Annotated in this window: 93 protein-coding genes, 1 tRNA gene and 2 pseudogenes; 45 read left to right on the top strand and 51 right to left on the bottom strand. The window is 63.0% G+C overall.

What is annotated here, in order from left to right:
- Positions 1–114 precede the first annotated feature (114 nt).
- Positions 115–588: a VOC family protein gene (locus tag NKG95_RS24820; protein WP_352591632.1), complete on the bottom strand. Its 474-nt coding sequence runs from the start codon at positions 586–588 to the stop codon at positions 115–117.
- A 282-nt stretch (positions 589–870) separates the two neighbouring features.
- Here NKG95_RS24820 and ilvD point away from each other — a divergent pair, with 282 nt between their 5' ends.
- The 3 genes from ilvD to NKG95_RS24805 all read left to right on the top strand — a co-directional run bounded on the left by ilvD (position 871) and on the right by NKG95_RS24805 (position 5,053).
- A complete protein-coding gene (ilvD, locus tag NKG95_RS24815) occupies positions 871–2,715 on the top strand; it encodes a dihydroxy-acid dehydratase (protein ID WP_353042805.1) in 1,845 nt (614 codons plus the stop codon).
- A gap of 28 nt (positions 2,716–2,743) precedes the next feature.
- Entirely contained in the window at positions 2,744–4,018 is a 1,275-nt protein-coding gene (locus NKG95_RS24810) for an amidohydrolase family protein (protein ID WP_353042804.1), read from the top strand.
- Between the two features lie 114 nt (positions 4,019–4,132).
- On the top strand, positions 4,133–5,053 hold the full coding sequence (locus tag NKG95_RS24805) for a DMT family transporter (protein WP_353042803.1): 921 nt from the start codon (positions 4,133–4,135) through the stop codon (positions 5,051–5,053).
- On the opposite strand, the gene NKG95_RS24800 is transcribed toward NKG95_RS24805, so the two are convergent.
- Complete coding sequence (locus NKG95_RS24800) at positions 5,050–5,952, bottom strand: phosphotransferase (RefSeq protein WP_353042802.1); 903 nt, start codon at positions 5,950–5,952, stop codon at positions 5,050–5,052. The two genes, NKG95_RS24805 and NKG95_RS24800, sit on opposite strands and share 4 nt — an antisense overlap.
- A 104-nt stretch (positions 5,953–6,056) precedes the next feature.
- Here NKG95_RS24800 and NKG95_RS24795 point away from each other — a divergent pair, with 104 nt between their 5' ends.
- Positions 6,057–6,689 carry a class I SAM-dependent DNA methyltransferase gene (locus NKG95_RS24795; protein WP_353042801.1) on the top strand — a complete coding sequence of 211 codons (633 nt, stop codon included), beginning with the start codon at positions 6,057–6,059 and terminating at the stop codon, positions 6,687–6,689.
- An 18-nt stretch (positions 6,690–6,707) separates the two neighbouring features.
- Here NKG95_RS24795 and NKG95_RS24790 read toward each other — a convergent pair whose 3' ends face one another.
- Positions 6,708–9,161, bottom strand: coding sequence for a GcvT family protein (locus tag NKG95_RS24790; RefSeq protein ID WP_353042800.1), 2,454 nt, complete (start codon positions 9,159–9,161; stop codon positions 6,708–6,710).
- The gene (locus NKG95_RS24785) at positions 9,158–10,042 is read right to left on the bottom strand and encodes a phosphotransferase family protein (RefSeq protein WP_023717944.1); all 885 of its coding nucleotides are present in this window, start codon (positions 10,040–10,042) and stop codon (positions 9,158–9,160) included. Before NKG95_RS24785 ends, NKG95_RS24790 begins: the two co-directional genes overlap by 4 nt.
- A 435-nt stretch (positions 10,043–10,477) precedes the next feature.
- Here NKG95_RS24785 and NKG95_RS24780 point away from each other — a divergent pair, with 435 nt between their 5' ends.
- The 7 genes from NKG95_RS24780 to NKG95_RS24750 all read left to right on the top strand — a co-directional run bounded on the left by NKG95_RS24780 (position 10,478) and on the right by NKG95_RS24750 (position 18,005).
- Positions 10,478–11,254, top strand: coding sequence for a DeoR/GlpR family DNA-binding transcription regulator (locus tag NKG95_RS24780; RefSeq protein ID WP_352548939.1), 777 nt, complete (start codon positions 10,478–10,480; stop codon positions 11,252–11,254).
- Between the two features lie 66 nt (positions 11,255–11,320).
- Positions 11,321–12,247 (top strand): LysR family transcriptional regulator, encoded by a 927-nt coding sequence (locus NKG95_RS24775; protein ID WP_023717947.1) that lies wholly within the window; start codon positions 11,321–11,323, stop codon positions 12,245–12,247.
- Positions 12,248–12,445: 198 nt separating this feature from the next.
- On the top strand, positions 12,446–13,600 hold the full coding sequence (locus NKG95_RS24770; RefSeq protein ID WP_023717948.1) for an ABC transporter substrate-binding protein: 1,155 nt from the start codon (positions 12,446–12,448) through the stop codon (positions 13,598–13,600).
- Positions 13,601–13,783: 183 nt separating this feature from the next.
- On the top strand, positions 13,784–14,782 hold the full coding sequence (locus NKG95_RS24765) for an ABC transporter ATP-binding protein (RefSeq protein ID WP_352495758.1): 999 nt from the start codon (positions 13,784–13,786) through the stop codon (positions 14,780–14,782).
- A 14-nt stretch (positions 14,783–14,796) separates the two neighbouring features.
- Positions 14,797–15,747 carry an ABC transporter permease gene (locus NKG95_RS24760; protein WP_023717950.1) on the top strand — a complete coding sequence of 317 codons (951 nt, stop codon included), beginning with the start codon at positions 14,797–14,799 and terminating at the stop codon, positions 15,745–15,747.
- Positions 15,737–16,552: an ABC transporter permease gene (locus NKG95_RS24755; RefSeq protein WP_023717951.1), complete on the top strand. Its 816-nt coding sequence runs from the start codon at positions 15,737–15,739 to the stop codon at positions 16,550–16,552. The genes NKG95_RS24760 and NKG95_RS24755 overlap by 11 nt, the downstream gene beginning before the upstream one ends.
- A gap of 25 nt (positions 16,553–16,577) precedes the next feature.
- Positions 16,578–18,005, top strand: coding sequence for a gamma-aminobutyraldehyde dehydrogenase (locus tag NKG95_RS24750; protein ID WP_353042799.1), 1,428 nt, complete (start codon positions 16,578–16,580; stop codon positions 18,003–18,005).
- A 19-nt stretch (positions 18,006–18,024) separates the two neighbouring features.
- Here the strand turns inward: NKG95_RS24750 and nhaA are convergent, their stop codons facing one another.
- The 5 genes from nhaA to NKG95_RS24725 all read right to left on the bottom strand — a co-directional run bounded on the left by nhaA (position 18,025) and on the right by NKG95_RS24725 (position 24,903).
- Complete coding sequence (gene nhaA, locus NKG95_RS24745) at positions 18,025–19,218, bottom strand: Na+/H+ antiporter NhaA (RefSeq protein ID WP_353042798.1); 1,194 nt, start codon at positions 19,216–19,218, stop codon at positions 18,025–18,027.
- Between the two features lie 91 nt (positions 19,219–19,309).
- Positions 19,310–19,873, bottom strand: coding sequence for an ActR/PrrA/RegA family redox response regulator transcription factor (locus NKG95_RS24740; RefSeq protein WP_023676342.1), 564 nt, complete (start codon positions 19,871–19,873; stop codon positions 19,310–19,312).
- 63 nt (positions 19,874–19,936) lie between these two features.
- On the bottom strand, positions 19,937–21,262 hold the full coding sequence (locus NKG95_RS24735; protein ID WP_353026319.1) for an ActS/PrrB/RegB family redox-sensitive histidine kinase: 1,326 nt from the start codon (positions 21,260–21,262) through the stop codon (positions 19,937–19,939).
- A gap of 91 nt (positions 21,263–21,353) precedes the next feature.
- Positions 21,354–23,936, bottom strand: coding sequence for an ATP-dependent helicase HrpB (hrpB, locus tag NKG95_RS24730; protein WP_353026321.1), 2,583 nt, complete (start codon positions 23,934–23,936; stop codon positions 21,354–21,356).
- A 76-nt stretch (positions 23,937–24,012) separates the two neighbouring features.
- Positions 24,013–24,903 carry a DMT family transporter gene (locus NKG95_RS24725; protein WP_352640679.1) on the bottom strand — a complete coding sequence of 297 codons (891 nt, stop codon included), beginning with the start codon at positions 24,901–24,903 and terminating at the stop codon, positions 24,013–24,015.
- 27 nt (positions 24,904–24,930) lie between these two features.
- Here NKG95_RS24725 and NKG95_RS24720 point away from each other — a divergent pair, with 27 nt between their 5' ends.
- The 14 genes from NKG95_RS24720 to dhaK all read left to right on the top strand — a co-directional run bounded on the left by NKG95_RS24720 (position 24,931) and on the right by dhaK (position 37,635).
- On the top strand, positions 24,931–25,620 hold the full coding sequence (locus NKG95_RS24720) for a PIG-L deacetylase family protein (protein WP_353042797.1): 690 nt from the start codon (positions 24,931–24,933) through the stop codon (positions 25,618–25,620).
- Between the two features lie 211 nt (positions 25,621–25,831).
- The gene (locus NKG95_RS24715; protein WP_353042796.1) at positions 25,832–27,163 is read left to right on the top strand and encodes an ABC transporter substrate-binding protein; all 1,332 of its coding nucleotides are present in this window, start codon (positions 25,832–25,834) and stop codon (positions 27,161–27,163) included.
- 122 nt (positions 27,164–27,285) lie between these two features.
- A complete protein-coding gene (locus tag NKG95_RS24710; protein WP_031211681.1) occupies positions 27,286–28,233 on the top strand; it encodes a carbohydrate ABC transporter permease in 948 nt (315 codons plus the stop codon).
- Positions 28,230–29,180, top strand: a complete 951-nt coding sequence (locus NKG95_RS24705) for a carbohydrate ABC transporter permease (protein ID WP_023717959.1) — start codon at positions 28,230–28,232, stop codon at positions 29,178–29,180. The genes NKG95_RS24710 and NKG95_RS24705 overlap by 4 nt, the downstream gene beginning before the upstream one ends.
- Positions 29,177–29,377 carry a hypothetical protein gene (locus NKG95_RS24700; protein WP_023717960.1) on the top strand — a complete coding sequence of 67 codons (201 nt, stop codon included), beginning with the start codon at positions 29,177–29,179 and terminating at the stop codon, positions 29,375–29,377. The genes NKG95_RS24705 and NKG95_RS24700 overlap by 4 nt, the downstream gene beginning before the upstream one ends.
- 3 nt (positions 29,378–29,380) lie before the next feature.
- Positions 29,381–30,493, top strand: coding sequence for an ABC transporter ATP-binding protein (locus NKG95_RS24695; RefSeq protein ID WP_023717961.1), 1,113 nt, complete (start codon positions 29,381–29,383; stop codon positions 30,491–30,493).
- Positions 30,486–31,499: an ABC transporter ATP-binding protein gene (locus NKG95_RS24690; protein ID WP_023717962.1), complete on the top strand. Its 1,014-nt coding sequence runs from the start codon at positions 30,486–30,488 to the stop codon at positions 31,497–31,499. Before NKG95_RS24695 ends, NKG95_RS24690 begins: the two co-directional genes overlap by 8 nt.
- A gap of 67 nt (positions 31,500–31,566) precedes the next feature.
- Complete coding sequence (locus tag NKG95_RS24685) at positions 31,567–33,210, top strand: dihydroxyacetone kinase subunit DhaK (protein ID WP_353042795.1); 1,644 nt, start codon at positions 31,567–31,569, stop codon at positions 33,208–33,210.
- An 81-nt stretch (positions 33,211–33,291) separates the two neighbouring features.
- Positions 33,292–33,894: a dihydroxyacetone kinase subunit DhaL gene (gene dhaL, locus NKG95_RS24680; RefSeq protein ID WP_353042794.1), complete on the top strand. Its 603-nt coding sequence runs from the start codon at positions 33,292–33,294 to the stop codon at positions 33,892–33,894.
- The gene (dhaM, locus tag NKG95_RS24675; RefSeq protein ID WP_353042793.1) at positions 33,891–34,280 is read left to right on the top strand and encodes a dihydroxyacetone kinase phosphoryl donor subunit DhaM; all 390 of its coding nucleotides are present in this window, start codon (positions 33,891–33,893) and stop codon (positions 34,278–34,280) included. Before dhaL ends, dhaM begins: the two co-directional genes overlap by 4 nt.
- A 22-nt stretch (positions 34,281–34,302) precedes the next feature.
- Positions 34,303–34,605 (top strand): HPr family phosphocarrier protein, encoded by a 303-nt coding sequence (locus tag NKG95_RS24670; RefSeq protein WP_352640693.1) that lies wholly within the window; start codon positions 34,303–34,305, stop codon positions 34,603–34,605.
- Complete coding sequence (gene ptsP / locus NKG95_RS24665; RefSeq protein ID WP_353042792.1) at positions 34,589–36,190, top strand: phosphoenolpyruvate--protein phosphotransferase; 1,602 nt, start codon at positions 34,589–34,591, stop codon at positions 36,188–36,190. The genes NKG95_RS24670 and ptsP overlap by 17 nt, the downstream gene beginning before the upstream one ends.
- Before the next feature lie 9 nt (positions 36,191–36,199).
- Complete coding sequence (locus tag NKG95_RS24660; RefSeq protein ID WP_292659375.1) at positions 36,200–36,622, top strand: hypothetical protein; 423 nt, start codon at positions 36,200–36,202, stop codon at positions 36,620–36,622.
- 26 nt (positions 36,623–36,648) lie between these two features.
- Positions 36,649–37,635 carry a dihydroxyacetone kinase subunit DhaK gene (dhaK, locus tag NKG95_RS24655; protein ID WP_353042791.1) on the top strand — a complete coding sequence of 329 codons (987 nt, stop codon included), beginning with the start codon at positions 36,649–36,651 and terminating at the stop codon, positions 37,633–37,635.
- Positions 37,636–37,919: 284 nt separating this feature from the next.
- On the opposite strand, the gene NKG95_RS24650 is transcribed toward dhaK, so the two are convergent.
- Positions 37,920–38,717, bottom strand: coding sequence for a DUF2259 domain-containing protein (locus NKG95_RS24650; protein WP_352522584.1), 798 nt, complete (start codon positions 38,715–38,717; stop codon positions 37,920–37,922).
- Between the two features lie 172 nt (positions 38,718–38,889).
- On the opposite strand from NKG95_RS24650, the gene NKG95_RS24645 reads away from it, so the two are divergent.
- Both NKG95_RS24645 and NKG95_RS24640 read left to right on the top strand, forming a co-directional pair.
- Entirely contained in the window at positions 38,890–40,797 is a 1,908-nt protein-coding gene (locus NKG95_RS24645) for a propionyl-CoA synthetase (RefSeq protein ID WP_353042790.1), read from the top strand.
- A 181-nt stretch (positions 40,798–40,978) separates the two neighbouring features.
- Positions 40,979–41,743: a metallophosphoesterase family protein gene (locus NKG95_RS24640; RefSeq protein WP_353042789.1), complete on the top strand. Its 765-nt coding sequence runs from the start codon at positions 40,979–40,981 to the stop codon at positions 41,741–41,743.
- Between the two features lie 103 nt (positions 41,744–41,846).
- Here the strand turns inward: NKG95_RS24640 and NKG95_RS24635 are convergent, their stop codons facing one another.
- Complete coding sequence (locus NKG95_RS24635) at positions 41,847–42,014, bottom strand: Thivi_2564 family membrane protein (RefSeq protein ID WP_023717974.1); 168 nt, start codon at positions 42,012–42,014, stop codon at positions 41,847–41,849.
- 357 nt (positions 42,015–42,371) lie between these two features.
- Here NKG95_RS24635 and NKG95_RS24630 point away from each other — a divergent pair, with 357 nt between their 5' ends.
- A complete protein-coding gene (locus NKG95_RS24630) occupies positions 42,372–42,677 on the top strand; it encodes a BA14K family protein (RefSeq protein ID WP_502913983.1) in 306 nt (101 codons plus the stop codon).
- Between the two features lie 110 nt (positions 42,678–42,787).
- On the opposite strand, the gene NKG95_RS24625 is transcribed toward NKG95_RS24630, so the two are convergent.
- The gene (locus tag NKG95_RS24625; protein ID WP_353042788.1) at positions 42,788–42,976 is read right to left on the bottom strand and encodes a hypothetical protein; all 189 of its coding nucleotides are present in this window, start codon (positions 42,974–42,976) and stop codon (positions 42,788–42,790) included.
- A 162-nt stretch (positions 42,977–43,138) separates the two neighbouring features.
- Positions 43,139–44,209, bottom strand: coding sequence for a sensor histidine kinase (locus NKG95_RS24620; RefSeq protein ID WP_352640702.1), 1,071 nt, complete (start codon positions 44,207–44,209; stop codon positions 43,139–43,141).
- Positions 44,210–44,375: 166 nt separating this feature from the next.
- On the opposite strand from NKG95_RS24620, the gene NKG95_RS24615 reads away from it, so the two are divergent.
- A complete protein-coding gene (locus NKG95_RS24615; RefSeq protein ID WP_352860126.1) occupies positions 44,376–45,656 on the top strand; it encodes a glucoamylase family protein in 1,281 nt (426 codons plus the stop codon).
- 65 nt (positions 45,657–45,721) lie between these two features.
- Here NKG95_RS24615 and NKG95_RS24610 read toward each other — a convergent pair whose 3' ends face one another.
- From NKG95_RS24610 to NKG95_RS24585, 6 genes are all read right to left on the bottom strand, one after another.
- Positions 45,722–48,142 carry a polysaccharide biosynthesis tyrosine autokinase gene (locus NKG95_RS24610; protein WP_353042787.1) on the bottom strand — a complete coding sequence of 807 codons (2,421 nt, stop codon included), beginning with the start codon at positions 48,140–48,142 and terminating at the stop codon, positions 45,722–45,724.
- 149 nt (positions 48,143–48,291) lie between these two features.
- The gene (gene galU, locus NKG95_RS24605) at positions 48,292–49,188 is read right to left on the bottom strand and encodes a UTP--glucose-1-phosphate uridylyltransferase GalU (RefSeq protein WP_352483974.1); all 897 of its coding nucleotides are present in this window, start codon (positions 49,186–49,188) and stop codon (positions 48,292–48,294) included.
- A gap of 76 nt (positions 49,189–49,264) precedes the next feature.
- A complete protein-coding gene (locus tag NKG95_RS24600; protein ID WP_352790637.1) occupies positions 49,265–50,215 on the bottom strand; it encodes a glycosyltransferase family 2 protein in 951 nt (316 codons plus the stop codon).
- Positions 50,205–51,155 carry a glycosyltransferase family 2 protein gene (locus tag NKG95_RS24595; protein WP_353042786.1) on the bottom strand — a complete coding sequence of 317 codons (951 nt, stop codon included), beginning with the start codon at positions 51,153–51,155 and terminating at the stop codon, positions 50,205–50,207. Before NKG95_RS24595 ends, NKG95_RS24600 begins: the two co-directional genes overlap by 11 nt.
- A complete protein-coding gene (locus NKG95_RS24590; protein WP_353042785.1) occupies positions 51,155–52,150 on the bottom strand; it encodes a glycosyltransferase family 2 protein in 996 nt (331 codons plus the stop codon). Before NKG95_RS24590 ends, NKG95_RS24595 begins: the two co-directional genes overlap by 1 nt.
- 11 nt (positions 52,151–52,161) lie before the next feature.
- On the bottom strand, positions 52,162–53,334 hold the full coding sequence (locus NKG95_RS24585) for a glycosyltransferase family protein (RefSeq protein WP_023717982.1): 1,173 nt from the start codon (positions 53,332–53,334) through the stop codon (positions 52,162–52,164).
- Positions 53,335–53,626: 292 nt separating this feature from the next.
- Between NKG95_RS24585 and NKG95_RS24580 the strand changes: the two are divergent.
- A pseudogene (locus NKG95_RS24580) lies at positions 53,627–54,679 on the top strand (polysaccharide pyruvyl transferase family protein); the annotation flags it as partial.
- Between the two features lie 222 nt (positions 54,680–54,901).
- Here the strand turns inward: NKG95_RS24580 and NKG95_RS24575 are convergent.
- From NKG95_RS24575 to NKG95_RS24540, 8 genes are all read right to left on the bottom strand, one after another.
- Entirely contained in the window at positions 54,902–56,365 is a 1,464-nt protein-coding gene (locus NKG95_RS24575; RefSeq protein ID WP_353042784.1) for a lipopolysaccharide biosynthesis protein, read from the bottom strand.
- Positions 56,362–57,648 (bottom strand): glycosyltransferase, encoded by a 1,287-nt coding sequence (locus NKG95_RS24570; RefSeq protein ID WP_353042783.1) that lies wholly within the window; start codon positions 57,646–57,648, stop codon positions 56,362–56,364. The genes NKG95_RS24575 and NKG95_RS24570 overlap by 4 nt, the downstream gene beginning before the upstream one ends.
- Before the next feature lie 70 nt (positions 57,649–57,718).
- Positions 57,719–58,798 carry a glycosyltransferase gene (locus NKG95_RS24565; protein WP_353042782.1) on the bottom strand — a complete coding sequence of 360 codons (1,080 nt, stop codon included), beginning with the start codon at positions 58,796–58,798 and terminating at the stop codon, positions 57,719–57,721.
- Positions 58,799–58,829: 31 nt separating this feature from the next.
- Entirely contained in the window at positions 58,830–60,161 is a 1,332-nt protein-coding gene (locus NKG95_RS24560) for a UDP-glucose dehydrogenase family protein (RefSeq protein WP_352917968.1), read from the bottom strand.
- Positions 60,162–60,246: 85 nt separating this feature from the next.
- Positions 60,247–61,113, bottom strand: coding sequence for an endo-1,3-1,4-beta-glycanase ExoK (exoK, locus tag NKG95_RS24555; RefSeq protein WP_352483971.1), 867 nt, complete (start codon positions 61,111–61,113; stop codon positions 60,247–60,249).
- A 136-nt stretch (positions 61,114–61,249) separates the two neighbouring features.
- Complete coding sequence (locus NKG95_RS24550) at positions 61,250–61,651, bottom strand: hypothetical protein (RefSeq protein ID WP_023717989.1); 402 nt, start codon at positions 61,649–61,651, stop codon at positions 61,250–61,252.
- Positions 61,652–61,907: 256 nt separating this feature from the next.
- Positions 61,908–62,930, bottom strand: a complete 1,023-nt coding sequence (locus NKG95_RS24545) for a glycosyltransferase family 2 protein (RefSeq protein ID WP_353042781.1) — start codon at positions 62,928–62,930, stop codon at positions 61,908–61,910.
- Between the two features lie 398 nt (positions 62,931–63,328).
- Positions 63,329–63,658: an exopolysaccharide production repressor protein gene (locus NKG95_RS24540; RefSeq protein WP_352895156.1), complete on the bottom strand. Its 330-nt coding sequence runs from the start codon at positions 63,656–63,658 to the stop codon at positions 63,329–63,331.
- A gap of 548 nt (positions 63,659–64,206) precedes the next feature.
- On the opposite strand from NKG95_RS24540, the gene NKG95_RS24535 reads away from it, so the two are divergent.
- Both NKG95_RS24535 and NKG95_RS24530 read left to right on the top strand, forming a co-directional pair.
- Positions 64,207–64,884, top strand: a complete 678-nt coding sequence (locus tag NKG95_RS24535) for a sugar transferase (RefSeq protein ID WP_023717993.1) — start codon at positions 64,207–64,209, stop codon at positions 64,882–64,884.
- A 178-nt stretch (positions 64,885–65,062) separates the two neighbouring features.
- Complete coding sequence (locus tag NKG95_RS24530; protein ID WP_353042780.1) at positions 65,063–66,286, top strand: polysaccharide biosynthesis/export family protein; 1,224 nt, start codon at positions 65,063–65,065, stop codon at positions 66,284–66,286.
- 124 nt (positions 66,287–66,410) lie between these two features.
- Here the strand turns inward: NKG95_RS24530 and NKG95_RS24525 are convergent, their stop codons facing one another.
- Complete coding sequence (locus NKG95_RS24525; protein WP_352847830.1) at positions 66,411–67,682, bottom strand: O-antigen ligase family protein; 1,272 nt, start codon at positions 67,680–67,682, stop codon at positions 66,411–66,413.
- A 330-nt stretch (positions 67,683–68,012) separates the two neighbouring features.
- On the opposite strand from NKG95_RS24525, the gene NKG95_RS24520 reads away from it, so the two are divergent.
- Positions 68,013–68,765 carry an SDR family NAD(P)-dependent oxidoreductase gene (locus NKG95_RS24520; protein WP_352847828.1) on the top strand — a complete coding sequence of 251 codons (753 nt, stop codon included), beginning with the start codon at positions 68,013–68,015 and terminating at the stop codon, positions 68,763–68,765.
- 40 nt (positions 68,766–68,805) lie between these two features.
- Here NKG95_RS24520 and NKG95_RS24515 read toward each other — a convergent pair whose 3' ends face one another.
- Both NKG95_RS24515 and NKG95_RS24510 read right to left on the bottom strand, forming a co-directional pair.
- Positions 68,806–69,387 carry a DUF1349 domain-containing protein gene (locus tag NKG95_RS24515; RefSeq protein WP_353042779.1) on the bottom strand — a complete coding sequence of 194 codons (582 nt, stop codon included), beginning with the start codon at positions 69,385–69,387 and terminating at the stop codon, positions 68,806–68,808.
- 46 nt (positions 69,388–69,433) lie between these two features.
- Positions 69,434–70,870 (bottom strand): aldehyde dehydrogenase family protein, encoded by a 1,437-nt coding sequence (locus tag NKG95_RS24510; RefSeq protein WP_353042808.1) that lies wholly within the window; start codon positions 70,868–70,870, stop codon positions 69,434–69,436.
- Positions 70,871–71,047: 177 nt separating this feature from the next.
- Here NKG95_RS24510 and NKG95_RS24505 point away from each other — a divergent pair, with 177 nt between their 5' ends.
- Positions 71,048–72,079 carry a hydroxyacid dehydrogenase gene (locus NKG95_RS24505; RefSeq protein WP_353042778.1) on the top strand — a complete coding sequence of 344 codons (1,032 nt, stop codon included), beginning with the start codon at positions 71,048–71,050 and terminating at the stop codon, positions 72,077–72,079.
- Between the two features lie 27 nt (positions 72,080–72,106).
- On the opposite strand, the gene NKG95_RS24500 is transcribed toward NKG95_RS24505, so the two are convergent.
- The 5 genes from NKG95_RS24500 to NKG95_RS24480 all read right to left on the bottom strand — a co-directional run bounded on the left by NKG95_RS24500 (position 72,107) and on the right by NKG95_RS24480 (position 79,699).
- Complete coding sequence (locus tag NKG95_RS24500) at positions 72,107–72,592, bottom strand: hypothetical protein (RefSeq protein ID WP_023717999.1); 486 nt, start codon at positions 72,590–72,592, stop codon at positions 72,107–72,109.
- A gap of 104 nt (positions 72,593–72,696) precedes the next feature.
- The gene (locus tag NKG95_RS24495) at positions 72,697–75,528 is read right to left on the bottom strand and encodes a nitrate reductase (protein ID WP_353042777.1); all 2,832 of its coding nucleotides are present in this window, start codon (positions 75,526–75,528) and stop codon (positions 72,697–72,699) included.
- A 3-nt stretch (positions 75,529–75,531) separates the two neighbouring features.
- Positions 75,532–75,861: a nitrite reductase small subunit NirD gene (nirD, locus tag NKG95_RS24490; protein WP_353042776.1), complete on the bottom strand. Its 330-nt coding sequence runs from the start codon at positions 75,859–75,861 to the stop codon at positions 75,532–75,534.
- A gap of 66 nt (positions 75,862–75,927) precedes the next feature.
- A complete protein-coding gene (nirB, locus tag NKG95_RS24485) occupies positions 75,928–78,378 on the bottom strand; it encodes a nitrite reductase large subunit NirB (protein WP_353042775.1) in 2,451 nt (816 codons plus the stop codon).
- Positions 78,379–78,397: 19 nt separating this feature from the next.
- Positions 78,398–79,699 carry an MFS transporter gene (locus NKG95_RS24480; RefSeq protein ID WP_352483961.1) on the bottom strand — a complete coding sequence of 434 codons (1,302 nt, stop codon included), beginning with the start codon at positions 79,697–79,699 and terminating at the stop codon, positions 78,398–78,400.
- Between the two features lie 21 nt (positions 79,700–79,720).
- Between NKG95_RS24480 and NKG95_RS24475 the strand changes: the two genes are divergently transcribed.
- Positions 79,721–80,095, top strand: coding sequence for a hypothetical protein (locus NKG95_RS24475; protein WP_353042774.1), 375 nt, complete (start codon positions 79,721–79,723; stop codon positions 80,093–80,095).
- A gap of 152 nt (positions 80,096–80,247) precedes the next feature.
- On the opposite strand, the gene NKG95_RS24470 is transcribed toward NKG95_RS24475, so the two are convergent.
- The 5 genes from NKG95_RS24470 to NKG95_RS24450 all read right to left on the bottom strand — a co-directional run bounded on the left by NKG95_RS24470 (position 80,248) and on the right by NKG95_RS24450 (position 85,542).
- Positions 80,248–81,045, bottom strand: coding sequence for an ABC transporter ATP-binding protein (locus tag NKG95_RS24470; RefSeq protein ID WP_023718003.1), 798 nt, complete (start codon positions 81,043–81,045; stop codon positions 80,248–80,250).
- Positions 81,046–81,056: 11 nt separating this feature from the next.
- Positions 81,057–81,953 (bottom strand): nitrate ABC transporter permease, encoded by an 897-nt coding sequence (ntrB, locus tag NKG95_RS24465; protein WP_352483959.1) that lies wholly within the window; start codon positions 81,951–81,953, stop codon positions 81,057–81,059.
- Positions 81,954–82,027: 74 nt separating this feature from the next.
- Positions 82,028–83,344: a CmpA/NrtA family ABC transporter substrate-binding protein gene (locus tag NKG95_RS24460; protein ID WP_352717849.1), complete on the bottom strand. Its 1,317-nt coding sequence runs from the start codon at positions 83,342–83,344 to the stop codon at positions 82,028–82,030.
- A 357-nt stretch (positions 83,345–83,701) separates the two neighbouring features.
- Complete coding sequence (locus NKG95_RS24455; protein WP_352483957.1) at positions 83,702–84,940, bottom strand: CmpA/NrtA family ABC transporter substrate-binding protein; 1,239 nt, start codon at positions 84,938–84,940, stop codon at positions 83,702–83,704.
- Between the two features lie 2 nt (positions 84,941–84,942).
- Positions 84,943–85,542: an ANTAR domain-containing response regulator gene (locus NKG95_RS24450; protein WP_352548924.1), complete on the bottom strand. Its 600-nt coding sequence runs from the start codon at positions 85,540–85,542 to the stop codon at positions 84,943–84,945.
- A 459-nt stretch (positions 85,543–86,001) separates the two neighbouring features.
- Here NKG95_RS24450 and NKG95_RS24445 point away from each other — a divergent pair, with 459 nt between their 5' ends.
- Positions 86,002–86,841 carry a hypothetical protein gene (locus tag NKG95_RS24445; RefSeq protein ID WP_353042773.1) on the top strand — a complete coding sequence of 280 codons (840 nt, stop codon included), beginning with the start codon at positions 86,002–86,004 and terminating at the stop codon, positions 86,839–86,841.
- Positions 86,842–87,129: 288 nt separating this feature from the next.
- Here the strand turns inward: NKG95_RS24445 and NKG95_RS24440 are convergent.
- The 6 genes and pseudogenes from NKG95_RS24440 to NKG95_RS24415 form a co-directional block, all read right to left on the bottom strand.
- Positions 87,130–87,606: pseudogene (locus tag NKG95_RS24440) on the bottom strand (ATP-binding protein); the annotation flags it as partial.
- Between the two features lie 269 nt (positions 87,607–87,875).
- Positions 87,876–89,006 carry a D-alanyl-D-alanine-carboxypeptidase/endopeptidase AmpH gene (gene ampH, locus NKG95_RS24435; protein ID WP_352847805.1) on the bottom strand — a complete coding sequence of 377 codons (1,131 nt, stop codon included), beginning with the start codon at positions 89,004–89,006 and terminating at the stop codon, positions 87,876–87,878.
- Between the two features lie 379 nt (positions 89,007–89,385).
- Entirely contained in the window at positions 89,386–90,885 is a 1,500-nt protein-coding gene (locus tag NKG95_RS24430) for a helicase HerA domain-containing protein (protein ID WP_352495732.1), read from the bottom strand.
- A gap of 203 nt (positions 90,886–91,088) precedes the next feature.
- On the bottom strand, positions 91,089–91,976 hold the full coding sequence (locus NKG95_RS24425; protein WP_352640724.1) for an alpha/beta fold hydrolase: 888 nt from the start codon (positions 91,974–91,976) through the stop codon (positions 91,089–91,091).
- A 78-nt stretch (positions 91,977–92,054) separates the two neighbouring features.
- Positions 92,055–94,094: a PAS domain-containing hybrid sensor histidine kinase/response regulator gene (locus tag NKG95_RS24420; RefSeq protein WP_353042772.1), complete on the bottom strand. Its 2,040-nt coding sequence runs from the start codon at positions 94,092–94,094 to the stop codon at positions 92,055–92,057.
- A 52-nt stretch (positions 94,095–94,146) separates the two neighbouring features.
- Complete coding sequence (locus NKG95_RS24415) at positions 94,147–99,852, bottom strand: HAMP domain-containing protein (RefSeq protein ID WP_353042807.1); 5,706 nt, start codon at positions 99,850–99,852, stop codon at positions 94,147–94,149.
- 287 nt (positions 99,853–100,139) lie between these two features.
- Here NKG95_RS24415 and NKG95_RS24410 point away from each other — a divergent pair, with 287 nt between their 5' ends.
- Positions 100,140–100,445 carry a hypothetical protein gene (locus NKG95_RS24410; RefSeq protein WP_353042771.1) on the top strand — a complete coding sequence of 102 codons (306 nt, stop codon included), beginning with the start codon at positions 100,140–100,142 and terminating at the stop codon, positions 100,443–100,445.
- A gap of 230 nt (positions 100,446–100,675) precedes the next feature.
- Here the strand turns inward: NKG95_RS24410 and NKG95_RS24405 are convergent.
- Both NKG95_RS24405 and NKG95_RS24400 read right to left on the bottom strand, forming a co-directional pair.
- Positions 100,676–100,751 (bottom strand) — tRNA-Ala (locus NKG95_RS24405).
- Positions 100,752–100,914: 163 nt separating this feature from the next.
- Positions 100,915–101,304, bottom strand: a complete 390-nt coding sequence (locus NKG95_RS24400) for a TIGR02300 family protein (RefSeq protein ID WP_023676282.1) — start codon at positions 101,302–101,304, stop codon at positions 100,915–100,917.
- 194 nt (positions 101,305–101,498) lie between these two features.
- On the opposite strand from NKG95_RS24400, the gene aroA reads away from it, so the two are divergent.
- The 4 genes from aroA to rpsA all read left to right on the top strand — a co-directional run bounded on the left by aroA (position 101,499) and on the right by rpsA (position 105,715).
- The gene (aroA, locus tag NKG95_RS24395; protein WP_353042770.1) at positions 101,499–102,857 is read left to right on the top strand and encodes a 3-phosphoshikimate 1-carboxyvinyltransferase; all 1,359 of its coding nucleotides are present in this window, start codon (positions 101,499–101,501) and stop codon (positions 102,855–102,857) included.
- On the top strand, positions 102,854–103,051 hold the full coding sequence (locus tag NKG95_RS24390; RefSeq protein ID WP_352495730.1) for a DUF6881 domain-containing protein: 198 nt from the start codon (positions 102,854–102,856) through the stop codon (positions 103,049–103,051). The genes aroA and NKG95_RS24390 overlap by 4 nt, the downstream gene beginning before the upstream one ends.
- 111 nt (positions 103,052–103,162) lie before the next feature.
- Positions 103,163–103,813 carry a (d)CMP kinase gene (gene cmk, locus NKG95_RS24385; protein ID WP_353042769.1) on the top strand — a complete coding sequence of 217 codons (651 nt, stop codon included), beginning with the start codon at positions 103,163–103,165 and terminating at the stop codon, positions 103,811–103,813.
- A 204-nt stretch (positions 103,814–104,017) separates the two neighbouring features.
- On the top strand, positions 104,018–105,715 hold the full coding sequence (gene rpsA, locus NKG95_RS24380; RefSeq protein ID WP_023676278.1) for a 30S ribosomal protein S1: 1,698 nt from the start codon (positions 104,018–104,020) through the stop codon (positions 105,713–105,715).
- A 90-nt stretch (positions 105,716–105,805) separates the two neighbouring features.
- Here rpsA and NKG95_RS24375 read toward each other — a convergent pair whose 3' ends face one another.
- Genes NKG95_RS24375 through NKG95_RS24365 form a run of 3 tightly spaced genes read right to left on the bottom strand, consistent with a single transcriptional unit; the run spans position 105,806 to position 108,996 of the window.
- On the bottom strand, positions 105,806–106,513 hold the full coding sequence (locus NKG95_RS24375; RefSeq protein ID WP_023718023.1) for an SDR family NAD(P)-dependent oxidoreductase: 708 nt from the start codon (positions 106,511–106,513) through the stop codon (positions 105,806–105,808).
- A gap of 57 nt (positions 106,514–106,570) precedes the next feature.
- Positions 106,571–108,151: a 5-guanidino-2-oxopentanoate decarboxylase gene (locus tag NKG95_RS24370; protein ID WP_353042768.1), complete on the bottom strand. Its 1,581-nt coding sequence runs from the start codon at positions 108,149–108,151 to the stop codon at positions 106,571–106,573.
- Positions 108,148–108,996 (bottom strand): dimethylarginine dimethylaminohydrolase family protein, encoded by an 849-nt coding sequence (locus NKG95_RS24365; protein ID WP_353042806.1) that lies wholly within the window; start codon positions 108,994–108,996, stop codon positions 108,148–108,150. Before NKG95_RS24365 ends, NKG95_RS24370 begins: the two co-directional genes overlap by 4 nt.
- Positions 108,997–109,214: 218 nt before the next feature.
- On the opposite strand from NKG95_RS24365, the gene NKG95_RS24360 reads away from it, so the two are divergent.
- The 4 genes from NKG95_RS24360 to NKG95_RS24345 form a co-directional block, all read left to right on the top strand.
- Entirely contained in the window at positions 109,215–110,024 is an 810-nt protein-coding gene (locus tag NKG95_RS24360; protein WP_353042767.1) for an ABC transporter ATP-binding protein, read from the top strand.
- 54 nt (positions 110,025–110,078) lie between these two features.
- Complete coding sequence (locus NKG95_RS24355; protein WP_352483947.1) at positions 110,079–110,873, top strand: transporter substrate-binding domain-containing protein; 795 nt, start codon at positions 110,079–110,081, stop codon at positions 110,871–110,873.
- 126 nt (positions 110,874–110,999) lie between these two features.
- Positions 111,000–111,731, top strand: a complete 732-nt coding sequence (locus tag NKG95_RS24350; protein ID WP_036244431.1) for an ABC transporter permease — start codon at positions 111,000–111,002, stop codon at positions 111,729–111,731.
- Positions 111,731–112,177 (top strand): ABC transporter permease subunit (locus NKG95_RS24345; RefSeq protein ID WP_352915788.1); only part of this gene is annotated, 447 nt, incomplete at its 3' end. The genes NKG95_RS24350 and NKG95_RS24345, both read left to right, overlap by 1 nt.

Raw genomic sequence — 112,177 nt, 5'->3', positions numbered from 1 at the left:
CAAGACGTCAAATCCCCGCAAACAAGCGAACAACCGCCGCAACCCCGCCGCCGCAAGCTTTTGCTCATGACTGCGCAACAGGTCCACAGGGGGAGAAGGGAAGATCGCGTTCGTTCACCCCTTGGCCGCCTCTTCGATCTTGGCGACGTCGATCTTGGTCATCTGCATCATCGCCTGCATCACGCGGCCGGCCTTTTCCCTGTCGGGGTCCAACAGCAGTTTGGGCAGCTGCTCGGGAACGACCTGCCAGGAGAGGCCGAATTTGTCCTTCAGCCAGCTGCACTGGCTGGGCTCGCCACCGCCCGCGATGAGCCTGTCCCAGAAATAGTCGACCTCTTCCTGCGTCTTGCAGTCGATGGAGAGCGAGACCGCCTCGGTGAACTTGAATTGCGGGCCGCCGTTGAGGGCCTGGAACGGAACGCCGTCGAGCTCGAATGAGACCATCAGCACCTTGCCCTCACGATCGCCGCTGCCCTTGGGCCAGCGCATCACGCTCAGCACCTTCGAATTCTTGAAGATGGAAACGTAGTGGTTCATGGCCTCCTCGGCCTGGTCGTCGAACCACAGGCAGGTGGTGATCTTTTGCATTCTCTTGCTCCTCGGGCTGGTTTGTTTGCTTTCGAAACGGCCGGCTGGTGATTGATGCCCCGCTCCTGCCGTCTGCCCAAGGACGCTCGAGCAAAACACGATCCGACAGCACCTCTGACTTTTTTGCGGTCTGGACCGGCTGCGTCTTTGGCTGGCCGTTCGTTCCGCTACCTGGCGCAGCGCAAAATTGTGGCCAGACCAGAGCGTGGCGTCTATAAGGCCTGCGGCTCAATTCCGGTTTTCCGCACCTTTGGGTGCGACGCAGACAGCAAGGACAGTTCAATGCCCGCCTACCGTTCCCGCACCACCACCCATGGCCGCAACATGGCCGGCGCCCGCGGCCTGTGGCGCGCCACCGGGATGAAGGATTCGGATTTCGGCAAGCCGATCATCGCCGTGGTCAATTCCTTCACCCAGTTCGTGCCGGGCCACGTCCATCTCAAGGACCTCGGCCAGCTGGTTGCCCGCGAGATCGAGAAGGCCGGCGGCGTCGCCAAAGAATTCAACACCATCGCCGTCGACGACGGCATCGCCATGGGCCATGACGGCATGCTGTATTCGCTGCCGTCGCGCGAATTGATCGCCGATTCCGTCGAATACATGGTCAACGCGCATTGCGCAGACGCCATGGTCTGCATCTCGAATTGCGACAAGATCACGCCGGGCATGCTGATGGCGTCGCTGCGCCTCAACATCCCGACTGTCTTCGTCTCCGGCGGACCGATGGAGGCCGGCAAGGTGGTGCTCGCCGGCAAGAGCCAGGCGCTCGACCTGGTCGACGCCATGGTCGCCGCCGCCGACGACAATATCTCCGACGAGGACGTCAAGATCATCGAGCGCTCGGCCTGCCCGACCTGCGGCTCGTGCTCGGGCATGTTCACCGCCAATTCGATGAACTGCCTGACCGAGGCGCTCGGCCTCTCGCTACCCGGCAACGGCTCGACGTTGGCGACGCACGCCGACCGCAAGCGCCTGTTCGTCGAGGCCGGCCATCTGATCGTGGATCTCGCCCAGCGCTATTACGAGCAGGACGACGACACCGCGCTGCCGCGCAGCATCGCCTCGAAGGGCGCCTTCGAGAACGCCATGACGCTCGACATCGCCATGGGCGGTTCGACCAACACCGTGCTGCACATCCTTGCCGCAGCACATGAGGGCGAGGTCGACTTCACCATGGAGGACATCGACCGGCTGTCGCGGCGGGTACCGGTGCTTTGCAAGGTGGCTCCGGCCAAGGCCGACGTCCACATGGAGGATGTCCACCGCGCCGGCGGCATCATGGCGATCCTCGGCCAGCTGGATAGCGCCGGGCTGATCAACCGCGACCTGCCGACGGTGCACACCGCGAGCCTCGGCGAAGCGCTCGACCACTGGGATATCTCGCGCACCACCAGCCAGAATGTCCGCGATTTCTTCCTGGCGGCACCCGGCGGCGTGCCGACGCAAGTCGCGTTCAGCCAGGACCGCCGCTGGGATGATCTCGATCTCGACCGCGAGAAAGGTGTCATCCGCTCGGCCGAACATCCTTTCTCAAGGGATGGCGGCCTCGCCGTGCTGAAAGGCAATCTCGCATTCGACGGCTGCATCGTGAAGACCGCCGGCGTCGATGAATCGATCCTGAAATTCACCGGTCCGGCAAGAGTGTTCGAAAGCCAGGACGCCAGCGTCAAGGCGATCCTGTCGAACGAGGTCAAGGCCGGCGATGTCGTCGTCATCCGCTATGAAGGGCCACGCGGCGGCCCCGGCATGCAGGAAATGCTCTATCCGACCAGCTATCTCAAATCGAAGGGTCTCGGCAAAGCCTGCGCACTGATCACCGACGGCCGGTTTTCCGGCGGCACCTCCGGCCTGTCGATCGGCCACGTCTCGCCGGAAGCGGCGGAAGGCGGGCTTATCGGGCTGGTCATGGAAGGCGACACGATCGAGATCGATATCCCCAACCGCACCATCCGGCTGGCCGTCGACGACGCGGAACTCATCGCCCGTCGCGCGGCGATGGAGGCCAAGGGAACGGCTGCCTGGAAGCCCGAGGAAAAGCGCAAGCGCAAGGTGACGACGGCCTTGCGCGCCTATGCGGCGATGGCGACAAGTGCTGCCAAGGGGGCGGTGCGGTACGTGCCGGAATAGGCATCATTCTTCAACGAGGTGGCGATAGATGGATTTCGACCTTGTGGTGCGCGGCGGGACGCTGCCCGACGGCAGGATTGCCGATATCGGCATCGTCGGCGAGACGATCGCGGCGATCGAGCCTGAGCTCAACGTCAGCGCCGGCACGGCAATCGATGCCCGTGGCAATCTGGTCTCCCCGCCTTTCGTCGATCCGCATTTCCATATGGACGCCACGCTTTCGCTCGGCATTCCCCGCATCAATGTCTCGGGCACGTTGCTCGAAGGCATTTCGCTGTGGGGCGAGCTGAAGCCGCTTCTGACCCACGAGGCGGTGCGCGACCGTGCGCTTGCCTATTGCGACTGGGCGGTGTCGATGGGCCTGCTCGCCATCCGCACCCATGTCGATGTCTGCGACGATCGCCTGCTGGCGGTGGAAGCGCTGCTCGACGTGAAGAAGACGGTTGCGCCGTATATCGACCTGCAATTGGTCGCCTTCCCGCAGGACGGGTTTTACCGCTCGCCGACGGCGCGCGACAACACCACCCGCGCGCTCGACATGGGCGTCGATGTCGTCGGCGGCATCCCGCATTTCGAGCGCACCATGGCCGACGGCAAACGCTCCGTCACCGAGCTCTGCGAGATCGCGGCCGAGCGCGGCCTGATGGTCGACCTGCATTGCGACGAGACCGACGATCCGCTGTCGCGCCACGTCGAGCAGCTTGCCTATGAGACGCAGCGGCTTGGATTGCAGGGCAGAGTGGCCGGCTCGCACCTCACCTCGATGCATTCGATGGATAATTACTACGTCTCGAAGCTGCTGCCGCTGATTGCCGAGGCCGGCGTTTCGGCGATCCCCAATCCGCTGATCAACATCATGCTGCAGGGCCGCCACGACACCTTTCCCAAGCGCCGCGGCCTGACGCGGGTCAAGGAAATGCTGGCGCACGGGATCCGCGTCGGCTGGGGCCAGGATTGCGTGCTCGACCCCTGGTATTCGCTGGGCACCGCAGACATGCTCGACGTCGCCTTCATGGGCCTGCATGTCGCGCAGATGTCGAGCCCAGCCGAGATGGCGCGCTGTTTCGACATGGTCACCAACGTCAATGCCGCCATCATGGGTCTCGACCACCTTGGCCTGGCCGTCGGCAAGCGCGCCAGCCTGGTCGTTCTCGATGCCGGCAACCCGCTCGAGGCGCTGCGCCTGCGCCCCGAGCGGCTCTGCGTCATTGCCAAAGGCAAGGTGGTGGCCGAGCGGAGCCGGCAGGACACGCGGCTTTCGATCGCCGGAAGGCCGGGCACCGTGAATCGGCGCCACGCTTAGACCAGCCGATTTCCGGCGCTGGTCTTACCGAATTCTCGATTTTCGCCTCGTCACGGCCGCAGCTAGCGACTACGACGCGGGTCACCGTAGCCACGGCGAGGAACCGGTAACGGAATGGCGCAGCCCGCAGCCCAGAACTCGACGATCAGGAACGTGCTGCTGGCCGGCATCCTGCTGATGCTCGCCGGCGATTTCCTGTTTGCCTTGAACGACGCGATGGGCAAGTGGCTGGTCGCCAGTTTTTCCGTCGGCCAGGTCGTGCTGATCCGCTCGATCGGCGCCTTTTTCATACTCGGGCCGATGATTGCACATCAGGGTGCGGCCAAGCTGTTTCGCATGGAGCGGCCGGAGCTGCAGCTGCTGCGCGTGGTGATGACGACGCTCGACACGGCGCTGTTCTACGCGGCGGTCGTCTATCTGCCGCTCGCCGACGTGATGAGCTTCTACATGGCCGGGCCGATCTATGTGGCGGCGCTGTCGCACTTCTTGCTTGGCGAAAGGGTCGGCTGGCGCCGCTGGGCGGCTATCCTGGTCGGTTTCTGCGGCGTGCTGATCATGCTGAAGCCGTCTTCGGCCGCGTTCTCGCTGTCGTCGATGTTCGCGCTCGCCGGCAGCATTTCCTTTGCCTTCGCCATCATCCTCAACCGGCGACTGCGCGGCACCAGCGACACCTCGCTGGTCACCTGGCAAACCATCGGCACGCTGCTGGTCGGCGCTGCGTTGACCATCGGCAGTTGGAAGACGCCGTCCTCGCTCGATTTCGGCGCCATGCTGCTTCTCGGCATTGTCTCCTGCGGCGCGCATCTGATGATCACCAGGGCATTGAAGCTTGCGCCTGCCTCGACCTTGGCGCCGCTGCATTACAGCCTGCTGTTGTGGGCAGTGGTCTTCGGCCTGGCCTTCTTCGGCGATGTGCCTGGGCCACGCATCCTGGTCGGCTCGGCCGTTGTCGTGCTGGCCGGCCTGTTCATCTTCCACCGCCAGAAGGTGGTCGACACGGTGCCGCCCGAAAACGTGCCGAAGGGTGTGAATTAACCCCGGCGCACCGCCGCGAGATGCCGGGAAAATTCCGGCGTCTCCATCAGTGCCTTGCAGCGCGCGAAGCGGCCGTCGGCGTAGGCGCGGAAATCGTCGACCGGATTGCCGTTGGCAAGCTGGATCAAGCCCCACAGCGTCCACAACAGGTCGCACATCGCCTTGTAGATGACGATGCGACCGCGCTCCGCCGGTGTCGGCTCACCGCCGAAATAGGCCAGCGTCATCTCCTCCTCCTGCGCGGCGTCGAATTGCCCTTCGACGCTGAGGTCGCCGAGGTCCCAGAGCGGATCGTTCATCCCGGAATATTCCCAATCGACGATCCACATCCTGTCGCCGGTATCGAGAAAGTTTTCGCATAGCGGGTCGCAGTGGCAGGCGACGATCGGCAGAGGATGAGCCGCAAGTGCCGAGCGCACGGTTTCCGCTTCGCGGACCACATCGTGGTAGCCGGCAGGCAGGGCGACGTCCTTGGTCGACAGCACTTTCAGATAATCGTCGATCATCGCAAACAGCTCGAAGCGGAAGGGGAACACCGCGCCGGATGTGTGCAGTTTGCGAAAGGCCTTGCCGGCGCGTGCCGGGCTGCCCGGTCGGGTCTTGAATTTTTCCGGCGACATCGTCTCGGCGCCGGCGATGAAGCGGGTCACCAGCACGCCGGTCTCGGCATCGACATGCAGCACTTCCGGGCTGACGCCGGCCTTCGCCGCTTCCCGCGCCGCCACTGCCTCGTTGGCGCGGTTGATGTATTCCTCGGTACCCTTGCCGGGGATACGCAGGCAGAAATCCTTACCCCTGAAGACGAGGTTGGTCAGGCCGCCGAGCCGTTCCAGCGGGCCGTCATAACCGGCCAGCATCGGAATGGCCGCAAGTGCCGCGCGTGCCTGGTCGTCCGCCATGGCTTTCGCTCCTTTTCCAGTCTTTATTGTCGCGACGACGGTTCCACAGTTTTCGCCGTTTGGCTATGATCGGGTCGCAGATCGATACCAGGCGACGGAAAGCGATGACGGACAGCAAACAGCAGAGCGCGCTCGCCGCAGCCTATGCGGCGAAGCGACCGGAAGACGTCGCGGCGCTCTACGACAGCTGGGCCGGCACCTATGACGCCGACATGTCGGCGGCCGGCTATCGCCATCCGACCATCTGCCTTGCCTTGCTGGCCCGCCATCTGCCGCGCGGCGCCGCTCCTCTCCTCGATGCTGGCGCAGGCACCGGGCTCATCGGCGAATGGCTTGCCATCACCGGTTATCCGCAGGTCGAGGCGCTCGACATTTCGGAAGGCATGCTGGCGCAAGCCGCGCGCAAAGGCGTCTATTCGGCCCTTCATTGCCTGGCGCTTGGCGCGCCGCTGCCTTTCGTGGACGATGCCTATGCCGGGATCATCTCAGCCGGCGTCTTCACGTCCGGCCATGTCGGGGCCGAGGGTCTGGACGAGCTGATCCGCATCTGCCGGCCGGGCGGGGTGATCGTGCTGACGGTGAAGAACACGCTGTGGGATGCGGGTTTTGCCGCGCGGATCGCCGAGCTCGAGGCGCAAAGCACCGTCACCCGCGCCGAGGAGACGCCGCCCTATGTCTCGATGCCGGGCGAGGCCGACACCGTGCCCAGCCGGGGGCTGGTGCTCATCGTGAACTGAGGCTGAAACCGGAAGGCTCTACGCCTTCACCTTTGCTCCCGCCGGATCGTAAAGCGGCTCGAGGTGGATCTTAGCCGGCGTCCGTTCCATCGCCACCACCAGCTCGTAATCGCCGGAGGTGAGGAAATCATCGCCGACGCCATCGGCATTGCGCACATAGCCGTAGCCGATGTTCTTGCCGACGGTGTAGCCATAGCCGCCGCTGGTGAGATAACCGACGGCCTCGCCATTGCGCAGGATGGTCTCACGCCCGAGCAGCACGATATCCGGATCATCGACTGTGAAGCCGGCAAAACGTTTCCTGAGCGCCGCGCCGTCGAGCTTTTCAAGCGCCCGCCGGCCGAGGAAATCGGTGTTCTTCCTGAGCTTCACCGCCCAGCCGAGGCCGGCCTCCTGCGGCGTGTCGTTGGGCGTGATATCGGCGCCCCAGGCGCGGTAACCTTTTTCCAGCCGCAGCGATTCCAGCGCCCGATAGCCGACCGGGCGAATGTCGTGGACAGCGCCCGCCGTCATCAGCGCGTCGAAAACCTCGCCCGTCGCCGCGATCGGCGCATGCAGCTCCCAGCCGAGCTCGCCGACATAGGTGACGCGCAGTGCCCGAATGACGTGGCCGGCAATGGCGATCTCGCGAACATGGCCGAACGGAAAGGCGGCGTTCGAGACGTCGGCATCGGTCACCGCTGACAGTACGTCGCGGGCGCGCGGCCCCATCAGCGACAATGTGCCGAACTCCTCGGTGACGTCGGTCAGCGTCACGTCGAACTCGCTGCCGATATGATCGGCAATCCAGGAGAAATCATGCGTGCGGAAACCGGTGCCGGTGACGATGTAGAATTTCTCCTCATCGAGCCTCGCCACGGTCAAATCGGCCTCGATGCCGCCGCGCGTGTTGAGGAGCTGCGTGTAGGTCAGCCGGCCGACCGGCTTGGCAACGTCGTTGGCGCAGATCCAGTCCAGCGCCTTCAGCGCGTCGGCGCCGGTCATTTCGTATTTGGCGAAAGACGACTGGTCGAAAATGCCGATCTTTTCGCGCACGTGGCGGTGCTCGTCGCCGACGGGTGAAAACCAGTTCTGCCGGCCCATCGAATAGACGTCCTTCGGCTCGATGCCTTCCGGCGCGAACCAGTTCGGCCGCTCCCAGCCGAGTTTCGAGCCGAACACGGCGCGATGTTTTTGCAGCCGCTCGTATAAAGGCGAGACGATGCACGGCCGGCCGCTGACATATTCCTCATGCGGGAAGCCGATCGTGTAGTGCTTGCCATAGGCTTCCAGCGTGCGGTCGCCGACCCATTGCCGGTCGCAGTGCAGGTCGGAGAAGCGGCGGATGTCGACCACCCACAGATCGAGCGGCGCCTCGCCATCGACGACCCATTGCGCCAGCACCCAGCCTGCGCCGCCGCCGGACGCGATGCCGAAGGCATTGAAGCCGGCGCCGACGAACATATTGGGGCATTCCGGCGCCACGCCGAGGATGAAATTGCCGTCCGGCGTAAAGCTCTCCGGACCGTTGATCATCTGCTTGACGCCGACATTGGCGAGCGCCGGGACACGCTCGATCGCTTGGCTCATATGCTGCTCGAAATGATCGTAATCATCGTCGAACAGCCGGAACTCCCAATCGTCCGGCACATCGCCGCCCGGCAGACCGGTCGTCCAGGCCTGCGGGTTCGGCTCGTAGCCGCCCATCACCAGCCCGCCGACCTCCTCCTTGAAATAGGTGCGGCGATCGGGGTCGCGAATCGTCGGCGCATCGGTCGCCAAGCCGTCGATCCTCTCGGTGATGATGTACTGGTGCTTCACCGGCTGCAGCGGCACGTTGATGCCGGCGAGCGCACCCACCTGCCGCGCCCATTGCCCGGCGCAGTTCACCACCTTGTCGCAGGCGATATCGCCCTTGCTGGTCTTTACCGCGGTGATGCGGCCGTCTCTCATTTCGAAGCCGGTGACCCGCACCTCCTCGAACAATTTTGCGCCGTGCATGCGCGCGCCCTTGGCCAGCGACTGGGTGATGTCGGAAGGGCTTGCCTGACCGTCGCTGGGCAGCCAAGAAGCGCCGACGAGGTCGCCGGTTTCCAGCAGCGGCCACATTTCCTTGACCTCGGTCGGCGACAGCAGATGCATGTCCATGCCGAAGCTCTTTGCCGTCGTTGCCAGCCGCTTATACTCGGTCCAGCGGTCGGCATTGGTGGCAAGCCGCAGGCAGCCGGTCATCTTCCAGCCGGTGGCAAGGCCGGCTTCGGCTTGCAGCCCTTTGTAGAGATCGACCGAATATTTGAGCACCCGCGTGATCGACGCCGACGAGCGCAGCTGGCCGACCAGCCCGGCAGCATGCCAGGTCGAGCCCGAGGTCAGCTTGCCCTGTTCGAGCAGCACGATTTCGGCCTTGTGGTCGCGCGCCAGATGATAGGCCGTCGAACAGCCGATGATGCCACCGCCGATGACGACGATGCCGGCGTGGGCGGGCAAGGTCATGGCCGCATCCCGTATTTTGTCCTGTAGTTTTCCAGGGCGGCTTCGAGCCGCGCCAGGTTTTCGTCGGCGTAGGCGGCGTAGTCGACGCCGGGCGCATCGAGGTAGAGCTCGGAAACCATGCCCCACATCGCCTCGCGCAGCAGCGACGCGCATTGCATGGCGGCGTGCGAGCGCCGTATCGCTTCGTCCGGCTCCTTCATGAAGTAGGCGGTCAGGAAGGCGAAGGATTCCTCGTCGCTCATGCCGGCATTGGAAGCCGCGCCGGCAAGGTCGAACATCGCGGTGTTGAAGCCGGCATATTCGAAATCGATGAGCCATAGCCTGTGACCGTCATCGATTATGTTAGCCGGCAGAAGATCGTTGTGGCCGAAGACGATCGGCAGCAGTTTTTGCGCGCGCTCGAGCTCGTCCGCCAGCGTCAGCAGGCGTGGCAATTCGCCCAGCTTGCGGCTGCCGCCTTCCTCCAGCGTGCGCGCATAGTCGCGAATGACGTGGAATACCCAGAACATGAAGCCGGCGCCGGAGACATGACCGGGCATCTCCCGGTGGAAACCGCGCAGCAACGCGGCGACGCGGCCGAGATCGGCGCGCACGTCTTGCGCGACATAGGCCTTGGCGCCGAGATACTCCGTCACCATGACGCCGGGTCCGGTGTAGCGGACGGCCGGAGCGAAGCCTGCCGCGTGTGCTGCCCGCGCGGTCATCATCTCGCGCTCGCGAAAGACATGGTGGAACGGATAGTCCTGCCCGATGCGCACGACGTGCCGCCCGGCCGCGTCCTTGACCAGGTAATTGGCATTGCTCAACCCGCCCGGCAGCGGCGCAATGTCGATGCTGCCGGTCCAGCAAGGCAGCGCGCGGATGCGGTCTTCGACAGTCACGATCTCGTCCAACATTGGGTCAATTTTCCACGCATGTCATGGCTGGCCAGCGATGACAATCGGACGGAGGAATGGAGGCAACGCGAAGATCTCGTCGGTGCAGATCTCGGGATCGGTATCCCGCACCGCACCGACGAGCCCCTTTGTGCCGGGTTCTTCGACGCCGGCATCCGCCCCCGCGGATCCTAATTTTCGGTTCCCTCGCACCCGAGGATTTCCCAGGCGTTCAGGCAAGCAATTTTTCGTGCGGCTCAGCCGTCGGCCTCCGTTCCGAGCCTGTCACAGCGATAATGTCGCGCCAGGCTGGAGACGTTGTCAACGCGAAATTGTGGTGTTTTCTGCTTTTTTGCCCGAATTTTGCGAAATATCTTGGAGTAAGTGGCATTTATGCCGTAGAAACGGTCAATGGTGCAACAATTCGACCGGTTGGAACCGATGGGCCACTCGAAGCGGCATGGCGAAATCCTGCGCCTCCTCAAGGAGGAAGGCACCGTCACCATTGCCAGCCTGGCTGACCGGCTGGGCGTCTCGCTGGAGACGGTACGCCGCGATGTCAAGCCACTGACCAGCGATGGTTCCATCCTCAAGATGCATGGCGCCGTCGGCCTGCCGTCGATTGCCGGCGAAGCGCCGTTCGAGCGGCGCATGCGTGAGAACGCCGATGCCAAGCGGGCAATTGCCCGCATGGTCGCTGCCACCATCCGCGACGGCGAGTCGATCATGCTCGACACCGGCACGACCACGAGCTTCCTGGCCCGCGAGCTGCTCGGCCACCGGCGGCTGACGGTCGTCACCAATTCCTCCGACATCGCCCGCACGCTGGCCACCGTCAACGGCAACAAGGTCTATATGGCCGGCGGCGAGCTGCGCAGCGATTCCGGTGCTGCTTTCGGCGTCTCAGCCATCGAATTCGTCAGCCGCTTCTCCGTCAGCCACGCGGTGATTTCGACCGGCGCGGTCGATGCCATCACGGGTGTCATGGACTATGACCTCGAAGAGGCTGAGTTCGCCCGCATGGTGCTGTCGCGCGGCCAGCGTTCGCTTGTCGTCACCGACCACAGCAAATTCGGCCGGCAGGGTCTGGTTCAGGTCTGCGGCTTCGACGGCTTTTCCGAACTCGCGACCGACCGTCCGCCGCCGCATGACATCGCCGCCGCCCTTGCCCAGGCCGGCGCGCGGCTCAGCATTGCGGATGGCGGAAGCGAGGACTGATCTCTATCGGGAGAACGGCACCAGCACCCACTTCCCAGCGCCGCCTCTGCCGTGTTTAGTCCGGCCATGGCTTTCACCATCCGCCAATTGCAGTTCTTCATCGCCGTCGCCGAGCAAGGCACGGTGTCGGGCGCCGCCCAGAATCTGTCGATCTCGCAATCCTCGGTCACCGAGGCGATCAAGGAGCTGGAGCACGATCTCGGCGTCGAGCTGTTCGAGCGCCACCCGCGCGGGCTGAACATCACCCACAAGGGCCACCAGTTCCTGCGCCATGCGAGGAAGATCCTTGCCGACGTTTCCGATGCGCGCCGCGCCTTCTTCGGCGAACAGATCGCGGCAAGCGGGCGGCTGCAACTTGGCGTCACCTCGCTGGTCGCCGGCTATGTGCTGTCCGATCTTCTTGCCCGCTACCGCCGCGCCTATCCGGGTGTCGAGGTCTCGGCGATCGAGGACAATGGCGACTATCTCGAGCACCTGTTGATCGGCGGCAAGCTCGACATTGCGGTCATGGTCACCTCGAACCTGCGCGACCGCACCGCGCTGCAGTCCGAAATCCTCGAAGTCTCGGCCTACCGGCTGTGGCTGCCGCTCGGCCATCCGTTGGCCGGTGCCGACATCATCGGCATCGGCGATATCGCCTCGGAACCGCTGATCATGCTGACCGTCGACGAGATCGAGGAGAATACCGGAAAGCTGCTGACGGCGATCGGCGCCAAACCGCACGTCGCATTCCGCACCCGCTCGGTCGAAGCGGTGCGCAGTCTCGTCGCCACCGGCGCCGGCGTGGCGCTGCTGCCGGACCTCGTCTACCGGCCATGGTCGCTGGAAGGCGACCGCATCGAATCGCGCGATATTTCGGGATCGTTGCCGGTCGTCCAGGTCGGCATGGTCTGGCGGCGCGGCTCCGGCCTGCCGCAGGCGGCGCGCGACTTCATCGGACTTGCCCAGTCGCAGCGCATGGTGCGCCAACGGCCCGAGAAGATCGGCCGGTGATGTATCGGAAAAACCGATATCGGCTTTCTGATAAATGAATTTGCGAAACCGGAAATTTCGCAGCACTTTTGAGCCAGGGAACAAAGCTGCCGCAGGAGCACGGCCCCTTAGAGCCGCGCATCCAACGTTTGAACGGGCGCATGACCTTTTCCGAAAACCGAAACCGGTTTCGAGGTCATGCAAAATGGGAGATCGACGATGAATTCATTGCTGAAATCATGCACTGCCTTGACGGTCGCGCTGACCTTCTCCGGCCAGGCCATCGCCCAGGTCAAGGAGCTGGGCAAGGGTGAAGGCGAGGTCAATATCGTCGCCTGGCCGGGCTATATCGAGCGCGGCGAAACCGACAAGGGCTATGATTGGGTCACCTCGTTCGAGAAGGAAACCGGCTGCAAGGTCAACGTCAAGACCGCCAACACCTCCGACGAGATGGTTTCGTTGATGAACGAAGGCGGTTTCGACCTTGTCACTGCCTCGGGCGACGCCTCGCTGCGCCTGGTTGCGGGCAAGCGCGTCCAGCCGATCAACACCGACCTCATCCCGAGCTGGAAGACGGTCGACGACCGGCTGAAGGATGCGCCCTGGTTCACCGTCGGCGGTGTCCATTACGGCGTGCCGTACCAATGGGGGCCGAATGTGCTGATGTACAACACCGAAGTGTTCAAGGAGGCGCCGAAGAGCTGGAACATCGTGTTCGAGGAAATGAAGCTACCCGACGGCAAGTCGAACAAGGGCCGCGTCCAGGCCTATGACGGGCCGATCCACATTGCTGATGCCGCCAACTACCTGATGGCCCACAAGCCGGAGCTCGGCATCAAGGATCCGTACGAACTGACTGAGGACCAGTACAAGGCTGCGCTCGACCTGCTGCGCGTCCAGCGTACGCTGGTCGGACGCTACTGGCATGACGCTGCCATCCAGGTCGACGATTTCCAGAACGAAGGCGTCGTCGCCTCCGGTTCATGGCCCTATCAGGTCAACACGCTGATCGCGGCCAAGAAGCCGGTCGCCTCGACCATTCCCGAGGAGGGCGTCACCGGCTGGGCCGACACCACCATGATGGAGGCCGATGCGGCCCACCCGAACTGCGCCTACATGTGGATTGAGCATTCGCTGTCGCCGAAAGTGCAGGGCGACGTCTCCGCCTGGTTCGGCTCGCTGCCGGTGGTGCCCGCCGCCTGCAAGGGCAACGAACTGCTCGGCGAAGAGGGCTGCAAGACCAACGGCTACGACAATTTCGACAAGATCAAGTTCTGGAAGACGCCGGTCTCGAAATGCGCCACCCAGAACGACCAGTGCGTGCCCTATTACCGCTGGGTGTCGGACTATATCGGCGTCATCGGCGGACGGTGAGTTCGTCTCACCTACGAAGCTCGGCGCTGCCCCTCACCCTTACCCTCTCCCCGTGAAGAACGGGGGGGTCGCCAGCGTTGGAGCGCCTCCCTTCTCCCCGTCCACTACGGGAGAAGGTGCCGGCAGGCGGATGAGGGGCAGCGCTACCCTGAATTTGATGAGCCTGACAGATCAGGACAACCCATGACTTCCGCCGTCTCTTTCCAAAAAGTCTCCCGCCATTTCGGCAGCGTGCGTGCCGTCGACGCGGTCGATCTCGACATCGTGCCGGGCGAGTTCTTCGCCATGCTCGGGCCTTCCGGCTCGGGCAAGACGACGTGCCTGCGCCTCATCGCCGGGTTCGAGCAGCCGACGGCGGGCTCGATCTCGATCTTCGGCGAACGCGCCGAGGGCGTGCCGCCCTATCGCCGCAACGTCAACACCGTGTTCCAGGATTATGCGCTGTTCCCGCATCTCAACGTGCTCGACAACGTCGCCTATGGGCTGATGGTCAAGGGCGTCGGCAGACCGGAGCGGCAAAAGGCGGCGGAAGAGGCGCTGGCGCTGGTGCGGCTTCCCGGCTACGGCGCGCGTCGCCCTGGCCAGCTTTCCGGCGGCCAGCGCCAGCGCGTCGCGCTCGCCCGTGCGCTGGTCAACCAGCCCAAGGTGCTGTTGCTCGACGAGCCGCTCGGCGCGCTCGACCTCAAGCTTCGCGAGAACATGCAGGAGGAGTTGAAATCGCTGCAGAAGGCGCTCGGCATCACCTTCGTGTTCGTCACCCATGACCAGGGCGAGGCGCTGTCGATGGCCGATCGCGTCGCCGTCTTCAACGACGGCAAGATCATGCAGATCGGCACGCCGGAAGACATCTACCAGCGCCCCAAGACCCGCTTCGTCGCCGATTTCGTCGGCTCGTCCAACGTACTGCCGCCGGATTTCGTCCAGCGCTATGCCGGCCAGCATCGCTGGGGCAGCCTGCGCCCTGAATCCATTCGCATCGGCCGGGCGGCCAAGGGCGACGGCGTTGCGGCTCGCCTGGTGTCGACCAACTATCTCGGCGCGACGATAAGACTGGCGCTCGATGCCGAAGGCTTGCGGCTGCATGCCATCGTGCCGGCGGGTGCTGCCTTGCCCCGGGAAGGCGAGGCGGTGGTGCTCACCTTCAACCGCGAGCATTTGCATCTGATGGACGAGCTGGGATGAGCCTGGACGCCGCCATGCCGCGGGCCACGACCCCCGCCATCCTGCCGGGAAGCGGCGGCCTGCGCGGCGCGCTCTCCGACCTCTTCTGGCGCCGGCCCCAACTCCTGCTTCTGCTCATGCTGCTGCCGCCGGTTCTTTGGCTCGGCATCGTCTATATCGGCTCGCTGTTCGCGCTGCTTTTGCAGAGCTTCTTCTCGATCGACGAGTTCTCCGGCCTCATCAACCGCGAGTTCACGCTGAAGACTTATGGCGACCTGCTGCAGGCCGCCAATCTCGACATCATCCTGCGCACGGTGACGATGGCGGCGCTGGTGACGTTTGCGTCGGCGGTCATTGCCTTTCCCATCGCCTATTACGCGGCGCGCTATGCGCGCGGCCGTTGGAAGGCGTTGTTTTATCTCGGCGTCATGCTGCCGCTGTGGTCGAGCTACCTGGTCAAGATCTATGCCTGGAAGCTGATCCTCGCCAAGGAAGGCATCCTGACGTGGCTGCTGGCCAAATTGCATCTTCTGTGGCTGCTTGATGCCTGGCTGTCGCTGCCGATCGTCGGCGGCAACTCGCTGTCGGTATCGTCCACCGGCACCTTCATCGTCTTTGTCTATGTCTGGCTGCCGTTCATGATCCTGCCGGTGCAGGCGGCCCTCGAGCGCGTGCCGGGCAATCTGGTCGAGGCTTCTTCCGATCTCGGCGCGTCACCCGGCCAGACCTTCCGCAACGTGCTGTTCCCGCTGGCATTGCCGGGTATCGTCGCCGGTTCGATCTTCACCTTCTCGCTGACGCTCGGCGACTACATCATTCCGCAGATCATCGGCACCTCGCGGCTGTTCATCGGCCAGGCCGTCTATTCGCAGCAGGGCACCGCCGGCAACATCCCGCTCGCCGCCGCCTTCACTGTGGTGCCGATCGTCATCATGGGCTTCTATCTCTGGGGCGCCAAGCGCATGGGGGCCTTCGATGCGCTCTGACCGCGGCCAATCCGCGCCGATCGGCCTGAAGCTCGCTGCCACCGGGGGCCTGCTTTTCCTGCATTTGCCGATTCTGCTGATCTTCGTCTATGCCTTCACCACCGAGGAGAAGAGCTTCGTCTGGCCGCCGCCGGGCCTGACCACGCAATGGTTCGCCATCACCTGGAACCGCCCCGACGTCTGGCAGGCGCTGTCGCTGTCTGTACGGGTCGCGGCGATCTCGACCGCCATCGCGCTGGTCCTCGGCACGCTGTGCGCCGCCGCCGTGTCCCGCACAAAATTCTTCGGCCGCGAAACCATCTCGCTGCTGGTGATCCTGCCGATCGCGCTGCCCGGCATCATCACCGGCATCGCGCTGCGCTCGGCGTTCGCGCTGGCCGAAATCCCGTTCTCGTTCTGGACGATCGTGCTCGGCCACGCCACCTTCTGCGTGGTCGTCGTCTACAACAATGCGGTCGCCCGTTTCCGCCGCACGTCCGGCTCGATGATCGAGGCGTCGATGGACCTCGGCGCCGACGGTTTCCAGACCTTTCGGCATGTCGTGCTGCCCAACATCGCAACCGCGCTGCTGGCCGGCGGCATGCTGGCCTTTGCGCTGTCCTTCGACGAGGTCATCGTCACCACCTTCACCGCCGGCCAGCAGCAAACGGTGCCGATCTGGATGCTCGAAGAGTTGATCCGTCCGCGCCAGCGTCCGGTCACCAATGTCGTGGCGATGGTCGTGGTGCTGGTGACGCTGCTTCCCATCCTCGCTGCCTATTACCTGACCCGCGACGGCGACCAGATCGCCGGTTCGGGCAAATGATCTCGTTCATAAGGGAGAGACTTCCATGGACACGCAGATGCTGATCGGCTCGAAATTCGAAAAAGGCACCGAGACCGAGGAACCGATCCTCAACCCGAAGACCGGGGCGACCATCGTCAACCTGCCCGAGGCCAGCCCGGCGCAGATCGAGGCAGCAGTGCTTGCCGCGGAAAAAGCGTTCGTCACCTGGTCCCGCACAACACCGGCGCAGCGCGCCGGCTATCTCCTGAAGATCGCCGATCGCATCGAGGCCGCGGCAAAGGATTTCGCGACGCTCGAGGCGCTGAACTGCGGCAAGCCGATCAATGCCGTGCTCAATGACGAGATCCCGGCGATCGTCGACTGCTACCGCTTCTTTGCCGGTGCGGTCCGCTCGATGCCCGGCCAGGTCGCCGGCGAATACATTCCCGGCCACACCTCGATGGTCCGCCGCGACGCCATCGGCGTTGTCGCGTCGATTGCGCCGTGGAACTATCCGCTGATGATGATGGCCTGGAAGCTGGCGCCGGCGATTGGCGGCGGCAACACCGTCGTCTTCAAGCCGTCGGAACAGACGCCGCTGACCGCGCTGAAGCTTGCGAAAATCCTTGCCGAGATCCTGCCGGAAGGCGTCGTCAACGTCGTGCTCGGCCGCGGCGACAGTGTCGGCAACACGCTGATCAACCACCCGAAGGTCAACATGATCTCGATCACCGGCGACGTCGCCACTGGCAAGAAGGTGCTGCAGGCCGCAGCCAAATCGGTCAAGCGCACACATCTCGAGCTCGGTGGCAAGGCGCCCGTCATCGTCTTCGACGACGCCGATCTCGGTGCGGTGGTCAACGGTCTGCGCGCCTTTGGCTATTACAATGCCGGCCAGGACTGCACCGCCGCCTGCCGCATCTATGCCGGCAGGAAGATCTACGACAAGCTCGTCGCCGACCTCTCCGCTGCGGTCTCGACCATCAAGTATGATCGCCCCGACGACACCGAGAACGAAATCGGCCCGCTGATCTCGCGCCGCCAGCGTGATCGCGTCTCGAGCTTCGTCGAGCGCGCCTCGGAGCTCAAGCACATCGAGATCACCACTGGCGGCAAGCCGGGCGAAGGCTCCGGCTTTTTCTATCAGCCGACCGTCGTCGCCGGCGCGCTGCAGGAGGACGAGATCGTGCGCCGCGAAGTGTTCGGCCCGGTGGTCTCGGTCACCCGCTTTTCCGAAGTCGACGAAGCGGTGAACTGGGCCAATGACTCTGACTACGGCCTGGCGTCGTCGGTGTGGACCAAGGACGTTTCGCGGGCCATGGCGACGGCGGCCCGGTTGCAATATGGCTGCACCTGGATCAACACCCATTTCATGCTGACCAACGAGATGCCGCATGGCGGACTGAAACAATCCGGCTACGGCAAGGACATGTCGCTCTATGCGCTGGAGGATTACACAGCCGTCCGCCACGTCATGATTGCGCACGGATAGCGCCCTCGGGGAGACGGGCCTATTCTTCCGCCTCGTCCGTCCCGTCCGCCGCCGGCGCCACCAGCAGCACGGTGGCGCCGAGGAGCGCGGCGATGAAGGAGCCGGCGAGGATGCCGACCTTGACCGCGTCCTGCAGAGCGACGTCGCTGGCGAAGGCGAGCAGGCCGATGAACAGGCTCATGGTGAAGCCGATGCCGCAGAGCAGCGAAATGCCGATCATGTGCAGCCAGCCGGCATTGACCGGCAGATCGGCGAAGCCGAGCCGGATGGCAAGCGCAGAAGACCCGAACACGCCGACCAGCTTGCCGGCGACGAGGCCGGCGGCGACGCCGAGCGTCAGCGGCTCGGCCAGGGCGGCAGCGCTGAGACCGCCGAGCGAGACGCCGGCGTTGGCAAAGCCGAAAATCGGGATGACGAAAAAGGCGACGACTTTGTGCAGGCCGTGTTCGAGCCGGTGCAGCGGCGAATGGTCGAGATCGTGGCCGCTGCCCGGCGATATCTTCAATGGAATGGTGAGGGCCAGCGCGACGCCGGCAAGCGTCGCATGGACGCCCGATTTGAGCACCAAAACCCACAGAACGATGCCGAGCAAGACGTACGGCAGCAGCGTCAGCACCCGTATGCGGTTGAGCACCACCAGCAGCGCGATGACCGCGAAGGCGGCGCCGAGATAGGCGAGCGACAGGCCGCTGGTATAGAACACCGCAATGATGAGCACGGCGCCGAGATCGTCGATGATGGCGAGCGCGGTGAGGAATATCTTCAGCGAGCCCGGCACGCGGCTGCCGAGCAGCGACAGCACGCCGAGCGCAAAGGCGATATCGGTGGCGGTCGGGATCGCCCAGCCGGACAGAGCGGCTTCATTGTTGCGGTTGATGGCGACGTAGACCAGTGCCGGCACCGCCATGCCGCCGGCGGCGGCGATGCCGGGCAGCACGCGGCGCGGCCAGGTCGAGAGCTGGCCGTCGAGCATCTCGCGCTTGATCTCGAGGCCGACCAGCAGGAAGAACACCGCCATCAGGCCGTCATTGATCCAGTGCGAGACGCTGAGCGGTCCGAGATAGGCGTGGAGGGCGGAGAAATAAGCCTCGCCCAGCGGCGAATTGGCGACGATCAGGGCCAGGGCCGCCGCAGCCATCAGGATGAGGCCGCCGGCCGCCTCGCTGTCGAGGAATTCGCGCAGCATGGAGACCAGCCGCTTTTCGTCCTGCATGTCGCCTCCGTCGTATCAGCGGCAAGGTCCGACACCGCCAAGCGATGATGCGCAAACAGCGCTGGCCGGGCAAGCCTGCAGTCAGAGCCTTTTAGCGCGGCGCGCGCTTGGCGAGGATACGCTGCAGCGTGCGGCGATGCATGTTCAGCCGGCGCGCGGTTTCCGAGACGTTGCGGTCGCACATTTCATAGACGCGCTGGATGTGCTCCCAGCGTACCCGGTCGGCCGACATCGGATTTTCGGGCGGTGCTGCGCGTTCGCCCGCCGTGCGGGTCAGGGCTGCAAAGATGTCGTCGGCGTCGGCCGGCTTCGACAGATAGTCGATAGCGCCGAGCTTCACCGCCGTCACCGCGGTGGCGATGTTGCCGTAGCCAGTGAGGATGATGGCGCGGGCATCGTCGCGCTTCTCGCGGATCGCGGCGACGACGTCGAGGCCGTTGCCGTCGGCCAGCCGCATGTCGACCACCGCATAGGCCGGCGGATTGGCGCGCGCCTTGGCAACCGCTTCCTCGACGCTCTCTGCCGTCTCGACGACAAAACCCCTGGTTTCCATGGCGCGGGCAAGCCGCGTCAGGAACGGCTTGTCGTCGTCGACGATCAGCAGCGAGGTGTCCTCGCCTTCGACCATTGCGCCAATCGTTTCGTCAGTACTCATCGTGCTGAAAATCCTGCTGCCTGATTTTTACGCAAATATAGTTTCGCAACGCTATTGTCCAATTTAGGCCGTGTCGAACATGGTGGCCGAAGCCTGCTCGGGATTGAGGAAGACGCTGCGCGGCCACGATATCTGCACGATAGCGCCCTCGCCGGGCTCGCTCGAATTGCGGAAATCGAGCGTCGCGCCGGAGCGTTCGAGCAAGGTCTTGGCGATGAATAGGCCGAGGCCGAGGCCGCCGCCGGCTTCGGTGCCTTGTCGCGTTGACATATAGGGTTCGCCGATGCGGTCGATGATCTCGGGCGGAAAGCCCGGCCCGTCGTCGATGATCGTGAAGCTGACAACGGCCTCGGTCCAGCTCCAGCGCACGGTGACATTCTTGCGGGCGAAGTCGACGGCGTTCTCGACCAGATTGCCGAGGCCGTAGATGACGCCGGGATTGCGCCGGCCCACCGGTTCCGGGCCGATGCGCTCGCCCGGCCGAAGCTTGATCGAAATGCCGAAATCGCGGTGCGGCGCCGTCACCTCTTCGACCAGCGAGGTCAGCGGCAGGCGCGAGAGGTGCACCTCGCTCTCGGAGGAAAGGCTGGTCAGGCGCTTCAGGATTTCGCGGCAGCGCTCGCTCTGCGAACGCAGCAGCTTCACGTCCTCGCCATATTTCGGATCTTGGCCAAGCGCCTTCTCCATCTCCTTGGCGACAAGCGCGATCGTGGCGAGCGGCGTGCCGAGCTCGTGCGCGGCGGCGGCGGCGAGGCCGTCGAGGGCCGAGAGATGCTGCTCTCGCTGCAGCACCAGTTCGGTGGCGGCAAGCGCGTTGGCAAGCAGCCGCGCCTCCTCGGCCACCCGGAAGGCATAGATCGCGGTAAAGGCGATGGAGCAGAACACCGCCATCCACATGCCGGCGACATAGATGAACGGCATCGCCAATGGCGCGCCCTCATGCCAGGGCAGCGGCAGGTGGTAAAAGACCAGCAGCGTCGCCGCCACGATCACCAGCGCGCCGAGCATGGCGGTCAGCCGCAGCGGCAGCGACGTCGCCGAGACGACGACGGGCACGGTCATCAGCAGCGAAAACGGATTGGTGAGACCGCCGGTCATGTAGAGCAGGCCGGCAAGCTGCAGGCTGTCGAAGGTCAGGATGGCAAAGGCCGAGAGCGGGGTAAGCCGATGCGCCGCCGGATAGCGGAAGGTCAGCAAAAGGTTCATCCAGGCCGAACAAGCGATCAGCGCAAAACACATGCTGACCGGCAGCGGAAATTTCAGCCCGTAAGCGACGACAAGCACGGTCAGGCTCTGGCCGACGATGGCAAGCCAGCGCAACCTGATCAGCGTGTTGAGGCGCAGCCGCTGGCTTTGCTGGAAGTCGGGTGCGTGCAGGATGTTTATCATGGCCAATGATTATAGAGGGGAAACAGCCGGAGGTCTTTTCCGAAAAAGCGCCGAAGCTGGCCTTCCGTTCGGGATAACAGTCCGGGAATCATTAGGTACCGCGCGGTTTGGCGCGGCTCGTGGCGGCGGCGAGAAGCGGGTTCTCCGGCCAGACATGCCTGGGATAGCGGCCGCGCATGTCTGTCCGCACATCGGCCCAGGAGCCGCGCCAGAACCCGGGCAGGTCGCGCGTCGTCTGGATCGGCCGGTGCGCCGGTGACAGCAATTCGAGCGTCAGCGGCACAGTGCCGTTGGCGATCGCGGGATGCCGGTCGAGGCCGAACAGCTCCTGCACGCGGATTGCCAGTACCGGCCATTCGCCTTCATAGCGGATCGGCAGCCGACTGCCCGACGGCGCGTCGAAATGGGTCGGCGCCAATGTGTCGATCTTGCGCTGCAATTCGTGCGGTACCAGCGTCATCAGGCCTTGCGAAAGCACGCTGGGATCGATCGCGGCAAAGGATGCGGCACCGGAAAGGAACGGCAGCAGCCAGTCGTCGAGGCGCTCGACGAGCGCCGCATCGGAGACATCGGGCCATGGCGCACCGAGGCCGCGATGCAGCCAGCCGAGCCGCTGCCGCAACGTCTCCGCTTCCCTGCTCCACGGCAGCAGCGACAGGCCGTGTTCGCGCAAGGCGTCGAGAATGGCGCTGTCTGCGTCGGCACCGGTCGGCGCCGGCAGCATGCGTTCGGACAACGTGATGGCGCCGAGCCGAACCGTTTCGCGCACCCGCACCGCGCGCCTATCGCGGTCGAAGCTCACCTCGCGGCGAGTCTCGATCTTTTCCGCCAGCGCGGTGCGGATGTCGGCCTCGTCGAGCGCCGCCGCCGCGGTGATGCGGGCGTTCTGCGCCTTACCCTGCAGATCGGCGACGACGAGCCAGGTCTCGCCGGCCAGCGGGTCGGAGGCGTCGAGCATGGCGCCGGAGCCGTTGGCAAGCACGAAGCGGCCACGCTCGCCGCGAGCTTTAGCGACCCGGTCCGGCCAGGCATGGATGAGGAGAGCGCCGGCGGTGCTGCCCTCTCCCTTGAGGGGAGGGTCGATCCGCGTAGCGGACCGGGGTGGGGTCGGTTCGGGCACGCCATCGGCGACCCCGCCGCGTCTCCCTCGTCTCGCTGCGCTCGGCTCGCTCGCCGACCCTCCCGTCGAGGGGGAGGGTGAAGCCTGCTTTGCCAACCTCTCGGCCAGCTGCCGGGCAGCGGTGGCACGCGGCGATCTTTCGGCATGAAAGCGCATCAGCCGCCGTTCGAGATCGGCACCATCGCCGCCAAGGCCGCGCTCGGTGAGCAGCATGGCCAGCATCGCCGCCTCGAGCGCCTGGCCGGTCCTTGCCGCCTCGGCGACCATGTGGGCGAGCCGGACCGGCAGAGCCAGCTTGCGCACCGCGGCACCGGCCTCCGTCAAGCGCCCTGCCGCATCGACGGCATCGAGCGCGCGCAGCAGCGCCCTTGCCTCGTTGAGCGCCGGAGCCGGCGGGGGGTCGAGGAAGGACAGGCTCGTCGGATCGGCAACGCCGAACGCCGCGCAATCGAGCAACAGGCCGGAGAGATCGGCTTCGAGGATTTCCGGCGGCGTGAAGGCCGGCAGTGCCGCGGTCTGCTCGGCCCGCCACAGCCGGATGGCGACGCCCGGCTGTGTGCGCCCGGCACGGCCGGCGCGCTGGTCGGCGGAAGCGCGGGAAGCACGCACCGTCTCCAGTCGCGTCAGGCCGCTGGCCGGCTCATAGCGCGGCAGCCGCGACAGGCCGGAATCGATGACGACGCGCACGCCGTCGATAGTGATCGAGGTTTCGGCGATCGACGTCGCCAGCACCACCTTGCGGCGGCCGGGCGGCGCCGGCTTGATCGCCGCGTCCTGCGCCTTGTTGTCGAGCATGCCATAGAGCGGCACGATGTCGGTGTCGGCGCCGACCTTGCCCGCCAGCCGCTCGGCGGTGCGCTCGATCTCGCGCTGGCCAGGCAGGAAGGCAAGCACGCTGCCCTCCTCCCCGGCAAGCGCCGAGCGGATCGCCCTTGCCATGGCATCCTCGATGGTGACGCCGGCCGGCCGCTCGTCATAGCGGATGTCGACCGGAAAGGCGCGGCCTGCGCTCTCGATCACCGGCGCGCCGGACAGCAATTTTGCGACACGCGCACCGTCGAGCGTCGCCGACATCACCAGCAATCTGAGGTCGGGCCTCAGCGCACTTTGCACGTCGAGCGCCAGCGCCAGCCCGAAATCGCCGTCGAGCGAGCGTTCGTGGAACTCGTCGAACAACACCGCCGCGACACCGGGCAGCTCGGGATCGTCGAGGATCATGCGGGACAGCACGCCTTCGGTGACGACGAGAATCCTGGTCTTTGCGGAAGTGCGGTTTTCCATGCGCATGGCATAGCCGACGGTTTCACCGGGCTCTTGGCCGAGCAATTCGGCCATGCGGCGGGCGGCAGCGCGGGCGGCGAGGCGGCGCGGCTCGAGCAGAATGATTTTTCCGGCGCCGAGCCATTCAGCGTCGAGCAGCGCCAGTGGAACCAGCGTCGTCTTGCCGGCACCGGGCGGCGCCACCAGCACGGCGCTATTGCCATGGCCGAGCGCTTCATTGAGCGCCGGCAAGGCAGCGGAGACCGGCAGGTCCGGCAAAGGTTTTGTGGTCATTGTCCCAAGGATGTGCAGCCAGTTGGCAGCGACCGCATATCAGCGGTGGCGGTCGCGGCGCAACCTCGGCGCCGACTCAAAGCCTGGTCCGCGAAAACGGGTTCCAGCGCACGGTGCCGAGCCGCACCTCCTCGCGCACCATCGTCAGCAGACCGGAACCGCCGACCACGGCCAAGCCGACCAGCGACAGAAAATCCGGATATTCCCTGAAGAACAGCGCACCTAGAACCACCGCCCAGACGATTTGCGAATAATGCGTTGGCGCGATGCGGTTGGCCGGCGCGTATTTGACCGCCAGCAGATGCAGCAACTGACCGCCGGCGGTAAAGGCGCCGGCCAGCACCAGCCACGCCCATTGCCTGCCATCCGGCAGCGAGAACGAGGTAGCCGCCGCACCGACGCCGTTGAAGAGCAGGCCGTAGCCGATCAGCACGCCGAGCATCGTCGTGCGCTTTTCCTGCGCGGCGAGCGAACGCATCAGGATGACATTGGTAGCGGCCAGGAAGGCGATGATGAACGCCGCCAGATGACCAAGATGCAACTCGCGAAATCCCGGCCTGACGACCAGCATGACCCCGGCAAAGCCCGCGACCACCGCCAGCCACCGCCACGGGCCGACCTTCTCCTTGAGGACCAGCGTGGCCAGGATGGTGACGAACAGCGGCGCCAGGAAGATCAGCGCATAAACTTCTGCCAGCGGTATGGTGGTGAAGGCGTAGACGCTGAGCACGCCGGAGGCGATGCCGGCCCAGGCGCGGGCCTGCACCGCCCAGGGCCGGGTCGTGCGCCAGAAATCGCGCCAGCGCTCGCCTGGCGGCCTGGCAAAGAGCAGAAAGCAGCCGGCAAACAATGTCGAGAAGAAGCCGATCTCGAAGACGTTGAACTGCCCGCCGAGGCTTTTGACAACCGCGTCGCTGCACGAATAGCTTGCATAGGCGATGAGAGCGAGCAGAATTCCGTTGGGCACGTTTTTCCAGTTCCGGGAGAGATGAGAGTGAAGATACTGGCGCTTGGCGCGCATCCGGACGACATCGAGATCTTCATGTTCGGTACGATGGCCGCCTATGCCGCGCAAGGCGCAGAACTCTTTTTTGCCATAGCCACGGATGGCGCCAGGGGCGGCTATGGCGATCCGGCCGCGCTTGGCCGCACGCGCCGCAAAGAGGCGACGGCGGCGGCCGGTCTGCTTGGCGTGATGCCGCGCTTCCTCGACTTTCCCGATGGCGCGCTGGTGGCGGACGCCGCCCTGATCGGGGCGCTGAAAGCACTGATCGGCGAGATTGGGCCGGATCTGGCGATTACCCATGCGCCGAACGACTATCATGGCGACCACCGCGCGCTGTCGGACGGCGTGCGCATCGCCGCGTCATTCTCGGTGCCGGTACTGCATGCCGACACGCTCGGCGGCACCGGGTTTTCGCCGACGCACTACGTCGATGCCTCCAGGCATTTCGATCTCAAGGCGGAGGCGATCCGGGCGCATCAGTCGCAGGATCCCGAGCGCTTCGTCGACGCGGCGCGCACGCAGAACGCCTTTCGCGCCGGCCAATGCAACGGCACAGCCGGAGCGTTCGCCGAGGCTTTTCGCTTCGAGCCGGTCTTCCCCTTTGCCGACATCCGCGCCCTGCTGCCGCCGCCCCCAGCGATCCGTCCGGTGACGATCAGCAACAAGACGGTGACATAGGCAGGCCGCCGCAACTCCCACATTGCTCCCCGATTCGACATGCTGCGGTGCAGCAACGAATTCGCTTGCCTTGTTTAGTAAAAATTGCATCACTAAACAAATTACTAAACATCCGACGCATTGCCGCGCCGTTGTGTTTAGGCCCCGGAGGAGGGGTTCAGCGGGCTCTTGAAACCGTCATCCGGACGCGTTTCGCAAATGGGAGGAAGGCATGAAATCGACCTTGAAACTGGCGTTGGGACTGGCATCGACACTCCTCGCGTCGACAGCCGTTTCGAACGTCGCGCAGGCAGAAGATCTGACGCTTTGCTGGGCAGCCTGGGACCCGGCCAACGCGCTTGTGGAATTGTCCAAGGACTTCACCAAGGAAACCGGCATCGGCATGAAATTCGAATTCGTGCCGTGGACCAATTATGCCGACCGCTTTCTCAACGAACTGAATTCGCACGGCAAGCTATGCGACCTGATCATCGGCGACAGCCAGTGGATCGGCGGTGCCGCCGAGAACGGCCACTACGTCAAGCTGAACGACTTCTTCGACAAGGAGAAGATCAGCATGGACGATTTTGTGCCGGCGACCGTCGTCGGCTACTCGGAATGGCCGAAGAACTCGCCGAATTACTGGGCGCTGCCGGCTATGGGCGACGTCGTCGGCTGGACTTACCGCAAGGACTGGTTCTCCAAGCCGGAGCTGCAGAAGGAATTCAAGGAAAAGTACGGCTGGGATCTTGGCCCGCCGACGACTTTCGACCAGCTGAAGCAGGTCGCCGAATTCTTCCAGAAGCGCGAGATCGACGGCAAGACCGTCTATGGCGCGTCGATCTACACCGAGCGCGGCTCGGAAGGCATCACCATGGGTGCCATGGACGTACTCTACAGCTTCGGCTTCCAGTACGAAAACCCGAAAAAGCCCTACGAAATGGAAGGCTTCGTCAACTCCGATAAATCGGTGAAGGGCTTGGAGTTCTACAAGGCGCTCTATGATTGCTGCACACCTCCCGGCGCCTCGAACAGCTACATGGGCGAAGGCGTCGACGCCTTCAAATCCGGCCAGGTGGCGATGCACATGAACTTCGCCTTCACCTGGCCAGGCCTGCAGAAGGACGAAAATGTCGGCGGCGACAAGATCGGCTATTTCGTCAATCCCAAAGGTCCCGACGGCGACCAGTTCGCCCAGCTCGGCGGCCAGGGCATCTCGGTGGTCTCTTATTCCGACAAGCAGGAAGCCGCACTCAAATACATCAAATGGTTCGCCAACAAGGACGTGCAGTCCAAATGGTGGTCGCTCGGCGGCTATTCCTGCCTCAACGCGGTCGTCAAGGACCCAGGGTTCCCGGCCAGCCAACCCTATGCGCAGACCTTCCTCGACTCGATGGCCATCGTGAAGGACTTCTGGGCCGAGCCGAGCTATGCACCGCTGCTGCAGGCATCGCAGAAGCGCTTCCACGACTATGTCGTTGCCGGGCAAGGCTCGGCCAAGGACGCGCTCGACGGCCTCGTCAAGGACTGGACCGAGGTCTTCCAGGACGATGGCAAGATGTAACCGGATGTAACCGGCTCCTCCCGAGCCCATGACCGAACTGTCCCGTGCCGCCCTTGGCACGGGACACAGTTCAGATAAATTCCACTGTCGAGACGATCCAAGTGACCGAAGCAGGACTGACCATGCTCAATCGGACGGCGGACAGCGTTGCCCGGGCTACGCCTGAGCCGTTGGCCCGCAAGGTCCGGGGCATCAGCGACAAGGGCCTCGCCTGGCTGTTCATCTCGCCGACGATCCTGTTGCTTCTCGCCATCAATATCTTCCCGCTGTTCTGGGCGATCTATCTGTCCTTCACCAACTTTCGCGCCAATCGCCCCAACGAGGTGGTGAAGAACCTTGGGCTGGCCAACTACAAGCGCATCCTCGCTGACCAGGACATCTGGATCGCCATGCAGACGACGGCGCATTTCGTGTTCTGGACCATCCTGCTGCAGACGCTGATCGGCTTTACGCTGGCCTGGCTGATCGACCGTAAGTTTCGTGGCCACGCCTTCTGGACGACCATCATCCTGGTGCCGATGATGCTGTCGCCGGCGGTGGTCGGTAATTTCTGGCGCTTCCTCTACGAGCCACAGATCGGGCTGTTCGCCTACGCCGTTTCGTTCGTCACCGGCATTCCGGCAACCGAAATCAGCATGCTGTCCAACGTCTCGCTGGCGCCATGGTCGATCATCATCGTCGATACCTGGATGTGGACTCCCTACGTGATGCTGATCTGCCTCGCCGGCCTGCGCTCGATCCCCGAATACATCTACGAAGCGGCCGAGGTCGACCGCGCCTCCAACTGGCGGCAGTTCTGGTCGATCACGCTGCCGATGGCGCTGCCCTTCATCATGCTGGCGGTGCTGTTTCGCGGAATCGAGAACTTCAAGATGTTCGACATGGTCAATTTGCTCACCGGCGGCGGGCCGGGATCGACCACCGAAGTGGCCTCGATCACGCTGAAGCGGCAGGCCTTCGAAAGCTGGCGGACAGGCTATTCCTCGGCCTTCGCCATCATCCTGTTCGTCGCGGTGTTCGGCCTGGCGAACATCTACGTCAAGGCGCTCAACAAGGTGAAGCAGAGATGAGCCTGACGTCAGCCCATTCGGTCGTCGCACCCTCGGCCACGTCGAAGCGCGTCGCCGGCACAATCATCGTCGCCTACGCGTTGATCTCGATCGTGCCGCTGCTGTGGATCTTCGCCACCAGCTTCAAGACGCCGCCGGATTCGATCGCCTATCCGCCGAAGATCCTGTTCCAGCCCAGCGTTGAGGGCTACTGCAACCTGTTCACGACGCGGACAAGGCAGACGCCGGAATACATCAACTCGCTGGGGCCGGCGACGGGCCTTTGCGACGAGACGGTGCGCAAGCGCAACATGGTGATCGCCGGCCCCTCGAACTTCATGCCGCGCTTCGTCAATTCGCTGATCATCGCCTTCGGCTCAACCTTTTGCGCAGTGTTCCTCGGCACGCTGTCGGCCTACGGTTTTTCGCGCTTCAAGGTGCCGCTCGCCGACGACCTTTTGTTCTTCATCCTGTCGACGCGGATGATGCCGCCGATCGCTGTCGCCATCCCAATCTACCTGATGTATCGCGAGCTTGGCCTGTCGGACACGGCTCTCGGCATGATCCTGCTCTATACGGCGGTTAACGTGTCGTTGGCAGTGTGGCTGCTGAAAGGCTTCATCGACGAGATCCCGCGCGAATATGAAGAAGCGGCGATGATCGACGGCTACACCAGGCTGCAGGCGTTCTGGCGCACGGTACTGCCGCAGGCGACCACCGGTATTGCCGCAACCGCCATTTTCTGTCTGATCTTTGCCTGGAACGAATATGCCTTCGCTGCGCTACTGACCTCGGGCACGGCGCAGACCGCGCCGCCCTTCATCCCGACCATCATCGGCGAAGGCGGCCAGGACTGGCCGGCGGTCGCGGCCGGCACAACGATCTTCCTGGTGCCGATCCTGGTCTTCACTATCCTGCTTCGCAAGCAATTGCTGCGCGGCATCACCTTTGGCGCGGTGCGCAAATGAACCTGACCGCAAAACGCAAATCGCGCTGGCCCGTTTGGGCCAGGCGCGGGCTGATGGAAAACGTCGCCACCGCGATCATCGCCATCGGCTTCCTGATGCTGTTCCAGCCCTTCGCACTGGCGCTCTACACCTATTCCTTCATCACCATGCTTGCCGGCACGGCGATGTTCATCATCGTCTCGAAATTTCCGGAGTAGACGATGGCCGAGATCAGGATCGAACATCTGAGGAAGGCTTTCGGCGATTTCGTCGCCGTGCAGGATTCCAACTTCGTCGTCGAGGACGGCGAGTTCTTCGTCATGCTGGGGCCGTCGGGCTGCGGCAAGACGACGACGCTTCGCATGATCGCCGGGCTCGAACTGCCGACCGGCGGCAAGATCCTGCTTGGCGGCGAGGACGTCACCATGCGGCGTGCCCGCGAGCGCGACATCGCCTTCGTCTTCCAGCTGTTCGCGCTCTATCCGCACATGAATGTGAGAAAGAACATCGGCTTTCCACTTCTGGCGCAAGGCATGCCAGGCGCTGAAATCCGGAGCCGAGTGGAAGAGACGGCGAAGCTCTTGCGGATCGACCATCTGCTCAACAAATCCGTCTCCGGGCTTGCCGGCGGCGACCGCCAGCGCGTGGCGCTCGGCCGCGCCATCGTGCGGCGGCCAAAGTGTTTCCTGATGGACGAGCCGCTCGGCACGCTCGACACCGAATTCCGCGACCTGATGGTCCATGAGCTGCGCGAATTGCACAACCGCATCCACGCCACCACCGTCTATGTCACGCACGACCAGATGGAAGCGATGTCGATGGCCGACAAGATCGCGGTGATGAACCATGGCGTCATCGAGCAGTTCGGCACGCCGCGTGAGATCTACGACCGGCCGGCGACGATGTTTGTCGCCGACTTCATCGGCTCGCCGCCGATGAATTTCCTCGGCTTCGGCGGCGGCCTTTCAAAGGGCGCCAGGGAAATTGTTGTGCAAGGCGCGAAGGTGGCCGTGCCGGAAGTGCGCGAGGATGTTGCACCGGCCGAGATGGCGCTTGGCATCCGACCGGAGCACATCCGCTTCGACGACGCCTCGAAGCTGCGCGGCGCCATTTACGGCACCGAGTATCTCGGTACCACGCAGATCGTGGCGGTGGAGACGGCAGACGGCATCATCAAGGCCAGGGTGCCGGCCGAAATCCGGCTCAATCCGGGCGATCATGTCGGCCTGGCGCTGAGCAGCGCGCGGCTGTCGCTGTTCGCAAAAGGATCCGGCCGTGCGGTGCGCACCGAAATCCATGAGTCGGCCTCCCAGGGGAGAGCGCATCATGGCTGACGTTCACATCAAAGGCGTGACCAAGGTTTTTGGCGAGCATGTCGCCGTCGACAATCTCGACCTGCATATCGCCGACGGGGAATTCGTCGTGCTGCTCGGGCCGACTGGCGCCGGCAAGACGACGACGCTCAGGCTGATCGCTGGGCTGGAGCGGCCCGAAGCGGGCTCGATCCATATTGCCGGCCACGACACGACGACGCTGTCGCCGGCCGAGCGCGACACCGCTTTCGTGTTCCAGCAATATTCGCTCTATCCGCATCTGTCGGTCTACGACAACCTCGCCTTTCCGCTACGCTCGCCGGCGCGCAAAATGCCGGAGGATCAGATCCGCCGCCGCGTCGAGGACGTGGCCAAGATGGTGCGCATCCACCACAAGCTGAATAATCGCTCGACCAAACTGTCGGGCGGCGAGATGCAGCGCGTCGCCATCGGCCGCGCTCTGGTGCGCAAACCGTCGATCTACCTGATGGACGAGCCGCTGTCGTCGCTCGACGCCAAGCTGCGCGCCGATCTCAGGCTCGAGCTGAAGCGCATCCAGGCCGAACTCGGCGCTACAATGCTCTACGTCACACACGACCAGATCGAAGCGATGACCATGGCCGACCGCATCGGCATCCTCGCCGACGGCGTGCTGGTGCAGATCGGTTCGCCGCGCACGATCTATTCTGAGCCGGCAAACCTTCACGTCGCGGCAAGGCTAGGCCAACCGGCCATCAATTTGTTGCCGGTCGGACTGCTGCCGGATGGCGGCGCGCCGGCGGGAACCAAGACGATCGGAGCGCGCACCGAACATCTTTCGATCGAGAAGGCGGCGAACGGCCATGCCGACGGCGTCGTCGATTGGGTCGAGCATCTCGGCGACCAGAACCATCTGCACGTGACGGTGGGGACCAAGAAGCTGGTGACGCTGACCGACCCCGACACCGACCTGGCGCAGGGCGACAAGATCATGATCCGCTATCGCTCGCCGCTGTATTTCGGCGCCGATGGGCGACGGCTGATGTGAGCGCTGCGCGAGTGTTTTCCTGGCACCTTTCAACCGGCAATTTCGGGCACCGGACTGGACCAATTCGATGAAGCATTTTTTCAATCGCAGGGATACGATCGTAACTGAGGCACTGGACGGCTTTCTCGGCACGACCGGCGCCGGCGATCTCGCTCGCCTCGACGGCTATCCCGAACTCAAGGTCGTCCTCCGTGCGGACTGGGATAAGAGCAAGGTCAGCATCATCTCCGGCGGCGGGGCCGGGCACGAACCCGCGCATGCCGGCTTCGTCGGCGTGGGCATGCTGACGGCGGCAGTATCAGGCGAGATCTTTGCTTCGCCGAGCGTGGAAGCAGTATTGGCCGCCATCCGCGCGGTAACCGGTCCCGCCGGGTGCCTGCTGATCGTCAAGAACTACACCGGTGATCGCCTCAACTTCGGCTTGGCAGCCGAGAAGGCGCGTGCCGAAGGCTTCCGCGTCGAGATGGTGATCGTCGCCGACGACATTGCCCTGCCGGATATTGCCCAGCCGCGTGGCGTTGCCGGCACCTTGTTCGTGCACAAGATCGCCGGCCACCTGTCGGAAGCCGGCAACGATCTGGCGACGGTTGCCGCTGCGGCGCGGGCCGCGGCGGTGGACATCGTTTCACTCGGCATATCGCTGTCGTCCTGCTCGATCCCCGGCCAGAGCCATGACGAAAGATTTGGCGCCGACGACGCCGAACTCGGCCTCGGCATCCATGGCGAACCGGGCGTTGAGCGGATTGCGGTGCAAAGTGCCGAAAGGCTGGTTGCGATCATGTCGGAGCGCCTTGCCGCGCGGCTCGATCCCGCCAGTGACTACGCCTTGCTGATCAACAATCTCGGTTCGGTGCCACCGCTGGAAATGTTGCTTGTCGCCAATGCGGTATTGGCATCACCGCTGGCACGAAAGGTGACGCTGACAATCGGGCCCGGGCAGCTTATGACGGCGCTCAACATGAACGGCTTTTCCCTGTCGCTGATCCGGCTCGATGCGCCGCGCGAAGCAGCGTTGCGGGCACCGGTAGGCCCTCACGCCTGGCTGCCGGCAAGAGCCGTTCGCCCGGTGAACGTCGTGCCGGTGGCCAAAACCGCCGGCCGGAGCAACGCGTCGAAAGCCAGCCAGGATGCACGCAGTGAACGGCTGGTGGTAGCCATCTGCGAACGGCTGATCTCGCTTGAAGACGCGTTGAACGGACTGGATGCCAAGGCGGGAGACGGCGACACCGGATCAACTGTGGCGGCCGGCGCGCGGAGCGTGCTTAGCCGCCTTGAGACACTGCCGCTCGCCGACCCTGCCGCAACGCTCGCCACCGTGGGCGACATCCTGAGCGCCAGCATGGGCGGCTCCAGTGGCGTACTGCTGTCGATCTTCTTTACAGCCGCCGCGCAGGCGTTGGCGTCTGGCGCAACTTTTCCCAAGGCACTTCTCGCCGGCCTCGATCGGATGTCCTTCTATGGCGGAGCGAGGGTCGGCGATCGCACGATGATCGATGCCCTGGAACCCGCCTTGAGGGCGCTGGATAGCGGCAGTCTGGAAGATGCGGCGGTCGCGGCGCAACGCGGCGCCGAGGCCACCGCTGCCATGCGCAGGGCCAAGGCTGGCCGGTCCGCCTATATTGGCAGCCAGCTCGACGGCGTGGTCGACCCCGGCGCCTTTGCCGTCGCCGAGGTCTTCAGTGCCCTCGCTGCGTTGCTCGAACCCGCTTGACTGGGGAAAAGAATGCTTCGATTGCCGGATATGCAATTTTCTCGTACTGCCGGCAGCGCAGGGGCCAGGAGCATGGGTGATATGGCGGCAGCGGATCTTTCCAGGCTGATCGAGGCGGCGGCAAACACCATCGCCGCCCATGCCGAAGAGCTGACCAGGCTCGACCAGGCGATCGGCGACGGCGACCATGGGCTCAACATGAAACGCGGCTTCGAGGCAGTGCGGGCCGAGGCCGGCGCGTTCGCGGCAAAGCCGTTGCCCGAGGCGCTGAAGGCGATCGGCACCAAACTGGTGATGACTGTCGGCGGAGCCTCCGGACCCCTGTTCGGCACGCTGTTCATGGCGCTCGGCAAGGAGATTTCCGCCGCGCCGGATCGCGCCAATCTGGCTGCGGCCTTCGGCAAGGCGATCGAAGCGGTAGCCGCCAGAGGTAAGTCGCAGGCCGGGCAAAAAACCATGCTCGATGTGCTGCAGCCGGTGCATGAGGCCCTGCTGCAGGGAAGGGCGGCAGCGGACATCGCCGAGGTCGCTGACAACGCAGCCGAGGCGACCGTGCCGATGAAGGCGTTGCGTGGGCGCGCCTCCTTCCTTGGCGACCGTTCGATCGGTCATATGGATGCCGGCGCACGCTCGACCGCGCTTCTGGTGCGGGCCGTAGCCGAGATAATCGAGAGGCGCGCATGAGCAATGTCGGCATCGTCATCGTATCGCATTCGCCGCTGGTCGCCGAAGGCACCGCCGATATGGTGCGGCAGATGGTCGGCGACGAAGTGCCGCTTGCATGGTGCGGCGGAAACGGCCATGGCGGGCTGGGAACCAATGTCGAGGCGATCATGGGCGCCATCGACAAGGCCTGGTCGGAGGCGGGTGTCGCCATCCTCGTCGATCTCGGTGGCGCCGAGACCAATAGCGAGATGGCGGTCGAGATGATCGGCGAACCACGCGCCCAGAAGATCATCGTCTGTAATGCGCCGATCGTCGAAGGTGCGGTGATGGCGGCGACCGAGGCTTCCGGCGGCGCCTCGCTCACGGAAGTGGTGGCGACGGCGCACGAATTGTCGCCGTCGTGAACGAACGGGAATTTTGACAAGCATGTCCGCAGCAGCCGAAGCCAGCGTCCTGATCACCCATGAGGTGGGACTGCATGCACGTCCTTCGGTGAAGTTCACCAAGCTTGCCAAGACGTTTTCGGCCGAGGTCGAAGTGGCGGTCGCCGCCAACGGGCCGTGGTACGACGCCAAGAGCATCGTCAAGGTGATGGCGGCGAAGGCGCCTAAAGGCACTGTGCTGCATATCCGAGCCAGAGGCGACGGCGCCGGCGAGGCGGTCGGCGCGCTGGTCGAGCTGGTGCGGCGCGATTTCGACGAAGGCAAGGACCATGCCCGAACCGCTTAGGCTGCAGGGCATTTCGGCATCGGCCGGCTATGCCGAGGGGCCGCTGTTCGACCTCGACCAGGCTGCTATGCGTTATGTCCGCAAGGCGAGTGCCGCGGACGAGAAGGCGGCGCTTGAGGCCGCCATCGGCATTGCCGCAGGCTGGCTCGCGACATTGATCGAAACCAGCGACAGCGAGGCGTCCGATATCCTCGAATTCCAGCTCGCCATGCTGGAGGACGATGCGCTGACCGCCCCGGCCTTTTCGCACATCGCCGAGGGCATGGCCGCTGATGTGGCTTGGCGGCAGGCACTCGACGCCGAAATCGCCGGCTACGAAACATCCGAGCAGGACTATTTCCGTGCCCGCGCCGCCGACATGCGCGATATACGCGACCAGGTGCTGCGCGCACTGACCGGGGGCGGCGACATTGCCGCGCCGGCGGGCGCGATCCTCTACGGCGAGGATATCGCACCGACGCGCTTCCTCGAAACCGACTGGAGTGCGGGCGGCGGCATTGCGCTGAAAGCCGGAAGTGCCGCAAGCCATGTCGCCATGCTGGCGCGCTCGCGCGGCGTGCCAATGATAGTAGCGCTGGGGCCGGCCGAACTCGGTGCTTCGCCGGCTCACCTTGCCGAAATCGCGCTGCTCGATGCCGAACATGGCGGCATCGTATTGGCACCTTCGAAAGCGGAGATCGCCATATTCCGGCGATCGTCGTTGTCTTTCGCGGCGCATCGCGGCAAAGCGGCAGCCTATCTGACAAGGCCTGCGGCAACGAAGACCGGCATAGCGGTCCGGGTGCAGGTGAATATCGCCGATCCGTCCGATGTCGACAGCATCGATGCTGCGACGTGCGACGGCGTCGGGCTGATGCGGACCGAATTCCTGGTCGGCAAGACGCTGCCGGACGAGGAGACGCAATATCGCGCCTACCGCAAAGTGCTGGAATGGGCAGGCGACAGGCCGGTGACGATCCGAACCGTCGATGCTGGCGGCGATAAGCCTGTGCCGGGCCTGACCGTCGAGGAATGTAATCCATTCCTTGGCCTGCGCGGGATCAGGCTGTCGCTGGCGCGTCCGGAGGTCTTTCGCATACAGATCCGCGCCTTGCTACGTGCCGCCATGCACGGCAATCTGAAGGTGATGTTCCCGATGATCGCCGTCCCGGAAGAATATGAACGCGCGACGGCGCTGTTCGCGGAAGAGCAGGCTGACCTTTTCGCGCGCGGCATCGCGCACAAAATGCCGCCGCTTGGCATCATGGTCGAGGTGCCGTCGGTGGCCATCGTACCGGAGGTATTCGCCGAGGCCGCTTTCTTCTCGATCGGTTCAAATGATTTGACCCAATATGTGATGGCCGCCGCTCGCGACAACATTTCTGTCGCACATCTGAATTCCGTCAGGCACCCGGCCGTGCTCCGGCTGATCGCCTCCGTTGCCGCCTTCGGCCGCGAGCATAATATCCCGGTCAGCCTGTGTGGCGATGCCGGCGGCGACCCCGCCTCGATCCCGGCGCTGCTCGAAACCGGCCTGCGTGACCTCTCCGTCGCTCCCGCCCAACTCGCGATGGCCAAGGCGGCCATCGCGGACGTTTCGATCTAGGGCCCCGGCATGGCAGACAAGGCGTCGCAATCCGGCCCCGAAGAGGCTATCCGCGCCTACAAGACGATCCTGTCGCAGGTGATCGACCAGCGCCCATCCGGCATGCGCCAGCGCCTCGCCGACGCGCTCGGCAAGCACCGCAGCTTCGTCACGCAGATTTCCAGCCCGGCCTATTCGACGCCGATACCATCGAAGCATTTGCCGGCTATCTTCTCCGTCTGCCATTTCAGCCCGGCCGAACGTGATCATTTCCTTGAAGCATATCATCGGGCGCATCCGGGAAAGATGTCGCTGGCCGCAGGCATGCGCAAGACACGCCATGTCTCGCTGATCGTTCCCGATTTCGGCGACGATAAGCAGAATGCGGCGCTCGACCGGGCGGTCAATGATTTCATCCAGAAGATCACCAGCATCGCCGGCAAGGGCAGCTGACGCTGGGCTATTTCGGGAGGACAGCCATGAAGAAATTTCTGAATTCGGTCGACACGGTGCTGACCGAGAGCCTCGACGGCTTCGTTGCCGCGCATGCCGACATTCTGGCGCTTGGCGAGGAACACAAATTTGTCCGCCGCAAGCTGCTCAAGTCGGGCAAGGTGGCGCTGATCTCCGGCGGCGGCTCGGGTCACGAGCCGCTGCATGGCGGGTTCGTCGGACATGGCATGCTGGATGCCGCCTGCCCCGGCCAGGTGTTCACCTCGCCGACGCCGGACCAGATGATGGCGGCGGCCGATGCCGTCGACACGGGCGCCGGCTGCCTGTTCATCGTCAAGAACTACGAGGGCGACGTGATGAATTTCGACATGGCCGCTGAAATGACGGAAGGCGTTATGCAAATCGTCACCAATGACGACGTTGCAGTCGAAAATTCGTCCTACACCACCGGCCGGCGCGGCGTCGCCGGCACGCTGGTGGTGGAAAAGATTGTCGGCGCCGCAGCCGAGCAAGGCATGGCACTGGAGCCGTTGAAGGCGCTCGGCGAGCGCGTCAACGGCGCGACGCGCTCGATGGGCGTGGCGCTGACCAGCTGCACCGTGCCGGCGGCGGGCAAGCCGACCTTCGACATCGGCGACGGCGAGATGGAGTTCGGCGTCGGCATCCATGGCGAACCGGGAAGGCGGCGCGACACGTTGAAGAGCGCTGACGCCATCGCCGAGGAGATCTGCACCGCGATCCTCGGCGATCTGGGCGACAGCGCCAGGGGTCAGGCACTGCTCTTCGTCAACGGCTTTGGCGGCACGCCGCTGATGGAGCTCTATCTGATGTACAACAGCGCCCGCAAAATCTTCGAGAAGCACGGCGTGACGGTGGCCCGTTCGCTGGTCGGCTCCTATGTCACTTCACTCGACATGGCCGGCTGTTCGATCACGCTGAGCATGCTCGACGATGAGGCCGCTGCATTGTGGGATGCACCAGTGCATACGGCCGCGCTGCGTTGGGGTATGTAGCGCCATGGCGGGGATATCTCAGAAATAGTCGGTGACAAGATCGACATCGGCAACGCCGCGCATCGTCAGACAGTTGCCCTCCTCACCCAAGGTAAGATAAGGAATCGGCGGGGTTTGGGGAGTTGCGCATGCGTTACAATTGGGATCGGGCGCCGACGGGGTTCGAGCGTCATGGGAAGATGTTTGCAGCCGCCTTGCTGATCGCCGGCGGTGTCGGACTTATGCTCGCTGCGCTGCCGCTTTAGGCGGGCAACTCGGGTACAGGACTGTTCAGTGCGCCGTTTTCAACGCGTCCGCCCGGTCACGGCGATGAAACGGCGGTCACGCCCTTCAAATCCCTGGCTGAAGCGCTGCACGAGCACGACAAGCACGCCTGGTTTGCCGTCAGGGGTGAAGGCGTAGGATTCCGACAGGCTGTAGGACGTCGGGCAATTCCTCGGACCGGGTACGGCCTTGTCCTCGTGCAGCACCTTGATCGGCTTACCGTCCTGATCCTGCAGCGTCAGGCGGAAACCGAGCGCCTTGCCGGTCGTCTCGCCTTGCTGCGCCCCGTCGAAACTCGCTGAACAATCCGCCGTGCTGTCGGCAAGGATCTGGTCGAGCTGGAAGGTCGAGATGCCAAGCTCGTCATGGGTCGGCGAAAGCCATTTCTGCGAGACCTGCTCGAGACGCGCAATGTCGTTGTAGTCGACCATGTCGTCTGGAAAGGTGAACTTGTCGAAGGCAGTCCGCTCGCCGCGCGGCGCTATGGCATATTTGGCCAGCAAGGGCGCCGCCTGCTCGGCGGCCTGTGCCCTCGCCTGCGCAAGCGTCAGCGTCGCATCCTCCATCTCGTCGACGATGAGGATCGGCTTGCCGCCGACGAACTCATCGGTGCGGGTGTCGATGATTTCGATCTCCGACCAGCCCGAATCCGAAGCACCGGCGTCGAGCGTGCCGTATTGCTCGAAGGCGAAATAGTTGCCGTCGGGCGAAAAGCCGATGATGCGCCGTGCCGCCGCATCGCCGGCCTGAGCAGCTGAAGCAATCATCAGGGCCAGCGTCGCAACGACAGCAAATCCAAGCTCGTATCGCAGTTTCATCGCGCCCTGCCCCCAATGTCGAAAATTCGGCCGATATCAGCCCGTAGACCACGAGGACCCCTGCACTTGCCGTCAAACTAGAACGACGGCAAACGAAAAGCACAAATACATGGTTACAGAAAGCAGCATACGCTATTTCAACGGCAGCAAACATTTCTGGGGAGGAAGCTGGATGGCGTCACGCTACCACGAGGTCTATGACGGCTGGAAACGCGACCCGGAAAAATTCTGGGCCGATGCAGCGAGCGCAATCGACTGGTTCTCGCCCTTTGAGACCGTTTTCGATGCCAATGCCGGCGTCTATGGCCGGTGGTTCAATGGTGCCTCATGCAACACCTGCTTCAATGCCGTCGACCGCCATGTGGCGGGCGGCCGTGCCGACCAGATCGCGTTGATACATGACAGCGCGATTTCCGGGACCATCAGGAAATTCACCTATGCCGAGTTGAAGCGCGAGGTGGTTGCGCTTACCTCGGTGCTCAAGAATCGCGGCATTCAAAAGGGCGATCGCGTCATCATCTACATGCCGATGGTGCCGGAAGCAGCCTTCGCGATGCTCGCCTGCGCTCGCATCGGCGCCGTGCATTCGGTGGTCTTCGGCGGCTTTGCGTCGCATGAGCTCGCCACCCGCATCGACGATGCCAAGCCGAAGCTGATCATCTCCGCGTCCTGCGGCCTGGAGCCAGGGCGCGTCGTTGCCTATAAGCCGCTGCTCGACAAGGCGATCGAGATGTCGCGGCACAAGCCCGAAACCTGCCTCATCCTGCAACGCGACCAGCTGCGCTGCGAGCTCAGGGAAAATCACGATATCGACTATGCCGACGCCGTGGCGCGCGAGCGGGCCGCCGGCGCCAATGTCGAGTGTGTTCCGGTGCTTGCCACCGATCCGCTTTACATCATCTACACGTCGGGCACGACCGGCCAGCCGAAGGGCATCGTGCGCGACAATGGCGGCCATATGGTCGCGCTGAAATGGTCGATGGAAAACGAGTTCGGCGTCAAGCCGGGCGAAGTGTTCTGGGCGGCTTCCGATGTCGGCTGGGTGGTCGGCCATTCCTACATCGTCTACGGCCCGCTGCTGCATGGCTGCACGACCATCCTGTTCGAGGGCAAGCCGGTCGGCACGCCCGATGCCGGCACCTATTGGCGGGTGATCGCCGAGCACGCTGTCGTAGCGCTGTTCACCGCGCCAACCGCCTTCCGCGCCATCAAGGGACAAGACCCAAAGGGCGAATTCGTCCCGAAATACGACCTGTCGAGGTTCCGCACTTTGTTCCTTGCCGGCGAGCGCGCCGATCCGGAAACCATCAAATGGGCGGAGCAGAAGCTGAACGTGCCGGTAGTCGATCATTGGTGGCAGACCGAGACCGGCTCGCCGATGACCATCAACCCCGCCGGACTGGGCCTGCTGCCGGTCAAATACGGCTCGCCCGGCGTGCCGATGCCCGGCTACGACATCCGCGTGCTCGACGATGAAGGCCATGAGGTGAAGCGGGGCGCGCTCGGCAATGTCGTGGTCAGATTGCCGTTGCCCCCCGGCTGCCTGCCGACGCTGTGGAACGCCGACGAGCGGTTTCGCCAAGCCTATCTCGAGGAATTCCCCGGCTTCTACAAGACCGCGGATGCCGGCATGATGGACGAGGACGGCTATCTCTATGTCATGGCTCGCACCGACGACATCATCAATGTCGCCGGCCACCGGCTATCGACCGGCGCCATGGAGGAGGTTCTGGCCGCGCATCCCGACGTCGCCGAATGCGCCGTCGTCGGCATTGCCGATGCTATGAAAGGCCAGGTTCCGCTCGGCTTCGTCGTGCTGAATGCCGGCGTCGACCGCGACGCCGGTATGATCGAAAACGAGGTGGTCGCCTTGGTGCGCGAACGGATCGGTCCGGTCGCCGCCTTCAAGACGGTGGTGACGATCAAGCGCCTGCCGAAGACACGCTCCGGCAAGATCCTGCGCGGCACCATGCAGAAGATCGCCGACAAGGAGGAATGGACCATGCCGGCAACGATCGACGATCCGGCCATCCTCGACGAGATCACCGCCGCACTGAAGGGCCGCGGTATCGGCCTGTAAGGACTCAAACCCGACGGCGCAAATCATCCGCGGCCGGACGTTTCCGGTCGCGTCGCGCTGCATCCCGTCGGCATCCGAAGCTCCGGTATGGAACGACCGGTGCCAGACGTGGTATCCACGCGCTGCGTCGCCATGTTGTTTCGAGATCGAGGCGCATTCATAGCCATACGAGACGCCATTCGTGACCCTGTTCCAGCCATCGAGAAAGCCCCGGACCGCGGCGCGCCAGCGGCTCGAGATCGATATCCAGGACACAGTCGTCTATGCGATCGGCGACGTGCATGGCTGCTATAAGGAGCTTCGCTCCCTGGAGCAGAAGATCCGGCTCGATTCTGCGTCTTTCGAAGGGCGCAAGCTGATCATCATGCTCGGCGACTACGTCGATCGTGGGCCTCAGTCGGCGCGTGTGCTCGATCATCTGCTGGCGCCGCCACTCCAAGGCTTCCAGCGCATCTGCCTTGCCGGTAACCACGAAGTCGTGATGCTGAACTACCTCGACGGGATCCTTTCGAGAGAGTCGTGGCTGGCGATAGGCGGCCTGCAAACGCTGTTTTCCTACGGCGTCGACCCGTCGCGCATGGCCGATCTCTACGGTTCAAGCGAGGAGGTCGACAAGCGCATTCGGGAAATCATTCCAGCCGACCACATCAGCTTCATGCGCGCGCTGCCGGTCATGGTCTGTTCGGCGAAATTCGTGTTCGTTCATGCCGGCATCAGGCCCGGCATCGACCTCGCCGCGCAAGACGAGGACGACCTGCTGAATATCCGTTCGGACTTCTTCGAAGCCGCGCATCTTCTCGACCGCTATGTGGTGCACGGGCATACGCCGGTCGAGGTTCCGAAGCTCGAGGGACGCCGGCTTGGCATAGACACCGGCGCCTTCCAAACCGGCCAGCTGGCCGCCCTCAGGATCGTCGACAACCGCGCGAGGCTGATATTTTCCTAGAGCGGGAAGGTCTCAAGCCGCCTGCTCATGAGTGGGTGTAAAGCGCTGGGTTTGTCTTGCTCGCTCGGACGCCAGCAGCGTCGCATATCCCAACCGTGATGGCTTAAAACACTGCGAGGTACTTCAGCAGCGAAATGATGCCAATAATGATCACGACAATCTGGGCAATCTGACGAGTGCGACCATCAAGCGGCAACCGATTGACCAGATACAGCACCAGAATTATGACAAGGAAAGTGATCAGAATGCTGATCAACGGAGTGCCGGCCATTGTCCCTCACTGTATGAAACGTAGAAAAAAGCCAGCACACCGCATCGTGTGAAGATTGCCCATGCTTGTTCGAGCCGTAGCACCTGACAAGTGATTCGAACAGCCTGGCTGGCGGTGTCGAAGGCTGTCTGGCACGCCACGGAATCTTAACCTCTTTAAATCGTTTTAAATCCGAGAAGGGATATCAACCATTCCTTCAAAGGAGATTTATGAACAAGATATTATCCGGTTTGCTCGCGGCCACGTTGTCAGTTTCATTCGTGACGGCAGCCGGATCAGCCGACGCAGCTCAAATGTTTCTGCCGCAGGCACCTTCTGTTTCGTCCGATGTGGCGACGGTCGACTACAAGCCCGTGGATGAAGCGGAAATTCAACCGCAATCGCAATTTTTCGCGCAACGATGGCGTGAACTGGAACGGTCATCGCGGCTATCGTGAATACCATCGCGGTTATCGCCGTCATGGTGACTACTGGTTTCCGCTGGCGGCCTTCGCTGCCGGCGCGGTGATCAGCGGCGTGATCATCAACAACAACCAGAACCCGGTCGATCGCGGCGATTCGCATGTACAGTGGTGCTACGACCGATACCGGAGCTATCGAGCTTCAGACGATACATCCCAGCCTAGCTATGGCCCTTGGCAGCAGTGTAATTCGCCGTACTGAAACGTAAGGTTTTTGACCGCATCAACAACCTCGCATCGCGCGGGGTTTTTCGTAGCGGCGCCAAGGCGGCGATGGAAAAGCGAAAGTAGCGTGGATCTCGGCTTGAGTGTCTATTCCAGACGGAATTCGACAGCGTGCGCTTCAGCCTCGGCAATGAGGCCGCCGTCGACGGCGGCTTCGAACGCTTTGGCAAAATACTGATCATCGGAAGTCTGGTGATCCTGGCCCGAAAGATCGATCGGATACGCGCCGACCACCCGGCCCGTAATTTTCTCGACTACCGTCACGGTCCGCTGCATTGGTTGTTTCTCCAATTAAACGCAACCTATAGCACAGAGAATAGGAACATCAGCGACAGCCGCTAGCGAGCGGCTTCGAAAAATTCGAGCTACACCACCTGATGGGATGATCTTCAAGGCGCAATTCGGACAACCGCTTGAAGCGTACGCCAGGCGACCAAGCTATGCTGCTTTCGGCATCCGCGACGTGAATGTCGCTCTGGTAATGGCAATCGTCGTGCCAGTATTGCCCGTGACCGTGTCAATGCGTGCTTCAAGCTGTTTGACAAGCGCCTCGACGATCGCTGTCCCCAGTCCCGCACCTGGAATGTCGCGAACGGGTTTGCCCCACCCGTTGTCCGATACGGTCAACTTCCAATCCTCCGCATCGGTCTCATAGGTCACCAAGATCAGCGCATCGACCTTTTCTGTCGAGAATGCATACTTGATGGCGTTGAGAACGAGCTCGGTCACGATCAGGCCAAGGCTGACCGCCTTCTGGGAGTCTATCCTTCCATTTTCCGCCATAACGTTTACAGCAATAGCCTGTGCTTCCCCGATCATCGAAGCGGCCAAACTGCTGCAAAGCTTGGACAGATAAGAACCAACCTCGATTTCGTCGGCACCGGTTGAGGCATGGAGATGCCGCTGCACTTCTGCTACCGACAGCACGCGTTGATGGGCATCCTTCAGGTGCTGCCGCGTTTCATCTGAGGTGACGGACCGAGCCTTCAGCAGCAAAATGCTGGCGATGATCTGCAAGCTGTTGGCGACCCGGTGCTCCATTTCGCGCAGCAGCACATCCTTCTGCCGCAGCAGGTCTTCGGTGCGGCCGAGAAGTTCTTCCTTTTCCCTTTCTATGGCGCGGCGCGCCGTGATGTCATTGAAGGCGAGCAGGATGGTCGCGGCTGAACTGTGGTCGTAAAGGACCTTCCGCGCGTTGAGCAGCATCGTGCGCCGGCCGATATCGGGGAAATCATGCTCGACCTCGAAGCCGTCCATGGCGGTCTTCTCGGGAATGATCGTCTCCAAGAGCAGGTGAAGCGCTGGAATGTCCCACTGGCCGTCGCCCAGCGCGTAGAGCAGCGAGCCGTGCGTCTGCTCGGGGTCGACCCTGAAGGTCTGATAGAAGGAGTGGTTGGCCGCCAGCACGCGAAAGTTCTCATCGAGAACGAGGAAGGGTTCGACCATCGTATTGACGATGGCCTGCGCCAGCGTCTGCGCGTCTTCGATATTCGCAATGGGATGGAACATAGGCTTCGAGGCCAATCCAGGGGCTGTTTCCCCTTGATTTTCTTTCTACCGGGTCGCCAAGCACCTGTCGCGAATTGAATCGGCCTGACACGAGTGAGCGGCCGGTCCGTGCGCACAATTGTTTTAGGAATGGCCTTAGGACACCCGAGGCACTAACACCGGCTCGATGATTCCAGCACTCGACCTCCCGGAAAATACTCTCGAGCTCGACGATGATGCGCTGTTGGATGTCGTGCAGCGGCAGACGGTGCGCTATTTCTGGGAAGGCGCGCATCCCGTCAGCGGTCTTGCCCGCGACCGGCAAAAGACCACAGGTGATCCTGCCAACGATCTGGTGACGATCGGGGGGGCCGGTTTTGGCATTGCAGCCATCATCGTTGCGGTCGAGCGGGGATGGATCGACCGCACCGCGGCTTTGCTGCGATTGCACGGCATGCTCGATTTCCTGGAGAACTCCCCGCGCTACCACGGCGTTTTTCCGCATTTTATCAACGGGCGAACTGGTGCGACGATCCCGTTTCGTCGCAAGGACGACGGCGCTGATCTCGTCGAAACCACCTTCCTGTTTCAGGGTCTGATTTGCGCCCGTGAGTATTTCGCCGGGATGACAACTGGCGAAGTGCGCCTGCGCCAGCGCGTGGACGCGCTGTTGCTACAGGCCGAATGGAACTGGTTTACACGCGGCGCTCGGCAACTCATGTGGCATTGGAGCCCTAATTTTGGCTGGGCGATGGACAGCCCGATCAGGGGTTGGAACGAATGCCTGCTCACTTTCGTGCTGGCGGCGGGATCGGCGCGCCACCCTATTGATCCGGGAATCTATCACGAGGGTTTTGCTGTAGGACCTGGCTTTCGAAACGGGCGCGACCATGACGGGATCGTGCTGCCGTTGGGAATGAATTCTGGTGGCCCGCTCTTCTTTTCGCACTATTCTTTCTGCGGGCTCGATCCCCGGGGCCTAAGTGACCGCTACGCCGATTACTGGCAACAGAACGTCAGTCATACGCAGATCAATTATCGGCATTGCGTTCGCAATCCCCATAGCCATTTGGGATATGGACCGGACTGCTGGGGTCTGACCGCGAGCCATGGGCCGCGAGGATACGTCGCGCATGCACCCGACAGGGACTTTGGCGTGATCACTCCGTCTGCTGCCCTGTCGAGCTTTCCCTATGCCCCGGCGGAGGCGATGCGCGCACTGCGTGGCTTCCTGGGCAAGCCTCGAAAACGCATATGGGGCCGCTTCGGCTTTGTTGACGCGTTTTGCGAAAGCCGCAACTGGTACTCCCGAACCTATCTGGCGATCAATCAGGGGCCGATCATCGCGATGATCGAGAACCATCGTACAGGGCTGTTGTGGCGGCTTTTCATGAGGGCGCCGGAAGTGCGCAGAGGCTTGGAGAGGCTTAGCTTCATCAGCAAGCATCTCAGAATGTCAACACCCTAATAGATCTTTGCGACGCCGGGTGATTCCGCTTCGGTGCAAAAATGCTCGAAACGCGCGGACCGCACTCAGGCAGCCGCCTTTGTGCGCGCTTCCGATTTTTCCAGATAATAGCTCGAATATTTGTCGAAGAATTTTTCCGAGCCGCCGATCGCGCCATACTTGGCGAGTTTCTTCAGCTCGACCTTGTTCAGGACCGCGCCAATGATCTTCTTCGCGATATAGGGTTCCGAGCTCAGCATCGATTGCACCATCGCACGCGGCGTGCGTCCCCACTCGGTGACCAGCACGAAGCCGTCGACAAGCGGAGCGAAGGCCTTGGCGTCGACGACGGGCCCGAGCGGCGGCAGATCGACGATGATGTATTCGAAGGTTTCCTTGGCGTTGTCGATGAAACGCCGCATGCCGGCTGAAGACAGAAGCTCGCTGGTATGCGAAAACTGGCCACGCAGGACGGCCGGGATGATCGCCAGTTTGGTCTGCCGGTCGATCTTGCCGACCGACTGCCAGGTCTGCCCGCTCACCACCGCTTCCATCAAACCCTGCTCGGCCTCCATGCCGAGGCTGCGGCTGAGGCCGGGATTGCGCAAGTCGCCGTCGATCAGCAGCGTTTTCGATCCGTTGGCGGCAAGCAGCCCGGCAAGATTGGCCGCCACCGTCGACTTGCCTTCGCCGGGAAGCACCGAGACCACGCCGATGACCCGGCTGCCCTGGCCTTCTATCACGACGTCAAAGGCGATCTTTGCGTTGCGCAGCGTCTCGGAGAACATCGATGCCGGTGCATCAACGGTTACCCGCATGCGCGCACGTTTTTCGGCTGCCGACAATGTTTTGGAGGGCTGGGATTTGGAGGACCTGGCGGTCTTGGATTCAACGACTTTGACGTCAGGCTGACCGCCATTGCGCTGGTCATCCTTGCCAGCCTTGCCGATGACCGGGAGATAGCCGAGGAATTTGAGGCCGACACGGTCGCGCACATCCTCGCCGGTCCTGAAGAAGCGTTCCCTGAATTCATTCAGGCCACCAACCCCGGCCCCCATCATTATGCCAAGCGCCAGCGAAAGCCCCAGCACGATGGCCGTGCGCGGGGTTGCGGCCGACTGTGGCATCGTCGCGTCCGAGATGACCCGGATCTTGCCGACTGGGAAGGATTGCTGTTGGGCAGCCTCCTCATAGCGGTTCAGGAACGTCTGGTAGAGCGTCGAGAGCGCCGTGGCCTTTTGGTCCAGCTCACGCAGCTTGACCTGCGACTGGTTGTCGATGGAGCTCTTGCCAGCCGCCAAGGCGACATTTGCGCGGAGCGCGGTTTCGCGCGCCAGAGCGACCTCGTATTCGTTGCGGTAGCTTTCGGTCAGTTGCTTCAGCTCGCCGAAAATCTGCGCCGATATGTCGGCCTTCTCCTTGGCGAGCGCGACGGCCTGCGGATGTTGCGGGCCGAAATTGGCTTCGACGTCCTGCTGCCGCTTGGCGACTGTGAGATAGCGGTTCTTCAGCGTCGTGATGACGGAGCTGCTCGGCTGGTCGTTCGATATCGCGGCGTCCTTGAACGCATTGTCCGAGCCGCTTTCGACGATCGACTTGTACTGCTGATAGCGGGCGCCGGCACGTGCGGTATCGGCCTGTGCGACGATCAGCTGAGTGTTGAGATCGGACAGTTGCTTGTCGCTGATCAGCTGGCCGTCATTGACGGCCAATCCATGTTCGGCCCTGAACTTTTCGACCGCCAGTGCGGCCGCCTGGGAGCTCTCACGAAGCTCGGTCAGCCGGCCCTGCAGCCAGACAGCCGCCCGCTCGGTCGCGTCGAAGCTGGCATCAAGCTGATCGGCGAGATAGGCGTCGGCATAGGCCTTGGTGATGGCGGTCGCAAGCGCCGGATCCGTCGCCTGAAAGGAGATGCTGATGACAAAGCTTCGGCCGATCCGCTCGGCATCGAGTTGGTTCTGCAGTTTGAAGATTGCGTAGTCGCGGGACGACGACGATGCGGTGATAGCGTCACGCGTCGCGGCATCAAGCTGAGTGACATCGGTTGTGCTCGCGGCGCGCTTGGGGCGGACAGACTGGATGATACCGCGTACAAAGCTTGCGACCTTAGACAGGGCCGATGTCGGAGGGTTCATGAAAGCGTCGTTCTGATCGAGCTTCAGCTTGTCGACGACCACCCCCGCCAGCCTGGCCGACTGTAGAATTTCGATCTGGCTCAGAACGGCGGAGTCGGTCTGCATGCTGACCGACGCCGCCGAAATATCGTCGACGACCTTGTTCAATCCTTCGTCGATCAGCACGCTGCTCGTCGCCACATAGGTAGGAGGCGTGGTCTGCAAATAGAGCACGCCGAGAAAGAGACCGATGATGGCGCAGGCGGCAACCACTTTCGCCTGCCGCGCGGCCATGCCAAGCAGACGCTCGATGTCGATGAAGTCTTCGGCGTTTGCCGCACTCGAAGTCGGCAATGGCGTCCTCTTGTCGACAGGAAAATTGGCATAGTTCATCTTCGGTCCAATTCTAGTTTGCAGGCGCTACCGCCTCGAAGATCGGCACATAGGGTGCAAACCTTGCGCCGGACAGTGCGCGTTACGCGCGGCGCAACGGCCTGTCCTGCGTCATCAGCCGCACCCACAATGCCTCGAAAAAATGGACATTATGCGGCTTCTTCCCGACGCTGATGCGACCGGACGAATTCCTGCAGCATCTCGAAGATCGGACCCTTCATGTCCTCACGCGCCAGCGCGAAAGCGACATTGGCCTGGATGAAGCCCTCCTTCGAACCGCAGTCGAACATGCGGCCGTTGAAAGGCTGGGCGAAGAAGGCCTGCGTCTGTGCGAGACGCACCATTGCGTCGGTCAGTTGGATCTCGTTGCCGGCGCCGCGTTGCTGGCTGCCCAGCAGCGAGAATATCTCGGGCTGCAGGATGTAGCGGCCGTTGATGTAGAAGTTCGACGGCGCGTTGGCCGGTGCCGGCTTTTCGACCATGGCCGTCACCTCGAAGCCGGTGCCGACATCCGCGCCGCGCCCGACAATGCCGTATTTGTTGGTCTCGGTCGGATCGCAACGCTCGACGGCGATAACGTTTGCGCCAGTCTGCGCATAAAGATCGGCGACTTCGGCAAGACACCCTCGCCCGCCAAAGGACACCATATCCGGCAACAGCAACGCGAAAGGTTCGTCGCCGATGACCTCTCGCGCGCACCAGACGGCGTGGCCGAGGCCTTGCGGCGACTGCTGACGGATGAAGCTCGTCGCGCCGGCGACGGGAAGCAGGCTCTCGAGTGATTCGAGCTGCGCCTTCTTGCCGCTCTGCTCCAGGGTTCCGATCAGTTCAGGATGCAGATCGAAATAGTCCTCGATCACCGCCTTGTTGCGGCCGGTGACGAAGACTATGTGCTCGATGCCGGCCTCGAATGCCTCGTCCACCGCATATTGCACCACAGGCTTGTCGACCACCGGCAGCATTTCCTTCGGCATGGATTTGGTCGCCGGCAGGAACCGCGTTCCAAGCCCCGCCACCGGTATGACTGCCTTCCTGACTTTTTTCATTGCATGTTCCTTCTGAGGAGATCGATTTCAACCCTGTCGCAGGCGGCGAAATTTGTCTTCATTCGCCTGCAGCCCTTTACCTCCCCGCCACCACGGCAAACTGTGCCGCTACCCTTCGCAGCCGGACGGCGATCGGCATGCTCATATGCCGAACCGCCGCCGGATCGCTGAGCGCCGTCCATATCGCCTTGAGCGGGGACCGCGCCTTGATGTGCTGAACCAGCGACAGGAATGATGCCGCCCGCCGCAGGCTGCGAGCGCGCCTGGCGAACGCCGCCGCGGCCGCAGCATCCATGGAATGGGTCGCGGCGAAGGTGGCATCGGCCCGGCGCATCGCCTCGACGTGATGAAGTTCGAGCACCCGGGAGATGGAACCGGTGCGAATGTGGTAAATATAGCCCGTGGTCGGCTCGACCACGCATTTGCCGCCTTTGGCCAGCGCACTGGCCAGGAGGATATAGTCTTCGCCAATGATCAGGCTTTCATCGTAACGAAGCCCGTTCTCGTTCAGGAACCGGCGCTGGAAGATCGGCTTGACGTAGCCGAGATTGAACCTCGATTCGAAGAGGACATTGCCGCCGATGAAATCCGCCAGCGAGATTTCACCGAGGCCTTCCAGATAGTCGGCCGGGAACATCGTCTCTTCGGCAACGCCATCTTCGCGAACGACCTGCAGATTATCGACCGCGATCTCGGCGCCCGCTTTCTCCGCGCGTTCGATCATGGTGCAGATTCGCCCGGGATAGACCGCGTCGTCCGAATCGAGAACCGCGACCCACCTGCCGCGGGCAAGCTCAAGGCCGGCGTTCCTGGCGCCGCCGGGGCCACGATTTTGCTCAAGCGCGACAACGCGTACGATATCTTCGGGGTAGGATCTCGCCAGGTCGAGCGTCCGGTCGCGCGACTTGTCGTCGACGACGATGACCTCGACGCTGACATTGCGCTGGGCGACGGCGCTGGCAATCGCCCGATCGATGGTCGCCTCGGCATTGTAGGCGGCAATCACGAAGCTCACGTCAGGCTGCACGCTTGCCCCCTTGCTGCGGCGAAGACAGGCCGTATTGGCGGATTTCACGAACCCCGACGAGGCCGCTGACGACGCCGACATGCATAATGCCGCGAAGGACGCTGCGGTTCCGTCGGACGGGGTCGATGGCGACCGGAATTGCCGACAGGAAACTATAGCCGGCCTTTGCCGCGGCAATGCCGACCTGCTTGAGCCGGGAAAGGCCGCGCGCGTTGCGCCCCAGGAGGTGACCATGCGTCTGCCCGACGCGGAACCGGCGGCGGCCGAGCCAGTCGAATGCCGCCCTGGCAGCCGGCACCACTTCATCGACCCAAGCCTCTGGCGAAAAGGCGATACTGCCGCCGGCCTTGACCATCTGGTCGAAGAATTCCGTATCTTCGCCGCCGGTCTGGCCACGTGCCAGGCTGAAGCGCCGGCCGCGCAGGCTCTCAGCGCCAATTCTGAGCAGGACGTTGCAGGTGTAGCCGGTGCGGATCTCGCCGCGCACCCAGACCGGCAAGGTCGAGTGGAAATCGCCCTTGCGCATCCAGTCGGGCGCTTCCGGCCGGTAACGGGCTCGCACCGGTCCGAGCACGGCCGCAGCACCAGTTGCTTCCGCCGTCGCCAGCAGTTCGGCAAGCCAGCCGGCGGTGGCCGTCTCGTCGTCGTCGATGAAAGCAACAAAGTCCGATGCGCTGGCATCGAGGCAAGCGTTGCGGGCGATCGAGATGTTGCGGGCCGCGGCGTGCCGGTAGGTCACCGGTAGCTTCAGCTCCCCAGCCAGCTTGGCGACCAGCGGCTCGGCCGTCGGCGTATCGTCGTTGTCGGCAATGACGATACCGACAGCGTATTCCGCAGGCATATCCATGGCCGCTATCGAGCGAAGCGTGTCGGCAAGCTCCGGCCGGCGAAATGTGCAGACGCAAATATCGATGCTTCGATTTTTCTTGACCGGGTCCATCACGCTACCCCGCGCTGCGGTCGCGGTGCTAGCAGCTGCAGCCAGAAGCCGACCGACCAGCCGAAATGCATGACCATTGCCGAGACCCCGGCAAGCGCAATGTCGGGTTTGCGCTGACTGACCGCGGTCCAGAAGCCGTAGCCAAGGCAGACCGAGACCCATAGCAAAAGCGGCACGGCCGCCAGCCAGTGGACGAAGGAAAAGGCGGCGAGAGGAACCACGGGAAACACCAGAAGCGGCACCATCTGCCGGATCTTCGGGATCATGCGGTGCTTGAGAACGTTCTTCGCCCGGCCGCGGCCATAGCCGAGATACTGAAAATAGAGGCCCTTCAGCGAGGAGCGCGGGTAGTAGACCATTTGTGTCTTACCGGTCATCCAGATCCGGTAACCGGCCTGACGGAGCCGATAGTCGAGTTCGGCATCCTCATTGTGGCTGAACGTCTCGTCATAGCCGCCGACCGCGGTGAAGGCCGATATCCGGATCAGCGCATGGTGGCCATGATCGACCCATTCCCCCGCCGAAAGGTGCCGATGCTTGGAGCCGCCGGTGCCGAGCCTGGAATTCTGGGCCGCGGCCGCCGCCTTCTGCACCATGCCGCTGCCACTGGTCAGCATCGAGACGACGACCGAATCCGCCCCGGTGGCCTGCGCTTCTTCGACCAGCCGGTCGCAATAGTCGGCGGGATAGCCGCCATGCGCGTCGATGCGAATGAGATAGTCGACGCCCTCCCCGAACCTGGCAACGGCGAGATTGATCGCCGCGCTCTGCAAGCGCTTTTCATTGTGGAGCAGGACCACCCGCTGATCTTTTGCGGCGATATCCGCGACGATCGTCCTGGTGCCGTCCGTACTGCCGCCATCGGCAACGATGATCACGGCGCCCAGCCTCTTGGCCGCAGGGCGGAGCTCTCGAAGCAACGCGCCGATATGGGGCGCTTCGTTCAGGCACGGAACCACGATCATGCAGGATGGGAGCGTTTCGGGTTGCGTCATCGGCCGTCCTTCTATGCCAATGCTTCGGCAGCATATGGACCGGGCGCCGCGGCAAGGCCGCGGAGTTTTTCGACGAGCGCCCGGCAATCGGCGCGGTCGTAGCTCCAGGTGCGCGGATTGCGGGCGAGAACACGTGCCCTCAATGTCTCGAACCGATGCTGCTCCATGGTGCCGAGGGCAGCTTCGAGCGCCTCGGGCGTGGCTTCTGGCAAAAGAACGCCGATGCCTTGCCGATCGAGGAACCGGCCGGTCTCGGTGTTGCCCATCGAGATCGGCACGGCTCCGAAGCGGCAGCCCTCATAGAGACGGTTGGGCAGCAGCCATTCGGAATTCAGGCCCTGCTCAAAAAAGTCGATGGCCCAGGAAAAGTGAACCTCGCGGTAGATCGCCGCCATATCCTCCGGATTGCGATAGGGTCCGCCAAACGAGAGCCAGGGTTCCGATTCAACAAAACCGTGGAAATCGGGAAATTCGGACAACGCCGGGCGGCCTCTGAGGACGATTTCGAAGCGGCCGTCGAGGCGGCGCGAAAATTCGGCCAGAAGCTCCAGGGAGCGGCGGCAGCGGAGCGCCCCGAACCAGCCGATTCGCCAAGGCGGCGCAACAGGATTCTCCTCCGTCATGCGGTCATCCAGGGAAGCCGCGGCTGGCTCGAAATACTTGTTTTCGAGCAGTTCGACCGGCGCGGCAATCTGTCCGAACGGCTTGAAATAATTGGCGATGAAGGCCGGAGAGCTGGTCACCAGAAGCTTCACATCCCTGGCCAGGAAGCGTTCTGCGCCGCGCATCGCCCAGCCCAGCGGATCGTCGCGAAGCAGCAGACGATGGATGTCGAGGCACTCGTAGACAATCGGCACCGTTGCCTGGAAAGCCGACCTGGCCCGCCGGGCAAGCGCCAGCATTTCCAAATTGCGCGCGATAATGAGGTCGGGCCGTTGCATTGAACCCAGCTTGGAGCCGGTCGAGACCACCGCCTTCATGATCGCCGCCAGACGCTGGGCGAATCGGCCATCACGCGTCGGGCCGAGATCGATCGGCTGCAAGCCCTCGACATCAGCAACCGCGCTTGCCGTTCGACGAAAGCCCGCCAGCGTAACCTGGGCGCCGCCTGCCTTGAGCATTATGATCCGCCGGCGCACTGCCGGGTCGGAGACGTCGTGTACCAAGTACAAGACATGCAGCATGAAAACTCGACCGCTGTTGGCCCGCCCGCGACAATGCTAGTACAGCTCTTGCTGCATCGCAACATTTTTGGTTGCAGCGTAGCAAAGATCCACATTTTTTGTTGCACTGCAAAATCGATGGGTTAATCTCGCTCTGCTTGGGCCGCATGGACCGCGCGTTGGCCCTGCCATTGGGCTGCGCGCCAATAATCACGACGCGAGGACCATCCTTGGCGTGCAGCATTTTCGGCCAACCCGCACCTCGGCATCCGTCGACCGAACCGCGGGACTACTCACGAAATGAGGTCATTCAATGAAGATCGCGGTTGAAAACACCGTCTGCCTGAATACCGGAGACGCAGCGATTCTCCTGGCGATTCGCCATGTTTTCAAGACGATCGTGCAGGACGATATCCAGTTCTACGTCTTCGACAGCCAGCCGGAGGTGGCGGCGAGGCTCTACACGAAGAAGGAGTATCCAGATCTCGAATTCCACAAGCTGCTGTCGGAATCGCTGTTCCGCTACAAATACGGCAGTGGGCTGAAGAACCTGTTCAAGCCGATCTACAATCGGCTCGTACTCAATGCCCTGCGGCGGTTCGGCATCCGCGGCGTTCTCGGGCGTTTGTTCAGCTCAAGCAATCGCCGTGGTCTCGAGATCTACAAAGACGCCGACCTCGTGGTCACGACAGGCGGAACCTATCTCGTCGAGACCTACAATCTGGAACGGCGCCTCAATCAATTCCGGATCGACGCGATTCTGGCCAAGGACCCGGTCTTCTTCACGCAATCGCTCGGCCCGTTCAACAAAAGTTACAATCGCCAGGAGTTGAGCCCGATCTTCGACCGGAGCCCGCTCATCCTGCTGCGCGACGAACGTTCGCGAGGCCACATTGTGGACATGGTGAAAGACCCCGGCAAATGCCATGTCGTGGCCGACGCCGTCTTTGCGCTGGCCGATACCGACAGGATCGGAAGTTTTCTGGCCTCCGGCCAGTCGGCGACTGTCACCGGCCGCGTCGCCATTTCCGTCCGTCACTGGAACTATGTCAGCGACGGCGAGGGTGGCATGCGCCGCTACATCGACTCGATCCGCGAGATCGCGACCATCCTGGTCAGGGACCACGCCAAGCAGGTGACCTTCGTCTCTACCTGCCAGGGCGTGCCGGAATACGCCCATGACGATTCCAAGACGGCGCGGGCGATCGTTGCCGAACTCGATCCGGAGATCGCCAAGCATGTGAGCGTGGACGCTTCGTTCCACACGCCGGAGCAACTGATGGCCCTGGTGAAAGGCTTCGACTTCGTCGTCGCGACGCGCATGCACATGATGATCATGTCGCTCTGCGTCGGCACGCCGGTGCTGCCGATCGCCTATGAATTCAAGACCAAGGAACTCGCCAAGCGGATCGGCGTCGCCGACCTGCTGCTCGACATCGACACGGTGACGCCCAAGGAAGCGAGCGAGAAGCTCGGCAGACTTACCGCCAATCTCGACCTCTATCGCAGGACGAGCCTTCAGGCAGTGCTTGAGGAGCATGCGTCGGCGATGTCGGCAGGTGAGCTTTTGAGGCCGGTGATTGCCGGCCTAGCGGGCGTTGCGCATGGCGCTGGAAAGCGTGGTGAACAGGGCGCTGCGCGACTGGCGAAGGGCAAGCATGAGGACCAGTCCGATCGAATAATTGAGGGCAACCGCCAGGACCACCGCGAGCAGGTCTGACTGGCTGGTCAGCGATGCCGGCAATTCCCGGTACACGGACCAGGCAAGCAGCGATGACGCGATGAAAAGCCCCTGCATGACCAGGAAGTCGGCTGCGGTCACCGGGCCGACCCGGTGGACAAGAACGGCAAGCACCGGGACGCGCAGCACATAGCCGCTGATCGCGTAGGCCGCCGCGACACCGACGGCGCCCCAGTGCAGGCCGATGATGAAGGCGGCGACCGTCGTCAGCGACGAGTAGATGCCCCAGTGGAACATGGTCTTGGTCTTGCCCTGGCAGATGAAGATCCATCCGGTGGTGCTCGAGACGGACTGGATCAGGCTGGCGATGCCCAGCCAGGCGAAGATCGGCGCCACCGCTGTCCAGCGCTCGCCGAAGAGAAGCCCGACGACCTGGTCCGACGTCAGCGTCAGCGCCGCGATGCCAGGCATGGTGATGGCCGCCAGCATCCAATTGGTCCGCACATAGATGTCGCGAAACCGCGCCTTGTCCTCATGGATGCGGCTCAGCAGCGGCACCATCACGCGTGTCAGCGGCTGGTTGATGTTCTGCAGCGGAAACAGCAGGAGCTTATAGGCGCGGTCATAGTAGCCGAGTTCGATCGCGCCCGAATATTTTCCGATCAGGATGTTGTCGAGATTGCGCGAGAAGAAGTTGGCCAGATTGAAGCCGGTCAGATTGGCGCCGAAGGACAATATGTCGGTATCGACCTTCAGGTCCGGCCGCGACGGCGTCCAGCGCGCCACCTGCCATGCCGCGGCCAGCGCGACAACAGCCGAAACCGCCGGGCCGATGACCAGCGACCAGTAGCCCAGTCCCGCATAGGCGGCGATTGCGGTAGTCGCAAGTCCGGCAGCGGCGGTTATCACATCGTTCAGCGCGAGCTGGCCAAAGCGCAAATGACGGTTCATCAGCGCCAGCGGCACCGCGGCGAGGCTGCCAAGAAGCAGCGGCAAGGCAGAGCCGATGGTGATCCCGACCATGCGTTGATCGCCGTAGAAGGCGGCGATGGCGGGCGCCAGGCATGCCACCACCACGGCACTGCCCAGCCCAACCAGCGCACTGATCCAGAATACCTGGTTGAGCTGTTCGGTGCTGATGTCCTTGCGCTGAACCACAGCCTGCTGCAGGCCTAGGTTTTGAAGCAATCCGACAAAGGCCACGATCGGCCCGACGGAAGCCACGAGACCAAAATCCTCGGGGACCAGCAGACGCGCAAGCACGATGACCGAGAGAAACTGGATCGCCATCTTGAAGCCTTGCGCGCCGATCGTCACCACGCCGCCGCGCAGAGCGACGCGACCGAACTGGGGGGGCGGGTTGGCGTTCATGCCGGGCGCCTGGCTTCGGCCAGTTGAGCAACGATCTGCGCAAAACGTTCGTTGAGCAGGTCCGCGTTGAAATCCTGCTCGATCTTGCGGCGCGCCGCACGTGCGATGCGCTCGCATTTGTCCGGGTTCTCGGCCACCCAGACAAGCTTGCGGGCCAACGCCGCAACGTCTCGCTCCGGTGCGAGGAAGCCTGTCTCCTGATCCTCGATCAACTCGGGGATGCCCGAGTGATAGGTGCTGACAACAATCAGCCCGGCGGCCATAGCTTCCATCAGCGCCACCGGAATACCCTCGAGATCGCCGTCCTGTGCAGCAACGCTGGGCAGCAGGAATACGTGGGCGTCGCGCAGGCGCTGCTTGACCTCGGCGTGCGGGCGCGGCCCGAGGAAAGTCACCATGTCGGCAACGCCGAGATTTGCGGCGAGCTTCTTCAACTCTTCCAGCAATTCGCCGCCGCCAATCACCGTATAGACCCAGTCGCGCCGCGGAAGGCCGGCGAGGGCGCGCAGGGCGAATTCGATGCCCTTCTTTTCGGTCAGCCGGCAGACCGAGATGAAGGACAGCGTGTCCCGGTCCCAGGAACGCCAATGATAGCTGATCTCGCCCGGCCGCACGCCCATATGGTGAACCATGACTTGCGCGGCAGGCGCGCCGACGCCGATCAGGGCGTCGCGGAAAAACGCGTTCACCGGCAGCTGGAGAACGCCCTTTTCGAAAACAACCTTGTAGCGCGCGAGCGTGTCGTCATGCAGCGGTTCGCCGACATCGCGGCCGTGGAATATGGTTACCAAAGGAGCGGAAATCCGGCCTCGTTTCATGGCGCGGGCAACGCGCATGCCGTTATTGCCGAAATGCGCGACGATCACATCGGCGTTCTGCAATTTGCGCGCAAAGGCGATGTCGATAACGGTCGAGAGCTTATCCCAGAACCTGCCCGACCATCTCCTGAGCGTCGGGCGAAAGCGCCCCAGTCTGCCCCACCAGCAGACGACCTTGCCAGGCAGCGCCTGCCAGCGGCGATCGTCGATGTTGCTGTCCTTGCCGAACGACGTCTCGTTGCAGACGACGCCGACTTGCATGCCGCGCTCGAGGCACCCTTCTATCTGGTCGAGGACGAAGGTCTCCGACAAAGAGGGGAACTTATCAACTACGAAGCAAATCTTCATCGAATGGACGATCTTTCGAGGCCGGTCGGCGATCTGCTCGCGCGGATGAGGGCTGAAGCCCGTCGCCGCCGTGCGAGGCGCCCCAAGCGTCTGGTGTTGTGCGTGCCGTTGTCTCAAAGCAGCTCCCACCCCGGTCAGGCGCGAGAGCCGGCTTTTGGGCAACGTGTATGGTTTTGGACGAAATGCATCAGGCGGCATGCTCCAGCGCGCCTTGCCTGGCGTTGTCGAGAACGCCGAGGAAGGTCGCGAACTGAATGTCTGGATTCATTTGCGGCCGCTCCGAAAACAGCCGCGCCGCCGCCGACAGCCTGTCGTACTCGGCCTTGTCGCTCCATAGCCGCCTGACCGCGGCGACCCAGTCGTCGAGCGGTGCGTCATAGTCAAGTACAACGCCGCCGGCGCCGATCGCTTCCGGCAGGCCGCCGCGGCGGGACCCGACGACCGGAATGCCGCTGCAATGGGCCTCGGATGCCACGCGCCCCCAGGCCTCTTCCCATTTGCTGGGCGCCAGCAGGATCTTGGTGCGGCCATAGACCGTCTTCATGTCGCTGGTACGGCTTTCCAGCCTGACGTTGCGCAGCGGCGCGATGGTCCGTTCGATCTGCGCCCGGTGGTCGTCGTCGAGCTTCCAGCTTTCGACGAACAGAAACGGGATTTCGGGGCATTGGCCGGCGATGCGCACGGCGAGTTCGAACCCTTTTTCATTGTAAGGGTTGATCAGCGTGACGAATTCGCCGGTCTTCGGGGTGCTGTAGAGCCCGGGATTGATGGTCGGCGGAATCACGGTCGAGTCGATGCCGAACCTTTCCTTATAGGTGCGCGCGGTGAATTCGGAGTTGGCGATATAAAGCGCCGAATGCAATTCGCGCAGGTCGCCGGCCAGCTCGTGGAATTCGACGTTCCGCAGATAGACCACCAGCGGCACGCCGAGCGCCTGCAGCGCCTTTCCGATCGGCACCGATTTGTGGCACTGCACGACGGCGACATCGGGATCGAGCCGTTCGACCGCGAAGCGCGCCGCCTCCCAGGGAAACCATGCCCGCACGACCGGATAGCCGGGATAGCTGTCGATGACCGCACGCTGGCGAAGCAGCTTCATCTTGGCGCGCGCCTTGAAGCCGAACATGCCATCACCGAACAGTGCCGCCAGGACCGAGGCGTCATGACCGTGCTCGCGCAGCTGCTCGACCAGATGGTGCGTGCTCGACTGAACGCCACCGCTGAACTGCGGCGTGTAGCCGTTGCCGCCTGCAAACAGAACTTTCATGGACCTGGCTCCTTGCTGGACCGCCCTATCGTCACGCCGCCATTCTGCCGATGCTGTGGTATTCGATGCCGTGGCGGGCGATGACCTTGGGGTCGTAGAGGTTGCGTCCGTCGAAGATGACGGGCGTGGTCAGCGCGTCCTTCAAAGCATCGAAGGACGGCGCACTGAAGCTCTTCCACTCGGTCACGATCAAGAGCGCGTCGGCACCTCGCACAGCGGCCTCTTTGGTGCCGCACAGCTGCAGGTCGTCGCGCAACCCGTAGATCGCCTGGCATTCCTGCATCGCCTCGGGATCGTAGGCTTGCACATTGGCACCGGCGGCCCAGAGCGCCTCCATCAGCGTGCGGGCCGGGGCTTCGCGCATGTCGTCGGTATTGGGCTTGAAGGCCAGGCCCCACAGCGCAAAGGTCTTGCCCTTGAGATTGCCCTTGAAATAGCGGTCCACCTTCTCGAACAGGACCGACTTCTGCTGGTTGTTGCGCTCCTCGACGGCACGCAGCAGCTTGGCGTCGAACTTGATGGCTTCGGCGGTCTTGATCAGGGCGCGCACATCCTTCGGGAAGCACGAGCCGCCATAGCCGAGGCCCGGATAGATGAAGTGGTAGCCGATCCGCGGGTCGCTGCCGATGCCCTTGCGGACCTCCTCGATGTCGGCGCCCAGTTGCTCGGCCAGGTTGGCCATTTCGTTCATGAAGCTGATCTTGGTCGCCAGCATGCAATTGGCCGCGTATTTGGTGAATTCGGCACTGCGCACGTCCATCACGATCATCTTTTCGTGGTTGCGGTTGAATGGCGCATAGAGCTCGCGCATCACCGCCTCGGTGTCCTCGTTGCTGGTGCCGACGATGATGCGGTCGGGCTTCATGCAGTCGCTCACGGCGGACCCTTCCTTGAGGAATTCCGGATTGGAGGCGACGTCGAAAGCCAGATCCTCGCGCCCGCGCGCCTTCAGCGTCTCGGCGATCCTGGCCTTTATCCTTTCGCAGGTGCCGACCGGCACGGTCGACTTGCCGACGACGATCTTGGGCGCGTCCATCTCACGACCGATGGCCTCGGCGACGGCCAGCACATATTTCAGGTCTGCCGAACCATCCTCGCCCGGAGGCGTGCCGACCGCGATCATCTGGATCTGGCCATGCTTGATCGCCGCGGCGGCGTCGGTGGTGAACTTGATGCGGCCGGCGGCATGGTTCTCCTTGACCATGTTTTCGAGCCCAGGCTCGAAGATCGGGACATGACCCTGGTTGAGCCGCTCGACCTTTTTTGCATCGATGTCGACGCAGACCACCTGATGGCCGACTTCGGCAAGCACCGCCGCCTGTACAAGACCGACATAGCCGATTCCAAAGACAGTCAAATTCATTCGGTTTCATCCCTGTTCAAGGCTTCGGGGCCTGTTCGAGCTTCGGGCTCGGACCACCTTCGGCCCGGCGGGTTCAGATGCGCTTCTAGTTCGTTTTGCATGCCAGCGATTCCGGGAATTGGCAGGGCTGGCCGAGTGCGGTGAATGCAACGCGGTCCACTTGCATGGCGAGCTTGCGGCCCGGATCCGAGAACGGCCCCATCCAGCCCTTCATCGTATCGCTGCCCCACAGGCTGAAATAGATTCTTTGCGAATGGGTGGGCAGCTTCGCCGGATCGGTGATCTCGTGGACAAGCTTGCCGTTGACGTACCAGCGCAGCCGGTCCTTTTCCCAGACGAAGGCGTAGTCGTTGAAGGCCTTGTCGGTGCCCCCGGCGACGTCGACCAGCTTCTCGTTCTTGCCCTTGCCGGCTATGTAGGCGTTGACCTGGACCTTGGACGTGTCCTTGGTCAGCACCTCGAAGTCGATTTCATCATGCGGCTGCTTGTCGGCATCGCCGACGAAGCTGAAGAATGCCGCGTTGACGCCGGAGCCCGTGTCGGTCTTCATCCGCGCCTCGTAGGTGCCGTAGCCGAAGCGCTGCTTGGTCTGGATCTCGGCGCAGGCGAATTCGCGATCCTTCAGCTTGCGCTTCTCGAAACCGAGCGTCAGCATGCCGTCGGAAAGGCCGATCAGGCTTTTGGACCAGGTGCAGTTCTGATGCTTGCCGTTCGTCCAGCCGTCGGAAATGTACCAGCGCGCGCGACTGAGGCTGGTGAAATCATCGACAAAGGACGGCGCGGTTGGGAGATCCTGGGCGCGGACGGGCACCAGGCCCGCAACCAGGCTGCCGAGAACGATCAGCAGAAACGCGCCGTCTGAACGGAGCCGCCGCAGCTTGCCTGGGATCGGGCGCGTGAACGGGGTGCCGCCGGTTGCCGGGGTGGACGTGCTTTTAGGATCTGCGTTCATATCAAACTCACCTTTGTGCTGTGCGCCCCCAAAGCGATCGTTCGAACCGTGACGAAACAAGCTAATCTTGACCTCTGTCGCTCCTAGGCTCCGTGTAGCGTGCCCAAAACCATTGCGCCGACTCCGGGATATTCGCTCAACCTGTGCCGGGACCGGCGGGTTTCACAAAATCGGTCCTTATGTCTGGGCCGTTCTGCCGATCCTCCTCGAAGATTTCATCCAGCGAATGACGGAGATCCTTCATCATCTGCTTCTGGCGCGAGAGCGCAGCGATGCGCCGCTCGCAATTCAGGATCGACCTAGTCAGTTCGCCAACTTCGGAAGACCTGCGGGAGGAGACCGCCCCGTTTTCCATGGCCTCGACCAGGAAGGCGGCATTGGTGGCCGTTGTCCTGTAGCGGTTCTCAAGTCCGTTCTTCTCCGCCTCGACCTCGGCCGCGATCTGGTCCAGCAGCTTCGCCAAGCGATCGAGTCGCGCGGTGTCGGTCTGCGTGTCGCGCGCCGGATCTCTCGATCGGAAGCGAAAGATCGAGGCCATGCAGTCAGCGCCCCATCATCGTCGAGACGATGACCGGCCTTGGCGCCCGTCCACGTTCAAAAGACATTTCTCGCATCGTCCAGCTCCTCTGACAGGGGATGTCTCGGGCCAGTTCGGTTGGCCGTCCAAAATTGCTGCACCGCAACATAGATTGCCATTCCCCGCGCGCATAGGCAACCACCTAGATCGTAAACTCATAAATCGCGTCGAAATGGTGCGAGCCGACCGAGGTAAGGCGATCGCCACGTTGACGAGCCTAGCTTTCGCCGGCTGTGCTGGTTCCGGCCATGAGGAAGCGCAGCGGCGGCGCATGCTGACGCTTCGCGGCGAAGCCAGCGCGGCGAAACAGCGCATCCAGCTTGTCGGAGGCAACGCCGCGGACGACGGCCGTGAGGTTGGACGAGCCGGCCAAGGCATAGGCCACAGCCGGCGCCAGCCCGCGCTCAGTCTTCACGTCTAAGAACTTCCGCAACCGGTATTTGTCGCGAATGTGCCGCTCGTGCCTTCTCAGCGCAGCCTTCGATGCCTCCGGCAAACTGTCGATCGCAAGCAGTGCCAGGTCGGCATCGGCCAGATGCTTCAGATCCTGGGTGTTGTGCCGTCCGCTCAGCGAATCGGCGCGCACGATCGCGCCGTAGCCACAGGATTTGATGACCTTGAAGCGCGCGCCATGCGCAACCGCGCGCGCATAGAGTTCATAGTCTTCGCCAAGGCGCAGCTTCTCGTCGTAGCGCAGCCCATGCCGATCGAGGAAGGCGCGGCTGATCACGGGTTTGAGGAAGCCCAGTTCCCCTCGTTGCACACGGCGCCTGGAGATGTTGGCGTCGATGAAACCCTCGAAATCGAGGAATTCCGGCTCGGGCGAAAACGGTGGAGCGACGATTTTCGAGACGTCGGTTGCCGCGTCATCCCTGACAAGCATGATGTTGTCTGCCGCGAAATCCCAATCGGTGCTGGCGAACAGTCTGTGAAACCTGCCTTCGAAAAAGAAATCATCAGCGTCCAGGATGCTGATGAACGGCGACCTGGAACCGGCTATCGCGGCGTTGCGGGCAAAGGAGGGGCCGCGATTGACGTCGAAGCGGATGACGGAAAGGCGGCCCGTGCCGTCGTCGGCTGCATGGGCGACTTTCGCGGTATCGTCGGTGGACGCGTCGTCGACGACGACGACTTCCGCAACCTCCGGCTCGCGCAATGCCGATGCAATGGCAGCCGGGATTGTCCGCGCCGCGTTACGGGCAGCGATGATCACGCAGACTTGGGATGATGTCATGGACATGCCTCTCGATTGCAGAAATCGTTGCGGATTTCCTCGCCCTCCCCGCTCAATGCCTCACCGCCCGTCTGACATGCATCGGCCCAAATGCCTATGCTGCAAGTGCGAAGCAAGCATCGCCAAAATCATCGGCGCCGTCCAGTTTTTCATTTGGCTGGGTGTCATGACGCGGCTGGGCAGGCGGCGAGCCGCAATCGGGATAGCTCCCGAAAGGCGCCGCTTGGCAGAGCCGCTCCTGCACGCCCCGGATCAAGCCACTGGCGCGCTCAGTTGGCCAACCAGTCACTGCCGAGTAGGTCGTGGCGATGGAGAGCGGCCGCTTGGTGGCGGCCGGGAGCATCGAGGAATTGAAGAAACGGGATGCCGACTTGCGGCGTGTTGCTGGAGGCCAACGCCCGAAATCAGTGAAGGCCTCTCCTGGCGCTTAATTTCTCGCCTTCGGCCGCTTCGTTCGAACTCAGCTTTCGTTCTGCGTCGCGAATTTTGTCGGCCGAGGTCGGGGCATTTCTTGCGACCATGGCAAAGACCAGCAGAAAATAACCGAGTTGGATGACTATGGCGCAGCCGATGACGCGAAAAAGCGTCGTGCCGAGCGAGGCGCCGCCCAAATAGGACCAGACGACCACGATCGCCAGCGCAAAACACATTCCGATAATGAACTTTGGCAGTGACATACCCGATAGCCCATCAACCGGCTCGGGAAAAAATGTCGACAAGCCCACCCCGAGCACCTCCCTTAAACTCTGCGAGCTTATTTAGGTTGCCCGCTTCTGGCCGGTTGCTTCCGGCCTTGCCCAATCTGTCCATACTCCGACAGAAACAATTTGCAACTCTATTGAGGCGAGCAATAGGCGGCAAGGGCAGCTACGGAATAATTTTAAGCGAATCCTCAGGATCGACTCTGCCATGGTGCAATGCACACGTCGGCATCACCACTGATTGACGGATATCGACTCGCTCCAGTAAGATTTATAATATTGACCAGTATCTTATCATAACATCAGTCGATATTTTGAACTTCTAAATGACGGCAAAGCTCCGCAACCGGGTATAAAGAGCGATTCGCCTAAAATCAGCCCCAAAATTGGACTAGATTTTCCAAAATTGCCCATAATCTGTCGCCTTTGCGACATAAAGGCAAAATTTTGTGCAGGACGAGTTCATTATTTAGTCAGTTCATGACGCGACTATTACAACCGGCTGGGAAATTGTGTGTTGCGCTGCAACATTTTTTTGGTATCGTGTGCTAAACCATCCGTTCAACGTATGGAGTTTACGCATGAGGGACGTAGCCAAGCCGGCCGACGCGGATTTTTCGCAGGCCGGCGTCGATTTTCCGCCGCCGATCGGCGGCCTGCTCAAACGCAGCTTCGATATTGCCGGTTCGCTGATCGGCCTGGTCGCTCTCAGCCCGCTGTTCGTGATGATAGCGCTGCTTGTCAGGTTTTCCGATGGCGGGCCGATTTTCTATGGTCATAGCCGGATCGGCCGCGGAGGGCGGATTTTTCCGTGCCTCAAGTTCCGCACCATGGTTCCAGACGGCGAGCGGGTGCTTGCTGCCTATCTCGCCGCGAATCCGGAGGCCAACGCCGAATGGATAGCGACCCGCAAGTTGAAGAACGACCCGCGTATCACGCGCGTCGGAGCGGTGCTGAGGAAGCTCAGCCTCGACGAATTGCCGCAGATCATCAATATCCTGCAGGGGGATATGAGCCTGGTCGGGCCTCGTCCCGTGGTACGCGATGAGCTGGAGATCTATGGCAATTCGGCCGTCTATTACCTGAAATCGCGCCCCGGCCTAACCGGGCTCTGGCAGGTTAGCGGACGCAACGATGTTTCCTACGACAGCCGCGTCGCGTTCGATCGCCACTATGTCGAGAACTGGTCGATGTTCGAAGACATTCGCATCATCATCAAGACCGTACCTGCGGTCTGGATGTCGCGAGGCTGCTACTGACGGCCGCTTGCTGGCCGTGCATCGAGGAGCGACTGTCCAGAATTCGAGCCCGGAACTCAGGCATCGGGACTCAGGCATCGGGCGGGCAAACCAGATCGGAAACGCTCAGTTGAAAGCAGATATATTCGACTTTTTTTACACCGGCATTCTCTCCAGACGCATGCGGCGAGTACGACTTTTGACGACTTGCCTCACGCTGGCGACCGGCCTGTCGCTGGCCCTGCCGCAGTTTGCCTTCGCCGACGACTATCGGCTTGGAGCACAAGACAAGCTAACCATCCGCGTGGCGGAATGGCAGACCGTCGAAGGCACGTTCCGTGACTGGTCGGCCATCAATGGAGAATACACGGTCGGGCCGGCAGGAACCTTGTCGGTGCCGTTCGTCGGCGAGATGCCCGCATCCGGCAAGACGACCTCGGAGATCGCGGCATCGCTCGGCGAGGCGCTACAGCGTAAGCTCGCCCTGGCTGACAAGCCCGAGGCTTCCGTCGAAATGGCGCAGTACCGGCCGTTCTATATTTCTGGCGAGGTGCAATCGCCCGGACAGTATCCTTGCGTGCCTGGGCTGACGGTGCTGAAAGCGATGAGCATTGCCGGCGGAACGCGGCGGAACGCGGAGAGCGGGCAGCGCTACGACCGCGACCTGATCAATGCCAAGGGCAATTTCGACGTACTTCAAGACCAACAGGTCAGGCTGATCGTCAAGCGCGCCCGCATCGAAGCGGAACTGGCGAACAAACCGTCATTCGAAGTGCCGAAAGAAGTGGCCGACGATCCGAAGCTGCCCAGCATCGTTGCCGATGAGACGGCGATCCTGGCGGCCGACCAGAAGAAACTCAACCTACGCTTGCAGGCGCTCGACGACTTGAAGGCGCTGCTGCAGAGCGAGATCGATTCGCTGCAGAAAAAGATCGTCAACCAGCAGAAGCAGGTCGATCTGGCGAAGGAGCAGCTCAACGGTATCGGCTCGCTGGCGCAAAAAGGCCTGGTCGTCAACACCCGGGTTTTGAATTCCCAGCAAACCATCGCCGACCTCGAAGGCCAGATACTGGATTACGAAACGGCGATTCTCACGGCCAAACAGTCGATCAGCAAGGCCACTCAGGACGCTATCGATCTGGAGAACACCCAGAACTCCACCCTCGCGACCGACCGGCAACAGACGGAAGCCGACCTCAACGAAGCGACGCTGAAGCTGAATATGGAAAAAGGCTTGATGACCGAAGCCCTGTCGGGCAACCCCATGCCGCAATTCTATGGCAACAACGAACCAGCCGCCATGTCGTTTTCCCTAGTGCGGGTGGTCGACGGCAAGACCAGCGAAATCACCGCCGACGAAGACACGCCGGTACTGCCCGGGGACGTGATCAAGGTCAAACCGGCGCCCCTGGCCATCCAGTAGCTTCTTTCCACCGGAGCGAAGCACCCACCTCGCAGGCGGCGGCCTGCGGGGTTTTGGGCTTCGTAGTTTATGGATCAGAAAACAAGGCGGCCTTTGGGCGACGAACAGCCCGGATCGGCCCGCTTTAGCCTCGCACGGCGTCCGGTTCCTCGAGATGGTTCACGGCGCTCCGCCGGGAACGGGCGACGGACGGCACCTTCACCAGCTTGAAGTAGCTGTAATACAGCAGGAACGATCCCATGATGTAGGGATTGAGGGTCTCGACCTCGACGAAGGAGCGGATGAACAAAAGCACCATGACGCCAGCGAGAATCACAGACTCGGCTTGCCATGTCCTGAATATCAGCGCCGAGACGTGCCCCCAGAGCGTGCGCAGGATGATCAGCGACAGCAGTGTCGCACCGACGAAGCCGAGTTCCACCAAGGTCTCGATGTAGGTGTTGTGGAAGTGGAAGCCGCTTCGCGCGGCGATGTAGAATTCATTCCACAGCCGCTCGGCCTCGGAGAAGCCCTGCACCCAATACGCCGCGTAGCCGACGCCGAGGATGGGCGATTGCTGCGCGGCATTCCAGCCCTGCTGCCAGAGGTAGGTCCGTCCGGTGAGCGTCGAATCCTTGCCGAAGAGGCCAAGGACAAAGTCCATTAGCCCGAGATTCAGCGCAATCACGGTGCAGGCGACCAGCCCGCCTGCACCGATCACGAAAATAACCCGGCGATGGCGGAGCGAAAGCAGCTTGCCCATGGAAAGCAGCGCGACCAGGGCGAGAACCGCCGGGGTCGATGCCATCGAAGTGGCCGAATGCGACACGACCAGCAGATAGCCCGACAGAAGGACGATTGGTACAATCAACAAAAAACCTATGCGGCCGCGCCTGAGAAAGGCCAGGTAGACAACGCAGAAATAGATGCCAAGCGATGCGACAAAGCCGATCTGGTTCTTGGAGCTGAAAGCGCCGACGAAATTGTATGTCCCGTCGAGAACGTCGTAGGAATAACTCGCGACCTTGAGCGAGTAGAGCAGGACGACGAAAATCCCTATTAGGGCGCCTATGGTCAAGGTCCGGACGCTGACCGTGCGCGCGGCAATGTAGGCGCATGCGATATGGGAACAATATTGCACGGCCGTCCTTGCCGTGGTGCCGGGAGCTGCCGACCAGAACACCGAGAAGCAGACATAGGCTGCAAACGCCAGCGGAAGCCAGGCGCTGGAAGCGTGCCTTAGTATTTTCCGGTAGTCGACCAGGATGAGCGGCAGCCAGACTGCATAATAGGCCAGGATCATGGCCTGGCCGAAAATGGTCGAGTAGGAGAACGCCCAGATCGAGACGGCAACGGCAAAGCTGCCATAGACCGTGTTCTTGTCCGGATCGATCAACAGAGATTTTGGAATCTTCATCTCGGTATCGGTTTTCCGCCCTTGCAGCTCAATGCCGATTTCATGGGCCGCTCATGGGTCGATTCATTGGATCGATGGGAGCCTCGCCTGCAGGCGCTCGCATTGTGCAGTGCAATATAGCGCATCCGGCGCCGCATGTCACCCGGATGACAAACTGGGCGAAGTCGTTCCTGCAGTTCTCCCATGCCGGACGAGACGATTTGGCCAGGAGGCAGTGCCGTTCAATTGCCTGGTGCTGGCCCATCACGAAGCTGTTCGGAGGCTGCAAGTCCGCGCTTGAACTTGTGCGCCGTTGACTTCACATTCGCCGCCGATTGGGAGGAAGACCACATGCCGATGAGTTTCGCGGGACGATTTGCCGGACGGTCTGTTGTTGTCACCGGCGGCGCCTCAGGCATCGGCCTTGCCGTCGCGCAAAGGATCACTGAGGAAGGCGGGCGTGTTTCGGTCTGGGATCGCGATGCCGCCCAGATCGAGCAGGCCAAGGCCATTGTTCCAGGCCTGCACAGCGTCACCTTAGACGTCGCCGACCCCATAGCGGTCGAAGCCGCCGCCCGAGAGACGATAGAAGCGATTGGCGCAGTCGATGTCCTTGTCACCAGCGCTGCCATCACCGGACCGAACATGACGACCTGGGAGTATTCCGTAGAGGATTGGCGCCGGGTCATCGACATCAACATCAACGGCGTCTTCTTCTGCAACAAAGCGCTGGTCCCGCATATGCTCGAACGCAATTACGGCAGGATCGTCAACATCGCCTCGATTGCCGGCAAGGAAGGTAACCCGAACGCCTCGGCCTACAGCACCTCCAAGGCCGCGGTGATCGGCATGACCAAGTCGCTCGGCAAGGAATTGGCCAAGACCAAGGTGACGGTGAACTGCGTCACGCCGGCGGCCGTGCGCACCGCGATCTTCCAACAGATGAGCCAGCAGCACATCGACTTCATGCTGTCCAAAATACCAATGGCGCGGTTCGGCGAGGTCGAGGAGGTGGCGGCGCTGATTTGCTGGATCGCGTCCGAGGAATGCTCGTTCACGACGGCTGCCGTCTTCGACGTCTCCGGCGGCCGGGCGACCTACTGAGGCCGGCCGGACGGCAACCGCTCGACCGGATCGCAGCGCCTCAGTCGTGGAGCTGCCGCGAGATCGGCGGGCCGATCAAAAAATCGCTGAATATGACCTCGAAGCCCTCGCGCTGCGGCGAGCAGCACATCATGCCGACATCAACCGTTTTCGAGGGTGGGAAATAGGCAAGCCGCACCGGCTTCCAATGCTTGTCGGACGCGTCCAGATACTGGACACGGATCGTCTCGGCATGACGCGTCAAGCGGATCCTGACGCCGTCCGGGTCGGCCGGAATATTGGCCAGCGACCAGTCGGAGGCATCGTTGGTGACGACGACGGAAAAATACATCAGCCCGTCGGTGTATTCGATGCCGGCCTTGATCCAATGGATCTCGCTCAGGCGGACCATAAGCCCGGCTTGGTCGTAAAGCACCTCATAGTGCCCCTTGACCGTGACTTCGGCGCTGAAATCGCCCTCGACCTCACGATAGAGGAAATGGCCATTGTCGCGCCAGAAGCCGTAGAACGTCTCGCGCCAGAAGTCTGTCTCCTTGCCGGTCCGCACATGCACCGTATTGTCGCCGAACTCGTGGTGCGGCGGCGGATTGAGCCAGGTCAGGTCCGTATTTTCAGATGCCATCGATTTGCTCGCCTGCCTGGCTGGTCCCGGATGAGTGCCGCCGTGATCAGCCAGCGAATGTATAGGCGGTCTTCACGGTGGTGTAGAACTCCGCGGCGTAGCGGCCCTGCTCGCGTGGGCCATAGCTCGACCCCTTGCGCCCGCCGAAGGGCACGTGGAAGTCGACGCCCGCCGTCGGCAGGTTGACCATGACCATGCCGGCTTCCGAGTTGCGCTTGAAATGCGTGGCATGCTTGAGGCTCGAGGTGCAGATGCCGGACGTCAGCCCGAACGGCGTGTCGTTGGCCACCGCCAGCGCCTCGTCGTAGTCCTTGACGCGGATGACGTTGGCGACAGGTCCGAAAATCTCCTCACGGGAAATGCGCATGGCGTTGGTGGTTTCGGTGAACAGCGCCGGTTGCAAATAGAAGCCGCGGGTTTCGCGATCGAGCCGCTCACCGCCGAAAGCAAGATCGGCACCTTCCTGACGTCCGATGGCGATATAGTCCTCATCCTGTTTGAGCTGGCTCTGGTCAACCACCGGCCCGATCTGGGTCTTGGCATCGAGAGCGTCGCCGATGACCAGCTTGCCCAGGCGATCTTTCATCGCCTCGACGAAGCGGTCATGGATGCCGTCCGTCACCACCAGGCGGGACGACGCCGTGCAGCGCTGGCCGGTCGAGAAGTAGGCACCGTTGATGGCGCAATCGACGGCGACGGCAAGGTCCGCATCGTCGAGCACGACAAGCGGGTTCTTGCCGCCCATTTCGAGCTGGAACTTGCGCATGTGCTCGACGCTTGCGGCGGCGACGCGCTTGCCGGTGCCGACCGAGCCGGTGAAGGTGATTGCGTTGAGGTCAGGGCTGTCGAGCATCGCCTGCCCGACCACCGAACCTTTGCCCATGACCAGGTTGAGCACGCCCTTCGGCAGGCCGGCGCGATGCAGGATGTCGACAATGGTCCAGGCGCTCTCCGGAACGAGTTCCGCCGGCTTGAAGACGATAGTGTTGCCGTAGGCCAGCGCCGGAGCGATTTTCCAGGCCGGAATGGCGATCGGGAAATTCCACGGCGTGATGATGCCGACGACGCCGACCGCTTCGCGGGTGATCTCGACGCCGACGCCGGGCCGCACGCTTGGCACCAGCTCGCCCGACAGGCGTAGCGTCTCGCCGGCGAAGAAGTCGAATATCTGGGCAGCCCGCACAGTCTCGCCAATGCCCTCGACCAGCGTCTTGCCTTCCTCGCGCGCCAAGGCCCGGCCGATTTCATCTTTCCGCGCGGTGATCTCGTCCGACGCCTTCCTCAGCACCGCGTGGCGTGCCAGCAGGCCCGATCGGGACCATGCCGGAAATGCCGCCTTCGCCGCCGCGATGGCCTGCCGGGCGTGCTCGGCGCCTCCCGATGCATATTCGCCGACCACGTCGTCGAGATTGGACGGGTTGATGTTGCGGGAGCCGGCATCGCCTACCCACTCGCCGTCGATGAGGTTCTTTCGAAACGGGATCATGTCGCTGTCTTCCTTGTCGTCCTTCGATCGCCGTCTATCTGGACCACCGACCGCCACACCGCAAGGCCGAAAGGCGGGCAAACTTCTCCTCCTCGACAGGCATGTGATAGGGGTCGGGCTGGAAAAGATGATTCCAATATGGTGCGTCGTGGATCGCACGGGAGGAAAAGTATCATGTCCGACAACGCGTTGCCGCTGGTGATCAGCGCACCCCAACCCCGCACGCTCGACCTGATCTTCACGCCGGCTGCGCTGACGAAATTTCGGTCGAAATACCGCATCGTCGAAACATCGCCCGAAGGTGTCGCGGCGCTGCCGGCCGATATCCTTGGCGAGGCGCGCTACATCGTCGGCCAGCCGCCGATCGCGCCAGAGACACTGGAAAAAATGAAGGCGCTGCGCTGCATCTTCAATGTCGAGAGCAACCTCATCAACAACATGCCATATGAGACGCTGTTTTCGCGCGGCATCCATGTCGTCACCACTGGGCTGGTCTTTGCCGAACCGGTGGCCGAGCTCGGCGTTGCCATGGCGCTCAACCTTGCCCGCGACATCGTCGATGCCGACCTCGCTTTTCGTCAAGGCAAGGAATTGTGGGGCGGCGACGGCAACCGGACGGCGCGGCTTCTTTCCGGCGCGGATGTCGGCATCATCGGCTTCGGCGATCTCGGCCGCGCGCTCAACCGGCTTTTGACGGGTTTTCGCACGCGGACAAAAGTCTTCGACCCGTGGCTGCCGCCGTCGATCCTGATCGAGAACGGCGTTGAGCCGGCCTCGCTCGATGAAGTCCTGTCGAGCAGCGATTTCGTCTTCGTCGTCACTTCGGTGACCAGCGAAAACCAGGGTTTCCTCGGCGCCGAAGCCTTTGCCAGGATGCGCGAGGGATCCGCTTTCATCCTACTCAGCCGGGCTGGCGTGGTCGATTTTCCGGCACTGATGGATGCTGTCCGCAGCGGCCACATCGTCGCCGCCAGTGATGTTTTTCCTGAGGAGCCGCTGGCCCAAGATCACCCGGTCCGCACATTGCCGGGGTTCCTGCGCTCCGCCCACCGGGCCGGCGCACTCGACATCGCTTTCAAGCGGATGGGCGACATGGTGCTGGAAGACATGGACCTGGTCGACCGCGGCCTGCCGCCGATGCGTTCGAAGCGGGCCGAGCGTGAGACCGTTTCGCGAATGCGCTCAAAGCCGGTCGACAAGAATTAAGCCGTCTGTCCCGACGGTCGCACATGCTCAGATCGTGAAGGACCAAAACAGGCAGGCCAGTGTCGCAGCGGCGAAGACGACGAAGAACAGGCTTCTCAACAGGATGTTGCGCCGCAGTTCGTTGATGAAGAGATGGCATCCGACGATGGCTGCGACAAACAGGAACCGCCAGTTCAGCAGTGCCGAGAGCACATCGTGCTGACCGAAAGCAAATCTGGCGGCGAGACATCCAACGATGACCGCGAACAACACGATGACCGTCCAGAAGATTGCATCGGCGGCATGCGTCAGGACGATGCCGGCGAGCCTGATCGGCAGAACCATCATCAGCAGTGCGCTGAGGAAGTAGACCGCCGCGAGCGGAATGAATGCCCCTGCATCGGCGACGTCACTCAAGCGCTTGGCGCCGATCGCGCCATAGGGATAGCCATGCCTGGCCACCGCCAGGCTGAGCGCCATCAGCAAAGCCGTCAGCACGGCCGCAAGCGCGAATGAGGTCAGGGCTTTACTCATGGGGCTCCCGTTCCGAACGAATCGAAGTCAGAACGGTGGTAGCCTATGGTTTGTAAATTGCTAGTAAGCATCATGCAGCGGCGCGGCAGAGTTCCTCGGCGCATTCACTCTGCAGCTTGCAGACGCCGCCCGTCGATAATGGTCTTGATCTCGGCGCGGCAGGAGCCGCAATTGGTGCCGGCGTGAAGGGCGGCGCCGATTGCCGCGACGCTGGTGCAGCCGCCGCGCACCGCTTCCGCGATCTGGTTGGCACCGACCCCGAAACAGGCGCAGACGATGGCGCCGCGGTCGACGCTCTTGCCGCCAGGCCTGCCGGCGACGATCGCCAGCCGCGCCTGCCGATCGGCATGGTCGGCACCCAGTTGTTCGGCCGCCCAGCCGCGCGACACCGCTACCGGGGTAGGCGCAAGATAGAGCGCGCCGACCAGCCGACCGCCCGCGAAACGGGCGAAGCGATGGTGCCCGCCGGCGATGTCGTGATAGGCGAGCGCCTCGCCTTCCGGGCCGAACAGCGCGGCGGCAAACCCGGTCCAGTCGCGGCTGTCCTGCAGCGCAATTTCAAGGCGCCAGCCGGCGGGGCAGCGGGCGAGGCTCCAATAATCGGCGTCGATGGATGCGGGCCGTTCCGCAAGCACCGCGAAGCCGAAGGCCGTGGCGGCGAACCGCTCGATTCGGGCGGCAACGTTCTTTGAAGCCGGCTGGCCTGAAATCGCATCAGTCGTCGGCGCGACCAGGGCATCGACGCGCGCGCGCGCGGAAAACTGATCGGTCCAGTGCATCGGCACGAACACAGAGCCTTGGCGTTGGCGCCCTGTCACCAGCGCGCGGACCACGACCTCGCCATAAGCTGTCGAGACGCGCACAATATCGGCATCGCCGATGCCGTAGTGCTGCGCATCAGCCGGGTGAATTTCGACGAAAGGCTCGGCCATGTGCTGCGACAGGCGCGGGCTCTTGCCGGTTCGCGTCATGGTGTGCCAGTGGTCGCGCACGCGCCCGGTGTTGAGCACCAACGGGTAGTCCAGGCTGGTGCGGGTTTGGGCGGTTGGGCGGATGGCAATAAAGCGTGCCTTGCCGTCGGGTGTGTAGAAATTGCCGTTGGCAAAGAAGCGGGTGCTTTTGTCCTCCGGCTGATGCCACGCACCCCCCTCTGGCCTGCCGGCAATCTCCCCCTCAGGGGGGGAGATTGGCAGTTTTGCCGGCACCGCCTTTTCAGCAATGGTAACGATTGGCGAAACCGGTGGCGACATCCAATCTCCCCCCTTGAGGGGAAGATGGCCGGCAGGCCAGAGGGGGGTGCCTTGGCTCGGCGCTGGCCATTGGAATGGCGCCAATTTCTCAAAGGTCCCTGAATCAATCCCGCCAAACGCGCCTATATCAAAATCGCGCGCGCCATCATTCTCGAAGCCCGATAACGCCGCGTGCTCGGCGAAGATGTCGGCCGGCGACACATACGAAAAAGCCTCGCCAAACCCCATCCGCCTGGCGACTTCAGCGATGATCCACCAATCTGGCCTTGCCTCGCCGGGCGTGGCCAAAAAAGCCCGCTGGCGCGAGATGCGGCGCTCCGAATTGGTGACGGTGCCGTCCTTCTCGCCCCATGCCGCCGCCGGCAGCCGGACCTGAGCATGGCGGACCGTGTCGGTCTCGCCCAGCACGTCCGAGACCACGACAAACGGGCAAGCCTTGATCGCCGCCTCGACGGCGTCGGCATCCGGCATCGAATCGGCAGGATTGGTCGCCATGATCCACAGCGCCTTGATGCGTCCATCGGCCACCGCTTGGAACATCTCGACCGCTTTCAGGCCGGGCTTTTCGACGACGGTTGGCGCGTTCCAGAAGCGCTGCACGCGGTTGCGGTGCTCGGGGTTTTCGATCTCCATGTGGGCGGCCAGCATGTTGGCCATGCCGCCGACCTCGCGGCCGCCCATGGCATTGGGCTGGCCGGTCACCGAAAACGGCCCGGCGCCGGGCTTGCCGATGCGGCCGGTGGCGAGATGGCAGTTGATGATGGCATTGACCTTGTCGGTGCCGGAAGACGACTGGTTCACGCCCTGGCTGTAGACGGTCACCGTCTTCGCCGTCGCGGCAAACAGGCTGTAGAAGCGGGACAGTTCGTCCTCACTGAGACCCGTGGCAGCTGCGATGCCGGCAAGGTCGAGCGCCGAGGCAGCGAAAAGCGCTTGCCCGAATCCGGTCGTGTGCGCCGTGATATAGGTACGGTCCAGCGCGTTATGCTGGCCGAGATAGGCGAGCAGCCCTGTGAACAAAGCGACGTCGCCATCGGGCGCGATCGCCAGATGCATGTCAGCGATATCCGATGTCATGGTGCGGCGTGGGTCGATCAGCACCACCTTCATCTCGGGCCGCTTTTCCCGGGCAGCGGCAATGCGCTGATAGAGCACCGGATGGCACCAGGCGAGATTGGAGCCGACGAGCACGATCAGGTCGGCAAGTTCCAGATCCTCGTAATTTCCCGGAACCGTGTCCGAGCCAAAGGCGCGGCGGTGGCCGGCGACCGACGAGGCCATGCACAGGCGCGAATTGGTGTCGATATTGGCCGAGCCGACAAACCCCTTCATCAGCTTGTTGGCGACGTAGTAGTCCTCGGTCAGCAACTGGCCGGAAACATAAAAGGCGACCGAATCGGGGCCGTGTTCGGCAATGGTTTGCGAGAAGGTCGAAGCGACTAGATTGAGCGCTTGGTCCCAGTCGGTACGGCGACCGTGGATTTCCGGATGAAGCAGCCTGCCGTCGAGATCGATGGTCTCGGCCAGTGCGGAGCCTTTGGAGCAGAGGCGGCCGAAATTCGCCGGGTGGTCCGGGTCGCCACGAACGGTTATTTCACCGTCCGCGGCGACCTTCGCCAGCACGCCGCAACCCACCCCGCAGTAGGGGCAGGTGGTCCTCACCTCGCGCGCTTCATCAATCTGCATGGTTCACGCCGCGCGGCTGGCCAGCGCTTCCAGCGCAATGAACAGCCGCTCGCCGTCGATCCGCACCGCAATGGTGCGCACCGCACCCTCGTCGGCGCCGAGCGCCTTGCCGGTTTCCAGCGAGATCACCCAGTTGTGCAAGGGACAGGTCACCGCCGTGCCATGGACGATGCCCTGGCTGAGCGGCCCACCCTTGTGCGGGCAATGGTCGTCGATGGCGAAGACCTGATCGTCGGCCGTACGGAAGACGGCGATCTTGCCTTCCGGCGTGGCGACGCAGCGCGCGCCGCGACGCGGAATGTCTGATATCGAGCCGATTGATACCCAATTCATGTGGCTATTCCTCTTTTGCGCGTGTTCTTGTCCGGAAACCGCATTCCACTTTTCGGGAACACGCGCCTACTCCGCCGCCTGCGCAAAGCCGACCGAAGCCATTGGCCGGAATTCATGCTTGTCCTTGCCGGAAGCACGTTCCGACCACGGGTCGACCTGGGCGAATTTCTGCGAAAAGACGAAGCGGTCGAAATAGGCTTTGCGCTTCTCGCCATCGTCCATGATCTGGCGCTTGATCTCGGCGATGCCGACGCGCTTGGCCCATTTGTAGATACGCTCGAGATAGCGGCCCTGCTCGCGATACATCTGCGTCAACGCCACGATATGCTCCAGCGACTCGTCCTCGGTCTTGACCAGGCCGAGCACTTCGGTGCCCTTGATGTCGAGCCCGGCGGCGCCGGCGAAATGGATCTCGTAGCCGCTATCGACGCAGATCACGCCGACATCCTTGCAGGTCGCCTCGGCACAGTTTCGCGGACAGCCCGATACCGCCATCTTGACCTTGGCAGGGGTCCACGAGCCCCACATGAATTTTTCGATACGGATGCCCAAACCGGTCGAATCCTGCGTGCCGAAGCGGCACCAGTCGGAACCGACGCAGGTCTTTACGGTGCGCAGCCCCTTGGCATAGGCGTGGCCGGAGACGAAGCCAGCCTGGCCGAGATCGGCCCACACCGCCGGCAGGTCTTCCTTGCGGATGCCGAGCATGTCGATGCGCTGGCCGCCGGTGACCTTGACCATCGGGATCTCGAACTTGTCGACGACGTCGGCGATGGCGCGCAATTCGGCGGCGTTGGTGACGCCGCCCCACATGCGCGGCACCACCGAATAGGTGCCGTCCTTCTGGATGTTGGCGTGAACGCGCTCGTTGATGAAGCGCGACTGGTAGTCGTCGGCGTATTCGTCGGGCCAGTCGCAGACGAGATAATAGTTTAGCGCCGGCCGGCATTTGGCGCAGCCGCAGGAGGTCTTCCATTCCAACTCCTGCATGACGGCGGGAATGGTCTTCAGGCCCTTGGCCTTGATCAGCCGGCGGACCTCGTCATGACCAAGCGCGGTGCAACTGCACATCGGCTGGACCGCCGCGGGGTTGTATTTGTCGCCGATGGTCAGCACCATCAACTTCTCGACCAGTCCGGTGCACGAGCCGCAGGAGACAGACGCCTTGGTGTGCGCGCGCACGTCGTCGAGCGAGGTCAGGCCCTTGGCCGTGATCGCGCCGGTGATCTTTCCCTTGCATACGCCGTTGCAACCGCAGATTTCCGCATCATCCGGCAAGGCTGCAACGGCCGCCATAGGGTCCAGGGGGGCGCCTCCCTGGTAGGACTGGCCGAAGATGAGCGTATCGCGCATCTCGGATATATCGGTCTGCTTCTTCTTGAGGTCGTTGAACCAGGCGCCGTCGGCCGTCTCGCCGTAGAGCACTGTGCCGATGATGCGGTCGTCCTTGAGCACCAGGCGCTTGTAGACGCCGGCCGCCGCATCGCGCAGCACGATCTCCTGGCGGTCATCGCCCTCGGCGAAGTCGCCGAGCGAGAACAGTTCGATGCCGGTGACCTTGAGCTTGGTCGGCGTGTCCATGTGGACGAAAGCCGCTGCCTCATTGCCGGCCAGATGGCTGGCGGCGACGCGCGCCATCTCGTAGAGCGGCGCGACCAGCCCGTAGACCTGGCCGTTGACCTCGGCGCATTCGCCGATTGCATAGATGTCGGGATCGTTGCTGCGCATGCCGGCGTCGACGACAATGCCGCGATTGACGGCAATGCCGGCTTCCTTCGCCAGGACCGCGTTCGGCCTGATGCCCACGGCCATGACGACGAGCGTTGCGGGAATGACAGTGCCGTCGGCAAGCTCCACCCGCTCGACCTTGCCGTTGCCGGTGATCGCCTGGGTGTTGGCCTTGGTGATGACCTTGATGCCGCGCTGCTCGACGGCGCGCTGCAGGAGATATCCGGCGGCCGGATCGAGCTGACGCTCCATCAGCGTCGGCATGACATGCAGCACGGTGACGTCCATGCCTTGCGCATTCAAGCCCGCTGCTGCCTCGAGCCCGAGCAGGCCGCCGCCAATGACCACAGCCTTGGCCCGCGACTGGGCGGCAAGCATCATGGCCCGGACGTCGTCCAGATCGCGATACGTGAGCACGCCCGGCAGGTCATGGCCCGGCACCGGAATGATAAACGGCACCGAGCCGGTGGCGATGACGAGTTTGTCATAGGGCTCGGTCACGCCATGATCGGAGGTGACGGTCTTTGCCTGCCGGTCGATGGCGACGATCTTGTGGCCCTTGTAGAGGGTGATGCCGTGCTTGATGTACCAGCCGTCGCCATGGATGATGATCTCTTCATAGGCCTTTTCGCCCGACAGAACCGGCGACAGCATGATGCGGTCGTAGTTCACGCGCGGCTCGGCGTTGAAGATGGTGACCTGGTAGCACCCAGGCGCCTTTTCCAGGAGGTGCTCCAGCATGCGCCCGGGGGCCATGCCGTTGCCAATGATAACGAGTTTCTCGGTCATATCCTGATCCACTCCGGTCTCACTCAGCCGCGTAGGAAAGGCCTGAAGCTTCGTCAGACGCCGTGCGCTCCATCCGCCGGATGGAAAAATGCATCCAGGCAAAGCAGGTGGCGACGATGACGAAGAGCAGCATGAAGCAGCTCGACCAGACGCCGGTGAGGTCGTTGAGCGCGCCGAAGACGATTGGCAGGATAAAGCCGCCGAGCCCGCCAATCATGCCGACAACGCCGCCGACCGCGCCGACACTCTGCGGATAGTAAGCCGGGATGTGCTTGTAGACGGCAGCCTTGCCAAGGCTCATGAAGAAGCCGAGCACACAGGCAACGGCTATGAAGGCGAGCGGGCCGACCTCGAAATGGAAGGCGATCGGCCCGCTGACACCGCGCACGACGTAGTCTGCCGAGGGGAGAGACAGAACGAGAGTCGCGGCGGCACTGACAGCGAAGGTCCAGTAGAGCACGGTGCGGGCGCCGATCCGGTCGGAAAGCACGCCGCCATAGGCGCGGAAAATACTTGCCGGAATTGAATAGGCCGCGCCGATCATACCGGCGGTCGCAAGCCCGAAGCCGTAGACGCCGATCAGGTAGCGGGGCAGCCATAGCGAGAGCGCCACGAATGCACCGAAGGCGAAGAAATAATAGAAGGCGAAGCGCCAGACCTGCAGGTTCTTGAGCGGCGCGAACTCCTGCCAGAAGCTTCTCGAGGGCGCGGCCTTGCCGGCGCGGCGCTCGCGGATGACCGGATCGTCGCCGGTCGTGAACCAGAAGACGGCGGCCATGACGACGAGTGCTGCCGCCCAGATCAGCGCGACCGACTGCCAGCCCCAGGAGAGAAGCACGAACGGTGCCAGGAACTTGGTGACCGCGGCGCCGACATTGCCGACACCGAAAATGCCAAGCGCCGTGCCCTGCTTGCCGGCCGGGAAGAAGCGCGAGACATAGGCGACACCGACGGCGAAGGAACCGCCAGCGAGCCCGACGCCCAGCGCAGCGACCAGCATCTGCCCGTAGGTGTGCGCAAAAGCGAGCAGAAAGGTCGCGACCGCCGCCGCAAGCATGGTCGCGGTGTATACCAGCCGTCCGCCAAAACGGTCGGTCCAGACACCGAGCACCATACGCACGAGCGAGCCGGTGAGGATCGGCGTGCCGACGAGCAGGCCGAACTCCGTCTCGTTCAGCCCCAGCTCCTGCTTTATGCGCACGCCGATGATTGAAAAGATCGTCCACACCGCGAAGCAGACGGTGAAGGCGATGGTGGACATGACAAGCGCCTGCCGGGGAGCACTGTCCTGGCTGGGCGCGGCTGGGAGATTTGCGGTCATTTTCTGGCTCCGGTTAGCGGCGTGGGAAGCACCGCCCTTGTGCTGTTCGTTCGCGACTGTCAGCGGCGCGGCATCGCCCGCAGCGCGCTGACGGCGAGAAAATCGCGGCGCGTGAAGTCCGCGAGGGACGCGCCAGTTCCGATCCGTTTCGTCATCGTCGTCTCCGGTTGGGCGCCGCTTGGGACCAGCGCCGTCGATTGCGTCAAAAACAAAAAAGCCGCCGGCCAGGTCTTCGCGTCCGGAGTTCCGGGAGCGGGTGTGGACCTGAGCGGCAGCTTTGCCTGTGGCGCCCGCCATTGGACGCCGTGTCACTTGGCCCTTGCGGACCTACATGTTGAAAAGCAGGAAGCGTGCCAATTCGACAGCGCTCTGAATTATCGAATGAAACCAATGTGAACCGCAGCCGCGCGACTTTTGACCAAGCTCGGCAGCGGATCAAAGATTAGTCAGAATGCCTTGCACAGCAGCATAATATTTGTGCAATGCGGTAGATTGCCCATTGCCGATGCAGATTGCCAATGATGATGACGAGTTTTCCGGTTATTGCCTTACTCCGCGGCTTCGACGAAGCGGTGGCGTTCGTAGAGGAATTTCAGCACCGCCTCGCGGCAGCGCAGGAAGGTGCGGTCGGAGGAAAGCTCGATGCGCCGACGCGGCCGGGCCAGCGGCACGGGAAGAACCTCGCCGATGGTGGCCGCCGGGCCGTTGGTCATCATGACGATGCGATCGGACAACAGCACCGCCTCGTCGACATCGTGGGTGATCATGACCGTCGTCGAGCCGAGCCTCGAATGGATATCCATCACCGCGTCCTGAAGATGGGCGCGCGTCAGCGCGTCGAGCGCGCCGAAGGGCTCGTCGAGCAGCAGGATCTTCGGCTCCATGGCCAGCGCCCGGGCGATGCCGACGCGCTGCTTCATGCCACCCGAAATCTCGGCCGGACGTTTGTCCTTGGCATGCGCCATCTGCACGAGATCGAGATTGCGCATGATCCATTCATGCCGCTGGGCCCGGCTCTTGCTCCGGCCAAAGACCTTCGTGACTGCCAAATTGATGTTCTCGTAGACGGTGAGCCAGGGCAGCAGCGAGTGATTCTGGAACACCACGGCGCGTTCCGGGCCAGGGCTGTCGACTTCCTTGTCCTCGAGCAGCACGGCGCCGGCCGAGACCTTGGTCAGGCCGGCGATCAGGTTGAGCAAGGTCGACTTGCCGCAGCCTGAATGGCCGATGATCGAGACGAATTCACCTTTGTCGATGGTCAGCCGGATGTCCTTCAGCACGTCGCTGACCTGGCTGCCGCGGGCGAAGGATTTGTCGATGTGGTCGAGTTTCAGATAGGCCGTCATCGTCCCTCTCCTCACTTTGCCGTTGTGCCGCGGGTGACGAAGACGCCGACCGCCGCGACCAGGCGGTCGAGGCAGAAGCCGGTGACGCCGATATAGGCGAGCGCGACGATGATGTCGGGCAGCCGCGATGAGTTCCACGCGTCCCAGATGAAGAAGCCGATGCCGACGCCGCCGGTCAGCATTTCGGCGGCGACGATGGCGAGCCAGGACAGACCGATGCCGATGCGCAGGCCGGTGAAAATGTAAGGTGCAGCTGCCGGCACCATGATCTTCACGAAGAATTCGAACTGGTTGAGCCTGAGGATGCGGGAGACGTTGCGGTAGTCCTCAGGGATGTTGCGGACGCCGACCGCGGTGTTGATGATGATGGGCCAGATCGAGGTGATGAAGATGACGAAGATCGCCGACGGGCTGGAATCGCGGAACGCGGCCAGCGACAGCGGCAGCCAGGCGAGCGGCGGCACCGTGCGCAGGATCTGGAACACCGGATCGAGGCCGCGCATCGCCCAGATCGACTGACCGACAAGCGCGCCGAGCGCAACGCCGACGATCGCCGCAAGGCCGAAGCCGACGGCGACGCGCTGCAGCGAGATCAGCACCCGCCAGGCGAGCCCGATATCCTGCGGGCCGTTGTCGAAGAACGGATGGGCGATCAGGTCATAGGCCTCGTTCCACACCTGGCTTGGCGGTGGCAGGCTGGCTGTGGGCGACGAACAGGCGACCTGCCAGACGACGAGCATGATGGTGATGACAATGACCGGCGGCACCAGCGTGCTGGCCAGCTTGCCGGCGATCGCGGCCGGGTCGAAGCGGCGCCGCGCCCTGGCGGTGAAAGCGATGACCTCGGCGGGCTTGGCCGGCGCGGGGAACGGCTTCACCTTGCTGTCCTCGATGGCTTGGATAGACATTTCTCGAAAACTCCTTGGCAGCACATGCACAACGGGCGGCGTTGCCAACGCACTGTCGCGCATCTATGTCGGGCTCAGGCCGACGCCTTGATCTTCAGGCTGTCGAGATAGGCCGACGGATTCTCCGGATCGAAGATCTTGCCGTCGAAGAAGGTTTCGGTGCCGCGCGACGAAGACGCCGGAATATCGGCCGCGGCGACACCAAGATCCTTGGCCGCCTCGCGCCACAGATCCTCACGGTTGACCTGGCCGACCAGTGCTTTGATGTCGGTGGTCGGCGCGAACTTGCCCCAGCGGATGTTCTCGGCGAGGAACCAGCTGTCGTGGCTCTTGAAGGGATAGGACACGCCGCCCTGCCAGAACTTCATGTAGAGATCGGTGCCGTTGGCGACGCGGCCATTGCCGTAGTTGATGTCGCCCTTGAGGCGGCCGATGATGTCGGCGGTCGGCACGTTCATCCACTGCCGCTTGCCGATGATGGCGGCCATCTCGTCCTTGTTTTCTTTTGCCTCGCACCATTGCTGGGCCTCCATGACGGCCATCAGGATCGCCTTGGTGGCGTTCGGATATTTGTCGATGAAGGCGGCGCGCAGGCCGAGCGCCTTTTCCGGATGGCCCTTCCACAGTTCGCCGGTGGTGGCCGCGGTGAAGCCGACGCCCTGATGGACGAGCTGCTCGTTCCATGGCTCGCCGACGCAGAACACGTCCATGTTGCCGACCTTCATGTTGGCGACCATCTGCGGCGGCGGCACGACGATGGTCGAGACATCCTTGTCGGGATCGATGCCGCCGGCAGCCAGCCAGTAGCGCAGCCAGAGGTCGTGCGTTCCGCCCGGGAAGGTCATGGCGGCCTTGACCTCCTTGCCCGCGGCCTTCTTGGCGGCGAAGGCTTCCTTCAGCTTTGAGGCATCGAGGCCAACGCCGGTGGCGGCATATTCCTGGGCGACGGAAATGCCCTGGCAGTCGTAGTTGAGCCGGGCCACGATCGCCATCGGCAGCGGCTGTTTGTTCTGCGTCACCTTGCCGGTGTGCATCAAATAGGGCATCGGCGTCAGGATATGGGCACCGTCAATGCCGTTGGCTTCGCCGCCGAGCACCAGATTGTCGCGCGTTGCGCCCCACGAGGCCTGCTTGAGCACCTCGACATCGGGCATGCCGAATTTCTCGAACAGGCCTTTTTCCTTGGCAATCATCAGCGGTGCCGCATCGGTCAGCGCAATGAAGCCGAGCTTGGCGCCGGTGACTTCCGGCGCGGCGGGTGCCGCATAGGCGCCGGAGGGCAGCAGCGCACGCGCCGCCGCCAGCGTTGCCGCGGTGGCCGCGCTGATCCTCAGGAAATCGCGGCGGCTGATCGCCGGTTGGGCGGAATGGCTATTGGTGCGTTTCGTCATCGTCATCTCCGGTTGGGCGCGGCTTGGGATCGGCGCCGTCGATTGCGTGTTCGACCAAAACAAAAAGCCGCCAGCCAGGCCGCGCGCGTCCGTCATCCGGGATCGCGTGTTGACCTGAGCGGCAGCTTTGCCTGTAGCGCCCGCCATTGGACGCGTATTCCGTGACCCCGAGAAGAGTCTGCCTATTGCAATGCAGGAACCGTGCCAGTTTCGGAATGGATGGCAAACATCAATGAGATCAATGACATACCACAATCGTCGGCGCGCCGGCCCGCTGGGCGCGCAAGCTAAGGATTGTTCATTAGCGCAGTTGCACGCACATTTTTTGTGCAGTGCACAAGAATGGCGCGGAAATGATCAGGCTTCGGCGCGCGCCAATTTCTGGCCGGCAATGTAGGCGTCGATCTCGTCGGGATCGAAGATCTGGCCATCGAAGAACCCGTCGGGACCGAGCACCAGGCTTGCCCCCGCCGAACCAACTGGAGTCGCGGCCTTCAGCGCGCCCTCGACCTTGGCATTAGCACCGGGAAGCGCCACGCCAAGCGGCTTCAACGCCGAGCGGTAGAGATCGGGGCGGTAGCAGTCGCGGGCAACAGCGAGGTTTTCCGGCGTGTGCGCGACATGCCCCCAGCGCACCATCTGCGTGTAGAACCACAGCGCATGGCTCTTCCACGGGAAGTTTGCCGCCTTGTCGAAGGGCAGAAAGAAGTCGCCGACGCTCAGTTCGGCGCCGCCGCCGAGCGCAAGATGACCGCTGAGGATTGGCATCTGCAGCGCTGGCGCCAGGCCGAGGAGGGCCGGCTGCGCCATCAGGGCCGTGAGTTCGCCGCGGTTTGCCGGATCCTGGCACCAGCGCGCCGCATGATGCAGCGCGCGCAGCAGGGCCGAAAGCGCGTCCGGCTGTTTTTCCGCCCATGCCTTGCGCACGCCGATGACTTTCTCCGGGCTGGTCTTCCAGATGGCCGCCTTGACCGTGGCGATATGGCCGGTGCCGGCGACGACAGAGGCGCTGTTCCAGGGTTCGCCGACGCAGTAGCCGTCGATCCTGCCGGCGGCGAGCGCGTCCGCCATGAAGGGGGGCGGCACGATGACGATTTCGATCTCATGCGACGGGTCGATGCCGCAGGCGGCGAGCCAGTAGCGCAGTTCGTAATTGTGCCCGGAGTGCGGATGGACGACGGCGAAGCGAAGCGGATCGCCGCCGGCATTCGCCCGTTTGCGGATCAGCGCCCCCAACGCCCTGCCGGCCCGCGCCGGATCGAGGTCGGGTCGGGCGCCGTGCGCGGCCATGCCCGCCCAGACCGCGTTCGAAACCGTGACGCAATTCCCGCCAAGGCCGAGCGAGAACGGCACGACCGTGTCGGAGGCGAGCGGCGTCAGCCCCAGATTGCAGGCGATCGGCATCGGCCCCAGCATATGCGCGAGATCGAAATGGCCGATGGCGATGCGGTCACGGATGTTGGCCCAGGATGTTTCCCGGTTGAGCGTCAGATCGATGCCTTCGCGCAGCGCGAAGCCGATTTCCTTTGCCGCAACGAGGACAGCGCTGTCGAAGAGCGGCATGAAGCCAGCATTGATCCGGTGCTCGGCCGCCATCGTCAACTCTCCTCGGGATCCAGAAGGCCTGCCGCCGTCACCAGGCTCTGGGCGATTTCGCCGATCTTGCGGTTCTGGTTCATGGCGGTCTTGCGCAGCAGCGTATAGGCCGCGTCCTCCGACAAGCCGCGCGACTTCATCAATATGCCCTTGGCGCGATCGATCACCTTGCGGCTTTCCAATTCGCTGCGGGCCTCCTCCAGTTCGCGCGCCATGCGCGAAAACGCGTTAAAGCGGCTGATCGCCATGTCGAGGATCGGCTTGACCCGCTCCTGGCGCAGGCCGTCGACGACATAGGCCGACACCCCGGCTTCCACCGCGGCTTCGATCGAAGCCTGGTCCGAGCGGTCGACGAACATGGCGATCGGCCGCTTCACCACGCGCGAAAGCTGGAACATGTTTTCGAGCATGTCGCGGTTTGGATTTTCGAGATCGATGACGATCACGTCGGGTTCGATCTCGGCGATCCGCCGCGCTATGCCGGTGACGTCATGGATGACCGTGACCTGCTGATGCCCGGCCTCCCGCAGTCCTGCTTCGATTATCGAAGCGCGGATGTGGTTTTCATCGATCACCAGGACAGTGAGGGATTTGCGGATCATGCCGCATTTTGCGCAGGCGAGGCGATTGTGCAATGCGGTATGGCGAGATTCACGGAAACAAAGCCGGCGTCCAGGCGCCGCCTGAGGCTTTAGATGCAACGGCCGCAGCGACCAACTTGATGCCGCGGGCGCCGGCACCAGCCTTCACCTTGAGCCGCACCGGCTTTGACCGCCTTCTCTATGCCGTCGGCGACAACGAGGCGGATCGCCAGGGAAGCGAGGCAAGCGAGGGAAGGCAGCGTCAAGTTCGAGCCAGAGATTAAGAAGAACGGAGCCATCGCCGCATAGGCGTCTGCCTCCGTGGGTATGGACGGATTCACTCATGCGCAATATGGATGGGGAGGCCTGCCGTGGCGTTCACATTTTCGCCGCGTCGCTAAGGCAGGTGACGATCGTTCAATGACGCTACGCAGGGCGGGTTGCCGCCCGCAGAAGTGTCGATATCAGGGGATCTGGTCGATGACCGACAACAAGCCAGACGTTACCAAGGATTGGCAAGCGACGCAGGGCCAGAAGTCCTCCGCCACGCGTCTTCGCCTTTTCGCCGCACTCTCGTGGATCGTCGCCATTGGCGGCGAGATCTACGGGGTTATTCTGCTTCGCCAGAACAAGTTCGACCAGGGACACTTGCCGCTGATCATCGGCCTTCTGGTCGGCATCGCGATTTTTGCAATCGCCGGCAACTTGCTGTGGAAGGCGGCCAACAGGCACGATCCGGCCCGTGCATCCGACGCGGCCAGGTTCTTCTTCCAAAACCAGCTCGGCGCAATCATCACGCTGATTGCCTTCCTTCCGCTGGTTTTCCTGATCCTCACCGACAAAAACATGGATCCGCAAACCAAGAAGGTTGCCGGCGGCCTCGGCGCTGCGCTGGCCGTGCTCGCGACGGTCATGGGGATCAGTTTCAAACCCCCGTCGATCGAACAGTACACCCAGGATATGAACGCATGCGCAGCCCAGATCAAGTCGGGGCAGCCCACCACCGCCTGTTCGCCCGACGTCGCCGCTCAGGCGCAGGCGATCGCGACGGACACCGCCGCGGTGGCGGCGGCGACGCGGGACGCGAGCCACCCCGCCGGTCAGGATGTCGTCTACTGGATCGCGCCCGAAAACGGAGCCGCGAAGTCCACCGAGCCGCATGTTTTCCACCTCTGCGCAGGCGTGAGTCCGCTGAAGGACAAGACCGTGAATAGTGGCTCCGTGACGGAGGCCTACGCACAGAACGCCGTCCGCATCACGAAGCAGATCGATATGGAACAGAAGCAGTGCGGGTTCACCCCCACAACCAGCACCAACTGAACCCGCCTGCGCTCGATCCCGTCCAGCCGTTGGTCTTGTCGAGAGGGATGGCGCGCAAGCGCAGGCTCAGTATTGACCCGCCGAAGCAACGCTAAATACCGGGATCGCCCGGCTGGCCATTATTGTCCAGCTGCAAACTTATCCGCGGCGGGCAATGACTGGGCGTCCTTACGCACGGCAGCTTCCGGCCTGAGCGCTTCGAATGGAGAATGACGTTAATGCGGCGCAAAGCAGACTTCACCCCGGCCTGATCCAGCGGCGCTTTCTCAGTGCGCCTGCCCCGCCGCTTCACCCCGCCAAGCTCCCCTGCTCCGCCTCCTCGGCATTCGGATCGCCCGGCGCCGTCGCCCAGGCCAGTTCCACCAGGGTCACCGTCCGCCGTCCGCCCCCGTCAAGCTGACACACGATCAGCCTCTGCTCCTCGATATAGGTCAGCAGGCGCCGTGCGCGGCGTAGCGAGTGCGAGCCGTAGGCACGGGCGATCGCGGCATCGCTTGGGCAGGGCCAGCCCTCCTTGGCGGCGCGGGCGATCATCATGAACACGCCTTGCATGTCCTCGGGCAGCAGCGAGGCGCGCGCCGAGACGTCCTGCCAGGCGTCGTTGCCTGCCATGTCGGAGCCGAGCCCGGCGCGGGCGCGGGTCAGCATGCGGCGAAACTCCGGCAGGTCCGGCACGACCGCGGCGAGGCCCTCGATGCGGCAGCGGACCACGAACTCCTGATAGAGCACGCCGATGACGCGGAAGCCGGCATCGGGTTGCGCCAAGAGGCGGCTGATGGTGTCGGGACTGCGAGCAGCGCGGCATTCGCGGTCGGCTACGAAAGCGGGATGCCGAAGAGGCGAGAGAGGCAGAACCTTGGCCGCAGCATGAGCAGGCCGTGAGCAGCGATGAAGCCGGCAAAGGTCATCCTCAGGAGGCTAAGCGGTCGGCCGGAAATAGCCGATGTCGCGCTTGCCTTGCCGGGAAATATACCGACCGTCAGGTCCCTCCATAGCGCCAATCATCGCGCACGTCCTCCCGATCAGCGCGAAAATCAGCGTGGAGCGATCTCTGCGACGAGATCGTTCGTCGTCTTGACCCCAGCCATGAAGCCGGCGGCATTGAATTCGTTCATGACGAAGAAAGCGCCGACGCCGCGTGTCGGTGCAATCGCAACATAGAGAAACATCCCTTGCAGGCCGCCGCTCTTCTGGAGGATGAGCGGGCGATGCTCGTTAGGGAGCATGATGACCCATCCGAGACCCATGGCGTCCATCGGCCCGCCGTCATCCAGCCCCATCACCGACGCGAGCCCGTCCCGGTACAAAAAAGCCGCGTGGTTCAAAAGGCGCAACTCGGCGTCGGCCGCGGAAGGCTTGTTGTCGACATGCCAGTTCATCCAGCGCAGCAGGTCGTCCGCGGTCGAGTACAATCCACCGGCGCACTCCATGGCTGTGCTCGTCGGCACGATTGGCATGGGGCTGCCGTCGAAGTTATGGCCCTGCATCAGGCGCGGCTCGTCCTCCGGTCTTGGGTTGAAAACCGTGTCTTTCATGCCGAGGGGATCGAGGACACGCTCTCGAAGGACCTCGGCATAAGGCTTTCCAGAGACATTAGCGAGCGCCGCTCCGAGGAGGTCGTATCCGAAGTTCGAATAGAGAACGGCGGTGCCCGGCGCGAACAGCAGCGGATTGTCCTTGAGGGCGGCAATCTGCGCCTCTTTGGTGTTCGTAGAGAAAGGGTCTGAGGGGGGCGCCTCGGCCACTGGCACCTCCCGCGGAAGGCCGGAAGCTTGCGCGACGAGATCGATCAGGCGGAGGGCGCGGCCGTCCTTCTCCGGGAGCGTGACGTCCCAGCCAAGGCGATCCTGCAGCCGGTCGGTGAGTTGTACCTTGCCGTCGATCGCCAGCGAGGAAAGCACACCGCCGCAGAACACTTTGCTCACGGACGCGATGCGGAACATTGTGTCGCCGTCGGGCACTTTTTCACTCCCGTCGGCAATCTTGCCGAAACCGGCCAAGGCCGTCTCGCCGTTGCGCACGGCGCCGAAGATCAGGCCAGGCACCTTGGTGGAGAGATACAGGATCGTACCGTTGAACTGCACCGCTTCCGTCAGCAGCTTGTCCTCGGCATGTCCATAAGAGGGAAGCGTGACGGCTGCGATTGCCGTCAAAGCGATGGCCATAAGTCGGCGCGATCGAGACAAACGCATTGCCAAAATCCTTTGATAAAGCTGCAGAATAAAATCTTCGGAAAAAGGGCCGCCGCGTAGTATCTTACCATCTCTCCAGAAGCAGGAGATGTCAACAGAATGAACCGAAGGGGTAATCGGCGGAGGTAGCGTAGGTTCGGCGGATATTTGCGCTACAGTCCTGCCGTATTTCTTGTCTTCGTCAGTTGATCGCGGCTGATCTCTTCATTGGCAAACCGACCCGCTGGTAATTTAGAAGATATGTAAAGCGCCGTCGGCAAGAGGGAGTGCTGTAGCGTCGAACAACTTACAATAGCGGATCTGCGTCGCGCCAATCGTCGTCGTATGATGAAGACCGCGCTCGCCCGCCGCCTCACCCCACCGCACTCCGCTGCTCCGCCTCCACCGCATTCGGATCGCCCGGCGCCGTCGCCCAGGCCAGCTCCACGAGCGTCACCGTCCGCCGTCCGCCCCCGTCAAGCTGACACACGATCAGCCTCTGCTCCTCGATATAGGTCAGCAGGCGCCGTGCGCGGCGTAGCGAGTGCGAGCCGTAGGCGCGGGCGATCGCGGCGTCGCTCGGGCAGGGCCAGCCTTCCTTCGCCGCGCGGGCGATCATCATGAAGACGCCTTGCATGTCCTCGGGCAGCAGCGAGGCGCGCGCCGAGACGTCCTGCCAGGCATCGTCGCCTATCATGTCGGAGCCGAGCCCGGCGCGGGCGCGCGTCAGCATGCGGCGGAACTCCGGCAGGTCCGGCACGACCGAGGCGAGGCCCTCGATGCGGCAGCGGACCACGAACTCCTGATAGAGCACGCCGATGACGCGGAACCCCGCATCAGGCTGCGCCAGCACGGCGCGCAGGACCCGGTCGACGCGCTCCCGCCGCTCCGCCAGATCCTCGGCGCTGATCGGCGGTTCCACCGGTTCGGGGCGGATTTCCAGCGCCGCCGACTTTGCCGCCATCAGCTGATCGAGCAGGTCCGGCGACGACCGGCGCTGGGGCCGGACAGTTTCGGGCGGCGGGGCCGCTAGGATGATGGCGCGCGCGTCCTCCAGTGCCGATTCCGGCAGCGGCATCAGGCGCGGGGTCGCATTGCGCGGACTTGTATCGGTCGGGCCGATGCGCAAGCCGAGCGGACGGCGCGACAGCGCCGGGCCGAGCGCCATGAATTGCCCGCGCTCGAGGTCGCGAAAGGCCTCCGCCTGGCGCCGCTCCATGCCGAGAAGGTCGGCGGCGCGCGCCATGTCGATATCGAGAAAAGTCCGGCCCATGAGGAAATTGGAAGCCTCGGCGGCCACGTTCTTGGCGAGCTTGGCCAGCCGCTGGGTGGCGATGATGCCGGCAAGCCCGCGTTTGCGGCCACGGCACATCAGGTTTGTCATGGCGCCGAGCGAGAGTTTGCGCGCCTCGTCCGAAACCTCGCCCGCGACTGCCGGCGCGAACAGCTGCGCCTCGTCCACCACCACCAGCATCGGGTACCAGTGGTCGCGGGCGACTTCGAACAGTCCGCCGAGGAAGGCGGCGGCGCGCCGCATCTGGTTCTCGGCGTCGAGCCCCTCGAGATTGAGCACCGTGGAGACGCGATGGATGCGCGCCCGCTCGCCGGCGCTCTGCAGGCCGCGCTCGGTATGCTCCTCGGCATCGATCACCAGATGGCCGAAACGGTCGCCAAGCGTGACGAAGTCGCCTTCGGGATCGATGATGGTCTGCTGTACCCAGGGCGCACTCTGCTCCAAGAGCCGGCGCAGCAGATGGGATTTGCCGGAACCCGAATTGCCCTGCACCAGAAGCCGCGTCGCCAGCAGTTCCTCAAGATCCAGCGCCGCCGGGGCGCCCGCGCTCGTCTGGCCCATCTCGATCGCAACGGTCATGTCCGACTCTCCTTGGGGAGAGGGCTTATCAACCGCATCACAGCCCGTCGAGCGCGCCATGGCCGGCGCTCCGTGTTGCGCACAGGCTGGATGCTGCTAGGGTCAAAGATACGAAACGTACCGTTTCGATTCGAGACTGCCGCTAAGGGGTGGATTCCTGTCCTTGGCATCGGCAACCGGATCAAACCGATCGCCCAAAGCCTTCATTGACGCGATGGAGATCGAGCGGCCGAAGCCGGTTTTTTGCGGACATTTGCCCGCTCCTCCAGGTCTCGCCAGAAGCCAAGCACTGTCGCCACGATCGCTTCCGGCGCGTCCTCCTGCATAAGATGCTTCGCGTTCGGCACGACATGGAAGGAAGCACTCGAAATGCGGCGCGCGAGCTCGCGACCGTCATCGATGGGAATCCACTGGTCGTCCTCGCCCCACAGGATGGCAACGGGGCAACGAATCTCGCCGTAGCGCCACTCGACCTCTTGCGAGTATTTGTCATCCATCTGAGCGACCTGGCGCCAGAAAGCTTTTTGACCTTCGGCTCCCAGCCACGGCGCGAGGTAGAGCGCCATCTCTTCCTCGCGCAGCGCATTCGCTACGGCGGCGCCGATGTAGGCGCGCAGGATTGCTTCATGAATGTAGTGCGGAAGGCCGGAAAAGACCGCCTCGTGTTTCTTGGCGGCCTGAACAAGTGGTGAGCCTTGCGGGCTGATTGCGACCGGATCGATCAGCACCAGCGACCGATAGTCGAGCCCATTGAGCAAATGACCGCGTAACGCTGTTGAGCCGCCGAAATCATGCGCGACGACATCGGGGGCACGCAGGCCCCAATGATCGTAAAGGGCCGCGAAAAGCTCGTTCTGAATGCCACGAGACACGTCGCTATCGGGTTTATCAGATCGACCATAGCCGAGCATGTCGAAGCAATAGATTCGCCTCTGTTGGCCGAGCAAAGGCGCAATTCTACGCCATGCCGACGATGAGAAAGGCGTGCCATGCAGCAATACCGCGGGTGAGCCCTCGCCCATCGCGCCCCAGGCGATCGAGTTCCCTTGAAAGGTGAAGCGTTCAGGAAGAGGCCAGTCCGCTGTCGCCATCAGTCTCTCCTCCGATCCTAGCGCAGCCAGAGACCTACCCAACGGCAACCCATGGATCAGGTTCCAATGGTCCGCCTTTCACCGGCTGGCCTGCTTGGCCCTCGGCGATCCGGCGCGCGCAGCCGCTGCAAGAATGCTCTCCATCAGGTCCTTTTCGCGCAGGGGTTTGCCGAGCAGCGGCACGTCGGGGGGCCGGTCGGCGATCGCGTCGGCGTCGGCATATCCGGTTATCATCACCGCCGGCCAATCGGACCGCAGATTGCGGGCGAACCGGATGACCTCGAGCCCCGAGACGAGCGGCATGGCAAAATCGGTGACGATGACATCGAAATCGTACGGCGCCCGCTCGATCATCGCCAGCGCTTCCGCACCGCCCCCGGCGCAGGTAACCGCAAAGCCATGTTGGCGAAGCGATTGCGCCGTCAGTTCCCGCAGTACATTGCTGTCGTCAATCAGCAGGACCGACGGATAGTCCTCGCCGGCATTCACGACGGTGTTGTCGGCATCGGACTTGTCGGCGATTTCCACCGGGCGCTCGATTGAACGCGGCAGCCAGAGCTGGACGGATGTTCCACTGCCGACGGTGCTCTCAATGCGGAGCGTGCCGCCCGATTGCTTGACGAAGCCATGCACCGTGCTCAGACCGAGGCCAGTGCCCTTGCCGACCGGTTTTGTGGTGAAGAACGGTTCGACGACCTTGGCGAGAATGTCGGCCGGTATGCCCGACCCCGTATCCTTGACGGTGACCACGACATAGTCGCCCGCCGAAATATCCTCGGCTGCACTGCCTAGCGTTCGATTTTGCGCCTCCACGATTATCCTGCCGCCGGACGGCATGGCATCGCGCGCGTTGAAGACCAGGTTCATCAGCGCCAGCTCCAGCTGGCTGGCATCGACATGCGCCGGCCACACCGTGTCGTCGACAAGCCAATCGAAACGGATCAGGCCTCCCAGGACCGGGGCCACCAACCCGTTCATGGTGTCGCCGAGCGCGGCGAGGCGCACGGCCTGCGGCCTCAGTGTCTGGCGGCGCGAGAACGCAAGCATGCGGTTGACGAGCTCGGCGCCTTGTTTTGCCGACCGGCGTGTCAGTTCCAGAACCTGCCTGGCCTGTCCGTCGAACTCGGCGTGGCGCTCGAGCAATCCCAATCCGCTGAGAATGGCGGCAAGCAGATTGTTGAAATCATGCGCCAGGCCGCCGGTAAGCTTGCCGATCGCGTCGAGGCGCTGCGATTGCAGCAGCTGGTTCTCAAGCTCGCGCCGCTCGGTAACGTCCAGCAATGTGCCGAGGATCTCGGGCCTCTGGCCATCGGAACCGTTCGACAGGACGCCCTGGTCGAGGAAAATCCGGTAATTGCCGTCGGCGCATTGCCAGCGGAATTCGCAGGTGTAGGAGCCGATGGCCTTGGCTGCGAGCAGGGCTTGCCTCACTCTCGGCAGATCGTCGGGATGAACCCGGCTTAGGCCGAAGCCTGGATCGGAGGTCAGCCGTTCGGCAGGAAAGCCGGTCAAGCGTTCGACCCCTTCGGTGACAAAGCTGGCGCCGAACGGCGGCTCCGCCGCCCTTGCGTGGAAGCAGACCGGAAGAGAGCTCAAAATGGCATGCTGCCGCTCCTGGGCGCTACGCAGCGCCCGCTCGGCCTCGAGTTTTTCCTGCTGCGCCTGCAGTGCCTGGGCCAGCAGCCGTTGCTCGGCAGCCGCCTTTTGCTGGATTTCGAGCGTCTTCTCATGAAGTTCGACGAACACGGCTACCTTGGAACGCAGCATGGCCGGGTCGAAGGGCTTGAACACGTAATCCACCGCGCCGGCGTCATAGCCGCGCAGCATGTGGGCGTCTTCCTTGTTGATGGCGGTGAGAAAGATTATCGGCGTTCGCCTGGATTGCTCGCGCTGGCGAATCAATCCAGCGGTCTCGTAGCCGTCCAGCCGAGGCATCAGCACATCCAGCAGGATGACTGCGAAATCCTCTTTCAGCAGAGCGCGCAGCGCCTCTTCGCCCGACTGCACGCAGACGACTTCGCCGACAGGGGCCAGAACCTCGCCGATCGCCAGCAGATTGCGCTCGTCGTCATCCACGGCCAGGATGCGCGCCTTTGCCGGCCCTGTCGCCGGGGCCATAACCTCCAGCTTCCTCGCTCCGTTTCTCGACAGTTTCTGCATCGAGCGGCCGTCAGTTCACTGCCATGAGCGTCTTTTCCGGACGATGGACACGGGATCGCGAGCGGCCGATCCAGACACGCAGCAAGGCCAGCAGCAGGTCGAGGTCGACCGGCTTGGCGATATAGTCAGAGGCGCCGGCGTCGAGGCACTTCTGCCGGTCGCCCTTCATTGCCTTGGCGGTAACCGAGATCAACGGGATATGGGCGATTGCCGGCATGCCGCGGATCTGCCGCATCGTCTCGTAGCCGTCCATCTCCGGCATCATGATATCGATCAATGCGGCGTCGATATCCGGGCTCTGCTCCAGAAGCGCAATACCTTCCCTACCGCGCTCCGCGTGCAGCACCTGGATGTCATAGGTCTCAAGAACGCTGGTGAGCGAATAGATGTTGCGGATGTCGTCGTCGACGATGAGGACCTTTGCGCCGGCGAGGTCGAATTTATCCGGCTGTTCGGCTGCCGAACTGTCGTGGCCTCGCCCCGGGAGCGTTGCGGATATCAGGAGAGCCAGCTGCGCGAAATTCTCCGCCCGCGGAACGTCCGCCAATGCCGGATGCAAGGCGAGCGACTGTTGCAGCGCTTCCGGATGCGGCGCGAAGAACAACAGTCGCGACACGGACTGCCCGAACAGGACGGCAATCTCATCCAGCATCTGGGCGTTGTCCTTGGCCGAGCGGCCAAGGCCGAGCACAACGGCATCATAGCCGGCGATGCCGATGTCGTCGGCATTCGCCGCGACGCGGCCGATCGCGGTGACCGAGGTGACGCCGTCGCGGATCGCCTCGATCAACGAGAGACGGCGCTCGGGATCGGTATCGGCAATCAGAACGCGGCGCTGGACGCGGAGCTTTCTGGAGTGAATGTCCTGGAAGACCTTCATCAGTTCGTCCGCCGACACGGGCTTGGTTGAAATGGTGGATGCGCCCTTGCGGGCAAGCACCTCGATATCTTCGGCACCCGAGATGACATGGACGGGAATGTCCTTGGTTTTCGGGTCATGGCGAAGCAGATCGAACAACACCCAGCCGTCGATATCTGATAGTCCGAGATCCAGCGTGATCGCATCGGGAACCAGCTTGCGGGCCAAAGCCAGCGTGCCAGAGCCCGCGGTCGACAGGACGCCCTTCAGCCCGGCCGAACGCGCCAGGCCGAGCAGCAAACCGCCAAAGGTCGGGTCGTCCTCGACGATCAGCACGACCCTATCTTCCGGTGAGATCGTATCGCGATCATCGAGCAATTCGGAAGATGGCGGGCTCGGCTGCGCCGTCGATGCGGCCACTTCGGTCGCCGGCAGCAACGCCGATTGCGTTGCCAAGGCCATCCGAGGTCCGTCGAACGGGATGACCAGCGTGAACGTCGAACCCGTGCCCGGCGTGCTCTCGACCCGCAATTCGCCGCCGATCAGCCGGGCGATCTCCCGGCTGATCGAGAGCCCAAGCCCGGTGCCGCCATATTTGCGACTGGTGGTGCCGTCGGCCTGCTGGAAGGCCTCGAAAATCAGCTTCTGCTTGTCTTGCGGAATACCGATGCCCGTATCGGTAACCGCGATCGCGAGCGCTTCCATCGGTTGCACCGAGCCGTTGTGACGGCCAGTCTTTTCGGCCCGGAAATTCAAGCTGACTTCGCCTTCGGAGGTGAATTTGAACGCGTTCGACAAAAGGTTGAGCACGATCTGCTGCAAGCGCTTCTCGTCGGTGCGGACCGTCTCCGGAAGCTCGGGGTCGACATTGATGGTGAAGCCAAGTCCCTTGTCGGTCGCCAGTTGCCGGAAGGTTCGCTCCATATGCTGGCGAAGATGCACCACCGGCATGTCGTTGATGTCGATCGAGACGGTGCCCGATTCGATCTTCGACAGATCGAGGATATCGTTGATGAGGCTCAGAAGGTCGGTGCCGGCCGAGTTGATGGTGCGCGCGAACTCGACCTGCTTGTCGTTGAGATTGCCTTGCTGGTTGGTTGCGAGCAGGTTTGAAAGGATGAGCAGCGAGTTCAGCGGCGTACGCAGTTCGTGGCTCATATTGGCGAGGAATTCCGACTTGTATTTCGAGGTAAGCGCCAGCTGCTCGGCCTTCTCCTCCAGCGCACGGCGCGCCATCTCGATTTCGAGGTTCTTGTTCTCCACCTGCTTCTTTTCGTTCTCGAGCAACTGCGCCTTTTCCTGCAGCTCCTCGTTGGTGGCGTGCAGCTCTTCCTGCTTTTTGGTCAGCTCGGTCTGACGCGCCTGCAGCTCCGAAGTCAGCAGCTGCGACTGCTTGAGCAGGCCTTCGGTGCGCATGGTGGCGGCGATGGTGTTGAGAACGATGCCGACGGATTCCATCAGTTGGTTCAGGAACGACTGGTGCGTGTCGCGGAATTCGCTGAACGAGGCGAGTTCGATGACGGCCTTCACCTCGTCTTCGAACAGAGCCGGAAGAATGATCACGTTCGCTGGCGCGGCATTGCCAAGGCCGGACGTGACACGCAGGAAATTGGGCGGCACATTGTCCAGCATGATGGCGCGCTTGTCGGCGGCACTTTGCCCGACAAGGCCTTCGCGCAGATCGAGGCGTTGCTTGATCTCCGCCTTGCTTTCGGCGCCATAGGAGGCGGCGAGTTCCAGATAGAATTCATCCTCGTCGCGGTTGGTCACGTAGAACACGCCATATTGCGCATTCACCAGCGGGGCGAGTTCGGACATGATGAGACGCGAGACCGTGGCCAGGTCGCGCTCGCCCTGCAGCATGCGCGAGAACCGGGCGAGATTGGTCTTCAGCCAGTCCTGCTCGGCATTCTTCAGCGTCTGGTCCTTCAGATTGCGGATCATCTCGTTGATGTTGTCCTTCAGCGCCGCGACCTCGCCGGAGGCCTGGACGCTGATCGAGCGGGTCAAATCGCCCTTGGTCACCGCCGTCGACACCTCGGCAATCGCGCGCACCTGCGTGGTCAGATTGGCGGCGAGCTGATTGACGTTGTCGGTCAGGTCGCGCCAAAGGCCGGCAGCGCCAGGCACACGGGCTTGGCCGCCGAGCTTGCCTTCGATGCCCACTTCGCGGGCGACGTTGGTCACCTGGTCGGCGAAGGTCGCAAGCGTCTCGATCATGCCGTTGATGGTGTCGGCGAGCGAGGCGATCTCGCCCTTGGCATCGACCGTCAGCTTGCGCTTGAGATTGCCTTGCGCGACCGCGGTCACGACATCGGCGATGCCGCGCACCTGGTTGGTCAGGTTCGTCGCCATCAGATTGACGTTGTCGGTCAGGTCCTTCCAGGTGCCGGCGACGCCCTCCACCCGTGCCTGGCCGCCAAGTTTGCCCTCGGTGCCGACCTCGCGGGCGACACGCGTCACTTCGCCGGCAAAGGAGTTCAACTGGTCGACCATGGTGTTGATGGTCGATTTCAGCTCCAGGATCTCGCCCTTGACGTCGACGGTGATCTTCTTCGACAGGTCGCCGCGCGCCACTGCGGTGGTGACCTCGGCGATGTTGCGAACCTGGCCAGTCAGGTTCTCGGCCATCGAATTCACATTGTCGGTCAGATCTTTCCAGGTGCCGGCAACGCCGCGCACCTGCGCCTGGCCGCCGAGCTTGCCCTCGGTGCCGACCTCGCGCGCCACGCGCGTCACTTCCGAGGCAAAGGAATTCAGCTGGTCGACCATCGTATTGATGGTGTCCTTCAGCTCGAGGATCTCGCCGCGCACGTCGACCGTGATCTTCTTCGACAGATCGCCAAGCGCCACCGCAGTCGTCACCTCGGCGATGTTGCGCACCTGCCCGGTCAGGTTGGCGGCCATCGCATTGACGTTGTCGGTCAGGTCCTTCCAGGTGCCGGCAACGCCGCGCACCTGCGCCTGGCCGCCGAGCTTGCCGTCGGAACCGACTTCGCGCGCCACGCGCGTCACCTCGGAGGCGAAGGAATTCAGCTGGTCGACCATCGTGTTGATGACGTCCTTGATCTGCAGGATCTCGCCCAATGCATCGACCGTGATCTTCTGGGTGAGGTCGCCGGTCGCAATTGCCGTCGCCACCTTGGACACGTCGCGCAACTGCACGGTCAGATTGCCGGCCATGGCATTGACGTTGTCGGTCAAATCTTTCCAGGTGCCGCCGACACCCTCGACATGCGCCTGGCCGCCGAGCTTGCCTTCCGATCCCACTTCGCGCGCCACACGCGTCACTTCGGAGGCGAAGGAGTTGAGCTGGTCGACCATCGTGTTGACGGTGTCCTTGAGCTCCAGGATTTCGCCCTTGACGTCGACGGTGATCTTCTTCGACAGGTCGCCGCGGGCCACGGCGGTCGTCACCTCGGCAATGTTGCGCACCTGGCCGGTCAGGTTGGCGGCCATCAGGTTGACGTTGTCGGTCAGATCCTTCCAGGTGCCGCCGACGCCCTTCACCTCGGCCTGGCCGCCGAGCTTGCCTTCGGTGCCGACCTCGCGCGCCACACGCGTCACTTCCGAGGCGAAGGAGTTCAATTGGTCGACCATCGTGTTGATGGTGTCCTTGAGCTCGAGGATTTCGCCTTGCACGGCGACGGTGATCTTCTTCGACAAGTCGCCCGAAGCAACCGCGGTCGTCACCTCGGCGATGTTGCGGACCTGGCCGGTCAGGTTCTCGGCCATCGAATTGACGTTGTCGGTCAAGTCCTTCCAGGTGCCGGCAACGCCGCGCACCTGCGCCTGGCCGCCGAGCTTGCCCTCGGTGCCGACTTCGCGGGCGACGCGCGTCACTTCGCCGGCAAATGAGTTCAGCTGGTCGACCATGGTGTTGATGGTTGATTTCAGCTCGAGGATCTCGCCCTTGACGTCGACCGTGATCTTCTTCGACAGGTCGCCAAGCGCCACAGCAGTGGTCACCTCGGCGATATTGCGCACCTGGCCGGTCAGGTTCTCTGCCATCAGGTTGACGTTGTCGGTCAGGTCCTTCCAGGTGCCGCCGACACCTTCGACGCGCGCCTGGCCGCCGAGCTTGCCTTCTGTACCGACCTCGCGCGCAACGCGCGTCACTTCCGAGGCGAAGGAATTGAGCTGGTCGACCATCGTGTTGATGGTGTTCTTGAGCTCGAGGATTTCGCCCTTCACATCGACGGTGATCTTCTTCGACAGGTCGCCGGAAGCGACGGCGGTCGTCACCTCGGCGATGTTGCGCACCTGCCCGGTCAGGTTCGTCGCCATGGCGTTGACGTTGTCGGTCAGGTCCTTCCAGGTCCCGGCCACACCTTTCACGCGGGCCTGGCCGCCGAGCTTGCCTTCGGTGCCGACCTCGCGCGCCACGCGCGTCACCTCCGAGGCGAAGGAGGCCAGTTGCCCGACCATGGTGTTGACGATCTTGCCGATGCGCAGGAATTCGCCGCGCAACTGCCGGCCGTCGATTTCGACCATCATCGTCTGCGACAGGTCGCCTTTGGCGACCGCGCCGATGACGCGCGCCACTTCGGCCGTCGGCTGAACCATGTCCTCGATCAGATCGTTGACGGAACGGACGCTCGATTCCCAACTGCCGGTAGCGTTGCGGACACGGCCGCGTTCGCCGATCCGGCCATCCTTGCCGACGACCTTGCTGAGGCGTTCGAACTCGCGCGTGACCTGATCGTTGAGTTCTACGATTTCGTTGAAGGTGTCGGCGATCTCGGAATCGAGGCCGGTGTAGACACTATCGATGCGAACGGAGAAATCACCGCTCCGAAAAGCCTTCAGCGCGTTCAGTATTTGACGGTGGTCCAATTGCCTTGTGGATGCAAGCACGCTCACAGCGCCCCTCCCAGCTCACGGATTTCTTGAATGTCCTGGTGAAACTGTCCCCTGCGGCCGACACAACTCCCCGCAAGCGCAACAACGCGGTATGTTCGATTTGGTTCCAAAGGAAGTTGCCGCTATGCGGCAGAAATTTCGCCGCCGCATTTCATGAAACGACGAGCAACAAAGATCCATAGTATTGTATCGATCACTATTTCTGTCGAACGGAACATCTCGGAAAAACTCTCGTTGGTACAGATCGCGATAGAGCGATGCAACTCGATGGAGACACTAAGATGATGAAAATTCTCTCTGCATCCCTACTTGCTATCGGCCTGGCCACATCTGCCATGGCACAATCGACCGGCTCGGGAACCAGCGGAACTGGCACGGGCGGAAATACCGGCGCCGATATGGGTACCTCCGGCGGCAACACCGGCACCGGTAGCGCAACCACGCCGAATACGATCGATCCGAACGCAACGAACGCCACGCAAGGAAACGGCATGGATGACCGCTGCAAGGATACGGCAGGCAACGATACCGACAGTAACACCCCCAGCGGCGCTATGACGTCGGATATGCAGAACTGCAACAAGTAACGGAGTTTTGCTCAGCCGTCGTTTCAGGCCGCCACCTAGTCCAAACCCGGTGCTCGCGGTTCAAACCACAAATCAGGCCTGCTGAGACATGTGCTGACCGGGCACGGGCTCACCATATTTGGCGAGCCCAGGCCGACGGTCGATCACACTAGTCTCAGCTAGGTTCCGCGATAGGCGGCGGCCAGCCCGGGACGGGCGGCCGCTCTGCTGATGATTTCGGTAGGTAGAACTGGTGGAGCCAATCGGAATCGAACCGACGACCTCTTGAATGCCATTCAAGCGCTCTCCCAACTGAGCTATGGCCCCACTCCGGCAGTCCGCCGGCGCCGTTTCCGGCGAAGAGATCCGGCGCGGGTTGAGACCGCGCCGTTAGTGCAGGCGGCTTCTAACCCCGCCTTCAGTCAATATCAAGCCTTCAAGAACCGCTTTTTCTAGGCGGGGGCTGCGAAAGCCGGCGAATGCGGTTCGCTCAGACTTCGTCGTCGTCTTCGCCGACGCCGATCATGTCGGCAACGTCGTCGTCTTCTTCCTCCTCGTCGGCGAGGAACGTGTCATCCTCGTCATCGCCAAGGTCGACGTCGTCCTCGTCGTCGCCGAGATCGGGAAGCTCGTCGGCCTTCGCGTCCTCGTCCGCCTCTTCGAGCGAAACGACCTCGACGCCCTCTTCCTCTTCGGCGTCCACTTCCTTCTCGGCAACTTCCTCTTCCTCCTCGAGGGCGGCGATCTTGCCTTCTTCGAAATAGGAGCGCGGATAGCTCTTGCCCGTGTAAGGCGAGACGATCGGGTCCTTGTTCAAGTCATAGAATTTTCGACCTGTCTCCGGGTCGATGCGTTTGGTGCCAAGTTCGGGTTTTGCCACAGCAAGCCTCGTCGATGAAAGTTTGGTCCCCTTAACCAGAGTTTACGGCGCTGTCAAAGCGAAAAGCCGGCGTCCCAAAAAGCTTGAATTCGAAGGCCTTCGTACCAAGGGGATGACCATCTCGATCCGCCATGATAGGAGACCGCGCAAACCACAAGAAAATGGCCGGCCGCCGGCGTTTCCAGGAAAGAACCATGTCGCACACTGCCGCCCCGAAGCAGGCCACCGCCCGAAAATCATCTGGTCTTTCCGGCGCGGCACGGGTGCCGGGCGACAAGTCGATCTCGCACCGTTCCTTCATGTTTGGCGGGCTGGCCTCCGGCGAAACCCGCATCACCGGACTACTGGAAGGCGAGGACGTGATGCGTACGGGCGCTGCCATGAAGGCGATGGGCGCTCATATCGAGAAGCATGGCACTGAGTGGGTGATCCGCGGAACCGGCAATGGCGCGCTGCTGCAACCGGAGGGCCCGCTCGATTTCGGCAATGCCGGCACGGGCTCCCGCCTCACCATGGGCCTGGTCGGCACCTATGACATGGAAACCACCTTCATCGGCGACGCCTCGCTGTCCGGCCGGCCGATGGGCCGCGTGCTCGAACCGCTTCGCCAGATGGGCGTGCAGGTGCTGAAGGCGACACCCGGCGACCGCATGCCGATCACGCTGCGCGGGCCCAAGCACGCCGCGCCGATCACCTACCGCGTGCCGATGGCCTCGGCGCAGGTCAAGTCGGCGGTGCTGCTGGCCGGGCTGAACACGCCGGGCATCACCACGGTCATCGAGCCGGTGATGACGCGCGACCACACCGAAAAGATGCTCAAGGGATTCGGCGCCAATCTGTCGGTCGAGACCGACGAGCGCGGCGTGCGCCACATTTTCATCGAAGGCCAGGGCAAGCTCACCGGCCAGACCATCGCGGTGCCTGGCGACCCCTCCTCGGCCGGCTTTCCTCTGGTGGCCGCGCTGATCGTGCCGGGCTCGGACATCACCATCGAAAACGTGCTGATGAACCCGACGCGCACGGGCCTTCTTTTGACGCTGCAGGAAATGGGCGCCTGGATCGACATAATCGATCCGCGCAACGAAGGCGGCGAGGACGTCGCCGACCTGCGCGTACGCTATTCCGAACTGAAAGGCGTCACCGTGCCGCCCGAACGGGCGCCGACTATGATCGACGAGTATCCGGTGCTTGCCGTGGCGGCGAGCTTTGCCGAGGGCGAAACGCTCATGCTCGGGCTTGAAGAGCTGCGGGTGAAGGAATCCGACCGGCTGTCGGCGGTCGCCAACGGGCTGAAGCTCAACGGCGTCGATTGCAGCGAGGGCGAGGCCACGCTGGCCGTGCGCGGAAAACCTGGCGGCAAGGGCCTCGGCCAACACCCCAACGGACAGGGCACCATCGTCCAGACCCATCTCGACCACCGCATAGCCATGAGTTTTCTGGTTATGGGGCTGGCGACGGAAAAACCCGTGACCATCGATGATCAAGCGATGATCGCGACAAGTTTTCCGGAATTCATGGGCCTGATGAAGGGGCTCGGTGCGGCGATCGAGTGAGATACTTTTACGTTCATTGGAAACATAGCATACCGGAGGAGCCGTCCCATCTCTGGTATGAAGTTGCCGACGACAATTTCCAGAACCGGACTATAGAGTTCTATGCCGATGGCTCCGTGGGTTTTGCCATTCGCGGCGCTGCCCTCGACGGGTCGGAGGATATTGAGATCGGGGGCACCAGAAATTCCGTATAAGGCTTTCCCGATCTCACAGAAATCAACTCCGACAATCAGTTCGAGGCCTCGGAGGTCAACGCGGTTGACTTCGAGCGCCGATGGAGTGAGGCACTTGCATCGAGGTTTCGAATGACGACAGGCTTCACCATCGCCATCGACGGACCTGCAGGCGCTGGAAAGGGCACCCTTGCCCGACGGCTCGCCGATCACTACCGGCTGAACCTGCTCGACACCGGCCTTACCTATCGCGCGGTGGCGCATTCGCTGCTTCGGCTGGGCCTGCCGCTCGACAATGTCTCGGCCGCTGAAACCGCGGCTCGCCAGGTCGATCTGGCAAAGCTCGACCGCGCCGTGCTTTCGGCACATGCCGTTGGCGAGGCGGCGTCGAAAGTGGCTGTCATCCCGTCGGTGCGGCGCATCCTGGTCGACAAGCAGCGCGACTTTGCAAAAACCCCGCCGGGCGCGGTGCTCGACGGCCGCGACATCGGCACTGTCGTGTGTCCCGATGCCGACGTAAAACTCTATGTCACGGCCAGTGCCGAGGTGCGGGCAAAGCGGCGGCTGGACGAAATCGAGAGCATCGGCGGCACTGCCAATTTCGATGAAATCCTTGCCGATATCGTGCGCCGCGACGAGCGCGACATGGGCCGCATGGACTCGCCCTTGAAGCCGGCCGCCGATGCGCACTTGCTCGACACGTCGGAAATGGCTATAGAAGCCGCGTTTCTGGCAGCTCAGGCGATCATCGACGATGTCCTGGCCAAGAGAAACGAAGCCTGAGCCGGGTTTTCCTGCGGCCGCCGATTGCCGGCGACAAAAAGAATCCCATATCGGGTATGAACCAGCCTGCCAGCATTCTTCATGCGCCGGAATTGCCGCTCAAGGGCGGCCAAGGGCTTTTTGCCCGGAACGCCGGCAGGCCAACGCAACGCTAACCCACGGCGCCCGCCCCGCGACAGATTGCGGGGCATTCCAGGAGAAACTATGTCAGTTGCAAATCCCACTCGCGATGATTTCGCGAGCCTGCTCGAAGAATCATTTTCCGCCGGCCATTCCGGCGAAGGCCAGGTCGTCAAGGGCATCATCACTGCCATTGAGAAGGACATGGCCATCATCGACGTCGGCCTCAAGGTCGAAGGCCGCGTGCCGCTGAAGGAATTTGGCGTCAAGGGTAAGGACACGACGCTCAAGGTCGGCGACACGGTCGAGGTCTATGTCGAGCGTATCGAGAACGCGCTTGGCGAAGCCATGCTGTCGCGTGAAAAGGCCCGCCGCGAAGAGAGCTGGGTCCGTCTCGAAGAGAAGTTCACCAAGGGCGAACGCGTCGAAGGCGTCATCTTCAACCAGGTCAAGGGCGGGTTCACCGTCGACCTCGACGGTGCCGTGGCTTTCCTGCCGCGCAGCCAGGTCGATATCCGCCCGATCCGCGACGTCTCGCCGCTGATGCACAACCCGCAGCCCTTCGAGATCCTCAAGATGGATCGCCGCCGCGGCAACATCGTGGTGTCGCGCCGCACCGTACTCGAGGAAAGCCGCGCCGAACAGCGTTCGGAAATCGTGCAGAACCTCGAAGAAGGCCAGGTGGTCGAAGGCGTCGTCAAGAACATCACCGACTATGGTGCGTTCGTCGACCTCGGCGGCATCGACGGCCTGCTGCACGTCACCGACATGGCATGGCGCCGCGTCAACCATCCGACCGAAATCCTCAATATCGGCCAGACGGTCAAGGTGCAGATCATCCGCATCAACCAGGAAACCCACCGCATCTCGCTCGGCATGAAGCAGCTCGAGAGCGATCCGTGGTCCGAGATCGGCACCAAGTTCCCGATCGGCAAGAAGATCAAGGGTACCGTTACCAACATCACCGACTACGGCGCATTCGTCGAGCTGGAGCCGGGCATCGAAGGCCTCATCCACGTTTCGGAAATGTCGTGGACCAAGAAGAACGTGCATCCCGGCAAGATCCTGTCGACGACGCAGGAAGTCGACGTGGTGGTGCTCGAAGTCGATCCGGCCAAGCGCCGCATCTCGCTCGGCCTCAAGCAGACGCTGGAGAACCCGTGGGAGGCCTTCGCGCGCAGCCATCCGGTCGGCAGCCAGGTTGAGGGCGAGGTCAAGAACAAGACCGAGTTCGGCCTGTTCATCGGCCTCGAAGGCGATGTCGACGGCATGGTCCACCTTTCCGACCTCGACTGGACCCGTCCGGGCGAGCAGGTGATCGAGGAGTACAATCGCGGCGACATGGTCAAGGCGCAGGTGCTCGACGTCGACATCGACAAGGAGCGCATCTCGCTCGGCATCAAGCAGCTGGCCAAGGACACGGTCGGCGAAGCGGCGACGTCAGGCGAACTGCGCAAGAACGCAGTCGTCACCTGCGAGGTTATCGGCGTGAAGGATGGCGGTCTGGAAGTGCGGCTGGTCGACAGCGGCATCGAGACCTTCATCAAGCGCTCCGACCTCAGCCGTGACCGCGACGAGCAGCGCCCCGAGCGCTTCACTGTCGGCCAGAAGGTCGACGCCCGCGTCATCGCCTTCGACAAGAAGACCCGCAAGCTGCAGGTCTCGATCAAGGCGCTGGAAATCGCCGAAGAGAAGGAAGCGGTCGCCCAGTACGGTTCGACTGACTCCGGCGCTTCGCTGGGCGACATCCTGGGTGCCGCGCTGAAGAAGCAGGGCAGCTAAGCCAACACTGCGCCTCGCGCAGGTTGTAAACGAAACAAAAAGCCCCGCCGGAGCGATCCGGCGGGGCTTTTTTTGCACCCGACCTGAATTTCAGGCCCTGCCGTAAAGCGGCACCAGCGTGCCGCTCATCGCCAGATTGGCCGGCGAAGCGAGGTAGGCAATGGCCTCCGCGGCTGCTTCCAAGCTGACCCATTTGCTGAAATCGGCGCCCGGCATGTCAGCCCGGGTGGCCGGCGTGTCTAGGGTCGAGGGCGCCACGGCGTTGACCAGTATGCCCTTGCCCTTCAGCTCTTCGGCCATCGCCACGGTCATCGCGGCGACCGCCGCCTTGGCGGCAGCGTAAGCCACCTTGCCGGAGCCGCGCCGCGGATCGAGCCCGGCTCGCGCCGTGACATTGACGATGCGGCCCGATACGGAAGATTCCAGCATCGAGCGTATCGCCGCGCGGCAGCACAGGAAGGTGGTGCGGGCGTTGGTGTCCATCATCTCGGCAAAGGAGGCGGGCTCGATCTTCTCGACCGGTGCGGCGGTGAAGCCGCCGGCCAGATGCACCGATGCCCACAAATCCGGAACGCTAGCATAGAAGGCATCGACCTTGGCAGCGTCGGCGAGGTCGACATTGTGCGCCAGCCTGACGCGGTCATGTGCCGGGAAGGGAAAATGGGCAGGCGCGGCAGCGTGGGCATTGGGCACATGGCAAATCGCGCCCTGCTCCAGCAGTTTCCCTACGACCGCGCCGCCAAGCGCCCCGGTGCCGCCGGTCACCACGATATGTCTGCCGTCCAGTGTTTCCGTCATATTCGACCGCTCCGTCGTTGCGCGCCGCCGATGCGGAAGGTCGCGCCTTTCGCGCGATCACTCAACCGAAATCTCGATGACGTAGGGTCGTCCAGCCGCCCGCGCGCGCCGTAGCGCGTCCGCCAAGCCGCCGGCGCCGGAAATCCGCTCGGCGGCAATGCCATAGGCTTCGGCCAATTTGCAGAAATCCGGCGGTGCCGGGGAGACGCCGACCGGCTCGACGCCGACATCGAGCATCGAGGTTTCGATCTCGCGGTAGCCGCGATTGTTCCAGACGGCGAAGATCACCGGCGCCGCCGCGTCGAGCGCGGCGCCCAGTTCCGGCAGGGTGAACTGGAAGCCGCCGTCGCCGGTGAGACAAACGACCGGCGCCTCAGGCCTGGCAAGGGCAGCACCGATCGCCGCCGGCGGGCCATAGCCGAGCGCGCCGAAGCCGGTAGCGGCGTTGAACCAGCCGCCCGGCCGGTCGTGATCGTAATAGAGGTTGGCGGCGTAGACCGGCTGGGTCGAATCGCCGACGATGATCGAGCCAGGCAGCGCATCACGGATCGTCTCGACGGCGCGCAATTGCGCCTGCATAGCTGGGCCAATCTCGGCAAAGGCCGCTTGCCGCGTCGCGGCCGCGCGAGCGGCGCCGTCGCCTGATTGCGCCTGGCCCATGCCGAGTTCGGCATGCAGCGCCTCGAGCGCTGCGCCACAATCGGCCTGGATCGAAATCCGGGCCGGCCGCCTGGTAAGTTGGTCGGCGCCGATGTCGATGCGGATCAGATTGGCGGGCAGGACAAAACCGCCGTCGCCATAGCCGTCATAATCGGTCGGACCGAATTCGGTACCGGCGGCGATGACCAGGTCGGCATCGGCCATCAGCGCACGCACCGCCTTCAGGCTGGGGCTGGCCGGCACGCCAAGCGGATGGCGATAGAGCAGGCCGCGCGCATTGGCGGTCTGGACGACCGGCGCTCCCAACCTCTCGGCCAGGCGCTGCAACGGCGCTTCGGCAGCTTTGGCGCCGCCGCCGGCCCGGATAAGCGGCCGGCGGGCGGCAGCGCAAAGCCTGGCTGCCTCAGCGATCACCGCGGCGCCCGGCTCGGGCGGGGCCGAATTCCGCAGCAGCGCCACGATGCCGGTGGCGGGCATGGTCATGACATCGGTCGGGATCTCGATATGCACTGGCCCCGGACGCGAGGATGAAAAAAGTGCAAAAGCGCGGGCGAGCACGCCGGGCAATTCGCCGGCCTCGGTGACACGGTGCGAAAACAGCGCCACCTTCTCCATCATGCCGCGCTGGTCCGGCAGTTCATGCAGATGGCCAAGGCCCTTGCCCAGCGTCGGCGTGGCGTTGACGCCCGAGATTACCAGCATCGGCACCGAATCGGCGCGCGCCTGGCCCATGGCGGTGATGGTGTTGGTCAGCCCCGGCCCGGTGATGACGAAGGCGACACCCGGCTTGCCGCTGGCGCGCGCATAGCCGTCAGCCATGAAGCCGGCGCCCTGCTCGTGGCGCGGCGTGACGTGACGGATCTTCGACCGCGCAAGCCCGCGGTAGAGCTCGACCGTGTGCACGCCGGGAATGCCGAAGACGGTGTCGACGCCGTGCGCTTCCAGCAAGGTGATGAGCGCTTCGCCGATCGTCGTCATTGTCTTAGCACCGGGCGCGTGAGGCAGGTTGGGCCGCCCTCGCAGGCAATGCACAGCGCATCGGCCTCGAATGTCGAGACCGTACAGCCGGCGGCCTGCATGGCAGCCGCCGTCTTCGGAAAACCGGCAACGGCGATAACCTGGCGCGGCGCGGTCGGCAGGACGTTCAGGCTGAGCCCGCTCGAGGCGAAGAATTCGTCGGCGTCGCCCTCGACCAGGCGAATGCCATGCGCACGCAGCATCTGGTGGAAGGCGACCGGCAGGAGCGGCCCATAGACCAGCGCCAGATCGTCGGCGAGCGGGCTGATCACCGATATCAGATGCAGGCAGGCGTCCTCGCCTTGCCAGAGCGGCAGGTCGAAGCCATAGACCTGGATGCCTTTGGGTGAAAGCAGGTTGGAGAGCTGCTGGATGCCGTGCTGATTGGTGCGTACGCCGCGGCCGACCGCCAGTGTGTTTGCATCCATCCACACGCAGTCGCCGCCCTCGACCTGGCCGGGAGTCTCGATACGGCCGAGGACAGGTATGCCCATGCGCCCGTAAGCTGCCTCGTGCAGGCCGGGCTCGGGCCGGCGCAGCGCCTTGCCCATGGCAAGGATGACCGCGCCATGGTCGGTCATCAGCGAGGGATCGTGGGTAAAGACAGAATCGGCAAGCCCGTCATCGGCGTCGCTCAGCCATTCGATCTCGGCGCCTGAGCCGGAAATCAGCCCGGCCAGCGCTTCATGCTGGGCCGCCGCTTTTTGCGGATCGAAGCCGGGACCGTAGTGCCATTCCAGTGCTTCGGCCCGATGCATGGCGCTGGCGGCGGAGCGCATCAGCACGCGCTGCAGCGGCCCGGCCATCGACTGCGACCCGTATGCTTTGCCCACTAAATTCTCCTGAAACGCGCTCCCTCCTGCCAATAGCCACTCGGCAGGCCGTGATCAATGGTCCAAAAACTGCGGTTGACGGAGGCAAGCGGAACGGTCCATCTTGAGAATCGGAACGCTGTCCAGTGACGGGTAATGGGTAATAAATTCCAGCAAGGACTGCCTCGGCTGCTCCGCGGGGCACCGCGACGATGACAGCGCCGGCCACCGCCCTGAAGCATACGGTGCAGAACGGCGCCGCCGAAGCCATCCACGTCGAGAACCTGCACAAGAATTTCGGCAAGCTGCACGTATTGAAGGGCGTTTCGCTGTCGGCGCGCGATGGCGAGGTGATCGCCATCATCGGCGGCAGCGGCTCGGGCAAGTCGACGCTGCTGCGCTGCATCAATTGCCTGGAGAACCCGACCAGCGGCACCATCCGCGTCAATGGCGAAGAGATAAAGCTGAAGGCCGACAGCCACGGCCACACCGTGCCCGCCGACCGCAAGCAGATCGAACGCATCCGCTCCAAGCTCGGCATGGTCTTCCAGAACTTCAATCTTTGGAGCCACATGACGTTGATCGAGAACGTCATCGAGGTTCCCGTGCATGTGCTCGGCGTCAAGCGCGATGTAGCGATCGGCGAGGCGGAAAAGCTGCTCGCCCGCGTCGGCCTGGCCGAAAAACGCGACGTCTACCCCGCCTATCTGTCGGGCGGCCAACAGCAGCGCGCAGCGATAGCCAGGGCGCTGGCCATCAATCCGCGCGTCATGCTGTTCGATGAGCCGACCTCGGCGCTCGACCCGGAGTTGGTCGGCGAAGTGCTGAAGGTGATCGGCGACCTGGCGCGCGAAGGCCGCACCATGGTGCTGGTCACGCATGAGATGAAGTTTGCCCGCGAGGTGGCGACGCATGTCGTCTATCTCCATAACGGGCTGGTCGAGGAAGAAGGGCCGCCGGAACAGATCTTCGGCGCACCAAAATCCGAAAGGCTGAAGCAGTTTCTGCGCAATGTTGGATGACTTGCGAGAAAAGCAGACGGGAACGTCAAAACCAAAAAACGGGAGAACTGAAAAATGAAACCTTTTCTCAAAACGGCGCTCGCGGCCACGCTGATCGCATTGTCGGGCGCATTTTCGGCAAGCGCCGAACAGATCAAGGTGGGTTTTTCGCCGGAAGCCTATCCGCCGTTTTACTCGCAGGATGCTTCCGGCAAGTGGGGTGGCTGGGAAGTCGACATCGTCAACGCCATTTGCGGCGAAGCCAAGCTGGATTGCGCATTGACGCCAGTCCCGTGGGACGGCCTCATCCCGGCGCTTAAAACCAAGAAGATCGATGCGATCATGAATTCGATGTCCATTACCGACGAGCGCAAGAAGGAAATCGACTTCTCCGACAAATACTATAACACGCCGACTGCGGTGATCGGCGCCAAGGATCAGAAATTCGATGCGACGCCAGAGGGGCTGAAAGCCAAGATAGTCGGCGTTCAGGCGTCTACGGTGCACGCCGCCTACGCCAAGAAGCACTTCACCGACGCTGCGGAAATCAAGGAATACCAGACGCAGGACGAGGCAAATCAGGATCTCGCCGCCGGCCGGATCGATGCTACTCAGGCCGATTCGATCGCGCTCGACGCGTTTTTGAAGTCGGACCAAGGCAAGGCGTGCTGCGACCTCAAGGGTTATGTCGCGCCGGACCTTGAAGTGCTCGGGCCGGGCGTCGGCGCCGGCATGCGCCAAGGCGACACCGAGCTCAAGGACAAGATCAATGCCGCCATCAAGGCCATTCGGGCCAATGGCAAATATGCCGAAATCACCAAGAAGTACTTCGATTTCGACATCTACGGCGAAGCGTCGCAGTCCAACTGACGGCAACGGCGTCAAGCCGGGCATGCCTAGCCGCCGTCGTCGCGGTGGGCATGTCCGGCTTGACGCATCATTGGCGCCTCAACCCGCAAGTCCAGGGGACATAAGCTGAGCGACGTTCTCGCCACCATGTTCGGAGCCAGTTCGCTGGAATTGCTGTCCTTCGAACCGCCGAACGGCAGGGGTCTCAGCCTTCTGCATGGGCTGGCAAACTCCGTCGGAATTGCTTTCGGTTCCTTTGGGGTTGGTCTTTTGATCGGCGTCGGCGGCGCCTATGGCAAGCTCTATGGCGGGCCGGTGGTCCGTGACCTGCTGGAAGTTTACACCACAGTGGTCCGCGCCGTGCCCGAGCTGGTGCTGATCCTGCTGCTTTATTTCGCTGGTACCGACCTCATCAACCAGTTGCTTACCGCGCTCGGCTATGCCGCGATCGACATCAACGGGGTTGTCGCCGGCATAGGCGTGCTCGGGGTCGTGCAGGGCGCCTACTCCACCGAAGTCTTGCGCGGCGCAATCCGCGCCGTTCCGCAAGGCCAGATCGAAGCCGCGCGGGCCTATGGAATGCCTCCCGGCCTGCTTCTCAGGCGTATAACGCTGCCGGCGATGCTGCCCTTCGCCATTCCGGGGCTGGCAAATTTGTGGCTGATCGCCACCAAGGACACCGCGCTTCTCGCGATCGTCGGCGTCAATGAACTGACCCAAACCACACGGACGGCAGCCGGCGCGACGAAGGCTTATTTCACCTTCTTCATGGCGGCGGGCGCGCTTTATCTCGTTCTGACCCTCGTCTCCAACGTCGTCATCGGGCGGGTTGAGCGCTGGGCGCGACGCGGCATGCCGTCGATCGCGGGATCGCACTGATGGCGACCGAAACCCCGGTCATTGACGCCGCCGCACGGGCCTCGCTCTGGATGCAGCCACACCGCATAGCTCTGATCCTGATCGCGCTGGTTGTCGTACTGGCATCGATTTTCCTCATGCGCTGGGATTGGCTTCCCACCTATCTGCCGCTGGCTTTGCAAGGCATATGGCGGACCATCTGGCTGCTTGTGGTAACGTCGGCTCTGGGCATCGCGCTCGCCATCCCCCTCGGCCTGGCGCAGGTGATCGGCCCGCCGATCTTGAGCGTGCCGGCCAAGGTGTTCTGCACGATTGTTCGCGGCACGCCGCTGCTGCTCCAGCTCTGGCTGCTCTACTACGGACTGGGTTCGCTGTTTCCGCAATTTCCGTGGATACGCGAGTCGTTCCTCTGGCCCATTCTAAGGCAGGCATGGCCCTACGCCGTTCTTTCTCTGACGATCTCGTAT

Origin of the sequence: Mesorhizobium sp. M1423 (assembly GCF_040317575.1) — a bacterium.
In the GTDB taxonomy this organism is placed as follows: domain Bacteria; phylum Pseudomonadota; class Alphaproteobacteria; order Rhizobiales; family Rhizobiaceae; genus Mesorhizobium.
This window is presented reverse-complemented; position numbering and strand designations above follow the sequence as displayed.

Coding starts and splice junctions, on each gene's coding strand:
- hrpB (WP_353026321.1), bottom strand. CDS start 23,936: ATGACCACAAAACCTTTGCCGGACCTGCCGGTCTCCGCTGCCTTGCCG.
- NKG95_RS24820 (WP_352591632.1), bottom strand. CDS start 588: ATGCAAAAGATCACCACCTGCCTGTGGTTCGACGACCAGGCCGAGGAG.
- NKG95_RS24630 (WP_502913983.1), top strand. CDS start 42,372: ATGAAGCGGAAATTCAACCGCAATCGCAATTTTTCGCGCAACGATGGC.
- exoK (WP_352483971.1), bottom strand. CDS start 61,113: ATGAACGCAGATCCTAAAAGCACGTCCACCCCGGCAACCGGCGGCACC.
- NKG95_RS24690 (WP_023717962.1), top strand. CDS start 30,486: ATGGCTGACGTTCACATCAAAGGCGTGACCAAGGTTTTTGGCGAGCAT.
- NKG95_RS24575 (WP_353042784.1), bottom strand. CDS start 56,365: ATGAACGCCAACCCGCCCCCCCAGTTCGGTCGCGTCGCTCTGCGCGGC.
- NKG95_RS24645 (WP_353042790.1), top strand. CDS start 38,890: ATGGCGTCACGCTACCACGAGGTCTATGACGGCTGGAAACGCGACCCG.
- NKG95_RS24805 (WP_353042803.1), top strand. CDS start 4,133: ATGGCGCAGCCCGCAGCCCAGAACTCGACGATCAGGAACGTGCTGCTG.
- NKG95_RS24450 (WP_352548924.1), bottom strand. CDS start 85,542: ATGATCCGCAAATCCCTCACTGTCCTGGTGATCGATGAAAACCACATC.
- NKG95_RS24775 (WP_023717947.1), top strand. CDS start 11,321: ATGGCTTTCACCATCCGCCAATTGCAGTTCTTCATCGCCGTCGCCGAG.
- NKG95_RS24505 (WP_353042778.1), top strand. CDS start 71,048: ATGTCCGACAACGCGTTGCCGCTGGTGATCAGCGCACCCCAACCCCGC.
- NKG95_RS24705 (WP_023717959.1), top strand. CDS start 28,230: ATGAGCCTGACGTCAGCCCATTCGGTCGTCGCACCCTCGGCCACGTCG.
- NKG95_RS24735 (WP_353026319.1), bottom strand. CDS start 21,262: ATGATAAACATCCTGCACGCACCCGACTTCCAGCAAAGCCAGCGGCTG.
- NKG95_RS24750 (WP_353042799.1), top strand. CDS start 16,578: ATGGACACGCAGATGCTGATCGGCTCGAAATTCGAAAAAGGCACCGAG.
- nirB (WP_353042775.1), bottom strand. CDS start 78,378: ATGACCGAGAAACTCGTTATCATTGGCAACGGCATGGCCCCCGGGCGC.
- ampH (WP_352847805.1), bottom strand. CDS start 89,006: ATGGCCATCGCTTTGACGGCAATCGCAGCCGTCACGCTTCCCTCTTAT.
- NKG95_RS24445 (WP_353042773.1), top strand. CDS start 86,002: ATGACCGACAACAAGCCAGACGTTACCAAGGATTGGCAAGCGACGCAG.
- NKG95_RS24770 (WP_023717948.1), top strand. CDS start 12,446: ATGAATTCATTGCTGAAATCATGCACTGCCTTGACGGTCGCGCTGACC.
- NKG95_RS24755 (WP_023717951.1), top strand. CDS start 15,737: ATGCGCTCTGACCGCGGCCAATCCGCGCCGATCGGCCTGAAGCTCGCT.
- galU (WP_352483974.1), bottom strand. CDS start 49,188: ATGAAAAAAGTCAGGAAGGCAGTCATACCGGTGGCGGGGCTTGGAACG.
- NKG95_RS24625 (WP_353042788.1), bottom strand. CDS start 42,976: ATGCAGCGGACCGTGACGGTAGTCGAGAAAATTACGGGCCGGGTGGTC.
- NKG95_RS24430 (WP_352495732.1), bottom strand. CDS start 90,885: ATGACCGTTGCGATCGAGATGGGCCAGACGAGCGCGGGCGCCCCGGCG.
- NKG95_RS24365 (WP_353042806.1), bottom strand. CDS start 108,996: ATGGCCGGGCCGCTGCAGCGCGTGCTGATGCGCTCCGCCGCCAGCGCC.
- NKG95_RS24800 (WP_353042802.1), bottom strand. CDS start 5,952: ATGGCGGACGACCAGGCACGCGCGGCACTTGCGGCCATTCCGATGCTG.
- NKG95_RS24595 (WP_353042786.1), bottom strand. CDS start 51,155: ATGGACCCGGTCAAGAAAAATCGAAGCATCGATATTTGCGTCTGCACA.
- NKG95_RS24420 (WP_353042772.1), bottom strand. CDS start 94,094: ATGGCCCCGGCGACAGGGCCGGCAAAGGCGCGCATCCTGGCCGTGGAT.
- NKG95_RS24780 (WP_352548939.1), top strand. CDS start 10,478: ATGGGCCACTCGAAGCGGCATGGCGAAATCCTGCGCCTCCTCAAGGAG.
- NKG95_RS24765 (WP_352495758.1), top strand. CDS start 13,784: ATGACTTCCGCCGTCTCTTTCCAAAAAGTCTCCCGCCATTTCGGCAGC.
- NKG95_RS24545 (WP_353042781.1), bottom strand. CDS start 62,930: ATGTCCATGACATCATCCCAAGTCTGCGTGATCATCGCTGCCCGTAAC.
- NKG95_RS24615 (WP_352860126.1), top strand. CDS start 44,376: ATGATTCCAGCACTCGACCTCCCGGAAAATACTCTCGAGCTCGACGAT.
- NKG95_RS24495 (WP_353042777.1), bottom strand. CDS start 75,528: ATGCAGATTGATGAAGCGCGCGAGGTGAGGACCACCTGCCCCTACTGC.
- NKG95_RS24810 (WP_353042804.1), top strand. CDS start 2,744: ATGGATTTCGACCTTGTGGTGCGCGGCGGGACGCTGCCCGACGGCAGG.
- NKG95_RS24455 (WP_352483957.1), bottom strand. CDS start 84,940: ATGGCGGCCGAGCACCGGATCAATGCTGGCTTCATGCCGCTCTTCGAC.
- NKG95_RS24410 (WP_353042771.1), top strand. CDS start 100,140: ATGATGAAAATTCTCTCTGCATCCCTACTTGCTATCGGCCTGGCCACA.
- NKG95_RS24695 (WP_023717961.1), top strand. CDS start 29,381: ATGGCCGAGATCAGGATCGAACATCTGAGGAAGGCTTTCGGCGATTTC.
- NKG95_RS24795 (WP_353042801.1), top strand. CDS start 6,057: ATGACGGACAGCAAACAGCAGAGCGCGCTCGCCGCAGCCTATGCGGCG.
- NKG95_RS24790 (WP_353042800.1), bottom strand. CDS start 9,161: ATGACCTTGCCCGCCCACGCCGGCATCGTCGTCATCGGCGGTGGCATC.
- NKG95_RS24620 (WP_352640702.1), bottom strand. CDS start 44,209: ATGTTCCATCCCATTGCGAATATCGAAGACGCGCAGACGCTGGCGCAG.
- NKG95_RS24480 (WP_352483961.1), bottom strand. CDS start 79,699: ATGACCGCAAATCTCCCAGCCGCGCCCAGCCAGGACAGTGCTCCCCGG.
- NKG95_RS24425 (WP_352640724.1), bottom strand. CDS start 91,976: ATGGCGACAGCGGACTGGCCTCTTCCTGAACGCTTCACCTTTCAAGGG.
- dhaL (WP_353042794.1), top strand. CDS start 33,292: ATGGCGGCAGCGGATCTTTCCAGGCTGATCGAGGCGGCGGCAAACACC.
- NKG95_RS24470 (WP_023718003.1), bottom strand. CDS start 81,045: ATGACGGCCTATCTGAAACTCGACCACATCGACAAATCCTTCGCCCGC.
- NKG95_RS24520 (WP_352847828.1), top strand. CDS start 68,013: ATGCCGATGAGTTTCGCGGGACGATTTGCCGGACGGTCTGTTGTTGTC.
- NKG95_RS24670 (WP_352640693.1), top strand. CDS start 34,303: ATGTCCGCAGCAGCCGAAGCCAGCGTCCTGATCACCCATGAGGTGGGA.
- nhaA (WP_353042798.1), bottom strand. CDS start 19,218: ATGCAGGACGAAAAGCGGCTGGTCTCCATGCTGCGCGAATTCCTCGAC.
- NKG95_RS24565 (WP_353042782.1), bottom strand. CDS start 58,798: ATGAAAGTTCTGTTTGCAGGCGGCAACGGCTACACGCCGCAGTTCAGC.
- NKG95_RS24660 (WP_292659375.1), top strand. CDS start 36,200: ATGGCAGACAAGGCGTCGCAATCCGGCCCCGAAGAGGCTATCCGCGCC.
- NKG95_RS24375 (WP_023718023.1), bottom strand. CDS start 106,513: ATGACGGAAACACTGGACGGCAGACATATCGTGGTGACCGGCGGCACC.
- NKG95_RS24535 (WP_023717993.1), top strand. CDS start 64,207: ATGAGGGACGTAGCCAAGCCGGCCGACGCGGATTTTTCGCAGGCCGGC.
- NKG95_RS24760 (WP_023717950.1), top strand. CDS start 14,797: ATGCCGCGGGCCACGACCCCCGCCATCCTGCCGGGAAGCGGCGGCCTG.
- NKG95_RS24715 (WP_353042796.1), top strand. CDS start 25,832: ATGAAATCGACCTTGAAACTGGCGTTGGGACTGGCATCGACACTCCTC.
- NKG95_RS24370 (WP_353042768.1), bottom strand. CDS start 108,151: ATGACGACGATCGGCGAAGCGCTCATCACCTTGCTGGAAGCGCACGGC.
- NKG95_RS24585 (WP_023717982.1), bottom strand. CDS start 53,334: ATGCTGCATGTCTTGTACTTGGTACACGACGTCTCCGACCCGGCAGTG.
- NKG95_RS24590 (WP_353042785.1), bottom strand. CDS start 52,150: ATGACGCAACCCGAAACGCTCCCATCCTGCATGATCGTGGTTCCGTGC.
- NKG95_RS24355 (WP_352483947.1), top strand. CDS start 110,079: ATGAAACCTTTTCTCAAAACGGCGCTCGCGGCCACGCTGATCGCATTG.
- NKG95_RS24350 (WP_036244431.1), top strand. CDS start 111,000: ATGTTCGGAGCCAGTTCGCTGGAATTGCTGTCCTTCGAACCGCCGAAC.
- NKG95_RS24650 (WP_352522584.1), bottom strand. CDS start 38,717: ATGAAACTGCGATACGAGCTTGGATTTGCTGTCGTTGCGACGCTGGCC.
- ptsP (WP_353042792.1), top strand. CDS start 34,589: ATGCCCGAACCGCTTAGGCTGCAGGGCATTTCGGCATCGGCCGGCTAT.
- NKG95_RS24685 (WP_353042795.1), top strand. CDS start 31,567: ATGAAGCATTTTTTCAATCGCAGGGATACGATCGTAACTGAGGCACTG.
- NKG95_RS24550 (WP_023717989.1), bottom strand. CDS start 61,651: ATGGCCTCGATCTTTCGCTTCCGATCGAGAGATCCGGCGCGCGACACG.
- NKG95_RS24740 (WP_023676342.1), bottom strand. CDS start 19,873: ATGAGTACTGACGAAACGATTGGCGCAATGGTCGAAGGCGAGGACACC.
- rpsA (WP_023676278.1), top strand. CDS start 104,018: ATGTCAGTTGCAAATCCCACTCGCGATGATTTCGCGAGCCTGCTCGAA.
- NKG95_RS24515 (WP_353042779.1), bottom strand. CDS start 69,387: ATGGCATCTGAAAATACGGACCTGACCTGGCTCAATCCGCCGCCGCAC.
- NKG95_RS24635 (WP_023717974.1), bottom strand. CDS start 42,014: ATGGCCGGCACTCCGTTGATCAGCATTCTGATCACTTTCCTTGTCATA.
- dhaK (WP_353042791.1), top strand. CDS start 36,649: ATGAAGAAATTTCTGAATTCGGTCGACACGGTGCTGACCGAGAGCCTC.
- NKG95_RS24610 (WP_353042787.1), bottom strand. CDS start 48,142: ATGAACTATGCCAATTTTCCTGTCGACAAGAGGACGCCATTGCCGACT.
- NKG95_RS24525 (WP_352847830.1), bottom strand. CDS start 67,682: ATGAAGATTCCAAAATCTCTGTTGATCGATCCGGACAAGAACACGGTC.
- NKG95_RS24710 (WP_031211681.1), top strand. CDS start 27,286: ATGCTCAATCGGACGGCGGACAGCGTTGCCCGGGCTACGCCTGAGCCG.
- nirD (WP_353042776.1), bottom strand. CDS start 75,861: ATGAATTGGGTATCAATCGGCTCGATATCAGACATTCCGCGTCGCGGC.
- aroA (WP_353042770.1), top strand. CDS start 101,499: ATGTCGCACACTGCCGCCCCGAAGCAGGCCACCGCCCGAAAATCATCT.
- NKG95_RS24560 (WP_352917968.1), bottom strand. CDS start 60,161: ATGAATTTGACTGTCTTTGGAATCGGCTATGTCGGTCTTGTACAGGCG.
- NKG95_RS24460 (WP_352717849.1), bottom strand. CDS start 83,344: ATGACGAAACGCACCAATAGCCATTCCGCCCAACCGGCGATCAGCCGC.
- NKG95_RS24500 (WP_023717999.1), bottom strand. CDS start 72,592: ATGAGTAAAGCCCTGACCTCATTCGCGCTTGCGGCCGTGCTGACGGCT.
- ilvD (WP_353042805.1), top strand. CDS start 871: ATGCCCGCCTACCGTTCCCGCACCACCACCCATGGCCGCAACATGGCC.
- ntrB (WP_352483959.1), bottom strand. CDS start 81,953: ATGTCTATCCAAGCCATCGAGGACAGCAAGGTGAAGCCGTTCCCCGCG.
- cmk (WP_353042769.1), top strand. CDS start 103,163: ATGACGACAGGCTTCACCATCGCCATCGACGGACCTGCAGGCGCTGGA.
- dhaM (WP_353042793.1), top strand. CDS start 33,891: ATGAGCAATGTCGGCATCGTCATCGTATCGCATTCGCCGCTGGTCGCC.
- NKG95_RS24360 (WP_353042767.1), top strand. CDS start 109,215: ATGACAGCGCCGGCCACCGCCCTGAAGCATACGGTGCAGAACGGCGCC.
- NKG95_RS24700 (WP_023717960.1), top strand. CDS start 29,177: ATGAACCTGACCGCAAAACGCAAATCGCGCTGGCCCGTTTGGGCCAGG.